The following is a 113,580-nucleotide window of genomic DNA, read 5'->3' as shown; positions in this document are numbered from 1 at the left end:
CCCGCAGAGCCCACCAGATTCCCTCCGAACGCAAGCCGCTTCCGGACCGCCGCTGCCCCACGGCTGTTTCGCCGACGGAAGCGTCACGCGATGGAGTTCAGCATACGCACTGATGGCGCGCCGTGCCCGCACTACGCCGTCGGCGAAATGATTACGCGCCGTGCCGAATTCGGATCGATAATGGGATCGTCCACCGCTGCGGTGGATTTCGTCGGCGATCTTGTTGGAGTTGACCGGATGGATGATGTACTGCTGACCCCGCCCGATGCGGCCGAAGTGGCGCTGCTGGCCAGTGGTGTGGTCGCCGCGGCGTCCGGTGCGGACGGGCTGACTCCGCTGCAGCAGTTGCTGGTTCCGTCGCTGTTCCTGTCGATGACCGGACATCGGGTCGAACTGGAAACGCTGCCGCCCATCGATGCAGAGACCTTCGCGGTCGGGCTGGCCCGGCGCAACCGGATCTTCCGCGAGCGAATCGTGCAGACCATGCTGCTGTCTGCGTTGGTGGTGCGGCCGTTGCCGCCCGCGGTCGCGACCAAACTGCGGGAGTTCGCCGACGCGCTCGAGGTCGACGACGAGATGATCGCGGTGGCGCAGAAGTACGCCGAGGGTGCGATCGAACTCGCCGTGGTCGACTTCGACCGCAACGGGTACCTCGGTGGGCTGGACCCGAGCCGGTTGACCGCACTGCACACCGAAAGTCTGGATTCGTCCTGGGGACAGGTCAGCGATGATCCGGCCTTGGCCGCGCAGTGGGCCGGCCTGCGCGAGTTACCCGTCGGAACGCTCGGCCGCGGCGTCGCCGATTTCTATGCCGATCGGGGTTTCGTCACGCCCGGCCTGCCGGGTTCCGCGCCGCCGCTGCTCGCTCAGCACGACTGGGTGCATGTGCTCGCCGGGTACGGCACCACGCTGGAGAACGAGATCGAGGTGTTCGCCTTCATGGCGCGCGCCAATGACGACCCGCGCGCGTTCAGCCTGCTCGCCATGGTGATTTCGCTCTTCGAAACCGGCTACCTACCTGCCGGAGCCGGATTGTTCGAGGCCAACGAAGGACATTTGCGCACCGCGGGCATGGCGACGCGTCTGGGCGATGCCATGCGCCGCGGCGCACTCACTCATGGCAGCCACGATTTCCTGGACCTGGACTGGTTCACGTTGGCCGATCGGCCGATCGCGGTGGTGCGCAATGAGATCGGGTTGACCGCGAAGTCACCCGACGCCGTCACCGCGGGTTCTGTGGGGGCTTGGGAGGCGGGCGGCATCACGCCCTATCAGCTGCACTCGGCTGCGGTCGCCGCCGAGGCCGAAGGACGAACCTACGTGCCCTGGCACCCGGACCCGACACGCGACTGACCCGCCGCGAGCACTCTGCGCGAATTCGTCACCACACCCATGCGGTTGAGCGGGTATGACGACGTAATCCGGTGCGCAACCGACACGACTCGTCAGGCGCGGTTCAGGGTTGCCGCTAGGTGGTGGGTCAGCGGTTCGCCTACCGCGGCCATGCGCAAGGTGTATTCGATGGTGTCGCCGGTCAATACGATCGAACGGCCGAGGGCGGTCACCACTTTCGCGGTACTGCTGCGGCCGATGCTGGTCGATTCGAATTCCATCCGCAGTTCGCCGTCGACGATGGTGAGGCTGCCCTCACAGATCTCGGTTATGCCGGTCGGGTGCGCCAGGATCAGTTCGACGTGATCGGGGCGCGGACAACGCAGATAACCGGTTTCGGCGTGCATCGGCCGGCTGCCATCGGCGGCGCGGGTGCGCTGTCGGTAGGTGAGGAACGGTCGGCCGAGGTGGCCGAACTTGATTTCCTCGACATAGTCGAATGACTCGATGGTCGGGTACTCACCGTGCCCTGGTCCGCGCCATGTGCCGAGCAATGGTGCGAGCGGAGCGATATCCGGATGGGGGGCGACAGAAGGCTGGGGGGCGACCACGCGCGACAGCTTAAACCTGTCGAAACCGGGGTGTTCCCATACGGTCGAAATTCCCCCCAGCTAAGGTTAGCATCGCCTAATCGCCAAATGAGGGTTGCGAGTGGCTGGAAAGGACGAAGAAGTTGAACGCACGCCTTAGTGAATTGCGCCGCAACGGTGCCTGGCGGTCGCGGACCCGCAACGGTCTGCTGCGCGCATCGGTGCTCGGCGCTGCCCTGGTCGTGGCCGCGGCATGCTCGGATTCGAAGTCATCGAACGATGAAGTGGCTGCCCTCGACGGCAATCATTACGCGCAGACCAACCTCGCCGCCAACAATGCCGAATACAAGGCGCAGTACACCTTTCCGGACATGGTGAACGCGTGGGGACTAGCCGATCGCCCCAAGGGTGCGGGCGGGCATTTCTGGGTTGGCGCGGGCGGTAAGTCCTTCCAATTCGTCGGCGATGTCAGCGCGTCCGCGGATCCCAAGGTGCAGAAGCTGTTCCAGGATCCGCTGAAGATCGTCACGATTCCGGGCGCGGACGCCGACACCTCGGATAAGAGCATCGGCAAGACCACCGGTGTCGTCTTCAACGGTGCTCCCATCACCTCCGACTTGTTCGTGGTGCGTGACCAGCCGGTGGATGTCGACGGTGCGCCGGTGTCGCTGACCGGTTCGTCGCGGTTCATCTTCGCCACAGACTCCGGCAAGATCTCGGCCTGGACCGAGCAGGGGCCCGAGGGCGCGATCATCCGGCACGATGGTCCCGCGAATCTGGTCTTCGATGGCGAATCGCAGGGCATGGCGTTCTTCGGTATCGCGCTCGCCCCGTCCGGTGACAAGCTGCTCGCCGCCGACTTCGGCGAGAACCCGCAGATCCGCACCTTCGACAAGGACTGGCAGCTGATCCCGACCGTCGGCTTCGCCAACCCCTTCGCCACCGGCGATCAGATCGATGCGGCCGCACCGGATAAGGGCAAGAAGGCTAAGCCGGGCGACCCCGCGCCGTTCAATGTGACCACCATCGGCAACCGCGTATTCGTCTCCTATGCGGACACCAAGCCCGATGAGCAGGATGCGTCCAAGTTCGACAAGGCCGAAGAGGATTCGCTCGACAAGGATCAGGAGAAGGACGCCAAGGGTAAGCCCGCCAAGGGTAAGGTCGCGGAATTCGACGGCAACGGCAAGTTGGTCCGCATCCTCGATGACAACGGTCGCCTCAATGCGCCGTGGGGTGTCGTGGTGGCTCCCGCGAACTTCGGTCCGCTCAGCGGCAAACTGCTGGTCGGCAACTTCGGCGGCCTCGGCCATGTGCTCGCCTACGACGACGCCACCGGCAAGTTCGTCGACTACCTGCGCGATGAGAAGGGGCAGCCGGTCGAGATCGAAGGTCTGTGGGCCTTGATGTTCGGCAATGGCGAGAGCCTTGGCGATGCCGATTCGCTGTATTTCACCGCGGGCCCGGAGGACGAGAAGGAAGGTCTGTTCGGCAAGCTCCGCTTGAAGTAACCCATACGTAGGCGAAGGCGGTTCCCGGGTGGGGACCGCCTTTGTCGTATGTACTACTCGGGATCGGGGGATGGCGAGGTCCAGCGTTCGGACCAGTCCCAGAGTGGTTGGAGGGCTGCGGTGAGGGCGAGGCCCGCCGGGGTGAGTTCGTAGGTTTTGTCCGCGTTCTTGGTGATCACGCCTGCGGTCTGTAGGTGTTGCAGCCGGGTCGAGAGCATGCTCGACGAGCAGTTGCCCATGCGGCGGCGCAGTTCGAGGAATCCGAGGCAGCCGGGTTCCAATTCCCACAGGACGCGCAGGATCCAGCGTTGGCCGATGAGCTCCATGGTGGCCAGCATGGGCGCGTTCGCCGGGTCGTTTCGCCCGCGCGACGGCTTGGCTCCATTTGCACTTCTCATTTCGAACTACCATAGTGATTCTAAATTAGAAGCATTGCTGTGGGCTGATGAGGTGAGAGGCAGATGGTGGGCGACTCGACGGAACGACGGATTGTGCTGATTACCGGCGCGTCGCGGGGGATAGGGGCCGAGACGGCGAAAGTGCTGGCGGCGGGTGGTGATCACGTGATCATCAACTATCGGGAGAAACGCAAGCGCGCCCAGACGATCGCCGATGAGATCGGCGCGGCCGGTGGCAGTGCGTCGAGCGCGGGTGCGGATATCGCGGATGCGGATGCCACCGCGGCGCTGATCGCCGATGTGGTGGCGGAGTTCGGGCGGCTGGATGTCTTGGTGCTCAACGCATCCGGTGGTCTCGAGCGTAATGCCGCGCCTGAATACGCTATGGCATTGAACCGTGACGCACAGGTCCGTCTGGTGCGGGAAGCCTTGCCGCACCTGCCATCCGGCGGCCGGATCGTCTTCGTGACCAGCCATCAGGCGCACTTTCACGGCCGCAAACCCGTTCCGGCGGACTATGAGCCGATCGCCGCGAGCAAGCGTGCGGGCGAAGATGCCTTGCGCGCAATGATTCCGGAGCTGACCGAACGCGGCATCGGGCTGAATGTGGTGTCCGGTGACATGATCGATGGCACGATCATTGTCCGCCTGCTGGAACGTCGCAATCCCGACGCGGTTTCGGCTCGCCGCGATCACGGCGCACTGCCGACCGTCGAGGAGTTCGCCGCCGTCGTCGGCGAGGCCGCAAGTGCCGCAAGCGAATCCGGTCGCACGTTCTATGTCGGCGGTCAGGACTATCTGGCGGACGGCGCGGCCGAGGGCATACCTGCCTAGTGGAGGCTTCTCGCTTGCTGACCGTCGGACCATAGCCTTGGTTACTGTGTATTTGCCGCGCACGCCCGTGTCTGTAACAAACTGATATCGACGGTTTCCGGTCGCGAGCGCGGATCTGGGTCGATAATCGAGGCGTCGCGTGTGGTCGTGCGGTGCGGAAACGGCGTTGCTGGTCGGGAGTGGGCGCCGACGGCGGCGCGTTCCGGCGTCAGCGGGAGGCTCAGATGATGAATGTCGGAAATTACCGGATGGTTCCGGGGCGGGATATGTTGCTGGCCGCATGCCGGGGGCTACCGCACGACGATCATCCGATGTTGGAGGCGGCGGGGGAGTTGGCGCAGCTGCACGAAATTCGCGAGCAGACGCCGGTTTCCGAGATGGCCAACCAGGATCGGCGGCGTGCCCAACTGGTGCGGTCGATCGACCTGTGGGTGGCGCTGGTGATGCCGGTGCCGAGCTCGCAGGCGCAGTTGCACTCCGAAACCGTCGGCCAGTTGGTGGATCGGCTGGCCGGAATGACCACGCAGGCCTTCCTGCCACTGTCCGCGGCGCCGGAGGCCGTCTTCTATGACGCGTGGGTGCAGCTCAACGAGCTGGCCGATAGCTATCAGGATCTCATCGACGGACTACGCGAGGGCACCCGCCGTTTACCCGGCGGCTAGCGTCCGCGCCCGAAAAGTCGGAACGAACGTGCCGGGCGGCGCGGCAGGGTTGCGTAGACCATCGTCATATCGGCGAAGACCTCCGCTTCCCGTTCGCGGTCGGCACCGAAATGCTCGCGGCCGAGTAGGTGCTTGATGGACGACGGTGAGATGGACGGCAGCAGTGCGGCCAGCGACGGTGTGATCGGCTCGCCCGCCCCTGTACCTTCCTTGCCGTGCCCGAGCAGCATGTGGCCGACCTCGTGCAGGATGATGTGATCCGCATTGCGCTCGGTGGCGGACGCGTCGTAGACGATGATGTCGTCGTGACCGCGCGCCATCCAGAGTCCGCTGCCACGACAGCCGATGTCCGCGAGCGCGGCCGCGGGGATCGGCTGCACTGAGATGGAGCGACCACGGTGCGCGGCGACATTTGCGAGGTAGGCGGACAGATTCCAAGGACTGGGGAGGGGCACGGTCCGCGCTGCTTCACGGAAACGAGCTTCCATGCTGGTCATCGGGGCATACATTACTCACCCGGTGCGCGGTAGTCACCTCGCGAATCGGACATTCCGTCGAAAACGATAGCTACACTGCATAATTCACCTGCCCATGGGGCAGCGTTCGGCTCGAATCGGCACACACCTTGGTGGGATTCATCGCCCCCTCGGAGTGCCGTTCCGACACCCGGGGGCGGTATCGAAACGTTGTCGGTGCGGCGAGATTGGACGGCGACCTGATCGCCCCGAACGGCGGCGGCGCGCCCGATTTCGGTGGGCAGGGGACGAAGCGAGCGAGATCGACCATGCGGTACGTACTCGAAGAGTGCGGAAAGCTGTACCGGCTGCGGTTGGGTGCGACATGCTGAGAACAGCCGGTTCCCCACCGACAAGCACGGTTGACGCGCAGGATGGGAGCGTGCAGATGAGCATCGGTAGCGACGCGGTATCGAGCACCGTCCAGCAGGAACGCGACGTCGGGGAAACCCGCCGCCTGAGCAGCGAGCGGCTGGTGGACGCGCCACCGCCACGTAGGGCGACGGTGGCGCAATGGTGGGCGCTGACCTGTCGCCTGGTCCGGCCGTCCTGGCGCAACGGTGAGCTGATCACCGCACTGCTGGCGCCCACGGTCTTCACCGTCGGCTTCTATGTGCCGCTGAATTTCGTAATGACCATTAAGGGGCACGGGCTGAGCAGCTACGCCCAGTTCCTCACGCCCATGATCGTCATGCAGGCGGTCGCCTTCTGCGCCATCACGGCCGCGTTCCGGGCGGCCTCCGATGCCAAGGACGGGCTCAATACGCGGTTCGGATCGATGGCGATGGTTTCGGCGGTCCCGCTCGCGGCACGGGTCACGGCCGCGATGTACCGGGCGGCGGTCTCGCTGACCGCGGCGCTGGTGTGTGCCCATGTGATCGGCTTCCGCTTCTATGGAAGCTGGTGGGATACCGTCGGTTTCATCGGGTTCGCGATGCTGATAGCACTGGCGCTGTGCCTGGGCGCGGATCTGCTGGGCAGCGTGACCAAGAGTCCGGAGGCGACCACCCAGGCGCTCATCCTGCCGCAGTTGATTCTCGGCATGGTCTCGACCGGATTCGCGCCGGCCCGCCAATTCCCGAGCTGGATCCAGGGCTTCGCACGCAACCAGCCGGTCTCGCAATACGTGTACGGGCTGCGGGCACTGGCCGGTGACCCATCGGGTCACGCGGGTGTGGTCGGCTGGTCGATCTTCGGGCCCGCGCTGGCCTGGGCACTCGGCACCGTCGTGGTGTTCGGCGTCGGAGCGGTATTCATTTCGATACGGAGGTCGTCATGACTCGGGTACTGGATCCTCCGGCGTTGCCCAAGGTCACCGGTCGGACCGAGACCTGGCGTTTGCTGATCCCGCAGACGATGATCCAGACCAAGCGGCTCTTGGTGCGCTGGTGGCGTGACCCGTTGACCGTCGTGCAGTCGCTCGTCTTTCCCGGGCTACTGCTTTTCGTATTCAATACCGTTCTCGGACAACAGATTTCGTCCGTCACGGGAGAGAACGCGCTCTACGGTTCGGTGCCGATGGTGGCTCTGGTCGGCGTGATGTCCGGTTCAGTGGCCGGCGCCATCACCCTCGGACGCGAGCGCGACGAGGGTCTGTTGGCCCGCTTCTGGGTGCTGCCGGTGCACCGCGCATCCGGACTCACCGCCCGCATCGTTGCGGAGGGGATCCGGATCCTGCTGTGCACCGCGGTGATGTACGCGGTGGGGGTGGCGCTCGGCTTCCGATTCCAACAGGGGCTGCTCGCTGGTATCGCGCTGTTCGGTGTGCCGCTGCTGTACGGCATCGCCTTCGCCACCTTGGTCACCGCAGTGGCCGTGTTCAGTGCGAAAGCCGCACTGGTGGAGGCGGTTTCGCTCGGCTCGTCACTGCTGATGTTCTTCAGTACCGGGTTCGTGCCGCTGTTCGCCTACCCGGCGTGGGCCAGGCCGATCGTGCGGCATCAGCCGATGTCCTACGCAATCGACACCATGCGTGGACTGTCCCTCGGTGGCCCGGTGCGTGATTCGCTATTGGCCACCATCGCCTGGTGTGTCGGTGGGCTCGTCGTCTTCTCGATTCCCGCGGCGGTCGGCTATCGGCGGGCCAGCCGCAGCTGATCAGCTCATCTCTTTGGAGGCCTTGTCGATCAGCGCCATGGAGTCGCGCGGGCTGAGCGCCATGGCGCGCAACTGGTCGAAAATAATGCCGAAGCGTCGGATCTGAGGATGGCCCTCGATCAGTTGATCGCCCGCGATGCCCTCGACATACACCAGCTCCGGATCGGCCGGATCCTTGAAGTCCAAAAGCGTGAAGGATCCGGCCATACCCGGATGCACCCCCGCGCTGAACGGAAGTATCTGCAGAATTACGTTTTTCATCTGCGAATCGTCGAGCAGCCGCTTCAGCTGTGCCTTCATGACATCCGGGCCGCCGACCATGCGCCGGATCGCCGCTTCGTCGAGCACCACCCACAGTTCTAGCGGATCCGGCTTGGTGAGATGCATGGCCCGATCCATCCGCGCCCGCACATTGTGCGACACCGTGTCGCTGTCCAGCTTCGGCATATTGGTGTCGATGACCGCCTCGGCGTACTCCGAAGTCTGCAATAGCCCTGGGATGTAGGAGGTTTGGTAGTGCCGGGCTGAAAGCGCCTCGGATTCGAAGTTGATATAGGCCGCGTGCACCTCGGTCAGCGTCGCCTCGTACGGGCGGGACATGCCGGGCTTGAGTGCGTCCGAGAGGAGCTCGAGCGCATCGGTGCGCTGCTGTTCGGTGACGTCGTAGAGATCCAGCATCGCCATCAGCGTGCGCCGTTGCGGGCGCGCCTGCGCCGTCTCGATGCGGTACAGCGTGGTGATATTGATGCCGGTCTTGCCGCTGACGTCCTCTTTGCTGAGCCCCGCGTGTTCGCGCATCTCGGTCAGTAGCACCGAGAGCCGCCGCAAACCCGCGGTGAGAACTGTGCGCTTGCCTGCCATGACAACCCTTTCGCCCGGCGCACCCAATAGCACTCTTGCGTACATGTCTGTAGTAGGTGCCCGCCATACACCGCGAATATGCAATCGCAGCGTGGTGAGAGACTACCGCCATTTGCAGCAATGAAGTTCGGAGTTTTCGGTGCGGTATGCCTCCTGGCGGCAGATCGTCGGTCGACGGCCGGATCTGTGGGGCATTCGTCCTGGTAGCCGCGGCGCCGCCTACCCGCGACCGGGGGCATGGGTTCGGTGGAGCACGGCGACATCGTGGTGGCGGATTCGGACGGTGTGCTGCTGCTCGATGTGGCCGGGTCGGTGCAGGTGCTGCCTTCGGGCCGGGTGTTGATATGGCACTCGCGCTCGTGGAGGAGGACCACGGCGCTGAATTGCGCGCACTTGCGAAACATCTGGTCGTATTCCGGTGCAGACCCCGGTCGTCAATCCCAGTTCAGCGTCGGCAACAGCATCGGCACGCCGTGCGCGCCCGGACTGCGCCAGGTGGTCGACGCCGTGGTCGCGGATCCGGCGGCCGACCACGCTCTTGCCGCCATGGCCGAGCGCGCTGCGCTCGGTGGACGTCAACTGATGCGGTTGTTCGCCAAGGAAATCGGAATATCGCCGGGCCGCTACGTCGAGCAGGTGCGGTGTTGGCTGCCCAGGCATTGCTCGAATCGTCAACCGACGGGGCGGCCACCATTATGCGGCTCTGTGGTTTCGGTTCCGAGGAGAAGATGCGGCGCATCTTCTTGAAATTACTCGGCACTACGCCAACCGATTATCGCCATCGCTTTCACGCCTCGTAGCGAACTATTCCGAATTCGGCACTGCACGAATAGATCAGGAGTTGACCCATGCCTATTTAACGTCGCACTGTCCTCGGAGTCGGAGTGGCCGGTACCACGCTGTGGCTGCAAGACATGGTGCGGCACAACCAGATTCGTTGATCCATCGCTCGACTCCGTTGGCTCGTGCCACACAGGAGTTGGTCACGCGGGAGCTGGCGACACCGCTGCGAAATCACAATGTGCGCGGCTATCTTTTTCGGGCGTGCGCTCACCGAGCAGGCCGGTATCCGCCCCGGCGCGGACTACGACGAAGAACTGATGTTCCTGATTTGTGTACTGGACGATCTCGGCCTCGCCGAAATAGCCAACGGTGCGCAGCGATTCGAAATGGACGGCGCGGATTTCGCTGTGAATTTCCTCGAGGACACAGCCGCACCGATGGGCGAGTGGATATCGTGCGGGACGGGATTGCCGCGCATACCACCGGCTCAACGAGTCGCAGGTCTTCCGGCGTCGGCGTCCGGCGGAGATCTGGATCGCGGTGTCGGGCATCGGGATCGACGTCGCGGCCGGTCCGGCCGATCTGCCAGCCGGGATACGCCGATCGGGTCTACCGCGCGTATCCGTGACTGGGCGGTACCCGTGCGCTCACGGCGGCCATCGAAGCGCAGACCGTCGCGAATCCGAACAAGCGCCGCTGGGCACACTTTCGGCGAGATCCTGCGGCTGCGTCACCCGGATCTGGCGCTACCGACGTGGGAGACGATCCTCGCGCCCAGCGGGTGGGGTAACTAGTTACCTCGGGACTCACCGGCCGCAGGCGGCGATCGCATACTGCCCACGCGCGGGCCGATGATGTGGCAAACTCTTGGCCACCGGCCCAGCTCCTGGCGAGTATCGAGCGTGAAAGTCGTTGTCACCAACTGGCTGTGGGCTCGCTACTCGGTGATCAGGGTCGTGACCGCAGCAATGAGAACGCACTCTTGCGTTCTTGCATTTGTAAGAGCATGATCCAGCTACGCTAGTTGTGAAGAACCGATCCGATGACCGGGATTACCGAATCGAGAGCCAATCATGTTGGTACAAAGCGCGTTGGTGTCGGGTGAATTCGGAGTACGGCGATGAGCGCGCCTACGGTGGGGGTGCTGCCGACCGCTCCGCAGATATTGTGTGCATTCCAGGGACGACGTTTTCAAGATCGTGAATTACTGCGTTCCGCACACGCTCTCGCCGAACTGCACGCACGCCGTGCCGAGATTCAGGACATGAATCTCGTGGCCGAAATCGATTGCCGTCGTAGTGAACTCATCGATGATATCAACGAGTGGATTGCTCAGGAGATCCCGCAGCATCGCAATGGTGCCTCGCTACATACCGAGAGCCTCGGCGCGGTGGTGGATCGGATGGCGCGCAGTTGGGTAGACGCCAACACCGCCATCGATGTCGACGGCGCGCGCAGCGACAATACCCATAAACACTGGTACCACTTGGCAGAACTCGTCGACGGCTACACTGATCTGGTGACCGACGTGGCCGGTGGCCGCCGCCGTTTGCCTGAACAGTGAAGTCCTGACGGCGACCTCCGTCCGCAATAGTGACACTGCCCCGACAGCGTTACTGCTCAATTGGCGACGTCCCGGGTCGGCGTTATCCGACCAATGGCCCGACCCGGAAGCTAACGTCGCCGGCACAGTGACGGCGGGCGCAACGGGGCGCCCCGCCCGGCGTGCCGCGTGGTCGACTGGCGCGGCACGCCCGCCACGAATTCACCGTTAATAGCGAATTCGACAGTGTCCGAACTCATTCGGCAACCATCCAGACCGCTGCCGCCGCGACGCGAATATCGATCGTGTCATGTGCGCGCAGTGCCGCGAGCAGATCGACCCACGGTGTCGACCAACCGAAGTGATTCCCGCATTGCTGGATCAGCGTCACCGCGGCAAGCAGGCCGGCCAATTCGTCGCTACGGGATAGGGTGCCCGCGATGGCATGCATTGTCTCCGGCCGTGCGGTGCGCAGCACGCTCGGCAACGTCGCCTCCACTCGCCGCGCGGGATAGTCGACCAGCGCGCCAGTCGCGACCGCACCTGCTTGCTGAATCAACCGCGCGGTCGGTTTGCTTTCCGCCCAGCGAATTTGGGCCAGATACAGATTGATGGCCGATTCGCGCCAGAACGGCTCGGTCGACAACCGATCGGCGAGGGCGCTCGCCGCGGACCTGGCAGCATCGGAGCGTTCGGCCGCCGTGCCGAGTGCGGCGGTCAGTCCGACCAGGCGCTGTACGGCAGGTAGGTCCCGTCCCGGGATGACGTGATCGCCCCCTGCCAGTAGCCGATCGACGGCGGCCGTCAGCGCCGAATCATCTGCGGTGGTAGCGATATTGTCGACGAGCGCCTGGGTGGCGGGTAACCACAGGCCGAGTTCATCGAGATCGCAGATCCGGTGCGCCAACATTATCGCCGTGTCGGGCGGACTCCAGCGGCTCCAGCGGTGCAGTACCGGGATTGCCCGAGCGGCGAGTTGACTGTCGGTGCCGCTCGCTATCTGCCGGATCAGCTCGGCCATCCGGTGGCGCTGGGCGATTGGGAGCAGTTCCGGTCTCAGGTTCAGGATTTCATCCGCGACCGTGGGATCGGCTGCGGCATCGGCGAATATTTGCCAGGCCGCGTCGGTGTCCAATAGCCAGCGGCAGGCGAAGACTACGGCGCGACGGACATCGCGGTGCTGATCCGGCTGCGCCCACAGCGCTTGGAGCGCATCCATCGCGTCGGGGGCGTGCAGTTCGGCGAGCAGCCGGACGCCTTCCTTGCGTGAGGTGATCTTGGGGGAGTCGACGAGTGGTGCGACAGCGTTCGCAACCTTATCGGGGCCGAGGCTTTTAGCGCAGGTCGCGATGCTGCTGACCGCCGCACGCGCTCGATCGGTGTCGACGTGGCGGGCGAGCAATTCGATTGCCGCTTCGGTTTGGTCGCTGCGTCCCAATGCGGTAAGTGCCGCCTCGGCGATGGGAATATCGGGATGCTCGGTGTATTCCGCGAGGCGGTCCGCGCTGCCCGGCAACCGACCCAAAATCCTTACCGCCCGCACCTTCTCGTATTGCGATGACTTCTTCGACTCGAAGTGGCTGGTCAGCAGTCGGGCATACGATTCGACCTGCGGTGGAGTCCAGCGGTCGAATCCCGAGTAGAAGTCGGGCACCAACCGCACTTTCGGCGATGCGAAGCGGCCGGGGGTCGCGGAGCCGAGGAGCGAATCGAGTAGATCGGTGCGTCGGGTGGCGATCAGCCGCTGCACGATATCCAGCGTGATCAGGGAGCGGTCCCGGTTGAGCAAGGTGGTGAGGGTCTGGTCGCGAGTGGACGGATTGCTCAGTGCCAGTCGCACCGCCCGCCGGACCACCTGGTCGTCGCGAGCTCCGCATGCTCGTATCAGGAGTTGTTGCAGGGCAGGGATCTTCCACGAGCGCTTGTTGAGGCCATCGGCCAAATCGAGGGTCAGGCGCCATTGGTCGCGGGCGGCGTCATTGTCGATTCGTCGGCGAAGTGCCGCGAAGATCCGCTGTTCCGTGCCATGTGGCAGCGATCGGTCCAGGTCATTCAGATCGGGAAAAACCGCGTGGGTCGCAAGGCTTTCGATCAGGCGCAGTGCGGTGTCGGTGAACGATGGGTCATCGATCTCGACGCCGCGGCGGAGCAGGGTTCGTGCCAGTCCGGAGATGGTCGTCCTGGTCGGGTAGGAGCAGTCGCGCGCTTGCAGTGCCTCGGTGCCGAGTTGTTCGAGGACGGTGAGGTGTTCGGCGCGCAGCAGTGATGGCGGAAGGTTGTTGACCGCCTGGAGTGCGGTGTAGCGCACCGGGTCCTGTTCATTGCGCAGGCGGCGCAGGGATTCGAGCATGGTGGCGACGACCGCGGGATCGCGAGTGCCCGCGGCCGCCATGATGAACAGCGGGTATGCCTGCGCCCGCTCATCCGCGGTCGAGCGTCGAATTGCCTCGGCCAATATCGGTTCGGCTTCGTTCCAGGGCAGACGAGCGATCAACCGTTCGCGGACCGCGCGCACATCGGCCCCACCGGGCCGGTCGAGGAGTTCTCGCGCGAGGGCCGTACGTTCCTGGTGCGGTAGGGCATCGAGCGCGGTCATCGGGACTTGGTCCGGATCGACGCCGGTTCGGGCGAAGACCTGCCGCACCACGATGGTGCGGCGGGCCAGCGGAAGTGCGCGCAGAAACCGGTCGCGCTGGTATCCGGAGTAGACCGTGCCCAGTGCGACCAGCCGATCGTCGGGTAGTCCGCCCAGTGCCCGCCACAGGGCGGTTCCGCTCAAGCCGGTGCCATTGGCGGTCGGATCCAGAATCAGCTCGGCAACCCGGGCCGGGTCGTGCCGGGCGAGTTGTCCGGCCGCCGAACTCAGTTCATAGATCGAGGTGTACCGGACTGCCCTGGTAGCGAGGGCGAGCAGCCGATCCGGGTGGCGTTGGGCGGCCGGGACGGATCCGGCCGCAATCCATCGCCACAGATTCGGCCAATCCGACTCGCCCGCTTCCGCTGCCAGTCCTTCGACATGGTCGAGGACCGCATCGATATGCCTGCGGCCCAACGCTGCCCAGTTCTCGACCGCGTAATCGAGTTCGGGCAAATACTTGGCGACCACCGGAGGTGAGCAATTCGGCAGTACCCGCGCGGCCTCGGCATCGCCGAACCAGCGTCGCACTTGCGGGAGCAGGGGATCGGCGAGTTGGGAGCGCTGACCGTAGCCGAGGGCTCGATACATGGTTCGCCGTATCCGCTGTGACATCCGGGGCAGCCGCTCGATCAGCACTTCGGGATCTACGCCCGTCCGCACCAGCCCGACAACCGCTCGCGTACCGAATTCCGGTCCGCCCGAATCGAGTTCGGCCAGCAGATGCTCATGGTCCGCGACGACCGCGACGTCCGCGACGACCGCAGCCATACGAATCGCGATGATCCGCTCGTAGTACCCCCGCCCCGCCAGCTCGGCGAGTAGCTGCCAGAGCTCAGGCCTCCCCGCCAAACGCAACGCCCCCGCCGCGATCGCATGCTGTCGCTCGGCTGCCGTCAACGGCTCGATATCCCGCAACAACTTCGTCGCCTGTACCGCCATCCTTCGAGAACCCCCTCTATCGCGCCACCGTTCGATCCGTGCTGTGAGGATATGTCCGATGCATCGGATAGCGCCGAACCGGCGGGACCGAGGTTGCACCGACTCCGCTCAGTGCTTCGAACACGCATTCGAATATATGTCGAGCGCCCCTGGAACGGAACCCTTTTCAGATTGCCCTGTGAAGACAGCGGGCCGAGCACATCGGTACCGGCCGAACGCTCGGTATGCGGCTATCGGCTCGCATCTGTCCTTGCGATCACCGTCGGGTTCATGATGCTGTCCCAGTTGCTGTGAGCAGCATCCCGTATTGAGCCGTATCAGGAAGTGGCGATGATCGTGCTGGCGATCAATGCGGCGGCCAGCCCGATGACCTGGCCTCGGCGCAGTCGCTCCTTCAGGGCGGACACGCCCAGAATTACCGGGACTACCGGATAGAGCGAAGACAGCACAACTGCGACGGCCAGGTACTGAGTCCGGGTCGCGAGTAGGTAGGACACCAGCGCTACGGCGGCGAGGATGCCGGAACATGCGGCTAAGAGGTCGTTTCGATGTCGTTGGGCCGGTGCGGTATCCCCGGATTCGGATGCGAGTTGCCATGCGAGCAGGGCGACGAGGACGACGGCCGCGGCCCGGCCCGCCGTCACCGGCCAGATTCCGGCCGATGGCGCGGCTTGTGCCAGCGCCAGATACTGCACGGCGATGCCGAGACCGGCGATCAGTCCGTCACCGATGGCGGCACCGACAATCGGACCGCTGCCGGTGGTGCCGCCCGCGACGAGCCAGAGCGCGGGCAGTGCGAGCACGATCCCGACCCACGCCAATGGTGCCGGATGTTCACCGAGCAGGGCGGTTCCGATCAGAACCGGCAGCGCGACACCACCGACGGCGCTGACCGGTACCACCACCGACATTGCCCCGCGGCTGATTCCGCGGAACAGGAAGGTCATCGCGATACCGGTCCCGACACCGGATAGTGCTCCCCATCCGAGATCCATCGGCTGAGGCGCTGTGTGGGAGACGAACGGACCGACGAGGGCAGTGGCGACGAACCCGCCGAGCTGGCCCAACAGGGCAACACGCCCGAATCCGATGCGCCGTGACGCGACTCCGCCCACGAAATCCGACAGCCCATAGCTCAATGCGGAAACCAAGGCCAGTAGCGTGCCCACGATCAGATTCGCCGGTCGTTGTGCATGACTCATGCGTAACCCGCGAGCCGGACCTGTGTCAACGTGGCCGGGCAGTCGCCCGAACTCGACGATCGGCGAGCGCACGCAATTCCGTTGTGGGGCAGAGAGCTTACGTGCCCGGTCGGAGTCCGAGTAGAAGGCAGTCGCTCGGCAGTGCGGTCGGCCCGCCCACCCATTTTATGTTTCGGGGCAGGAAACTTGTGTTATCGGGAAGATTGTCGATACGCGAGTTCGGCTGTAGGGCAGGATATTCGGTCGGCGAATCCACCCGATTGTTCACCGTGAGCAGGGCGGATATCGTTATTCGTCGAGGCGATCGGAGTGTGTCGACATGAGATACGACGAACTGTACGTGACCGGTGTCGATGAATGGACCGCTGTGGCCAACAGCATCGTTCCGATGGACCACCGGTACCGAGATCGGAGCCAGTGGCAGGTCACGCTGATCACGCAGCACACGACGAGCTACAACCTGCTGCGCTGGGATCAGCCGGGCGACCGACAGGCCTTCCGCACGCCGTCACACATCCGCCGGATGCCCGCCGAGAACTTCTACTGGCTGGTGATCCCGGAGCGCGGCTCGTTCACTGTCGCCGATGATCACGAAATCACTTGTGTCGCACCGGGACAGGCTGTTCTTACGGGCTTGGACCAGAGGCTGCGATTATGGGTACCCAGCTCGGTGGCATTCGGCTTCCAGATCCCGCGCACCGACGTCGACCACGCGATAGCACCGTTGGGTACGCGCCGACCGGTATTCGACCTCGAATCCGGACTCGGGCGCATCGCCCGCACCATGATCCGCGAAACCCATGCCGAGCGATCCCGGCTCACCGGCCGGCAATTCAATGCGGTCTGCGACCGGACCACCGAGCTGCTGTGCATGATGGCCGTCGGCGATAGCAGTCCGCAACGGGCACATCTGGCCGAGACGGCTGAGGCGGTGCGCCGGTATGTGCGCGACAATATCGGGGTCGCCGATCTGCGGCTGGCCGCGGTGGCGCGGGCGTTGAGCTGGTCGCCACGGCAGTTACGCATCGCGCTCGAGCACGCCGGAACCACGTATCGTGAAGTGCGCCAGGATGAATCATTGCGTGCGGCGCGCGCCATGCTCGAAAACCCGGGCACCACACTGACAATCGGCGAGATCGCCGAGCGCAGCGGATTCACCGTGACGTGGTTCTCCGCCGCGTTCAAGACGCGCTACGGCGAAACCCCGAGAGAATTCCGCAAACGCCGGCTGGCCGAGACCATCGACCAGCCGACACCGGCGGTCATTCGGATGGATACAACCGCACCGGCAGAGTCAGCGGGCCCGCGGTGAGGATTTGCGGGCTGACCGGAAGCGACGCCGAGTCCTGCGTCAGATGTAACAGCGGGAAGCGGTTGAACAGCGTGGACAGCGCGATACGTGCTTCCAGCCGGGCCAGCGGAGCGCCGAGGCAGATGTGCGGCCCGCGCCCGAAGGCCAGCTGACCGCGGTGATCATGATCGATGTCGAAGACATCGGCCTTCGGGTAGTGCTGCGGGTCCCGTCCGACACCGCCGTACCAGATGACGATCGCCCCCTTCGGCAGGTCGACGCCCGCGATGGTGACATCCTGCTGGGCATAACGGAGATTCGCGCTGTACACCGGCGACCGGTAACGCAATGCCTCCTCGACCACATCCGGCCAGCGGTCCTGGGTGAGGGCCTTGTCCAGTTGCCTGGGGTTCTCACTGAGGGCGATGATCGCGTTGGCCAGCAGGTGCACGGTTGTCTCGTGTCCGGCCACGATCACCAACCACAGCATATTGACCAACTCGTCGGTGGTCAGATTGTCGGTATTGGCCGCAATCAAGGCGGAGGTGAGGTCGTCGCCCGGCTCGCGTCGTTTGCCCTCGATGAGCTCGGTGAAGAACGCGATCATCTCCCCCATCGCCGTCTGCATCTGCTCAATGGTGCTGGTGTGCGACACGATCGTGGTGGACCAGTCCCGGATTCGGGCGCGGTCCGCCTTCTCCACACCGAACAGTTCACAGATCACCCGCACGGGAAACGGGGTAGTGAATCGCTGGACGAGGTCGAATTCGCCCTGTTCGTCGGCGAAGTCATCGATGATTTCGTTGGCGATCTGGTGAATCCGGGGCTCGAGCCCGGCCACCCGAGCGGGTGTGAATGCGGCGCTGATCGTCTTGCGTAACCGCCGATGGTCCTCGCCGTCCTTGTTCAGCATATGGTCGATATCGGTTAACGCGCGCATCGGCCAATCCGCTGGAATGGTGCCATCGTGCAGCGCCGGACACTTCTGGGCGTTCTTGCTGAAGATTGTGCCGTCGCCCGCGAGCACCTCGCTCACCGCCCGATAGCTCACCGCGCTCCAAGCCGCGACGCCGCCGGTCAGCTCGATCGGAACCAGTGGCCCGCGTCGAGCGATTCGCTCATAGGTTTCGAGAACCGTTTCTCCAGCGGTGGGCAGCTGGATGACCGACTCGGTCATACTGTCTCCAATGGTGTGATCGAAGAATGGCACCCGGACCATCCGAGTTCGTGCCAGCTCAGTGTCGATCACCCGCCGCGCAGCAGGGGGCCGATCAATATCCTCTGCCCCGCAACGGAATTCCGCCGCGATCGGAACATAAACTCGGGCGCGGCTGAACTTTCGGCACACGCGTGGCAAGGTGTTTTCGATGAGCAAGCTCAATTGGAGCCATAACGCTTACTACCAAGGTTTTCTCATGCGGCAGCTGCCCGCCCCGTGTACTCGGGTGTTGGACGTTGGTTGTGGGGCCGGGGCATTCGCGGGAGAACTTGCGCGGCGGGCTGAGCATGTCGATGCGATCGACCGGTCACCGATGATGATCGATGCCGCGAAGCAGGCGACGCCGGACAATGTCGGCTGCATCCTCGGGGATGTGCTGACAGCGCCGCTCGCCGAGGGTTCCTACGACGCGATCGTATCGATCAGCACGTTGCACCATATGCCGCTCGATGAGGTGCTGCCGGTGTTGGCGCGAGCAGTACGGCCGGGCGGGGTGATCGCCGCTGTGGCATTGCCCCGGCCTGATCTCCTTCGGGAATTGCCCGTCGAGTTGGCGGCCATGATCGGGCATCGGTTGTTCGGGATCGTGTTTCGGATTCTTCGGGCGCGTGGGCGGGGGAGTTGGTATGCGGTCGAGGCGACCCACGATGTCATGCCGGTTGTGCTCGATCCGCCGCTGACGACGCGGCAGGTGCGGGCGCGGGTCGCGTCGATTCTGCCCGGTGCGCGGGTGCGGCGGCTGGTCTTTTGGCGCTACTCGCTGGTGTGGCGCAAACCGGCCTAGACGGCCGCGGCGCGCTTGGCCTCGCGGCGCTGTCTGCGGCGAATGCGGTAGCGGCGGATCCGGCTCGCCAGTAGATACACCAGGATCACACCGATCACCAGCAGTGTGCCCGCGCAGATGGCCGCCACGACCGGGTGGAAGATCGCGATGGTGACAATGCCGCCGACGGTCAGGTCCTCGACGAGACTCATCACGATATTGCTCGCGGGCTCTGGCGAGGTGTTGATCGCCATCCGTGTCCCGGCCTTCACGAGATGACTTGCCAGGGCAGTGGTTCCGCCGACCGCACCGGCTGCCAGTTGGGGCAGCGATCCGTCCTGGCCTGCGAGTAGTGCGGCGACGACCGCACCCGCTGCGGGGCGCACGATGGTGTGCACCGCATCCCAGAAGCTGTCGAGATAGGGGACCTTGTCCGCGACGGCCTCGATGAGGAACAACACACCGGCGGCGATCAGCACATCGGTGCGCTGCAGCGCCTCGGGCACGTCATCGGATAGACCGGTCACGCCGAATAGCCCGAGCAGCAGGACCACCGCATAGGCATTGACCCCGCTCGCCCAGCCTGCGGTGAAGATCAGGGGCAGTGCTGACATGGGGCCATCGTATGGCTTTCCGCGCAGCCGAAAACCGTGACCGGCAAGGTTTTACAACGCCTGCGCGACCGGATTTGGGAATTCTCACCGTGCTGCCGACACCGCAACCCCGGCACCGGCAGAACGTTCTGACCTCGTGAGGGTTCTTCAGCGCAGCTGGGGTGCGACCTTCGCGCCGAGCAATTCGATATTGTGCAGCACCTTTTCATGCGGCAGCGTACCGACGCTGGTGTGCAGCATGAAGCGGTCCAGGCCGAGGGTGTCACGGATATCGGTGATCTTTTCGGCGACATAGTCCGGCGTGCCGACGAAGAGCGAACCGCTCTGGGAGCGCAGGGCATCGAACTGCGCGCGGGTCATCGGGCCCCAACCGCGTTCGCGCCCAATGGTGCTCATCGCCCCGGCATACGGCTCGTAGAAGTCGGCGACGGCCTGTTCGTCGGTATCGGCGATATAGCCGTGCGCGTGCACTGCCACCGGCTGCTTCTCGTGGCCGCCCTCTTCGAGCGCGCGGTGGTATAGGTCCACCAGCGGCTTGAAGCGAGCGGGCTGACCCCCGATGATCGCGATCGCCAGCGGTAAGCCGAGCAGTCCGGCGCGGACCACGGATTCCGGGCTGCCGCCCACCGCGATCCAGACCGGCAGCGGCCGGTTGTCGGTGCGTGGGTAGATCACCGCATCGCGCAGCGGGGCACGGAATTTGCCGTTCCAGGTCACGGGTTCGTCCGCGCGAATGTGAAGCAGTAGCGCCAGCTTCTCCTCGAACAGCTCGTCGTAGTCGCTCAGGTCGTAACCGAACAACGGAAAGCTCTCGGTGAACGAACCACGTCCGGCCATCAGCTCGGCGCGACCGTTCGAGAGTCCGTCCAGCGTAGCGAAATCCTGGTACACCCGTACCGGATCATCGGAGCTCAACACGCTCACCGCGCTGGTCAGCTGAATGTGCTCGGTCCGTGCCGCGATTGCGGCCAGCACGACCGCGGGAGCGGATGCCGCGAAATCCTTGCGGTGATGTTCGCCGACGCCATAGACATCGAGTCCGGCGCGCTCGGTGGCGACCGCCTCGTCGACGACCTCGCGCAGCCGTTCGGCCGCGGTGGGCGCAGGTCGGTCGCCGACCGGGTATAGCTCCGCGAAAGTCGTGAGTCCCAGTTCCACAGCTCGAGTCCTGTTCGTGTGTAGTTTCTACGCCAACCACTAGCCTAAACGGACCATGGTCCGCAACTATTCCATCTATGGACCGCGGGTTCGTGGCGCGGGCAAGGACAATGCGCGCTGACCGGTGCGGATACTCTTGGTCCATGTCAGTGCGTACCCGCCAGCCGCTTGTTCCCGGCACGCTCTCGCCCACCCGTGAGGTTCCGCGCTCGATCGAGCGTCCGGAGTATGCGTGGAAGAAGACCGTGAACGAGGGCAGCGAACCCTGGGTGCAGACGGCCGAGACCATCGAGAAGATGCGGATCGCGGGCAAGATCGCCGCACAGGCGCTCGAAGAGGCGGGCAAGGCGGTCGCGCCCGGGGTCACCACCGATGAGCTGGACCGGATCGCGCACGAGTACATGTGCGACCACGGCGCATACCCATCGACATTGGGCTACAAGGGTTTTCCGAAGTCGTGCTGCACCTCGCTGAACGAGGTGATCTGCCACGGCATTCCGGACTCGACGGTGATCCAGGACGGTGACATCGTCAACATTGATGTGACCGCCTACATCGACGGCGTGCACGGCGACACCAACAAGACCTTCCTGGCCGGTGATGTCGACGAGGAGGTGCGACTGCTGGTCGAGCGCACGCATGAGGCGACGATGCGGGCGATCAAGGCGGTTCGGCCGGGCCGGGCACTCAATGTGATCGGGCGCGTCATCGAGTCTTACGCCAACCGGTTCGGCTACGGCGTGGTGCGCGATTTCACCGGGCATGGTGTCGGCCCCACCTTCCACAGCGGCCTGGTCATCCTGCACTACGACCAGCCCGCCATCGAATCGGTGATCGAGCCCGGCATGACCTTCACCATCGAGCCGATGATCAACCTCGGCGGTATCGACTACGAGATCTGGGACGACGGCTGGACCGTGGTCACCAAGGATCGCAAGTGGACAGCGCAATTCGAACACACGCTGGTCGTGACCGACACGGGCGCCGAAATTCTCACCTTGCCATGACGCGTGGACCGCGCAGTTCTGTGCTCGCGCTGTTGGGTCGTGATCGAGGCGGGCGCCGAGATCCTGACCCTGCCGTGACGTGTGGACCGCGCAGTTCTGTGCTCGCGCTGTTGGGTCGTGATCGAGGCGGGCGCCGAGATCCTGACCCTGCCGTGATGCGAGCCCGTCATGCGCGCGCGTGCCCGGGGTCGGCTCGTGCGCGGTGCGATGCCGAGGATGTGGCGTACGCACCGCTGACGGAGCCAGCGCATTGAAAGGCGCGCTGCTGATCGCCGGAACAACCTCCGACGCGGGGAAAAGCGTTGTAGTGGCCGGACTTTGCCGCATGCTCGCCCGGCGCGGCGTTCGAGTCGCGCCGTTCAAGGCGCAGAACATGTCGAACAACTCGGTGGTCACCCTCGACGGCGGCGAGATCGGTCGGGCGCAGGCGCTGCAGGCGGCAGCGTGTGGGCTGGAGCCGAGCGTGCGGTTCAACCCGGTCCTGCTCAAACCCGGCAGCGACCGACGCTCCCAACTCGTGGTGCGCGGCAAGGCAATCGGCACCGTCGGCGCGCGCGACTATTTCCAGCACCGCCAGGATCTGCGCGAAGTCGTTACCGCCGAACTGGATTCGCTGCGCACCGAATTCGATGTGGTGATCTGCGAGGGCGCGGGTTCGCCCGCCGAAATCAACCTGCGCGCCACCGATCTGGCGAATATGGGTCTGGCCCAGGCGGCGCGACTACCGGTCCTCGTGGTCGGCGATATCGACCGCGGCGGCGTGCTCGCGCACCTATTCGGCACCGTTGCGGTACTGGAACCCGAAGACCAGCAACTGATTTCCGGATTCATCGTCAACAAGTTCCGCGGTGATGTCGAGTTGCTGCGTCCCGGACTCGATCGGCTCACCGAGCTGACCGGGCGCCCGACCCTCGGCGTCATCCCGTACGCGGACGAACTGTGGATCGACGCGGAAGACTCCTTCGGCACCATCGCCGACGCACCGGTCGGCCGCTCCGGCCCGCCGCGCGGCACCGAATGGCTCACGGTCGCCGCCATCCGTCTGCCGCGCATCTCCAATTCCACCGATGTCGAAGCGCTGGCGTGTGAGCCCGGTGTCGCGGTGCGCTGGGTCAGCGACCCGTCCCGGCTTGCCGATGCGGATCTGGTGGTGCTGCCGGGCAGCAAGGCGACCGTTTCGGATCTGGAGTGGTTGCGGCGCACCGGAATTGCCGATGCGCTAAGGGCCAGGGCCGTAGCGGGTCGGCCGGTTCTCGGCATCTGCGGTGGATATCAGATGCTCGGCAGTCGCATCGTCGATCGGGTCGAATCGAATGCGGGGACGGTCGCGGGGTTGGGTCTGCTCGATCTGGAGATCGAATTCGCCGATCCGAAGGTGCTGCGGCGAAGTGCCGGACGGGGTAACGGAATTCCCGTGCACGGCTACGAGATTCACCACGGTCGTGTTGAGCGCAGCGGTGATCCGGCCTGGCTGGAGGTGGACAGTACACCCGAGGGCACAGTGCGCGGGGCGATCTGGGGCACCCACCTGCATGGCCTACTGGAATCGGATGAGTTCCGTCGCTCCTGGCTCCGCATAGTCGCCGCCCACGCCGGGCGGCACGGTTTCGTCGTCGCCGACAACATTTCGGTAGCCGCGATCCGCTCGTCCCAACTCGACCTGCTCGCCGACCTGATCGAACAGCACCTCGATATCGCCCACATCGAACGCCTGCTCACCGACGGCGGACCTGCCGATCCGCCGACCATCGTCTCCGGCCTGGCAGTCGGCAGCAGTCCCCTCTGACCTGCGCGGACAATAACCGAAATGTTTATGTTCCTGACTCGCGGGTAACTGACACGCGGTCCCGTTCAGTTCGGGCGTGTAGCGTACTCCGGCATGAAATCTCGGCGGATCACGGTCGGTGACCGGGCATGGACCGTACGGGTCGACGGCCCGGAGTCTCGGCACAGCGTGCTGCTGTTGCCCGATGCCGGTGATCCGGTCGACGTCTACGACCAGGTGTGTGCGCGCCTGCACACCTCGGACCTGCGCACCATCGCGGTGGAATCGGTGGCGGACCTGGATCCGGCGGGCGTGCACGCCATCCTCGACGAACTCGGCATCCCCTGGGTGAATGTCGCCGGACGCGGCGCGGGCGCGCAGTTGGGCTGGCAGGTCTGCGCGGGTGGATTCGGCCGGTTCATCAGCCTTGTCGTCGCCGACCGCGGCCATCCCGCGATACCCGCCGCCGACGGCACCGTGGCGGACCCGACATGTCGACCGGTGGAGGTCGCCGCCACCGTGCTGGTCACCAAGAATCTGCCGCGTTCGGTCGCCGATGCCTCCGGTCGCTACGTCTACGGCGAATTCCGGGTGGTGGAGATCGATGTCGACAATGTGGCGACCGAGGCCGACCACGAATTGGCCACCGAGATCGTGTTACGCACCAGCCTCTGGTGAACCCGCGGTCTTCTTGCGAAAAACCGTCAACCAGTCCAGCCAGCTGTCTAGTTCGGCGAAGGCCTTGGTCAGCGGTTCGGCCGAGGACAGGAAGACATCGTGGCGCGCGCCGTCGATCGGGACGATATTGGTCCGATCGCCCAGGCAGCCCGACCAGCGCTGAATCTGGCGCACATCGAGCACCGCATCCGCCACATCGACGGCCGGACCGTATTTGCGCGCGAATTTCGTGATGCGCGAACGCAGAATCAACGCGGGCACGCCGACCGACAGACCCGCCTGCAGTTGCGCGTGCCCGTTGCGAATCGCGCGCAACCAGCCCAACCGGACCGGGAAGCCCGCGAGCGGTTTCCAATCCAGGTTGTAATGCCACTCGCCCGCGACGCTGTGGTGCAGGCTGTCACCATAGGAGCTGATCTTGGCGCCGGGTAGTTCGAACATCGACCGGAACCGGCCGAGCAACCTGATCACCGGGGTGCCGATGGTCCGGTAGTACGAGGGACCCTGCAGGTCGAACCACGGGCTGTTGAGCACCAGCCCGACGATGCCCGATTTGGCCGTGCCATTCGTCTTGTTGAGCCGGTCCAGCCAGAGCGCCGCGACGAGTCCGCCGGTCGAATGCGCGACCAGCAGCACGTTGTCGCCCGCCTCCTCCTGGACGATGCGTAGCGACTCGTTCAGTTCGGCGTCGTAGAGCGCCAGATCGGTGACGTAGTGCGGCGTCTGGCCCTCCCGCAGCGAGCGACCGCACTTGCGTAGATCCAGCGCGTAGAAGCGATGCCCGCGCCCGGCGAAGTGTTCGGCAAGATGCTGCTGGAAGAAGTAGTCGGTGAAACCGTGCACGTAGAGCACCGCGGGCTCGGTGGCTGTGTCGTTTCGAGTGACCCGCAAGCGATCGCTAGCGGCGGCATCGGTGTCGGGGGTATAGCGAACGAGGGTTGCCACGGCCTCGCCCTCACCATCGGGGTCCGGACCGAGCGGCAGAGTGCGCTGCTCATAGCCCGCGCCGAGGACATCGGGCTGCCAGCGCTCGGTGGCCGGGGCCGTGATATCGGACACGCTGAGCGAGACTTCGTTCGTCACAACGATCAATGTAGGCGACGTCAGCGCCGTTTCGAAGATCGAAGCCCGGAAGGAATGTATGTCACATTCGTTGGGTTCGTTGCCGGACTTCGAACAGGTGAGGTGCACAATTGGGCTAGGTGAACGGCGGGTAACCTACACCCCGCCGAGTCACGCAGGACTCGCAACAACCACATAGCGCCCGTGCCCAGCAGGCCCACCGTGGGGGTGGGCGTGCGCAGAAGGACAAGGAAGTCGATCTACCCGTGCCGAACGCTGCCATCACTGAAAAGACCGATGTAGTACTCATCGGTGCCGGCATCATGAGTGCCACTCTCGGCGCACTGCTTCGGCAGTTGCAGCCGGAATGGTCGATCTCCCTGTTCGAGCGGCTGGACGCGGCCGCCGCCGAGAGCAGCGATCCGTGGAACAACGCGGGCACCGGACACTCGGCACTATGCGAGCTGAACTACAGCCCGCAGAATCCGGACGGCTCGGTCGATATCAGCAAGGCCATCGACATCAACGAGCGCTTCCAGGTCTCGCGCCAGTTCTGGTCCTACGGCGTGGAGAACGGCATCCTCGGCGATCCCTCCGCCTTCATCAACCCCATCCCGCACGTCAGCTTCGTGCACGGCGCGGACAACGTCGACTACCTACGCAAGCGGTACGAGGCGCTGTCGCGGCATCCGCTGTTCTCGACGATGGAATACATCGACAGCCCCGACGAATTCGCCAAGCGGCTGCCGCTGATGGCCAGGGGCCGCGACTTCTCCGATCCGATCGCGCTCAACTGGACCGATGAGGGCACCGATATCGACTTCGGTTCGCTCACCAGCGAACTGCTGGCCTACCTCGGCCGCTCCGGTGTCGATCTGGCCTTCGGTCACGAGGTGCGCAACCTCACCAAGCAGTCCGACGGTTCCTGGCTGGTCAAGGTGCGCAACCTGCGCACCCGCCAAACCCGCACGCTCATCAGTAAATTCGTCTTCGTCGGCGCCGGCGGCGGTGCGCTGCCGCTGCTGCAGAAGGCGGGCATCAAGGAGGCCAGGGGTTTCGGCGGCTTCCCGATCAGTGGTCAGTTCATCCGCTGCACCAACCCGGACCTGATCTACAAGCACGAGGCCAAGGTCTACGGCAAGGCCGCCGTCGGCGCGCCGCCGATGTCGGTGCCGCACTTGGACACTCGCATCATCAAGGGCCGTCCCGGCCTGCTGTTCGGCCCGTACGCCGGCTGGACGCCGAAGTTCCTCAAGGACGGTAAGAACACCGATTTGTTCAAGTCGGTCAAGCCGAACAACATCTTCTCGCTGCTCGGCGTCGGCGTCACCGAACTCGGCCTGACCAAGTACCTGATCAGCGAGCTGCTCAAGTCCGAGGCGGGCAAGGTGGCCACGCTGGAGGAGTTCATTCCGCGCGCGGACGGTCACGACTGGGAGCTGATCACCGCAGGACAGCGCGTGCAGGTCATTCGGCGCAAGGGTGCGGGCGGCGTGCTCGAGTTCGGCACGGCGGTTATCGCCGCCGAAGACGGCACCATCGCGGGTCTGCTCGGCGCGTCGCCCGGCGCGTCGACCTGTGTGACCGCCATGATCGACGTGCTGCAGCGCTGCTTCCCGCGCGAGTACGCCGACTGGTCACCCAAGCTGAAGGAAATGGTGCCCTCGCTGGGCGTGAAGCTCTCGGAAAACCAGGCGCTGTTCCAGGAAGTCTGGGATTGGTCGACCAAAACCCTGAACCTGAACGGTGTGTCGGACAACACGCCGAAGCACACAGCGGTGTGAGCGACGGGCCCGGAGGCGGTAGCTTGCGTGGCCACGCAGGGCCCCGCGACATCGCGAATTGGACACAGCGGTGTGAGCGACGGGCCCGGAGGCGGTAGCTTGCGTGGCCACGCAGGGCCCCGCGACATCGCGAATTGGACACAGCGGTCGCGCCGATCGCGTAGTTGTGATAGCAAGACTCGATGATGTCAACGGTTGCACTCAAACGGTCCTGGGCGCTCGATCTCGACACCGCCACCCTGTATCAGCTGTTGAAGCTTCGCGTCGAAGTCTTTGTCGTCGAGCAGAAGTGCGCGTACCCGGAGTTGGACGGTCTCGACCTGCTGCCGGAGACGCGCCATTTCTGGCTCGATGACGAGGGCGAGATCATCTCGACGTTGCGCTTGACCGAGGAGCACGACAACGGTGTGAAATCGTTCCGCATCGGCCGGTTGTGCACCTCGGTTCCGGCGCGCGGGCACGGGTACACCACCCGGCTGGTGCAGGCCGCGCTCGCTGAGGCGGGTTCGGCGACCGTGCGCCTGAGTGCCCAGACCTACCTGGTCGACATGTACGCCAAATTCGGGTTCAAGCCCGACGGCGACGAGTTCGAAGAAGACGGCATCATGCACTTGCCTATGCGCAGGGGCTGAACCGCGAGCGGTCGCATACCCCGTAACTACCTCGCATAGCGTGCGGCTCGGGTGAGGACCGCTGGGGATGCGAGGCACTGCTGAGTTTGGGCCGGGCATGGTTCGACGGTGGAGGGTGCTGCCGGACGGTGGTTGCGGCGCGAATAGAGTTGGGGCGTGTCACTGTCCCGTACCGAAAACGCGCCGCAAGCCCCTTCGCTGACCGGGGTGCGTCCCGATGCCGATGGTGATGCGGGCTTTCCGTTCTCGGCGGTGGTGGGGCAGGAGCGGTTGCAACTGGCATTGATCCTGTGTGCGGTGCATCCCGGGATCGGCGGCGTATTGGTGCGCGGAGAGAAGGGGACCGCGAAATCGACCGTTGTGCGGGCGCTTGCGCAATTGCTGCCTCCGATTGTCGATGAGACGGGTGCACGGCCCGCTCGGCTGGTCGAGTTGCCGGTGGGTGCCACTGAAGACCGAGTGGTCGGTTCTTTGGATCTGGAGCGGGTGCTGCGCGATGGCGAACAGGCGTTCCGGCCCGGACTGTTGGCGGCCGCGCATCACGGCGTGCTCTATGTCGACGAGGTGAATCTGCTGCACGACCACCTGGTGGACGTGCTGCTCGATGCAGCGGCGATGGGTCGGGTGCATATCGAGCGTGATGGGGTTTCGCATTCGCATCCGGCACGGTTCGTGCTGGTCGGCACCATGAATCCGGAAGAGGGTGAGCTGCGGCCACAGCTGCTGGACCGGTTCGGGCTCACCGTCGATGTCGCGGCTTCGCGGAATGTGGACGTGCGAATGTCGGTGGTGCGGCGTCGGCTGGACTACGAGGCGGACCCGGCGGGATTCGCTACGCGCTATGCCGCGGCCGATCGGGAGGTGGCCGAGCGGATTCTGACCGCCCGCGATCGGGTCGCATCCGTTGCGCTCGATGATGTGGAATTGCGGCGGATCGCCGCGCTGTGTGCGTCATTCGATGTGGACGGTATGCGGGCCGATCTGGTGGTGGCCAGGGCCGCCACCGCGCATGCGGCCTGGCGCGGCGCGGATGCCGTGGCCGAGGCGGATGTGCGGGTTGCGGCCGAGTTGGCGCTGCCGCATCGGCGGCGGCGGGATCCGTTCGATGAGCCGGGGATCAGCGAAGAGCAGCTGGATGAGGCGATGCGTGCGGCGGGAGAAGAGGCGGCAAAGTCCGGTGAGCGTGCGGAGTTAGCGGAGACCGGGGCCGAGGATCTCGACGGCGGCCGTTCGGACGGTGGCGGTTCGCGTGATCTGGACAGCCGCCCCAGCGATGCCGATGATGCCGGGTCCGAAGGCGGTCCGGATAGCGCATTGAACAATGCGGACGATCCGGATGGTGGTCCAACCAATGGTGGCCCGGATGGTCAAGGCCCAGAAGATGATCCGGATGGTGGTCCCGGCAAGGGCGGTTCAGCCGCGCCTGGCCCCGACGACGGCGGTCCGGATTCGCCGGGCGGCGGGCAGTCACCGTCCGCGCGCGAGGGTCGTATCGGCGCACCCGCGACATCCGTTGTGACACCGCCTCGTTGGGAAGTGCCGGGCGTCGGCGAGGGCGCGGCGGGTCGCCGTTCGCGCGCGCAGACCAGACAGGGACGCACGGTGCGGTCCAGTACCGATACCTCCGGCGGCCTACACCTGCTCGGCACCGTATTCGCCGCCGCACCGCACCAGCACGCCCGCGGCCGAGCCGAAGGGCCGTTGAAGTTGGCCGCCGATGATCTGCGCGGTGCGTATCGCGAAGGGCGCGAAGGCAATCTGGTCGTCTTCGTGGTCGACGCATCCGGATCCATGGCAGCGCGCGACCGGCTCTCCGCGGTTACCGGCGCGGTCGTCGCTCTGCTGCGCGACGCCTACCAGCGGCGGGACAAGGTCGCTGTGATCACCGTGCGTGGCCTAGAAGCCGAACTCGTCCTGCCACCGACCTCCTCGGTAGATATCGCGGTGCGACGCCTGTCCGGCATCCGCACCGGCGGCAAAACCCCGCTCGCCGCAGGGCTTTTGAAGGCCCGGGAGGTCGTGCACCGCGAACGCGTCCGCGATCCACGCCGCCGCCCGATGCTGGTCCTGCTCACCGATGGCCGCGCCACCGGCGGCGTCGATCCGGTGCCCCGCTCCCGCGCCGCGGCGAATCTGCTTGCCGCCGATGCGATCACCTCGATCGTCGTGGACTGCGAACGCGGCATGATCCGCCTCGGCCTCGCCGCCGAACTGGCCCGCACCCTGCGCGCAGGCTACCTCCAACTGGCCGAACTGACCGGCGACTCGGTCGCCGAGGTCGTCCGCGCCGGATCCGGCCGCCCCAGCGCGACCCGAGCCGCCTGAGGTGACGCAACGGGTCGGTGTGCAAGTTCTGATCAATTGGCTACCGAGGAGTTTGGATGCCTAAGGGTGTGCCGGAGACGGTTCCGGATGATGGGCTGACTACGCGGCAGCGGCGGAATCTGCCAGTGCTCGCGGTGCATACCGGGCCGGGTAAGGGGAAGTCGACGGCGGCTTTCGGGATGGCGTTGCGCGCGTGGAATCAGGGCTTCGATATCGCGGTATTCCAGTTCGTCAAGAGTGCCAAGTGGAAGGTGGGGGAGGAGGCCGCTTTTCGCACGCTCGGCCGTCTGCACGAGGAGACCGGTGTCGGTGGGCCGGTCGAATGGCACAAGATGGGGGAGGGTTGGTCGTGGACCCGTAAACAGGGCAACGATGAGGACCACGCTGCTGCGGCACTGGCCGGTTGGCGGGAGATCGCGCGCAGGCTTCAGGCCGAACAGCACCGCTTCTACGTCCTGGACGAATTCACCTACCCCCTCAAATGGGGTTGGGTCGATGTCGACGAGGTCGTCGAAACTCTTCGCAACCGGCCCGGCAACCAACACGTGGTTATCACGGGTCGCGATGCCCCTGGAGCCCTCTTGGACGCCGCCGACCTGGTCACCGAAATGACCAAGGTCAAACACCCCATGGACGCGGGCCGCAAGGGCCAGCGAGGCATCGAATGGTGACCTCACCGCGCGGCGCGTCATACGATCCGCACCCGTTGTCGGGACCTGCCCTCCTTGGGGGTGCCCCTCGGGGAACCCGTGGAGTGGTGCGGCTGTGAGTGGGGTCCCGGCGGTGGTGATTGCCGCGCCCGCTTCGGGGAGTGGGAAGACGACGTTGGCGACCGGTCTGATCGGGGCGCTGCGGCGGGCCGGGCATCGGGTGGCGCCGTTCAAGGTGGGCCCGGACTATATCGATCCGGGATATCACGGCTTGGCGGCGGGGCGGCCCGGTCGCAATCTCGATCCAGTGCTGGTCGGCGCGGAACGTGTTGTCCCCCTGTACCGCCACGGTGCCCAGGGTTGTGATCTGGCGGTGGTCGAGGGCGTCATGGGCCTGTTCGATGGCCGCATCGATGAGAACCACGCCGCACCGATCGCCGAGGGATCCACTGCGCAGGTAGCTGGATTGCTCGGTGCCCCAGTAATTTTGGTGGTCGACGCGCGTGGCCACAGTCAAAGCCTCGCCGCCCTCCTGCATGGCTTCGCAACCTTCGATACCGCGATCCGTTTGGGCGGCGTCATTCTCAACCGCGTCGGCAGCGAACGCCACGACCAAGTGCTGCGCGCGGCCTGCGACCGAGTCGGCCTCCCGGTCCTCGGATCACTACCGCGCATGGCCGAACTAGAGGTCCCCTCCCGCCACCTCGGCCTCATCCCCGCCGTCGAACATGGCGCTGCTGCCACCACTGCCGTCGAAGCAATGACCGACCTCGTGGCCGCCCACGTCGACCTCCCCACCATCGCCCGCCTCGCCCGCTCGACCATCACCGCCGCCGCCTGGGATCCGGTAACCGTGATCCGGGAAACCCAAGTCTCGGTGGTCGCGAATAGCGTGGATGAAGCGGTGTCCGCCGACGTGACCAGTGCGTTTGCGGGGGGCGCGAGTCGTTCGAATGCTTCAGGTCCCGCAGGTGCCAGTCGCACGGCTGCATTCGCGGGGAACCTCGCCGAGCTCGAGGAGGTTGGTTCGAATCGCGCGACTGGCGCTCCTGCGGGCATCGGCGACGGAGTGCGTGTGACGGGTCTGGTCGCAGAGCGCTCGACGGCCGCGGGTGGCTCGGGTGTGGCTGGGGGGCTCGGTCCCGTGATCGCGATGGCCGGCGGGCCTGCGTTCACGTTCGGGTATGCGGAGCATCGGGAGCTGTTGGAGGCCGCAGGCGCGCGAGTTGTGGTTTTCGACCCGATGCGGGACGAACTTCCCACTGGGACAGCCGGTTTGGTATTGCCCGGCGGGTTTCCAGAGGAGCATGCGGCAGCATTGGCGGCCAATGATCGGCTGTTGGCGCAGGTGGCCGAGCAGGCCGGGCAGGGCCTTCCGGTGCATGCCGAATGTGCCGGACTGCTGTATCTCAGCCGCTCGCTGGATGGTCATCCGATGGCCGGTGTAGTCGATGCGACAGCTGAATTCGGTCCCCGCCTGACCCTCGGCTATCGAGATGCCGTTGCACTGGCCGATTCCGCCCTATGGCGCGCGGGAGAACGGGTGCGCGGCCACGAATTCCACCGCACTCGCCTGGTCGCCACCGGCACCGATACCCCCGCCTGGGGCTGGCGCACCGCAGGCGACCGCATTCGCGAGGGCGCTCTCGTCCACCACGTCCACGCCTCCTACCTGCACACACATCCCGCCGGAAACCCCAGAGCCACAAGCCGTTTCGTCGCGGCAGTCGCCGACTACGCCCGCACCTGTGCCGCCATCTGACACCTCGGCGTCACCAATCTTCGCCGTCGGCCTCGGGTTCCGACCGGGCACATCGAGCGAACGAATTCTCGATGCGCTGCGAGAAGTAGTGGGCGACAAGCCTGTTGCCTGTCTCGCGACCATCGATCGGCGCGCCGAGGAACTTTGTGCCGCCGCCGACCGCTTGGGCGTCTCGATCCGTACCTTTACGGCGGCCGAACTCGCGCAGGTCGACGTGCCGAATCCCTCGTCACGCACCCAGGACGCCCTCGGCACCGTCAGCGTCGCCGAGGCAGCCGCGCTACTGGCCGCCAACGGTCCGCTCGTAATTCCCAAGCGGACCGTCGACGGAATAGTGATCGCGGCCGCTCTCGCCGCTGAATCACCACTGACGTAACGAGAGTCAGGACACCTTTCCCAGTTCGATCGGCAGGGACAACGGGCCGATGGTGAAGAACGACGGCGAGTAGGGAATCTCATCCGGGTCGATGGCTAGCCGCAGGTCAGGCAGTCGCCCGTAGAGCGAGGCGAGGGCAAGTCGGCTCTCCAATCGCGCGAGTGGTGCGCCTATGCAGTAGCGCGGTCCGTGTCCGAAGCCGAGATGTCCGGTCTGCTGGCGGGTCAGGTCGAATTGGTTCGCGGTCTCGCCGTACTTCTCCGGATCGATTCCGGTCGCCTGATAGACCACACCGACCGCACTCCCCTTGGGAATGGTCACACCTGCGATCGTCACATCGGTCAGCGTGAACCGGTAGCTGGTCATCATGACCGAGTGGCGGAACCGCAACGTCTCCTCGACCACGTCCGCCCAGCGGTCTTCGGCCTTGGCCACTGCGAGCTGATCGGGATTCCGATGCAGTGCGACGACGGCGTGGCCGAGCAGATGCACCGTGGTCTCGTGACCGGCGATCAGCATCAGCCAGAGCACGCCGACCAATTCGTCGGTGGTGAGCCGATCGCCCGCATCGCGCGCCTGCACCAGATCCGAGGTCAGATCGTCACCGGGTTCCCGCTGTTTGCTCTGCACCAGTTCGTGCAGGAACGCCCCGAGTTCGTTCTGGGTCGCGAATGCCACCTCTGGTGGGGTGGTGTGGGCCAACAGAGTAGAGGTCCATTTCCGCAGCCGTGGTCGGTCCCCTTCGGGCACACCGAACAATTCGGCGATGACCGCCATCGGCAGTGCGTCGGTGAACATGGGCACGAGGTCCACTCCATCACCTGCCGCGATCACCTCGTCCAGCAGTCCATCGATGATCTCTTGGATCCGCGGCTCCATTGCCTGTACCAGCCGAGGTGTGAACCCCTTTCCGACCAGACCACGCAACCGGCGGTGATCCTCCCCATCCTTCGTGGCCAGGTGGTCGCCCTGGACGATGGCCCGCAGCGGCCAGTCCTCCGGGATCGATCCGTCGTATAGCGCGGGCCAATGCTTCGGGTCCCTGGCGAAGGTCTTGTTATCTCCGGCGAGGATCTCCGCAACGGCATCGTGCGTCAAGGCCAAATAGGCGGGCACACCGCCCGGGAATTCCACTTCGACCACCGGAGCGGTCTGCTGTAGCCGGATGCAGGTGTCGAGCGGGCTTTCGTCGGCGGCGGGGAATGCGGGAAGACTTGTCATGATGACCCCTCGGGCGGTGCCGACCCGTTGGCACGGGTATGGACGATCGGTCGCATACACGACCAGACAAAACTTCCGCCGAATCATCATGTTCAGCAAGATGTTTCGCCGGTGGAGGGGCATGGTGCCAGACATCGGGTCAGCCCGCTGGTACGACAGTTCTCAGCTGCGGGAAGCCCATCGATTCGTCACCGATCCCGTGGACCGGCGTGGTTTAGTGGGGTGATGGATATCTGTGGTATCGACAATGTGCTGGTTTCGGTCGGTGACCTGGATGCCGCGGTGTCGTTCTACGGGGGCGTGCTGGGATTGGCGGTGAAGTTCACGCTGCCGGAGCAGGGGATTGCGGTATTCGATGTCGGCGGGGAGGTGGCCGGTGTGATGGCTCGGGTGGATCCACGGGCGGGGGAGGCGGGGTTGTCCGGAATGCGGCTGTGGTTGGAGGTGCCCGATGCGTTGGTCGCGACGGCCGAGCTCGAAGGGCGCGGCGTGCAGGTAATCAGCGCGCCGTTCGAGGTCGGAACCGGTTGGAGCGTAGAGGTTTCCGACCCGTGGGGAAATGTGATCGGGCTGACGGACTACCGGAAACGTCCCGAGTTGGCGCGGCCGGTGAGCTGACTCGGGTGGGCGCGCACGAGCACGCGCCCACCGAAAACCTTACTGTGCGACCGAACCCCAGTCGGCGAACCCGGTCGGATCGTGCCGTCCGAGACTCCCGTGTTCGAACAGGCCCCACCCCTCGGAATCCCCGCAGCGCGCATGCGCCACGTGGTCGATGACCCCGAACGGGATTCGCCCCGCGATCGCCGGATCGGTGAGGTCGTAGCTGCTGCTCGACGACCAGTCGCGACCCATCCATCGACCGTGCAGCCAGTCCGGATCCCCGCCGTACCCGCAGCCTACGTGTAGGGGAATATTGGTGACGGTCCGCACCTCGACCTCGAGCGGCTTACCGTCCGGGGTGGTCAGTTCCAGCCGTGCGCCGATGGGATGCCTTGTCCCGGAACGGTATTCGATGTGGTAGCGGGGCCAGCCCAGCTGTTCGGTGCGACCGTCCGGGAAGATGCGGACGGCGTCGTTGAGGGTGCGCTTGCCGTCGGGTTCCTCCTGCAGGATCAGCACGATGGCGAAATCGTCGAAGCGCAGCGGCACATACATCCACCAGAATCCGCCGGACGGTTCGGCGGCGGCCCGGCCCGGCGGTTCGGGTTCGCCGACCGGGCGGATGCCCCAGGAGCGATCCCGGGTGCCCATCCAGACGGCCGGGTCGACGGTGAGGTCCGTGCCGTCGACGTGCAGCGTCCCCTCCCACGAGCCGACCTGCGCGAAGCGGGTCGCCTGGATAATCGGGCGGTTGCCGTTGAGGATCAGATGCGGTTGTTCCTCGACGGCGGGAAACGATCCGTGCCAGGTGAGGTCGAAGCCGAGGTCATTGTGCTCGCAGACCACCCGGATCCGCTGCAGCGGATCCTGCACCTCGACGCGGTAGCCGCCGACTCGCAGGTCGACGCCGCGATCGCCGAGCGCGTCGGAGAAGCGGACCGTGCGCTGGATATCGCCGCGCCGGACGCAGGCGTACGCGTCGATCACTCCGAGGTTCGGATACACCCCGCCGCCGGTGACGAAGAAGGTGCCGCCGTCGCGGTCGTGTCCGTTGAAATAGCTTCTGTCGTAGAAGTTCCGGTCGCTGCTGGCGACTCGGGACATGGACAGGTGCGTCTGGTGGATGGGGTATTCGTCAAGGGGCGAGGGAGCGGAGCCTGCGGAGCGACCATCGGATACAGCCATGATTTCCTCTAATCCCATTCGTAGGTTCCGTCGAGCAGCGCCTCCAGGCTTGCTCGGTGCATCACGTAGTCGTCGCGATCGGGGGTGTCGGTGTCCTCACCGAAATGGATCATCCGGCGCTTGACCCTGGCCATCACGATCGCGTGCCGCAGCGCGGCGTACACGATGTAGAAGTCGAGATCGCGAACCGTATATCCGGTGACCTCTTCGTATTTCGCGACGACATCCGCGCGCCGCAGGAAGTCCGGCAGTCCGGGCTGATCGAAGCGGGTGGCAAGGTCCTGGAAGAAGCGGTGAATGAAGATCACCCAGGCGATATCCAGTTCGCGCGGGCCGAGTCCGGCCATCTCCCAATCGAGTACCCCGACCGGGGTGAAGCCCTCGTACAGAATGTTGCCCGGGCGCGAATCGCCCCAACTCAGCACGTCCGGACCGGGATCGGCGGGCCAGTGCGCGTCGAGCCAGTCGAAGGTCCGCTCGATCAGGGGAATCGAATAGCCGTCATCGGCCAATGCCCAGCGGTACCAGTTGCGGTGCCATTCGACATGTCGGCGCAGCGCCTGGCCCGGACCGTCCAGCATCGGAAATCGCGTTGCCGGATCCGGTATTTCGTGCACTTTCGCGATGACCTCGACGGTCTTCGCGGTCAGCTCGGCCCGCTCCTCGGGACTCGCGTCGAACAGCCAGCCGATGAAAACATACGGCGGATTGTCCGAGGGCACCCTGCCCTCGACCCGGCGCATCACGAAAAACTTTGTGCCGAGCGGCTTCTCGTCGGGTTCCAGCCAGCACAGTTCGGGGACCGGCACCGCGGAGGCGGCCGCGACTCCTGCCATGATCTGGTATTGCAGCTCCAGGTCATAGTTTTCGAAGACCGGGAAGGAATCGGCCTCCGGTGTCATCCTGGCCACGAACGAACCGCCGTCGGCGCGCCCGTCCACACTCCATTGCGCATCGAACAGCACCGTCGGACTCGACATTCCCGCCCCCTGCGGCCGCGACAGCGCAGAAATCCTGGGCGGGTGATCCGCGTGGACTTTGCCGTCCAGCCACCGGGACAGGTCCTCGGCGAGGGTGTCGAGGTCCCGCGCGCTGACGGTCAGCTGCCGTCGCGCGGTGGGATCGGGATCGTCGGCCATTCTTTGTCCTCCTGACGCATGTGCCTGCGGAAACTGTAACGCGTTCTAGTCGGTGCTTACCGCAGAAATCCGAAGAAATCGAGCGACCCTCACTGGGTGATATTCGGTATTGACAATCCCCTGCACCAGGTGGCGGGTCATACCTCCGGCGGAGTCGCGTACGCCGATGGATCGGGGTGGAAATCGGGGTTTTCCTGGAAGCGGGCCGGGCCGCGGCGTCGATACCGTCGGCTGACGTGGAGTTGTGAGAGGGAAGGATCTGCGTGAGCGAGCGCCAGCGAGTGAACCATCGGCACAGGGTGCCTTCGCGCACGACGGAGCCGAGCGCCAGCGAGGCGCGGTTGTGAGCGCGATCGGTACAGAGGTTCTCGATAGGGAAGGCAGCGTCATACCGCCCGAACAGCCCGATCGATGGAATCCGGTGACCAGGATCGTTTTTCGGTTCTCCTTCGGCTATTTCGTCCTGTTCTGCCTGCTGTTCACCCAGATTCCGTTCGCCTTCGCCGGGCTGCTCGCGCAATCGCTGCCGGATGACGCGGTGCTCTGGGAATTTCGCGCCTTGCGCCCGATCATCGAGCCGGCCGGACGACTGTTCTTCGATACCGATGTCGTGCTGCGCGAGGATTCGGGCAGCGGCGATCAATACTTCATCTGGACATTCGTCTTCTGCGTACTGATCGCCGCCGCGGTGGCGACCCTCATCTGGACCGGGCTGGACCGGCGCAGGCCGAACTATCGGCAGCTACAGGCCTGGTTCCTGCTCTTCATCCGGATGTCCTTGAGCGGACAGATGCTGCTCTACGGGTTCGCAAAGGCGATTCCGACGCAGATGCCGGAGCCGACACTGGCCAAACTGCTGCAACCCTACGGCGAGTTCAGTCCCGCCTCGGTGCTGTGGAATCAGGTCGGGAGTTCACCCGGCTACGAGATCCTGCTCGGCTGCGCCGAAGTGTTCGGCGGACTGCTGCTGTTGCTGCCTAGGACCGCGACCGTCGGCGCCATGCTGAGCTTGGTGAGCTTGGCGCAGGTGTTCGTGCTCAATATGACCTTCGACGTGCCGGTCAAGATCCTGGCCTTCCACCTCATGCTGCTGAGCATGGTGCTGCTCGCACCGCAGGCGCGGCGGTTGGCGAATGTACTGGTGCTTAATCGGCCATCCGAACCCGCCACGCAGCCGGATCCGTTCCGCAGCAACCGAACTCGCCGGATCGCGATCGCACTGCAAGTCGTAGTGGGAGTGTGGATGGCATCGGGCTTCGTGCACACCGGCCTGAAGTACTGGAGCGAGGGTGGCGGTGGCAGCCCGAAGCCGCCGCTGTACGGGATCTGGACGGTATCGGAATTCACCCAGGACGGCGTGCCGGTCCCGCCGCTGACCACCGATGAAACTCGTTGGCAGCGTGTAGTTTTCGATGTGCCGGGCATGACCTATCAGAAGATGGACGGCACCCTTGTGCCCGCCGTTCCCGCTATCGATACCGCCGCGCACAAGATCTCGGTGTCCGCGCCGCCGCAGCGGCCGGACGCGCAACCCGCTCAGATCGCCGACTTCAGCTTCGAACAGCCCGCGCCCGACCGTCTGAGGCTCAACGGGCAGTTGAACGGTCGGCCGGTGACCATCACCTTGCAGCAGGTTGATCTGAACAGCTTCCCGCTGCGCGGCCGTGGGTTCAACTGGGTGCAGGACTATCCGTACTTCCGCTGAAATCCCTTGTCCGACATCAATCCCCGGCTACCCCGATATCTTCGTTCCAGAGCAGCGGTTGCTCGGCGATGAAATCGGTCATCAGGTCGATGCAGCGCTGGTCGTCGAGCACGGTTACCGCGACGCCGTGCTCGGCCAGCCAGTCCTGCCCGCCATGAAAAGTCTGCGCTTCCCCGATGATTACCGCCCCGATCCCGAATTGGCGCACCAGCCCGCTGCAGTACCAGCACGGTGCCAGCGTGGTCACCATGATGGTCGAGCCATAGTCACGGCGGCGACCCGCATTGCGAAACGCATCGGTTTCGGCGTGCATGCTGGGATCACCGGACTGCACCCGGCGGTTGTGCCCACGCCCGAGCAGGGTGCCGTCGACCGCGAACAGGGCCGCGCCGATCGGAACCCCGCCTTCGGCCCGGCCACGTAGTGCCTCGGCGTAAGCCACCTCGAGTAGTTGATCGGCCTGTGTCATGGCTCCACCCCGCCCGACCCCCAGCGATTCATGGGCCGAAGTATAGGGAAGCCGTCCGCGGCGGGTGATTGCCGGGCGCGTGCACGCAGGACGTAGGCTCGAACACTGTGCCGAACACGTCAGTACCTACCGATGACCAGCCGGAAATCAACCCGGCCGACCGTCCCGCGAGTGATCCGAACTACCTGGTCGGGCTCGATCTCAATGGGCGGCGCGTCGTCGTAGTCGGCGGCGGGACGGTCGCGCAGCGCAGGCTCGGACTATTGATCGCCTCCGGAGCGGACGTGCACGTCATCAGTCGCGACGTCACCCCGGCGGTGGAGGGAATGGCTACGTCCGGGCAACTCACGCTGAATTTGCGCGCCTACGCCGACGGCGATCTGGATGGTGCCTGGTACGCGATCGCATGCACCAATGAACCCGAGACCAATGCCGCGGTTGTGGAGGAAGCCACCCAGCGACGGATTTTCTGCGTGCGCGCCGATGTCGCCCGGCTCGGCACGGCGGTAACTCCGGCGACCGCTCGCCACGACGGCCTCACGCTCGGCGTGCTCGCCGGTGGACAGCATCGGCGGTCCGCGGCCGTGCGTAATGCATTGCTCGAGGCGCTGCAATCAGGTGTGGTGAACGATGATTCGACGCCGATCACCCCGGGTGTCGCGCTGGTCGGCGGCGGTCCCGGCGATCCGGATCTGATCACGGTGCGCGGCCGCCGCCTGCTGGCCCGGGCGAATCTCGTTGTCGCCGACCGGCTCGCACCGCCGGAACTGCTCGCCGAACTCGGTCCGGACGTCGAGGTGATCGACGCGGCCAAGATTCCCTACGGGCGGGCGATGGCGCAGGAGGCGATCAATTCCGCGCTGATCGAGGGCGCCAAGGCGGGCAAGTTCGTGGTGCGGCTCAAGGGCGGTGACCCATATGTGTTCGGGCGCGGCTATGAGGAGGTCGAGGCCTGCGTCGAGGCGGGCATTCCGGTGACCGTGGTCCCCGGCATCACCAGCCCCATCTCCGTGCCCGCCGCGGCGGGCATTCCGGTGACCCATCGTGGCGTCACCCATGAATTCGTGGTGGTCAGCGGCCACGTCGCACCCGATCATCCGGACTCCCTCGTCGACTGGCCCGCCCTGGCCCGCCTGCGTGGCACCATCGTGCTCATGATGGCGGTCGAGCGCATCGAACAATTCGCCACCGCCCTCATCGAGGGTGGCCGACCCGCCGACACACCGGCGACGGTGATCCAGGAGGGCACGCTGCGCACCCAACGCGTCCTGCGTGCCGACCTCGGCACTGTTGCCGCTCGCGTTCGCGAAGAAGCCATCCGCCCACCCGCGATCGTTGTGATCGGGCCCACGGCCGGCTTCTCCGCCGATGCCGCCGAACCGCAGGCAAAGTCCGCTGCCGGATAACGCATCCTGGCATCGACGAATCATCGCGTCTATGCCGCTCGATGAGCTCAATCGGTTCGTTCCGGCTTCGCCGCTGCCGCATCCGGCCGCGAACGCCGCGTGCGAGATTCGACGACTCAACCGCTCGGCTCCCGCAACTGGAAGGTTTCACAACCGACCAGTGACTTTCGCTATGACTGAGTGAATCGCACGCGCGGGAGCGGAGACCTGGGTTCCGGATCAATTACAGTGGCTCACCGTGCTCGATAATCCCCCTGCGAAGATGCAGTACCCGGTGACGCAGCGGGCCTTCGGGCTCGCCATTCTCGTGCTGAGTGGGCTGCAGCTGATGGTTGTGCTCGACGGCACCGTGGTCATCTTCGCGCTGCCTCGACTGCAAGAGGAAATGGGCATGACCAGCGCGGGCGGCGCGTGGACGGTGACCTCCTACGGTCTGACCTTCGCGGGGCTGATGCTGCTCGGCGGGCGACTCGGGGATGCGTTCGGTCGTAAACGCATGCTCATCCTCGGCGTCGGGATGTTCACAATCGCCTCGCTGATGTGCGGGTTGGCGCAGAGCCAGGCCATGTTGATCGCGGCCCGCGCCGTGCAGGGTGCGGGCGCGGCAATTGCGGCGCCGACTGCATTCGCGCTGGTGGCAACCACCTTTGCACCGGGCAAGGCGCGCAATCAGGCCATTGCGATCGTCGGCTCGATGGTCGGTATCGGCTCGGTCGGCGGTCTCGTGGTGGGCGGTGCCCTGACCCAGCTGTCCTGGCGCTGGATCTTCCTGATCAATGTGCCCATCGGCGTGCTGATCATCCTCGGTGCGCTGTCCCAACTCGCCGATACCGAACACCACCGATCCGCACTCGACATCAAGGGCGCGGTGCTCGGCACCATGGCCTGCGCGTCGATCGTGTTCGGCGCGACCGAGGGGCCCGAGTTGGGGTGGGGCAGTCCGGCCGTAATCGGTGCGTTGGTGGCGGGCGCGGTGTTGTTGATCGTTTTCGTGGTCGTGGAGCGCACCGTCGATGATCCGCTACTGCCGTGGTCGCTGTTCGACAGTCGCGATCGGGTCACCACCTTCATGCTGATCTTCCTGGCCGGTGGCGTACTCGGTGCGATGACCTTCTTCGTCGCGCAGTTCCTGCAGAATGTGCTCGGCTATGGACCACTGGTCGCGGGTATCGCGTCGATTCCGTTCACCATCGGCATCGGCATCGGCGGTGCGGTGGCCTCCAAGGCAGCGCTGTACGTCGCACCGCGCTGGTTGGTGTGCGGCGCGGCATTCGTGCTGGCCGCCGGACTGCTGGTCGGTTCGCAGCTCGACGGCGGCGTGAATTACCTGACCACCCTGCTGCCACTGTTGATAGTGATCGGCTTCGGTGTCGGCGTGGCAATGGTGCTCGCGCCGCTGTGCGTGCTCGTCGGGGTGCCACCGTCCGATATCGGCCCGCTGTCCGCTGTGGGGCAGATGTTCATGAACCTGGCGACGCCGGTATTCATCGGGCTGCTCACTCCCATCGCGGCATCGCGCACCATGTCGATGGGCGGGCGCACAGGTAAGGCGGCCGATATGAACGAGGCCGAGATCTTCGCGCTCGGCAGCGGATACACGCTGGTGCTCGCGGTCTGCTCGTTGGTCGCGGTGCTGGCGGGCTTCGTCGCGCTGACATTGCGTTATACGCCCCGACAACTGGCCGAGGCACAGCACGCGCAAGAGGAATCGCAGCGGACCGGCTCCATGCCGGTGGTGCCGCGGACGGGGCCGCTACCTGTCATCCGTCGCTCTGACTACAGTGGCTGACTGTGCCAGACAATCCCGCTACGACGCCGTATCCGGTGACGCGGCGGGCCTTCGGCCTGGCGATCCTGGTGCTGAGCGGGCTGCAACTGATGGTCGTGCTCGACGGCACCGTGGTGATTTTGGCCTTGCCCCGGCTACAGGAAGAACTAGCGCTATCGAGCTCCGGTAGCGCCTGGATGGTCACCGCATACGGTCTGCCGTTCGCGGGTTTGATGTTGCTCGGCGGCCGGATCGGTGACTCGTTCGGCCGCAAACGCATGTTCATCGCGGGCGTCGCGCTGTTCACGCTGGCCTCGCTGCTGTGCGGGCTCGCGCAGAACGATGGCATGCTGATCGCGGCCCGCGCCATCCAGGGCACCGGTGCGGCACTCGCGGCCCCCACCGCACTTGCCCTGGTAGCGACCACTTTCGCGCCCGGTCGGGTGCGCAATCAGGCGATCGCGATCTTCGGCTCGATGATAGCGGTCGGCTCGGTCGGCGGACTGGTGATCGGCGGTGCGCTCACCGAGGTGAGCTGGCGCTGGATCTTCCTGATCAATGTGCCGATCGGTGGGTTGATCCTGTCGGGCGCGGTGCTGCGGCTGCGCGACACCACCCCCCACCGACTGTCCCTGGACGTGCGCGGTGCCGTGCTCGGCACCCTCGCCTGCGCCTCCCTGGTCTTCGGTGCGACCGAAGGGCCCGAGTTCGGCTGGGACAGTCCGGTCATCATCGGGTCGATTGCCGTCGGTCTGGTGCTGTTGATCGTCTTCGTGCTCGCCGAGCGGTGGGTGGTCAACCCGCTGCTGCCCTGGTCGCTGTTCGATAAGCGTGATCGGGTCGCCACCTTCGGCGCCATCTTCCTGGCCAGTGGAGTATTGGCCGCGACAACATATTTCGCAGGTCTGTTCGTTCAGAATGTGGTCGGATACAGCCCGTTGGTCGCCGGGGTCGCGTTCATCCCATTCACCATCGGCGCTGGTATGGGCACCGCCACGGCTTCGCAGCTGGCGATGACGGTCGCCCCGCGCTGGTTGTTGAGCGGTGCCGCGGCGCTTCTCGTCGTCGGATTGCTGTTCGGCTCGACGCTCGAACGGGGGGTGCGGTACTGGCCGACCCTGGTGGGTCTGTTCATCATGATCGGCTTCGGTATCGGTGTTGCCGTGGTGGTCGTCCCACTGTGCGTATTGGTCGGTGTCGCGCCGAAGAATATCGGCCCGCTCACGGCGGTCGGCCAGATGTTCATGAACCTCGGCACACCCTTCGCGATCGGTCTGCTCGCTCCGGTTGCCGCCGCCCGCACGCTGTCGCACGGCGGTCGGACGGGTAAGCCAACCGGTATGACGCCCGCGGAGCTGGATGCCCTCGGAAGTGGTTACACGCTGGTGCTTTTCGTCACCGCCATCGGCGCACTGCTGGTCGGCCTGGTGGCACTGACATTGCGCTATACGGCGGCTGAGGTCGGCCAAGCGCAGCATGCGCGCGAGGAGGCCGGGCAGGGCTGAACCGCGCCCGGCGGCGAGCTCACAGGCGACCGGTGACCTTGCGTGGGGTCACCCGGACGATCACGCGGGGTCCGTCGTTGACGGAGGCCGGGTTGAATTCGGCGTACGGAAGCCCGGTGTAATGGTGCGACAGCTTGTCCGGCAGTGCCTTATCCGGATCGGGGGTGATCGTGGCGGTGCCGCGGATCTCCGCGTACACGTACGGATTATCCGGCGGATTGATCATCACCGTGATCCGCGGATCACGGGCCAGGTTCTTGCCCTGCTGCCGATCCACCGTCGTGGAGAACAGCAGATCGTCGCCATCGCGCTCGAGCCAGATGACGGTCAAGTGCGGTTGTCCGTTCGGTCCGATTGTCGCGGCGGTCGCGAAGACCTTCGACTCGTCCAGGTACTTCTTCAATTCCTCGGAGAGCACAGCTGTCATGAATTGATGAAACGTTCGCCGACTCTCGAACATTCCCGATCCGATCGAAATCACTTGTCGGTCCTGGAGTTCGAGTCGGCGGTCAGATCTCGGATGAGCAGTGCGGTATGCAGTGAGGTGCGCGATTCACCGTCCTCGAGGTCGACATCGAGAATCCGCTCGATGCGAGCGAGCCGGTCATAGAGGGTCGGTCGGCTGATATTGAGCCGCTTGGCGAGTTCGGTCTTATTGCCCGCGACGTCGAGGAACTGTCGCAACGTGCGCGTCAGATCGGCGGCATGCCGAATGTCGTAGCGCAGCAACGCACTCAGCTCAGTTTCGGCGAAGCTCTGCACACCGGGTTCATTGCGGATCAGCGAGAGCAACCCGCGCAACCGGATATCGCCGCTGCGATAGAACGGTCGCGGCACTGCCGCGCGAGCGACGGACGCGGAGGCGGTAGCGGAGCGTGACGACGTAGCGTCCCGGGAGCGCGGCCGATCAAACGTCGACTCCAACGATAACGCGACCTCGGCGACGTGCGCCGCATGCGTCAATTCGCGCGCGGTGTCCAGTAGCGAATCCGCCTCCGCGCCAACGCCTATGACCACCCGGCGTACCCCATCCACTCGTCGCACTTCGGCGATGATCGCCGAGCAAACGGTGCGGAGCGTGTCGTCGAGATCGGCGCCGCGTGGGATCGCGAGCAGCATGCCGACCCGGTCGCCGTGCTCGGCCGCGGTCAATGCGGTGGCCTTCGACAGTCCGAGACCGTGGGTGACCGCGTCGAGCACCCCCGCGCTGCGGCGCTGCCTGGCGACCTGATCGGCTTCGGCAAGGGCGGCAACGTCTATCGCGAGCGGAACGTAGTGCACACGCCGGGTCAGCAGCCCCAGCGCCGCGGCCCTGGCCTGTGCATCGAGTTCGTCGAGGACGCGGCCGTTGACCATATCGTCGATGAGTCCGGTCTGCGCCTGACGATGCAGGCCGAAGCGATCCTTATCGATCATCCGGTGCAGCGTCAGTGTCTGTGCGGCACGCTCGAGCACCATGCGGGCGCGAGGTGTCGCGACCCGGCTCGAACGCAGGATCAGCCGACCCCAGCGCTGGGTATGCGGGCCGACCTGCACCACATCCCAGCCCTCCGGCAGCAGTCGGGAGGTGGTCTCCCAGTTCTCCAGGATCGCCGAGGTGCTGGTGTGCCGGGCGGTCAGGGCTAGCACCCGGTGCGCCAGATCCTCCAGTACAACCGAGGAATCGAGCATGTCAGCAGCCGTCTCGACGATTTCGGCCAGCGCGGCGCGACGCACACTGAGCTCGGTGAAGGTCTCGTGCACGGTGCGCGCGAATTCGAGTTCGGCGTATTGATCGGCCACGATCACTCGGTGCACGGCCTCGGTGATTTCCACGAAGCGTGTGACGCGATGTAGCGCTATGACCGGGAGCTCCAGTGCGTCGGCGGTCGCCACGACGATCGGCGGTAAGTGCGGCACCGCCGCACCGAGTTCGATGACCAGTCCGGCCACCCCTGCGGCGGCCAGCGAATTCAGATACGCGACCGTCGACTCGTCGCTGCCGGTCATGGCCAAACCGGTGGTCAACATCAGCTCCCCACCGACCAGCAATTCGGCGACATCCGGCAGATCGCTGACGTGCACCCACCGCACCGGCCGATCCAGCGCGGCCGCACCGACGACCTCCGGCTCGCCCGCACGCACGACCGGCATGGCCAGCACATCGGCAACGGAGAGCAGCATCCGACAAATCGTAATAGGAAATGCGAAATCGCATACAGAACGTCGGGCAGAAAACGGGCATCGATGGTGCAGAGTCGGAACCACGACACCATGCGGCGCTCAGCATCGAATCGAGGAGATATGCAGACAATCGCGCACTGGCTCGACGGCAAACCCTTCGCGGGCACGAGCTCCGCGACCGCGCCGGTGACGAATCCGGCGACCGGGGTGGTGACCGGGCAGGTGGCACTGGCCGGTGTCGAGGACGCCAGGGCGGTGATCGCATCGGCCAAGGCGGCCTTCCCGGACTGGCGTGATACCTCACTCGCACGGCGCACGCAGATCGTGTTCCGATTCCGCGAACTGCTCAACGAGCGCAAGGAAGAACTCGCCGAGCTCATCACCGCCGAACACGGCAAGGTGCACTCCGATGCGCTCGGCGAGGTGAACCGCGGTTTGGAGGTGGTCGAATTCGCCTGCGGTATCCCACATTTGATCAAGGGCGGATTCACTGAGAACGCCTCGACGAAGGTGGATATCTTCTCGATCCGCCAGCCGCTGGGCCCGGTCGCGGTGATATCGCCGTTCAACTTTCCGGCGATGGTGCCGATGTGGTTCTTCCCGATCGCGATCGCGGCCGGAAATACCGTGGTGCTCAAGCCGAGTGAGAAGGATCCGTCCGCATCGCTGTGGTTGGCCGAGCTGTGGCACGAAGCCGGTTTGCCCGCAGGGGTTTTCAATGTGCTGCAGGGCGATAAGGTCGCCGTTGACGAACTGCTCGACAATCCGCATCTCAAGGCCGTCTCGTTCGTCGGTTCCACACCCATCGCGAAGTACGTCTACCAGCGCGGCACCGCCAGCGGTAAGCGCGTGCAGGCGCTCGGCGGCGCCAAGAACCACATGGTGGTGCTGCCCGATGCCGATCTGGATCTGGCCGCCGACGCCGCGGTGAACGCCGGATTCGGGTCCGCGGGGGAGCGGTGCATGGCCATCAGTGTGGTGCTGGCGGTCGGTGCGGTCGGTGACGAACTGGTCGCCAAGATCACCGAGCGGGCCAAGACCATCAGGACCGGTGACGGTGCCCGCGACACCGATATGGGTCCGCTGGTGACCCGCGAGCACCGCGATCGAGTCGCCGCCTATATCGATGCGGGCGAAACCGCCGGTGCCAGTGTCGTTCTCGACGGTCGCGGCGTTCAGCCCGATGGCGAAGCGGATGGATTCTGGCTCGGGCCGACGGTTCTCGATCATGTGGGCACCGAGATGAGCGTCTACACGGACGAAGTCTTCGGTCCAGTGCTGTCGGTTGTTCGCGTCGACAGCTATGACGACGCGCTGGAACTCGTCAACGCCAATCCCTATGGCAACGGGACCGCCATCTTCACCAACGATGGCGGCGCGGCCCGGCGCTTCCACAATGAGGTGGAGGTCGGCATGGTCGGCATCAATGTGCCGATCCCGGTTCCGATGGCCTACTACAGCTTCGGTGGCTGGAAGAATTCGCTGTTCGGCGATTCGCATGCGCACGGCATCGAGGGCGTGCACTTCTTCACCCGGGGTAAGGCCGTAACGACGCGTTGGCTCGATCCCAGCCACGGCGGACTCGAACTTGGATTCCCCCAGAACAACTAGCTCGCAGGAGAATTCGATGACCCTCGCGAATGGATCGGCACCCGAACTCGTCCGGCAGGCCGCCGACCGCGCCTATGAGCTCGATCGCCGCCACGTATTCCACTCGTGGTCGGCGCAGGCGCAGCGCACGCCCATGACCATCACTGCGGCCCGGGGCTGCTACGTATGGGACGGCGACGGCAATCGCCTGCTCGATTTCTCCTCGCAGCTGGTCAACACCAATATCGGTCACCAGCATCCGAAAGTCGTTGCCGCGGTGCGGGAGCAGGCCGCCAAGCTGTGCACCATCGCACCGCAGCACGTCAACGATGCCCGCTCCGAGGCCGCTCGGCTGATTGCCGAGCGTACCCCGGGCGAGCTCGACAAGATCTTCTTCACCAATGGCGGCGCCGATGCGGTCGAACACGCGGTTCGGCTGGCACGCCTGCATACCGGCCGGTACAAGGTGCTTTCGCGCTACCGCTCCTATCACGGCGGCACCGAGACCGCGATCAACCTCACCGGCGATCCGCGGCGCTGGCCCAACGACCACGGCAATAGCGGCATCGTCCACTTCTTCGGTCCATTCCTGTACCGCTCGCAGTTCCATGCGAGCAACGAAAACGAGGAAGCCGAGCGGGCTTTGGCGCATCTCGAACAGACCATTGTTTTCGAAGGGCCGGACACGATCGCGGCCATCGTGCTCGAATCCATTCCTGGCACAGCGGGAATCATGGTTCCGCCGCCCGGGTATATGGCGGGTGTCCGGGCGTTGTGTGACAAATACGGCATCGTATTCATCGCCGATGAAGTGATGTCGGGGTTCGGCCGCACCGGAAAGTGGTTCGCCATAGAGCATTTCGATGGCGTCATCCCTGATCTGCTGATCTTCGCCAAGGGGGTGAATTCCGGTTACGTGCCGCTCGGCGGCGTCGCGATCAGTCCAACCATTGCCGCGACCTTCGATGATCGTCCGTACCCGGGCGGGCTGACCTATTCAGGTCATCCGCTGGCGACGGCCGCCGCGGTCGCGACGATCAATGCGATGCGGGACGAGCGAATCGTGGAGAACGCTGCCGATATCGGTACCCGCGTCCTCGGCCCCGGCCTACGCGAACTCGCCGAACGTCATCCCAGCATCGGTGAGGTGCGCGGAACCGGCGTCTTCTGGGCGCTGGAACTGGTGCGGGACAAGCGAACTCGCGAACCGCTCGCACCATACGGCGGCACCAGCGCGGCCATGAACGAAACTGTTGCCGCGGCCAAGGCGGCGGGTCTGCTGCTTTTCGTCAATTTCAACCGGCTGCATGTGGTTCCGCCGTGCATTATCGACGAGACCGAGGCCGAACAAGGCTTGGACATTCTCGACCACGTGCTCGGGCTCGCCGACATGTACGCGCTCTGACCATGCCTGTACCAACGCAAGGGAACCCGAGGGCGTAGCCTGCCCCCGGGTTCCTTGGTGCCACCCGAATTCGCGCACCGGGTCGGTGGGATCGGATCAAACTGATACGACGTGTCATACGATTAGACCATCTTCCATTGTGGCTGGAAGAACGGGATTTGAACCCGTATCTCGTCGCGATTGTGTCCTTCCTCGTGATCGGGTGTTCGGCGGCGAATGCTCAATCTGGAGCGAGAGTCTGAGATTCCGGCTGCCTCTACCAATTGGGCTATCCGGGCGTGTGCCCGGAGCGGGATCCGAACCCGCACTGTCACCGTGTCTTCAGGCTTATCTTCAGTTTGAGTTTGCGCTCTTGCGCTTCCCTCGCACGCGGCGAGGGCGTCTGTGGGTCGGGGCGACGGTTCGCCCCCGACCGGTTCAGCGGAAGAGGTAACGGAAGATCACATCACCGGTCTTGCGGTCGGTGACCTGGCTCCCATTGGCCTCCTCGCGGGCGAATTTGACTGCCTGCTGGAGCTTTTCGATGCGCTCGACCAACTCGTTGACCCGGCGGGCCGGCAGCGCACCGGAGAACTTCACCGTGGTCCAGTAGCCGATGGCGATGTCCTCGTAGTACACCTCGACCTGAGCCGGATGCTTCTCGGTCGCCTCGGCCTTGACGTGGTTGCGCGGCACCTTCTTGGTACGGATGGTGCGCACGGCGTCGGTGCGCCAGGTGTCGGACGAATCGTCGAACGCCCAGGCCTCCGCGGCGTCGAGCACCGGCAGCTGCTTGACGAAGGTGTACAGGTCGGCCAGCTGCTTCTCCAGGAACAGCAGGTACGACACCGGTACTGCGGCCAGCAGGGTCTCCTCGTCGACGCGCACGTCGGCCTTGGCCTCGCAGTTCGCCCAGTCCTTGGTCGCCGTCACATCGAACAGTCGGGTCAGCGTCGCGGCCGTTTGGCGCAAAACCTCCTCGGACTTCACCTGCACCCGCGTCGACTCCGGCGGAAGCTGTTCGCCCTCTTCGTCTTTCGGCTGGTAGGTGCGTGCGATACCGGACAGCAGCCCCGACTTCTGCAGCTGACCCTGGGTGTGTGCCAACTCGCGCAATGCGCCGTTCTTGACGCCCTTCTCCACCGCGATGATCTGATTCAACTTCGTCATCAATTACCTCCCCGGACGCCCTCGACGCCGTCACATTCCTTGTGCGGCCCTACATTTCGGATTTCCCCCGCCGCTCGCCGAACACTACAGACCGATTATTTTCCGCGCATCCGAGTTTTCGCGCGGGAGGGCATGGAGCCTGGTGTCGGCGCAATGGAGCGGTCGCCGGAGCCACCCTGGGCACTGACTTCGCCCATCTTCGTCGAACGCCTGTGTCCGACCGGACGCAACATCGGGACGCTTTCGGCGCGCTCGAGTTCTGCGTTGTCCCGCTGCAGCTCCGCCGACTCGTCGGTGCTGACCCTGGCATGGGTAGCGGTTTCGATCTGGCTTTGGCGCACCGACTTGCGGCCTATTTCCGGGGTTTCGACGCCGATCAGGTCGGCTACCGCGCGCATCGTGGCCCACTCCGCTTACTGCTCGCGACGCTTTCCGTTGCACCGAGCGCATGCGGGAACAATTGTGGCGTCGACTCGGTTGGGTGGGGGCATGACAACGCTTGGATTGATCGGTAGCGGGAATATTGGCGGCACGCTGGCACGGTTGGCCGTCGCGGCCGGACTCGATGTCGTGGTCAGCAATTCGCGGGGGCCGCAGACGCTGGCGGAGCTGGTTGCCGAGCTCGGGCCACGGGCGCGTGCCGCCACCGCCGCGGAGGCGGCCGCGGCCGGTGACATTGTCGTGGTCACGGTGCCGTTGAAAAACTACCGGCAGGTCCCGGTGGAGCCGCTGGCGGGCAAGGTCGTCATCGACACCAACAACTACTACCCGGACCGCGATGGCATCTTTCCCGAACTCGAGGACGGCACCACCACCAGCAGCGAACTGCTGCAGCGCCACCTGCCGACCTCGAAGGTCGTCAAGGCCTTCAACAACATCTTCTATCCCCACTTGGCAGCCCTCGCCCGCCCCTCCGGTGCCCTCGACCGCTCGGCCCTTCCCATCGCAGGCGATGACGCCGATGCGAAAAAGGGCGCCGCCGAACTACTCGACACCCTCGGCTACGACACAGTCGACGTCGGCTCGTTGAACGAGAGCTGGCGCTCCCAGCCCAACACCCCCGTCTATGGCGACCCCTACGCCGCGGATCTCCCGTTCTGGGAGCACCCCGCTGCCCCCGCGGCTGCTGACAAGATCCGAACCGCGTTGGCCGCCGCACAGCGCTGACGGTACGTAGGACAGGACCCCGTCGACTGCTCGCCGCCGCGGGTCCGAGCCCGCTACCGATGGTGTCGCATACGCAGTCGACGTCGCGCATAGGTTGCATGCGACCTATGTGAGAGGTGCACTGGTCATGTGCCGACATCAGCTGGTGATGATGAGGAGTTCGGTGGGGGAGGCTATTTCGGCGCGCAGGCCGGATTTGGTGGCGATGCGGGCTACCGCGCGGATGTCGGTGGGGTCGGCGCAGGTGAGGACGAGGGCGCGGGCGAGTAGGCCCTTGTGGTGTTTGTTGAAGTGGCTCACCACTGTTCGGGAGCCGTCGGGGTGTTCGGTGAGGACATTGGCGGTGATGGCATCCGGAATGCGGCCGAGCTGCTGGTAGGTGCCAGAGCGCAGGTCGATGACGAGTTCCCCGGCGGCCTCGGCGACCAGGGCGTCGGGCAGGATATCGCGCCAGATGGCCGAAAGCGTCGGGAGACCGGGAAGTTTGGAACCGCCGGAGAGCCGGTAGGCGGGGATGAGGTCATCAGCGCGGACGGCGCCGAACAGTGCGGAGCCGATGCCGAGGCGGGCATAGGCCTTGGCGCGTTGGACCTTGGTGAAGGAGCGGGCATCCAGTGCGTCGTAGAGCACGCCGGTGTAGCGCTCCAGTGCAGGCCGGGTGGCTGACGTGCGTAGCGCCGCATTGCGCGCGATCTCGGTATCAGCCCCCTTGCCGAGCCCGAGCACCGCGCGCGAGGCGTCCGGGTCGGCGGCCAGCTTGACGACCTCGTCGATGAGCCGGTCGCGCACCGCCGTGAGCTGCGGCATCGCCAGCGACTCCAGCTCCAGCGGCACATCGGTTCCGCCATCGGACTTGGTTTCGGAAGGAGGCAGCAGCACCAGCACGAGCGGATACGGTACCGCGTGTGTGAACGTCAGCTGGTGAACCGTCAACACAGCCGAGCATCGCTCAGCCGTGGCGGAGCCGAGCGGCAGCGAGGTGGAGTCATGAGCGAGCGCGTCGAGCGAACCATCAACACCGCGCGCAATCGCGCACTATGGACCGAGCGCGCGAGTTGTCGTTGTGGGGTGGTGCGGCCTCGGAGGCGGTTGCCTGCGTAGTCTCGGAGAGATCCGCTCACGCCGAATGGGCGAATGCGTTGCAGACATGGCGCGGCCAGCGACTACCCTGTCGTTCCGTGATCACCCGCCTCTCCCACCTGTTCCTGCGTACCCTGCGCGACGATCCCGCCGACGCCGAGGTGCCCAGTCACAAACTCCTCGTCCGCGCCGGATATGTGCGGCGCATCGCCCCTGGTGTGTACTCGTGGCTGCCGCTGGGCCTGCGGGTGCTCCGGCGGGTCGAGCAGGTCGTGCGGGAAGAGATGAACGCCATCGGCGCGCAGGAGATCTCGCTGCCCGCGCTGCTGCCACGCGAGCCGTACGAGACCACCAACCGGTGGACTGAATACGGCGACGGCCTGTTCCGGCTGCAGGACCGCAAGGGCGCGGACTATCTGCTCGGGCCCACACACGAGGAGCTGTTCGCGCTCACCGTGAAGGGGGAATACAGCTCGTACAAGGATCTGCCGGTCACGCTGTACCAGATTCAGACCAAGTACCGCGATGAGGAGCGGCCTCGCGCGGGCATCCTGCGCGGGCGCGAATTCGTCATGAAGGACTCCTATTCCTTCGACCTCGACGAGGACGGACTCGAGGCAAGCTACAACGCTCATCGCGAGGCCTACCAGCGCATTTTCGACCGCCTCGCGGTCAAGTACGTCATCGTCGCGGCCACCTCTGGTGCGATGGGTGGCAGCGCGTCGGAAGAATTCCTCGCCGACAGCCCGGTCGGCGAGGACACCTACGTGGTGTGCCGGGAGTCCGGGTACGCCGCGAATGTGGAAGCGGTGGTCACGCCCGCTGCCGAACCGCAACCCATCGACGGTCTGCCCGCGGCCGTCGTACACGACACCCCGAACACCCCGACCATCGCGACGCTGGTGGACTGGGCAAACAATGCGGGCATCTCCGCAGGTCCCGTCACCGCGGCCGACACCCTGAAGAACATCATGGTCAAGCTGCGTCACCCGGACGGTAAGACCGAACTGCTCGGCATCGGTATCCCGGGCGACCGCGAGGTCGACGACAAGCGCCTCGGCGCCGCGGTCGAACCCGCCGAGGTGGAACTGCTCACCGAGGCCGATTTCGCCGCCAACCCGTTCCTGGTCAAGGGCTACATCGGCCCGAAGGCATTGCAGGCCAACGGTGTTCGCTACCTCGTCGATCCGCGCATCGGCACCGGAACCAGCTGGATCACGGGCGCCGACGAGCCGGGCAAGCACGTCGTCGGCCTGGTCGCCGGTCGCGATTTCACCCCCGACGGCACCATCGAGGCCGCCGAGGTGCGTGACGGCGACCCGTCACCCGACGGGCGCGGCGTGCTGGTGTCCGCGCGCGGCATCGAGATCGGCCACATCTTCCAGCTGGGCAATAAGTACACCGACGCGTTCGAGGTCGATGTGCTCGGCGAGAATGGCAAGCCGGTGCGGCTCACTATGGGCTCCTACGGCGTCGGCGTCTCCCGCATGGTCGCGGTGATCGCCGAACAGCAGCACGACGAGAAGGGGCTGCGCTGGCCGCGCGAGGTCGCACCGTTCGACGTGCACGTGGTGATCGCGAACAAGGACGACTCCTCGCGAACGGGCGGCGAACAGGTTGCGGCGCTGCTGGATTCGGCCGGACTCGATGTCGTCCTGGACGACCGCAAGGCCTCGCCCGGCGTGAAGTTCAAGGATTCCGAGCTGATCGGCGTCCCGCTTGTCGTGGTCGTCGGACGCGGCTGGGTCGAGGGCAAGGTCGAAATCCGCGACCGCTTCACCGGCGAATCCAACGAGGTCCCGGCCGATTCGGTGGTCGAATCGGTGCTCGCGCAGGTCCGCGGCGGACAGTAGATTCGGCCTTCGATAACCGGTGGGGAAGCCCGGTCGACTGAGCCCAGTGGACCGGGCTTCTCGAATCGTCCGACCTACGGTTCCGTAGGCACGATTCGTGTCGCGTGTTAATCCCGGACCCCCTTCTGGCTGCTGTTACCCGCTGGTAAGTTAGCGGCATGACGAGCACCGACGCGTTGTTGTTCAACCCGACCAGCTATGACCCGAAGCAGTTCGACGCCGAGACGCGGCGGCTGCTCGCGGCCACCATCGAGTGGTTCGAGTCGCGGGGTAAACGGCAGCTGCTGGCTGATGACTCGGATGCGGTCTGGGTGTCGGATTTCCTCGAGTTCGTCAAGAAGGAGCGCCTGTTCGCGACCTTCCTGACCCCGGCCGCCTACGCCGACGGTGACGCGAACCGGCGGTGGGACGGTGCGCGCAATGCGGCGCTGTCGGAGATCTTCGGTTTCTACGGTCTCGCGTACTGGTACGCCGAACAGGTCACCATCCTGGGCCTCGGCCCGATCTGGCAGAGCGATAACGAAGACGCCAAGAAGCGCGCGGCTGCCGATCTCGCCGACGGTCAGGTGATGGCGTTCGGTTTGTCCGAGCGCGACCACGGTGCCGACATCTACAACACCGACCTGATCCTGACGCCGACCGAACCGGGCAGCGCGGATGCCGAGGCCGGAATCCTGTTCCGCGCCAATGGCGTCAAGTACTACATCGGCAATGGCAATGTCGCATCGATGGTGTCGGTCTTCTCCCGCCGCGCCGATATCGAAGGTGCGGACGGCTACGTGTGGTTCGCCGCCGACAGCCGCCACGACAACTACGAGCTCATCGACAATGTCATCCATGGTCAGCTGTATGTCAGCACCTTCGCGCTGCACGACTACCCGGTGACCGCCGCCGACATCCTGTCCACCGGTCCCGAGGCCTTCTCCGCCGCGCTGAACACCGTCAATGTCGGCAAGTTCAACCTGTGCCACGGCAGCATCGGCATGGTCGAGCACTCGTTCTACGAGGCCATCACGCACTCCAACAACCGCATTCTCTACGGCAAGGCCGTCACCGAATTCCCGCATGTGCGTACGAATTTCGTGGATGCGTACGCGCGCATCGTCGCGATGAAGCTGTTCAGTGACCGCGCCGTCGACTATTTCCGCAGCGCCAGCCTCGAGGACCGCCGCTACCTGCTGTTCAACCCGATGACCAAGTCCAAGGTGACCTCCGAGGGCGAGACCGTCATGACGCTGCTGCTGGATGTGCTCGCCGCCAAAGGATTCGAGAAGAACACCTACTTCGCGCAGGTCGCGCGCTATATCGGCACGCTGCCCCGGCTCGAGGGCACGGTGCACGTCAATGTCGGCCAGATCCTGAAATTCATGCCGAACTACCTGTTCAATCCGAAGGAATACCCGGAGATCGGCACCCGCCTCGATGCGGCCGATGACGAGTTCTTCTTCCGGCAGGGGCCGGCCCGGGGCGCGGGCAAGGTGCAGTTCGCCGATTGGGCACCGGTGTACGAAAAGCACGCCGACCTGCCAAATGTCGCGCGCTTCTACGAACAGGCCCAAGCCCTGCGCACCCTGCTGACCACCGCCGCCCCCGATGCCGACCAGCAGCAGGACCTGGACTTTATGCTGACCATCGGCCACCTGTTCTCCCTGGTGGTCTACGGCCAGCTGATCCTGGAGCAGGGCGCCATCACCGGCCTGGATCGCGACATCATCGAGCAGATCTTCGACTTCCAGATCCGCGACTTCAACGGCCACGCCACCACCCTCTACGGCAAGCCCTCCGCCACTCCCGACCAGCAGGCGTGGGCCGCCTCCGCGCTACGCCCACCGGTCACCGACCGCCCCCGTTTCGACCGCGTCTGGACCGAAGTCGCCGCCTACGACGGCGCTTACGAAATGCGGGCGTAGCCACCCGCCGACCGCCGCCGCTCACACACTGGCGTGCCGGGCACGGTTCGGCCACCGCCGAGCAAGTTTTGCGTGCCTGGCGCAAGTTTTTTTGCGTGCCTGGCGTGAGTTGGTGTGCCTGGCGTGGGTTGGTGTGCCTGGCGTGGGTTGGTGTGCCTGGCGTGGGTTGGTGTGCCTGGCATGGGTTGGTGTGCCTGGCATGAGTTGGTGTGCCTGGCATGAGTTGGTGTGCCAGGCGTGAGTTGGTGTGCCGGGCATCAATTGGTGTGCTGAGCATCAACTGGTGGGCCGGGCATCAACTGGCGGGCGCACGAATTCGCTGACGAATCCGTGCGCGGCGTTGCATGCCCGGCGAGGCGGTTAGGCCTTGCCTGGGAAGGCGACGGTCGGTGGGTTGGCGCCGAGGATGGCTTGCCAGGCGGCCAGGCGCAAGGCGCATTCGGTGAGGGCGTCAACCCCCATCCGGCGCAGGGATTCTGAACTGCCGTTCTCTACGACCGCGCGCCAGGCGACTGCGGTGTCGGTTTCCACCGTGACCGCCAAGTTCGCCGCAGGGATCGGATCGTTCACCGGGAACGGCGTGGTGTAGGCCGCGTCCGGCGGCGGCACCGCGACTCCGGCGGCCTTCAACGCATCGATGGTGGTGTCGCGGCGGGCACGGTGGGCGGCGGTGTCCTGTGCGACCAAGCGGGTTCGCTCGGCGGAGGCGTAGGCCGCGATCACGCCGTAGGTGTACACCGCCGCGTATTCGGCGCGCAACGCGTCGAGCAGGGCTTGGCGTTCGGCTTCGGTCATGCGCGCACCCCTGTCTGGGTGTGTTGAGCCGTGCGCATCGCATGGCGTACAGGTTGGGTCGAGGTGGCACGAATCATGCCAGCAACACCCCCGCCTGCGCCGCGCACGATGCGCTGATCGAGGCCAATAGCCCCGCGCGATAACCGGATTGGGTGCGAGCAAGATCACCCGCGGACTGCTGCGACTTAGCCAGCCGCGTGCGCAACTCGTCGATGCTCGGCGGCGTGCTGGGCGATACGGATGCGCCCGATGCCGCGGGGGAAGTGCCGGAAGCGGGCGGGGTGACTTCGCGGGTGCGGTGGGTCGGAGTGGTGCCGTCACCGTAAACGCCGATCACACGGTTGATTTCGGCGCGCAGCGCATCCGCGTGTGCGGTGCGTTGGTCCGCGATCACGGTCAATTCGGCATGTCGCTGCGGCGTCACCGCGATCGCCGCCGTCGCGGCCGCGGCATCGGCGCGGGCCAGGATCTCTTGTGCGGCAAGCGGATCGGGCTGATACACCGTCTTATCCGTGCATCCGGCCACCGCGCCGACGGCTAGCACACCCACGGTGGTGCCGCCGGCCAGCCGCAGTGCGGTGCGGCGGTCGAGGATGCCGGTGCGACCGCCGCCGGCGCTGCCGTGCTGGGATTGATGCCGGTCGATGGGGATGCCGGAAGTGCACCCGGCGCGCGGCGGGGCGGGGAGGCGGATTGGCACGGCACCATCGTGCCAGATTCGCGTGGCACGGCCGACCGAGCGTCTGCCGTGCGGTCGGCGCGACGCCCGCCGCGCCGCGTCGCGGGCGCGTGGCCAGGAAACTTGCTCGAGGCCGCTGGTCCTTTACACTCTCGAGGCGCGTTACGCTAGATCTCCGGTAGAGAAATTTCCCGCCGTCTGACAACTGAACCAGGAGCCGCCCCACATGCCCATGCCGACCGAGGAAAGGGTGAGCCAGCTCGTTGCTGGACTCGTCGAGCGCCGAGGATTCGACCTCGAGGGTGTCGAGATCTCGACGGCGGGCAAGCATGTGGATGCCCAGGTTCGGGTGAAGGTGATCGTCGACAGCGATGCCGCTTCCGATCTCGACACCATTGCCGACCTGAGCACCGAACTCTCCGAAGCCCTCGACAACGCGGGCGATTTCGGCGAGACGCCCTATCTGCTGGAAGTGACCACCCCCGGCATCGACCGCCCGCTCACCGCCGATCGCCACTGGCGTCGCGCCCAGGGGCGCAAGGTGCGGATCAAACTACGGACCGGCGCGCCATCGCCGGATCCGAAGTCATCGGACAAGTTCGAGGCCAGGGTCGGTGTGCTCACCGAAGACACGGTGGCGCTGGTGCTCGGCGGGAAGAACAAGCCGCACCGGGTGACGATTCCGCTGACCGATATCGCAGAGGCTGTCGTGCAGGTGGAATTCAACCCACCCGGCGCGCGGGAACTGGAACTCGCGGGCGGAGTCGCGCCCGGCCGTCCGCGGCCGGGCCAAGAGGAAGCGGTGGACCCCACCGTCGATGTCCGAGGAACAACCGATGTACCAACCGAATCATTAGAAGCGTCCGATTCGCCGACCGAAGGGATCGTGGAATGAACATCGAAATCGAAGCCCTGCGCGCGATTGTCGCCGATAAAGGGATCTCGATCGAGACCGTGATCTCCGCGATCGAGTCGGCCCTGCTCACGGCCTACCGCCACACCGAGGGCCACCAGCCCAACGCGCGCATCGATATCAACCAGAAGACCGGCGTAGTCCGGGTGATGGCGCGCGAACTCGACGCCGACGGCAATGTCATCTCCGAATGGGACGACACCCCAGAGGGTTTCGGCCGGATCGCGGCGACCACCGCGCGCCAGGTGGTGCTGCAGCGGCTGCGTGATGCCGAGAACGAGAAGTCCTTCGGCGAATTCTCCACCCATGAGGGCGACATCGTCGGCGGTGTGGTGCAGCGCGATGCCCGCGCCAATGCCCGCGGCACCGTCGTGGTGCGCATCGGCAGCGAACTGCACGGCACCGAGGGGTTGATCCCGTCCGCCGAGCAGGTGCCCGGCGAGAGTTATGAGCACGGCGACCGGATCAAGTGTTACGTCGTCGGTGTCTCCCGTGGCGCGCGGGGCCCGCAGATCACCCTCTCGCGCACCCATCCGAATCTGGTGCGCCGACTGTTCGCACTCGAGGTGCCCGAGATCGCCGATGGTTCGGTGGAGATCGTCGCGGTCGCCCGCGAGGCCGGACACCGCTCCAAGATCGCGGTGCGCACCACCGTGCCCGGTGTCAATGCCAAGGGCGCGTGCATCGGCCCGATGGGTCAGCGCGTGCGCAATGTGATGAGCGAACTGGCGGGGGAGAAGATCGACATCATCGATTTCGCGGATGATCCGGCGACCTTCGTCGGGAATGCACTCTCGCCCTCGAAAGTTGTATCGGTCACGATCGTGGATCCCGAAGCCCGCGCCGCTCGCGTGGTCGTCCCCGACTTCCAGCTCTCGCTCGCGATCGGTAAGGAAGGGCAGAACGCCAGGTTAGCGGCCCGCCTGACCGGTTGGCGGATCGATATCCGCAGCGATGCCACCCCGGATGCGGGCAGTGGCAGTGTGCGGACGGAGGCACATCGGAGTTGACCGATTCCCGCGAATCGAGCCCATCGGATGACAGGTTCGTAACTTCGACGGGGGCGGGGTTCGGTGTTCCGAGCGGGACAGCGGTAGAGTGGTCTCAGGTTCAACGCGAGCCTTCGGTTCCTTTGTTCGAACGCACAACCGAGCAAGTCCCGGCGCACCGACGCCGAGCGGCTCCGGTGCGGACGTGTATCGGGTGTCGGAAGCACGAGTTGGCCGTCGATCTGTTACGGATCGTGGCGCAGGACTGTGAGACCGGTGACGGTTCCGAGGTTGTTGCGATAGTTCCCGATCCGTGGCGCAGACTTCCCGGACGGGGTGCCTGGCTGCACCCCGTTTCGGTTTGTTTGCGCACTGCAGAACGACGCCGAGCATTCGGCAGAGCACTACGAGTGTCCGGACAACTGGATATCTCAGCCCTGGAGAAGTACCTCGAGAACAGGCACGAGCACTCATGAGCACACCGTGAAGCACCAACGATGAACGTCCATCGGAGATAACCCGAGGTCGTGCGGGCCCGCCTTACCTAGGCGGAGGCACTGCTCGACCTCTCAGTGAGGAGAGCAGTGGCAGGCAAGGCCCGCGTGCACGAGTTGGCTAAAGAACTCGGTGTCACGAGCAAAGAACTACTCGCAACGCTCAAGGAGCAGGGCGAGTTCGTGAAGTCGGCGTCCTCGACGGTGGAAGCACCCGTCGCACGTCGACTGCGCGAGTCGGTGGCAGGCAAGTCCGCCCCGGCGAACGGCGCAGCGAAGTCCGGGGCGCGCCCGGGTTCCGCACCGTCGAGCACTCCGGCCGCGAAACCCGCCGCAGGCGGCGGTCCGCGTCCTGGTCCACGTACCCCGCAGACCCCGCAGACCCCGCAGCCCGCGCAGACCGCGCAGGCGGCAACCCCGACGGCTGCTCCGGCCGCCCGTGAGACGGTCGCTCCGGCAGCTCGCGATACAGCGGCTCCGGCTGCCCGTCCGTCCGATGCGGCCCGGCCCGCCCCGGCCGCGCGTCCCGGTCCGGCGGCCAAGCCCGCCCCACGGGACACCGCCCCGGTCCAGGAGACCCCGGCGGCTCCGGCCGCCAAGGCCGCCCCGGCGCCGGGCGCTCCGACTCAGGGTGGACCGCGTCCGACTCCGGGTGGCGCACGTCCCGGTCAGCAGCAGCGGTCCGGCGCACCGACGCAGGGCGGCCCACGCCCCGGCGGTCCGAAGCCGGGTCCGAAGACACCGCGCGTCGGCAATAACCCCTTCTCTTCCGCACCCGATCGTGAGCGTCCCGCGCCGCGTCCGGCCCCCAGCCAGGGTGGACCCCGCCCGGGTCCCGGCCAGGGTCCGCGTCCGGGTCCGGCCCAGGGCGGCCCCCGCCCGGGTGGCACTCAGGGCGAGCGGCGTCCGTCTCCGGGCCAGGGCGGTCCGCGTCCCGGTGGGCCGCGGCCGAGCCCCGGCTCGATGCCGCCGCGCCCGAACCCCGGTGCCATGCCCGCGCGTTCGGCCCGTCCGGGTCCGGGCGGCGGTGCCGGTGCGGGCCGTCCAGGTCGTCCCGGCGGTGCCCCCGGTGGTGGCGGTCGTCCCGGTGGCGGCGGTGGCGGTGGCTACCGCGGCGGCCAGGGTGGCGGCGGCACGGGTGCGCCCGGTGCCGGTGCCGGTGCTCCCGCGGCCGGTGGTTTCCGTGGTCGTCCCGGTGGCGGCGGTGGCCGTCCCGGTGGTCCCGGTGGCCGCGGCGGTGCGGCCGGTGCGTTCGGACGTCCCGGTGGCGCCCCGCGTCGTGGCCGTAAGTCGAAGCGGGCAAAGCGCGCAGAATACGAAAGCATGCAAGCGCCCGCCATCGGCGGCGTGCGGCTGCCGCGCGGCAACGGCGAGATCATCCGACTCGCCCGCGGCGCCTCCCTGTCGGACTTCGCGGAGAAGATCGATGCGAACCCGGCTGCCTTGGTGCAAGCCCTGTTCAACCTCGGTGAGATGGTCACCGCGACCCAATCGGTGAACGACGAGACCCTCGAGCTGCTCGGCAGCGAGATGAACTACGTCGTGCATGTGGTCAGCCCCGAGGACGAGGACCGCGAGCTGCTGGAATCGTTCGACCTGACCTACGGTGAGGACGAGGGCGGCGAAGAGGATCTCGAGCAGCGTCCGCCGGTGGTGACCGTCATGGGTCACGTCGACCACGGTAAGACCCGACTGCTCGACACGATCCGTAAGGCCAACGTCCGTGAGGGCGAGGCCGGTGGCATTACCCAGCACATCGGCGCCTACCAGGTGCTCACCCATCTGGGCGATAACGACCGGCTCATCACCTTCATCGACACCCCGGGTCACGAGGCGTTCACCGCCATGCGTGCCCGTGGTGCGAAGGCCACCGATATCGCGATCCTGGTGGTCGCCGCCGACGACGGCGTCATGCCGCAGACGGTGGAGGCGATCAACCACGCGCAGGCGGCCGATGTGCCGATCGTGGTCGCGGTCAACAAGATTGACAAGGAAGGCGCGAACCCGGACAAGATCCGGCAGCAGCTGACCGAATACAACCTGGTTGCCGAGGAATACGGTGGCGACACCATGTTCGTCGACATCTCCGCCAAGCAGGGCACCAATATCGAGCAGCTGCTCGAGGCCGTGCTGCTGACTGCGGACGCGGCGCTGGACCTGCGGGCCAACCCGGATATGGACGCGCAGGGTGTTGCCATCGAGGCGCACCTCGACCGCGGCCGTGGCCCGGTGGCGACCGTGCTGATCCAGCGCGGCACGCTGCGGGTCGGCGACTCGATCGTCGCCGGCGATGCCTACGGTCGTGTCCGCCGCATGGTCGACGAGCACGGCGACGATGTCGCCGCGGCGCTGCCGTCGCGTCCCGTTCAGGTCATCGGCTTCACGTCGGTACCCGGCGCGGGTGACAACCTGCTCGTCGTCGATGAGGACCGGATCGCTCGCCAGATCGCCGACCGGCGCAATGCGCGCAAACGCAACGCACTGGCCGCACGCACTCGCAAGCGGATCAGCCTGGAAGATCTGGATGCCGCGCTGAAGGAGACTTCGGAGCTCAACCTGATCCTCAAGGGCGACAACTCCGGTACCGTCGAGGCCCTCGAGGAGGCGCTGCTCGGTATCGAGATCGACGACGAGGTGCGCCTGCGGGTCATCGACCGCGGTGTCGGTGGTGTCACCGAGACCAACGTCAACCTGGCGTCGGCGTCGAACGCGATCATCATCGGGTTCAACGTTCGGGCCGAGGGCAAGGCGACCGAGCTGGCCAACCGCGAAGGTGTGGACATCCGGTACTACTCGGTGATCTACCAGGCCATCGACGAGATCGAGAAGGCCCTCAAGGGCATGCTCAAGCCGATCTACGAAGAGGTCGAGCTGGGCCGGGCGGAGATCCGCGCGATCTTCCGGTCGTCGAAGATCGGCAATATCGCCGGCTGCATGGTCACCTCGGGTTCGGTCAAGCGCAACGCCAAGGCGCGCCTGCTCCGCGACAACGTGGTGGTCGCGGAGACGGTCACGATCTCCACCTTGAAGCGGGAGAAGGACGACGTCACCGAGGTCCGCGAGGGCTTCGAATGCGGTATGACGTTGACCTACAACGATATCAAGGAAGGCGACGTGATCGAGGCCTACGAGCTGCGCGAGAAGCCGCGCGACTGAGATTGTGCGTCGGTGGTCCGGCCCAGCAACACCGGGCCGGACCACCGAGACAGTCTTTTCGTAGGCACCGAAACAGGAGGCTTGGGTGTACCTGGGTGCACTGGAGTTCGACGTCCTGCTCGGAGATGTGCACTCGCTGAAGCAGAAGCGTTCGGTGATTCGGCCCGTGCTGGCCGAATTGCAGCGCTTCGGCGTGAGTGCCGCCGAGGGTGGGGAACAAGACCGCCACCGTCGCTCATTGCTCGGAGTTGCCATGGTCAGTTCCGGTATGGATCACCTGACCGAGGTACTCGACAAATGTGAGCGTCACGTCGCGGCTCGTCCGGAGTTAGAGTTGCTGGCAGTGCGCCGCAGGATCTTCGGACCCGAAGACTGATCCGCGGCGGGAACGACGGGCTCGGAGGCGGTAGCTTGCGTAACCACGCAGGGCCCCGGTCCCGCCCGCAAAATGAACACAGCAGTAGTGAGGAGGGTTCAGCCATGGTGGATCAAGCCAGGGCACGCCGACTCGCCAAGCGGATTTCCGCGATCGTGGCGACCGCGATCGAGTACGAGGTGAAGGATCCGCGTCTGAATTTCGTGACCGTTACCGATGCGAAGGTCACCGGCGATCTACGCGAGGCGACGGTGTACTACACGGTGATGGGCGAAACCCTCGACGTGGAACCGGATTACGCGGCCGCGGCCGCCGGTCTGGAGAAGGCGAAGGGTGTGCTGCGCTCGAAGGTGGGCGCAGGCACCGGCGTGAAATTCACCCCGACGTTGGCGTTCGTGCTGGACAAGGTGCCCGATGCGGCACGGGATATGGAAGAGCTACTGGCCAGGGCGCGGGCCGCCGACGACGCGGTCGCCAAGGTGGCGGCGACCGCCACCCACGCCGGCGAAGCCGACCCGTACAAGGTCGAACGCGAATCCGACGAGTGACGTGCGGTAGACCATGACGACGATGCCCGTCGACCCGGGTAGGGGGGTCGCTGTCGATCCGGTCGATTTCGGACCGGCCGTTGCGGCATTGAGCGCGGCCAGTTCGGTCACCATCCTGTGTCATGTGCAGCCCGATGCCGACACTATCGGCAGTGGGCTCGCCCTGGCATTGGTGTTGCATCGGCGCGGTATCCCGGTATGGGTGTCGTTCGCCGAACCCGCCGAACTGCCCGCCACGATGCGGACGCTGCCCGGTGTGCATTATCTGGTGCCGCCCGCGGATGTACCCGCCGAGGTGGATCTGCTGGTTTCCGTGGACTGTGGCAGTGCCGGTCGGCTTGGTGCGCTTGCCGATCGATTGGCCGGGGCCGCAACGACTTTGGTGTTCGACCATCACCGCTCCAACACCCGGTTCGGGACGATCAATGTGATCGATGCGAGTGCGGAATCGACGACGAGTCTGATCGCGCGGCTGCTCGATACCTGGCAGGAGCCGATCGATGCCGAAGTGGCACATTGCCTTTACGCCGGTTTGGTTACCGATACCGGATCCTTCCGCTGGGTGCGGCCCGGCACCCATCACCTGGCCGAACGGCTGTTGGCCACCGGCATCGACGGTGCCGAAATCACCCGCTCGCTGATGGATACGCATCCGTTCGGCTGGTTGCCGATGTTGTCGCGGGTGCTCGGCTCGGCTCGGTTGGAGCCGCAGGCCGGGGGTGGGACCGGACTGGTGTATGCCGTTGTGCGGCGCGAGGATGTCGATGGTGTGCGCTCGGAAGAGGTGGAGAGTGTGGTCGATATCGTCCGCACCACCTCCGAGGCCGGGGTCGCCGCGGTGTTCAAGGAGTCTCGCACGATTCCGGATCGGTGGACGGTTTCGCTGCGGTCGCGCGACAGCGCGCCGGGCGCGCAGGATGGTGTCGATGTGGCTACTGTCGCAACGTCTTTGGGCGGTGGTGGGCATCGGTTCGCGGCCGGGTACACGACCAACGGCACGTCCGAATCGGTCGTCGCGGCTCTGTTGGCTGAACTCGGGTGAGTTCGGAGGTCAGCGAGGTCGCGTCGGATCAGATCGGCGCGGTGGGGCCGCGAAGGATTCTCGGACTCACCTTACCGACCTTGGGTGTGCTGGTGGCCGAGCCCATCTATCTGCTGTTCGACCTGGCTGTTGTGGGTCGGCTCGGGGCATTGGCATTGGCCGGGCTCGCGGTCGGCGGATTGATTCTGGCGCAGGTCAGTTCCCAGCTGACGTTCCTGTCGTATGGGACGACGGCGCGGGCGGCGCGGCGGCACGGAGCGGGGGATGAGCGCGGTGCGATCGGGGAAGGTGTGCAGGCGACCTGGGTCGCCGTGATCGTCGGGACGCTGGTTCTTGTTGTGGGGCAGGCGATTGCGGTTCCGCTGACCAATGTGATCGCGGGTGGTGGGGATATCGCGGGGGAGGCGTTTGGCTGGGTGCGGATCGCGTTGTTCGGGGTGCCGCTGATTCTGATCGCCATGGCGGGTAACGGGTGGTTGCGCGGGGTGCAGGAGACACGTCGGCCGCTACTGTTCGTTGTCGCGGGACTGCTGGTTTCGGGAGTGTTGTGCCCGACGCTGGTGCACGGGTTACTGGGTGCGCCGCGGCTGGAGTTGGCCGGTTCGGCGGTCGCCAACGCGGTGGGCCAGTTCGTGACGGCCGGGCTGTTCCTGACCGCGCTGGTGCGCGCACGTGTTCCGCTGACTCCGCACTGGTCGGTGATGCGGGCGCAACTGGTACTCGGTCGCGATCTGATCGCCCGCAGCCTCGCCTTCCAAGCCAGCTTCGTCTCGGCCGCGGCCGTCGCCTCCCGATTCGGTGCGGCATCGGTGGCCGCACACCAGCTGGTCCTGCAGCTCTGGAATTTCCTCGCGCTGACTCTGGACTCGCTGGCCATCGCCGCCCAAACGCTGGTCGGTGCGGCACTCGGCGCGGGCGACGCCACCGGTGCGCGCGGTCTGGCGCGCCGCATCACCCGCTGGTCGGGCGGATTCGCGCTGGTGCTGGCGGCGGCCTTCGCGGCAGGCGCCACCGTCATCCCCGAACTCTTCACCGACGATCCGGCCGTCCTCGACCGCACCCACGTTGCCTGGTGGTTCTTCGTCGCCATCATCCCGATCGCAGGCATTGTCTTCGCCCTCGACGGCGTCCTCCTCGGTGCGGGCGACGCCGCCTACCTCCGCAATACCACGCTCGGCGCCGCGCTCCTCGGCTTCCTCCCCGCCATCTGGCTCTCCCTCGTCTTCGACTGGGGCATAGCAGGCATCTGGACCGGCCTCGTAGCCTTCATGCTCCTACGCCTTATCGCCGTAGTCTGGCGCGCGGAATCCGGCCGCTGGGCCCGAGTCGGCACGGAAATCCCGCGCGTCAAGGCTTAGCTCGTGCACGGTTTCGCATGCCGCGCAGGTTTTCGGGGCGAACTCCGCGCTCGGCGGACGGCAGGTCGTCAGTGGGGTCGGTGAAGAACCACGCATCATGCTCGACGGGCGGCCAACCCTTAGCGGTGCCTGCGGACGACCACTCCCACCGGGTGAATCTGGGTGCGGTGGTGCGGCACGTGGTCAGCGGTGTCGGTGAACGACCACGCCTGCCGGGCGGACCGAGCGTCCGGAGACAGTCAGGCCGGTTTGGACGACGGATGCCACCGTGCGATCCAGGGCTGGATCGTCGATCTTCGCAACGTCCGCCGCTTCCATGGTGAGTGAGTCGAAGGCGTCGCCACGCTGTGGGGTGACCAGTGTGCCGCCGCGGCCGACGATGAGCCGTTCGATGCGGGTGGCGATGGCTTCGAATGCTGCACGCTCGCGCGGGGATTCGGCGGTCGTGGCGCACGCGGTGGTGTCGGTATGGAGAGCGAAGAGTTCCACGACGAGCGGGAGGTCGGCGCCAGCGCGATCCCGGCGGTCGCGTGCCTTGGCCTCGTCGGCCAGGCGATCGATAGTGGTGGCTTGGCGGGCGATGACTCGGGTGAGGTCTTCGATACGTTCCGTTAGTTGGGCGAGCGGGTCGGTGTGTTCGAGCTGTGGCGGGTGGGAGTTCGCCGGGTAATCGGTCTGCGGCGCGATCGGGGTCTCGACCTGCCGCGCGGCGAGGGTGGTCGGGTCCTCGGGGTGCGGCGCGACGGGGTCGGTCATGCTCGCACTTTAACGCGAGTTCGCGGGGGAGCATCGATTGTTTTGGGCGGCATCGGGATCCGCTGTCGGTAACTGGGCTGGTGTCGGAGCTGGCTGCTACCATCGCGTCTCATGGGGGTCTACGGCATCGACCTTGGTACGACGAATTCGGCGATCGCGCGGATAGACGCCGATGGTCGGCCCGAAGTCATGATCGGTTTGAACGGCGAGGCGACGGTGCCGTCGGTAGTCTTGTTCGCGTCGGCGTTCGATCATCTGGTGGGCGAGGGTGCTCGGCGGCAGGCCCGCCTCGATCCGGAGCATGTGTGCGCACTGGTGAAACGGCGGATGGGCGATAAGGATTGGCGTTTCGCCGCGCACGGACAAACTTGGTCCGCGCCCGCGGTTTCGGCGCTGATCCTGAAAAGCCTTGCCGCGGATGCCGAATTCAGCGGTGCGGAGCCGGTGAAACGCGCGGTCATCACCGTACCCGCCTACTTCGGTGATGAGGAGCGGCGCGCGACCATCCAGGCGGGCACGTATGCGGGCTTCGATGTCGCCGGTGTGCTCTCCGAGCCGATTGCTGCGGCGCTCTCCTATGGGTTCGGCAGACTCGACGGCAGTGTGGACGTCGGCGAGCCGGGCCTGCGCGAGACCGTTCTCGTCTACGACCTGGGCGGCGGCACCTTCGACGCCACCGTCATCGAACTCGCCGACCGCCGCATTTCGGTGCTCGCGGTCGAGGGTGATCACCAACTCGGCGGCGCTGACTGGGATGAACGCATCGCGCTGTATCTTTCGCAGAAGTTCTGTGAGGCGAATCCGGATGCCGAAGACCCGCTGGACGATTCGGCGGGTTCGCAGATGGTGGTGCTGGCCGCCGAACGTGCCAAGCGCGAGCTGACCGATGCCGAGCGCACCGACGTGGTGATCGCCCACGACGGCGCCCGCGCGGTGATCCCGCTGACACGCGACGAAGTCGACGCGATGACCGCCTCACTCATGCGCCGCACCATCGACCTGACCCGCGACTGCCTGGCTGCGGCGAGCAAGCGCGGCGTCGCATCCGTCGACCGCCTGCTGCTCGTCGGCGGCTCCTCGCGCATGCCGATGGTGGAGCGCGAATTGCGCAAGGAGCTCGGCCTCGCCGGCGAACTGCGCGATCCCGACCTCTCGGTGGCGCGCGGCGCGGCGCTCTACGGCGAAAAGCTGGAGATGGAACGTCTCGTCCTCGCCGACCTCACCACGCGCGGCCGACTGCGCGATGGCGCGCATATCGAGGACGCCGCCCCAGCCGATCTGGACCAAGCGATCGCCCGCGTCGCCGCTTCCTTCGGACAGCCGGTCGGGCTGGTACGTCGGATGCTCGAAATCCAGGTCGATACCGTTGTCGCGCGCGGTTTCGGTGTGCTCGCGCTCGACTACAAGTCCGGGCTGGCGGCGACCTGGTTGGTGCATCGCAATTCGACTCTGCCGGTGAAGGTGCGTCGTTCCTTCGGTACCGTGCGCGCGGATCAGGACGAGATCGCGCTGACCATCGTGGAACAGCAGGGCCAGGCGGCATCGGCGCGACCCGAGGATACGAAGGTGCTGGTGGAAGGCCGCATTCGCGGCATCCCCGCAGGCTATCCCGAGGGCAGCGAGGTGCGGGTTACCTTCGAGATGGGCTTCGACGGCGTCCTGCGCGTCACCTGCCACCACATCGACGCCGATATTCCATTGGTCCTGACCGCTCAGACCGGCGCGACCCTGTCGCAAGCGGATGTGGCGCGCGAACTCGATCAGGTCCAGCGCACCCGCCGCCGCGACAGCTGAGCCGGGACCATGGAGGCGTTCAACCCGAACGACTATCGCAAGCGGGTACTCGCTGATGTCGAGCGCCGCGGCGGGCTCGAGGAATCGGATCCGTTCGAGCTCTACGACATTCCGCTGGACGAGGCGGAGTCGCTGAGCGATGCCGAGATCGCCGCGCGGGTCGAGGAGGTCTGGGGTTTCTGGCAGCGCCAGCGTGATCATCCGAAATACCGGGTGCTCGTGGGTCTGCTGGTCGATGAGCATCCCAAGCTGTCTCGGGTGCTGCTGGATTCGGCGGTGCGTCGCGTGGAAGCGGGGCGGATCCGGGAGATGCGCGAGCGGCGGGATGCGGACCGCTACGAGATGCTCGATGCGGCGATCTCGCGATTGGTACAGCGGCACGGTGGGGTTCCGGCCCGGAAGGTGCCCGGGCTGGAGGAGATCGGCGCGATGGGTGGGCTCAGTGCCGGCGAGGTCGCGACTCGATTGCGCAGGCATCGGGTCATCGAGGATGCTCCCACGCCCGTCGGAGTTCTCACCGACCAACGCAGACAACAGATTCGGCAGTTGCTCAGCGAATGGGAACGGCTCATCGACGGTGATCCGACGCCGACGCTTTTCGCGTTGCTGCGGGTGGATCCGGCGAAAGCCGGTCAGACCCAGGAGATTCGATTGCGCGCCGAGGCTTTGCGCGCGCGGTCCCGCGAGCTGCCACCCGGACGTGTCCGAGTTGTGTTGGACGAGTTGCTGATTCACATCCAGGATGTACTCGAATCGGACGAGGCGACGCTGCGGGAATATCTGCGGTCAGTGGCCGAGGATGTCGCCAAGGAATTGCGACCGAAGGTCAGAGCGGCGGTGCTGGTCGAGGACCAACTCGTCGGCGACGACTTCCGATACCTGCTCGACGAGGCGATGCGGTTGGGTCTCGATCGGTCCGACGCCACCCGGTTGCTCACCGAGATTACCGCGGAACTCGGTGCACGAGTGGCAAATTCGCCGCCTATAGCGGTGCCGCAACACATATCGCAACCACCTGCGCCCAGAAACTGGGAAGCACCGCTCAAGGCTGCTCGGGCGGCGCTGCGCGGGGGACGGCCACACGAAGCCGCGCGGCATGTCGAGGAGGCGCACCGGCTGGTCGGCCCCGATGGGGAAGGGCTCACGCCGATTCGTTCGGTATCCGATGAGGTCGAGCGGGTACTGAACCAGGCGCAGGCCCACTGGCGCGAGGCGACGGCCGCGCGTGCGGCAAAGCGGTATTTCGAGGCGCTGCCGCATCTGGAACAGGTGCGTCGCACCGCGTCCGATCTGTTGCCGCTGAACCAGGTGCCCAGTATCGACCAGTTGCTGTCCGAAGCCCGGGACGCGATCGCCGAAGCGGACCGGCTCTTCGCCGAGGCACAAGCCGGACCGGCCGATGCCAGAATGCGCGGACTGCTCGCCGCGGTCGAGGTATGCACCGATCACGGCGGTGTGCTCGCTGCGCTCGCGGAGTCGCCGATCGAGGCTCCGCAGCGGGTCGAGGCCACCCGATTGGCGAATGGGTCGGTGCTCGTGGCGTGGTCGCCGACATCGACGGATAACGTCGCATATCGGGTGACCAGATTGCAGCCGGACGGATCCTGGCGTGTGCTCGGCCGCACACAGGCGACCGAACTCGAGGACGGTGGTGCACCCACCGTGGGGCACCCGGTGTACGCGGTGGCCGCTGCCGTCGCGGGCAGGTACTCCGAGATCACCCGATCCGATACCGGCCCGGTCGCGAAACCGCAAGGCAGACAAGAACAATCGCAGGTCGATCCGTCGCCGAGTGGCATCCCGACCGTGACCGGACTGGCCGATCAAGCGGGGCTACTGGTCTTCACTTGGCCCATCGGCGTCACCGAAGTCATGGCCGTCGTGCGGCCCGACCAACCGCCGACCACCCCGGACGACCCCCAGGCCCGCTCCTGGAAGGTCACCAATATGCGGTACGAAATCGACGGCGGCGTCCGGATCCCATCCGATATCCCGCGACCGTGTCACGTCGCCATCGCATCCTGTCGCCGCGAACCGAACGGAAAGCTCACGGTCGCCGCGGTTTTCGCACCGACTGCGCGGATCCGCTGGCTCGGATAGCCGAGGTCGGTCCGCGTGCCGTGGATACCGAGATGCAGTGAATCTGCTGCCGGACCGTCGGGACCTCGATAATGCCGCGTGCGGTCCGCGCCGTCGATTGGTGTGATTCCGGATTCGCATTCGGGATATCCGCCGCGGCACCGCATCCGACGACCACACCGACATGCACGGCCACAGTGCGGTGCTCAGGCACATCGACACACGCCGGCTCAACGACATGCTCGGCGGTGACGATGCACTGGGCCATGCCAGCGGGTGCGTCCGCAGTGACGTGGTCGGTCACGAGGGCACATTCGGTCACAGCGGCGCTGCGCCGGACCACGTGAGCATGCTCAGCCAGGGCAGTGTGGATGGCCCCGCCGACATGGACGGCCGCAGTGCCGTGGCCGGCCGCGAGCACACGTTCGGCCGTGGTGACATGCTCGAGGGTGCATTCGGCAGTGACGATGCCCAGAGCCACACCAACGCACTGAGCCCCACCAACGCCCAGGGCCCCACCAACGCCCAGGGCCACACCAACGCACGGGGCCACCAGGAACCGTTCGGGCATGGCGACCACGGTCACGGGTCCGACCGCGCGCAATGGCTGTTGCTCGCGCCGGTCGCCGCGCTCTTGCTCATCGCACCACCCGCGCTGGGCGCGGGCGCGGCGGTAACCAGTTCGCCCGTTCAAGTCGTGCCGCGCGACGTCGCCGCTGAGCAGCCGAAACTGTGGGCTTTTCCGCCGCTGCCTGCCGAGCCCGCGCCGCGCTTGCCGATCGTGGATCTGGTGGATCGGGCGCTTCAGGACTCCAGTCACTCGCTGGACGGTCGTGAGGTCACGATCAGTGGGTTCATTATTCGGCCCGAAGATCTCGAGCAGCAGCATCCGGATGCGCCCGATGCGGATCTCGCGCGGGTGGTCATCACCTGCTGTGTCGCTGACGCGCGGTATGTACTGGTGCACCTGTCGGGCATGCCGGAGGTGGTCGAGGACGATGCCTGGCTAGAGGTCCGGGGAGTCGTCGAAACCGGTAGCGCCCAGCGGGATCCGGATCACACGCCCACCCTCGCCGTCACCGACTACCAGCGGATCGAGGCTCCGGACCGGCCGTACGAACGCGGCCGTTAGCGCCATGATCATCGAGCCGAACGGCGGCAACGCGAACGGATATGCCAATGTAGGTGTGGTGATACCCAAGTTGATGGCGGTGAGCGACATCCATGTCGGGCACCAGGGGAATCGTCCGGTCGTCGAGCAGATTCGGGCGGATTCGCCCGAGGACTGGCTCATCGTGGCCGGGGACGTCGGGGAGAAGTCCGACGATATTCGCTGGGCGCTGGAGCTGTTGCGCGGCCGCTTCGCCAAGGTGATCTGGGTGCCGGGCAACCACGAATTGTGGACCACGGCGAAGGATCCGGTGCAGATGCACGGTGTCGCGCGCTACGACTACCTGGTGTCGATCTGCCGAGACCTCGATGTCATCACACCGGAGGATCCGTTCCCAGTGTGGACCGGCGCGGGGTCGGAGCAGTACGGCGGTCAGGTGACGCTGGTTCCGATGTTCCTGCTCTACGACTATTCGTTCCTGCCCAAGGGCACCAAAACGAAGGCCGAGGGGCTCGCCCTGGCCCGGGAACGAAATGTGGTGGCCACCGACGAATTCCTGCTGTCACCGGATCCTTACCTGACCCGGGATGCCTGGTGTCACGCCCGCGTCCAAGTCACCAAACGGAAGCTCGACGCGCTGCCACCCGAAACGCCGATCGTGATGATCAATCACTTCCCGCTGGTCCGCCAGCCCACCGAGGTGCTGTGGTACCCGGAATTCGCGCTCTGGTGCGGCACCGATCTGACCGCCGACTGGCACACCAGCTATAACGTGGTCTGCTCGGTCTACGGCCACCTGCACATCCCGCGCACCTCCTACTACGACGGCGTGCGCTTCGAAGAGGTGTCGCTCGGCTACCCCCGCGAATGGCAGCGCCGCGGACTGCCGGACCAGTTGCTGCGTCAAATCCTCCCGACTCCGGATTATCCGCCGGGCTCGCTGAACAAGTGGGGCGGCCACTTCGAGGTCACTCCCGAGATGGAGGCCGCAGCCGCTGAGATGCGCGCCAAAGCCGAGCGTCGTCGCGGCGTTTGACCCTGTCCGGCATAGCGGCGGCAATTTGATTCGCGGGGCAACTACTGATTTGGTGTGTACATGGGTAACTCGTCGGGTACGGGCAAATTCACTTGCCCCCTGACCGCCGGACGCCGACGCTGCTCGCGTGGCACACGAGTCTGGCCCGAAGGTGCGGGGAGGCGGACGAGCTGATCGAGAAAATTCTTCCCGCCGGCGTGGCTTCGGCAGAACTCTTGGAGTATCCGGAGGATCTGCGACCGCATCCGGCCGAGGCGCACCTCATCGAGAAGTCGGTGGACAAGCGCCGCCGGGACTTCATCGGTGCTCGGCACTGCGCCCGGCTGGCGTTGGCGGAACTGGGTGAGGCGCCGGTCGCGATCGGCAAGGGTGAGCGGGGTGCGCCGGTGTGGCCGCGTGGCATCGTCGGCAGCCTGACGCACTGTGACGGCTACCGGGCGGCGGCCTTGGGCCACAAACTGCGGTTCCGCTCGATCGGTATCGACGCCGAACCGCACGGCACCCTGCCCGAGGGCGTGCTGGATTCGGTGAGCCTGCCCCCCGAGCGGGACTGGTTGGCGCGGGTCGACCGCTCCGGCCTGCACCTGGACCGTCTGCTGTTCTGTGCGAAGGAAGCCACCTACAAGGCGTGGTGGCCACTGACCGCGCGCTGGCTCGGCTTCGAGGACGCCCACATCACCTTCACCATCGACGAAAGCTCCGACGGCGCGGGTTCGGGCACCTTCCACAGCCAGATCCTGGTACCCGGACAGGTCACCGACGGTGGCGCGCCGCTGATTTCCTTCGACGGCCGCTGGATGATCGGCGACGGACTCATCCTGACCGCGATCGTGCACGACTGATGGCCGACGCGCGGATCGACGCACTCGGTGGTCTGCTGATCGTCGACAAGGACGGCGGCTGGACCAGCCACGACGTCGTCGCGAAATGTCGAAAACTATTGCGCACCAAGAAGATCGGACATGCCGGCACACTCGATCCGATGGCCACCGGCGTACTGGTGCTCGGTGTCGAACGCGCCACCAAATTGCTCGGCCTGCTCACCCTGACCACCAAGGCCTATACCGCGACCATCCGGCTCGGCCAGGCCACCACCACCGACGATGCCGAGGGTGAAGTGCTCTCGACCGCATCGGCCACCCATCTTGCCGACGCCGAAATCGCCTCGCACGCCGCGAAATTGACCGGCGATATCGAGCAGGTGCCCGCCACGGTCAGTGCCATCAAGGTGAATGGCGAACGCGCCTATGCCCGGCATCGGGCCGGTGAAGAGGTGCAGCTGGCCGCTCGCCCGGTGACCGTCTCGCGCTTCGATATCCTTGCCCGCCGGGATATTTCGGAGTTCGTCGATCTGGACGTGGTCGTCGAATGTTCGTCCGGCACCTACATTCGTGCCCTTGCGCGCGATCTGGGCGCCGCACTCGGCGTCGGTGGCCATCTGACCGCGTTGCGGCGCACCAGGGTCGGCCCGTTCACCCTCGAGCACGCCAGAACCCTCGACGAATTGGCCGAATCCGAGGAAGCACCGCTGAGTCTGGATATCGACGACGCCATCCGAACCGCGTTCCCACACCGCGATATCGATGACAAACAGGCCGATGACCTGCGCAACGGCCGCTGGCTCGAGCCGGTCGGAATATCCGGCGTCTACGCCGCCATCGACCCGTTCGGGCGCGCCATCGCGCTATTGCAGGAGAGCGGTAATCGCGCGGCCTCGGTCATGGTCGTGCGTCCGTCGAATCTCTAACCGCGCCAAGCGGCTCCAGCGCGCCGAGCAGCGCGCCGACGCAGATATCGCGGAGTTCGACGCGGGTGCAGGTGCGGTTTTCCAGCCAGTCGACCGATAGCACCCGGACAAAAGTCAGCCAGCTCATCAGCACCGATGAGGTGAGCTCGCGGAGTTGGCCTTCGACGCCCATGCTGTCGAGCAGACGCACCCGGAGTTCGCCGAGTTCGCCCGAGATGATCGCCTGGATCGTCGGATCGCCCGCGAGCAGGCGGTTGGCGGCCACCACCGTATTGGCATTGGCCTCGAAATAGTCGAAGTGCTCGTCGAGTCCGGCCGCCAGCTGTTCGGGCAGCGGGGTTTCGGTCTCGAGTTTCGTCGCGACCAGCAGGCGATCCGCGGCCAGCTGGTAGACGCCCGCGAAGAGATCGCGTTTGGTCGGGAAGTGGCGGTAGAGCAGGGCGCGCGAAACACCGGCCGCAGCCGCGACATCCTCCATCAGCACCGCATCGTAGGCGCGTTCGGCGAACAGTTTCGCGCCCGCTTCCAGCAGCAGTCGACGGCGTTCGTCGGGGGCGAGGCGGCGGCGGGTCACCCCTGCAAGCCTAGTTGACGTTTGTCTACTAAGAGTCGTAGGGTCGATCTTAGTAGACATACGTCTACTAGTGAAGGGAGGAATTCATGACCGTGGCACTCAAATGGCTGTCCATGGCGATGGGCGTTGTCATCGTTGGTATCGGCATATTCCACATGGCCGCCGGAATCGACGGCATCCCCGATATGGGATCCTCCGGCGTCACCGCCGACAGTCAGACTCGCTTCTTCGGCGGCATCTTCCTCGGCTACGGCCTCGCCTGGATCTGGGCAGCCCGCCAAAATCCGATCTCCGCACTCGCGGTGCGCTGGCTCGCCGGAATCTTCCTACTGAGCGGCATCGCCCGCTTGATCTCGGTCGCCGTCTACGGCTGGCCGCACTGGTTCCAAATCGTCCTAACCGCAATAGAATTCGCCCTCCCTCCGATCTTCTTCTGGCTAGCCGCCGCCCAGGAAAAGCGCACCGCCTTCACCGCTGACCGCGTGCCCGCCGCTGGCTGACCCATGTCGCATATCGGATGACTACCTCGCACAGGGTGTGCCCTATGTGAGGTAGTCGGTGGCTATGCGTCAACTGGCAGGCGATCCGTACACGGGGCGCGGTAGACAGTGCGACGAAGGGAAGTGGGCAACTCGAATCCCTGATCCGCCATGTCGGCGCTGGGCTGATCGACAAGCCCGCCGAATCACTGCTTGCGGCGGCGGAGACCTGTCGCCATCCGATTCCGTGCGCTGCTGAATTTCCTGTCGCGCTGACCGATTCGACTCGGCGACATTTCTATGGGGCTTGACCTGTGGTAACTCCGAGCCCAACGGCGCGATAGGGGGATATCGGCGTTTGTTCTTGCCGCGGACGCGGTGGCCGCGGCGGCGTGCGGTGGTGACGACTAGTCACCACCGGCACGCGAGTCAGTCGCTGAGCCAGATGGCTTCGGCGGCGGGGCGGCCGAGATCGATGGTGCGGTCCCCGATGCGAATCGCGATGGTGCCCGCGAAGTCTCGGCGTTCCACCACAACGATCGGTGTATCGAGGGCGATGCCGACCGAATCGAAGTAGCGCAACATATCCGGATCGGCATCGGAAATCCGTGCGACATGGCCGGATTCGCCCGCGCGGAAATCGCTGAGCTGGCGGGCGGGTGGCGTCGGCACCGCGCCGTCGACCGAGGGAATGGGATCGCCGTGCGGATCCCGGTCCGGATAGCCGAGTTTCGCGTCGATGCGCGCCATCAGCAACTCCGAAACCGCGTGCTCGAGCACCTCGGCCTCATCGTGCACCTCATCCCAGCCGTAGCCGAGTTCGTTGACGAGGAACGTCTCGATCAGCCGATGCCGGCGCACCATGGCGACCGCCGCGCGGCGTCCGTGTTCGGTGAGGGTGATGGAGCCGTACCGAGCGTGTTCGACAAGGCCTTGATCGGCGAGCTTACGTACCGCCTCGGAGACAGTGGAAGCCGAGACGCCGATCCGTTCGGCGAGCAGTTTCGTCGAGACCTTTTCCTGTGACCATTCCTGAGCGGTCCAGATCACTTTCAAATAGTCCTGGGCGACCGAGGTGAGCTCCGGCGCAATCGTCGCGGTGCTGCCGTGGGGGCCGGGGGTCTCGGTCGGCTGCGCTGCGGTGTCGGCCAGCTCGCGTCGGGTTGCGATGTCTCGTTTACCGGGCACATCTTCGAGCTTATGCATAGGACTCCCGATTCACACATTTAGACACTTGAACACTCGGTGCCGTTGTCCGACAGCCTCGATCCTGCTTGCGGATCCCTCGGTTTCGGCTGGTCCGGGCCGCTCTCGGGGCCGTCGGTGCTCGGTCGGCCCCACCGTGCGAACCCGATGCGGGCGGCTGGTGTTTCGACGAGTTCGAGCGCGATCACACCGTTGCTGTCGTCACCCGCCTGAACCAGCAATTCACCCCATGTACACACAGGCCTCTGGCCCGGAGGGCGGATGGACACCTCCGAATACTGTTCCCCCCGCATTTTGCGTAGGCTGCGGACTGTGCAGAGATGGCGAAGCCTCGATGACGTACCCGCGGACTGGGGGCGGTGCGTACTCACGATCGGCGTATTCGACGGTGTGCATCGCGGCCATGCGCAGCTGATCAGCAGGGCCGTGAAGTCCGCTGCCGCACGGGGAGTTCCGGCAGTGTTGATGACCTTCGATCCGCACCCGATGGAAGTGGTGCGCCCGGGCTCGCATCCGGCGCAGTTGACCACGCTGACCCGGCGTGCGGAATTGGCCGAGGAACTGGGCGTCGACGTGTTCTGCGTCATGCCCTTCACCCAAGAATTCATGAAGCTGACCCCGGCGAGTTACGTACACGATCTGCTGGTCGAGCGGCTACATGTGACCGAGGTCGTGGTCGGTGACAACTTCACCTTCGGTAAGAAGGCCGCGGGCACCATCGAGACCATGCGCGAGCTGGGTGGGCGCTTCGGCTTCGAGGTCGACGGCGTGAGACTGCTCGTCGAGCATGCGGTCACCTTCTCCTCCACCTACATCCGCGCCTGCGTCGACGCGGGTGATATGGCCGCGGCCGCCGAGGCGCTCGGTCGTCCGCACCGGGTGGAGGGTGTGGTCGTGCACGGCGACGGCCGCGGCCGCGAGCTCGGCTTCCCGACCGCGAATATCGCGCCGCCCATGTATGCCGCCATTCCGGCCGACGGCGTATACGCGGGCTGGTTCACCGTGCTCGGTCCCGGCCCTACCATCGGCACCGTGACACCGGGGGAGCGCGCGATGGCCGCGATCTCTATCGGCACCAACCCGACCTTCTCCGGGCGCGCCCGCACCGTCGAGGCCTACGTACTCGACAGTGAGGCCGATCTGTACGGCCAGCACGTCGCGGTGGATTTCGTCGAGCATCTGCGCGGTATGCGCAAATTCGATTCCATCGACGAACTCCTCGAGGCGATGGCCCGCGACGTCGAGAACTCCCGCAAGGTCCTCACCGCCGCCGACTCCTGACCGGATTCGGTTCGGCGCGGGGGTGTCGGGTAAGGTGGCTCCTCGGGTTTGCTGCGGTCCGCGGTGGCGCCCACCGGGTAACCGGAATCCTCGAGCGCGGAACTGAGATATAGGAGTGGATGCCCCATGGCGCTGACCACCGAGCAGAAGTCGGCCATTCTGGCCGAGTACGGCGTGCACGAGAAGGACACCGGTTCCCCGGAGGCGCAGATCGCGCTGCTGTCCAAGCGGATCGCCGACATCACCGAGCACCTGAAGAAGCACAAGCACGACCACCACACCCGCCACGGCCTGATGGCGCTGATCGGTCGTCGCAAGCGCCTGTCGAAGTACCTCGCCGACAAGGACATCCACCGCTACCGTTCGCTGATCGAGCGCCTGGGTCTGCGTCGCTGATCCTTCGACACACCGGCTACCTCGGGTAGTCGACAGACCGGCCAACGGGGAGAAGTACAATCTCCCCGTTGGCTATATGTGTATGAGGGGTTATTCACACCCTGTTTGCACGACAACATTGCACAGCCGTATGCACCCGCCTGCGTGGCGTCGGTCTTCGGTAGTGGCCTCCCGGCAGGCGAGCAGTCGCCGGCGGGCTTCGATCGATGACCGCCTCCGCGTCGCCGTTTCCAAGGGGATCCGGCCGGGTGCGCGCGTCGCAGCCAGGAGGGTTGCCGCGCGTCCGGATCCGGGACGGCTGACGACAGCTGGATCGCGCCTTCCTGGCGCTCGATCCAGCGAAGACGAGAGGTTGAGAGCAGAAAAATGTCCGAAACAGCTACATCATCGGCCATCGAGGTCGAACCCGGTGTGTTCGAATCCGTCGCGCTGATCGATAACGGCACCTACGGAACCCGCACCGTCCGCTTCGAGACCGGCCGTCTGGCCCGCCAGGCCGCCGGTTCGGTCGTCGCCTACCTGGACGACGAGACCATGCTGCTGTCCGCGACCACCGCGGGCAAGCACCCCAAGGATCAGTTCGACTTCTTCCCGCTGACGGTCGATGTCGAAGAGCGCATGTACGCCGCGGGCCGCATCCCGGGTTCGTTCTTCCGCCGGGAGGGCCGCCCCTCCACCGATGCGATCCTGACCTGCCGCCTGATCGACCGTCCGCTGCGTCCGTCCTTCGTCGACGGCCTGCGCAACGAGATCCAGGTCGTGGTCACCGTGCTGAGCCTGGACCCGAACGATCTGTACGACGTCGTGGCCATCAACGCCGCATCCGCGTCCACCCAGATCTCGGGCCTGCCCTTCTCCGGTCCGGTCGGCGGCGTGCGCGTCGCGCTGATCGACGGCCAGTGGGTCGCATTCCCGACCGTCGAGCAGCTCGAGGGCGCGGTCTTCGACATGGTCGTCGCGGGCCGGGTCGTGGAATCCGGTGACGTGGCCATCATGATGGTCGAGGCCGAGGCCACCGATAAGGTCATCGCGCTGGTCGCCGACGGTGCGCAGGCGCCGACCGAGGCCGTAGTGGCGCAGGGCCTCGAGGCCGCCAAGCCGTTCATCGCCCGGCTGTGCAAGGCGCAGCAGGATCTGGCCTCGCTGGCAGCCAAGCCGACCGAGGAGTTCCCGCTCTTCCCGCCGTACGAGGCCGATGTCTACGAGGCCGTCGAAGGCACCGCCAAGCGTGAGCTGGGCGAGGCGCTGAGCATTGCCGACAAGCAGGAGCGCGAGGCGAAGATCGACGAGATCAAGCTCGCCGTGCTGGACCGGCTGGCCGACGACTTCACCGGTCGCGAGAAGGAACTGGGCGCGGCATTCCGCTCGGTCACCAAGAAGCTGGTGCGCCAGCGCATCCTGTCCGACGGCTTCCGCATCGACGGTCGCGGTCTGGCCGATATCCGTGCCCTGTCCGCCGAGGTCGCCGTGATCCCACGCGCGCACGGTTCGGCGCTGTTCGAGCGTGGCGAGACCCAGATCATGGGTGTCACCACCCTCGACATGGTGAAGATGGCCCAGCAGGTCGACTCGCTCGGCCCGGAGACCTCCAAGCGCTACATGCACCACTACAACTTCCCGCCGTTCTCCACCGGTGAGACCGGTCGCGTCGGTTCGCCGAAGCGTCGCGAGATCGGCCACGGCGCCCTGGCAGAGCGGGCCCTCATGCCGGTTCTCCCGAGCCAGGAAGAGTTCCCCTACGCCATCCGTCAGGTCTCGGAAGCGTTGAGCTCCAACGGTTCCACCTCGATGGGCTCGGTGTGCGCCTCGACCCTGTCGCTGCTGAACGCCGGTGTGCCGCTGAAGGCGCCGGTCGCTGGTATCGCGATGGGCCTGGTGTCGGACACCATCAAGAACGACAAGGGCGAAGACGAGGTCCGCTACGTCGCGCTGACCGACATCCTCGGCGCCGAGGATGCCTTCGGTGACATGGACTTCAAGGTCGCGGGTACCCCGGACTTCGTCACCGCACTGCAGCTCGACACCAAGCTGGACGGCATCCCCTCACAGGTGCTGGCCGGTGCGCTGAGCCAGGCACACGACGCCCGCACCGCCATCCTGGAGGTCATGGCCGAGGCCATCGCCACACCGGACGAGATGAGCCCCTACGCACCGCGCGTCACCGCGATCAAGATCCCGGTAGACAAGATCGGTGAGGTCATCGGCCCGAAGGGCAAGGTGATCAACCAGATCACCGAGGAGACCGGCGCCAATATCTCCATCGAGGACGACGGCACGGTCTACGTCGGTGCGACCAACGGCCCGGCGGCGCAGGCGGCGATCGACCAGATCAACGCCATCGCCAACCCGCAGCTGCCGAAGGTCGGCGAGCGCTTCCTGGGCACGGTCGTCAAGACCACCGCCTTCGGCGCGTTCGTCTCGTTGCTGCCCGGCCGCGACGGTCTGGTGCACATCTCCAAGCTGGGCAACGGCAAGCGCGTGGCCAAGGTCGAGGACGTGGTGAACGTCGGCGACAAGCTGCGCGTGGAGATCGCCGATATCGACAACCGCGGCAAGATCTCGCTGGTGCCGGTCGACGAGAACGCCGACGAGTCCGAGTCGGCGGAAACCGTTGATGCGGGCCAGGCGGAGACCGAGTAGTACTTGTCTCTGTGACGAAGAAGAAGACGGCAACCCCTCTGCTCCGCGGCGAGCAGGGGGGTTCGTCTCTGGAGCTGCGGATGGACCAGATGCGGGGCACCGATGCGGGAGTACGGCGCACCGTATTACCCGGCGGGCTGCGCGTGGTCACCGAACATGTGCCCGGCGTGCGTTCGGCATCGATCGGGGTCTGGGTTGGGGTCGGCTCGCGCGACGAGGGACCGACCGTCGCTGGTGCCGCGCATTTCCTGGAACACCTACTGTTCAAGGCGACTCCGACGCGTTCTGCATTGGATATCGCGCAGGCGATGGACGCGGTCGGCGGTGAGCTCAACGCGTTCACGGCGAAGGAGCAGACCTGCTACTACGCCCACGTCTTGGACGAGGATCTGCCGCTGGCCGTCGATATGGTCTCTGATGTCGTACTCAACGGCCTGTGCCGGGCCGAGGATGTGGACGTCGAGCGGCAGGTGGTGCTCGAGGAGATCGCCATGCGCGACGACGATCCGGAGGATCTGGTCGGCGACGCATTTCTATCCGCGCTCTTCGGGGATCATCCGATCGGGCGTCCGGTGATCGGCTCCATCGAAACCATCGAGGCGATGAATGCCGCCCAGCTGCGCGGCTTCCATCTGCGTCGCTATCGGCCGGATCGGATGGTCGTCGCGGTCGCGGGCAATGTGGAGCACGAACACACCGTGGAATTGGTGCATCGCGCATTCGCGCCCCGGCTCGACCCGATCGCCGAGCCGGCCCCCCGCCGCGAGGGCCGCTTTCGGCCGCACAGCGTACCGGCGCTGCACTGGAGCCATCGCGACAGCGAGCAGGCACATCTGGCCTTCGGCGTGCGGGCGTTCGGGCGGCATGAGGGGGAGCGGCGCTGGCCGCTGTCGGTGCTCAACACCGTGGTCGGCGGTGGCCTGAGTTCGCGGCTGTTCCAACGCATTCGGGAGGAACGCGGGCTGGCCTACTCGGTGTACTCCAGCGTGGATACCTTCGCCGATACCGGCGCGTTCTCGGTGTACATCGGCTGTCAGCCGGAAAATCTGAGCAAGGTGGCGACACTGGCGCGCGGGGTGCTGGAAGAGATTGCGGCCAACGGCATTACCGACGCGGAATGCGCGCGCGCCAAGGGGTCGTTGCGTGGTGGTCTGGTGCTCGGCCTGGAGGATTCGGCCTCGCGGATGAACCGGATCGGTCGCAGCGAACTGAGTTACGGCAACCACCGCAGCGTCTCGGAGACGCTGGCCCGCATCGATGCGGTGACCACCGACGAGGTTTCCGCGATCGCCCGCACTCTGCTCGCGCGGCCATTCGCGGCCGCGGTGGCCGGACCGTATCGGCGCGCCCGGGACTTGCCTGCCGCGGTGCGGCGATTGGTCGAAGGCTGAGGTAGGCATTGGTGGCCGGTGCGATTCGCGTCGGCCACCGATCCGATCGGGGGTGGACATGACGGGATCGGCGCTCGGTCGCGCCCAGGTGGCGGCCGACCTCGGACGGCTGGGCGAAGCGCGCCGGATCATCGGTGCGGCCTTGGTGGTCCAACCCGACGACCCGATGCTGCTGGAACGCATGGCCGACATCGCCTATCGGCTCGATCAGACCGACGAGGCGCTGCGCTATGCGACCGCGGCTATCGCCGCCGATCCAGCGCGCTTCGACGCGTATCTGACCGCGGCCCTGGCCTATGATGCCTACACCATGCGTGAGGAAGCGCAACGGCACGCCCGCATGGCGACCCGGTTGGCGCCGGACAATGTTGCCGCCCTGCTGGTGCTGGCTCGGGTCATCGCCAATGCGGCGACCTCCGATAAACCGCGAGCCGAAGCCCGCGACGCTCTCGAACGGGCAACGCAACTCGCCCCCGCGCATGCGGGTACACACGCCCATGCGGCGGAAACTTATCGGCGACTGCATGATTCGGATGCGGCGCGCCGCCACGTCGAGGCCGGTCTCGCCGAGGATCCGGTACATGCCGAACTGCTGCAGACCCGGGCGCGGCTGGACTTCGAGAACATCGCGACCAGGGATAAGGCCGTCGCGACGCTGCGTGGGCTGCTCGGGTCGAATCCGGGCAATGCGGGCGCACGTCGGCTGCTCGCCGAAATCATGTGGCGAGCGCTGATAAGACTGGCCGCTTGGGTGTGGTTCTTCGCGGCGGCCGTGGTTTCCCTATCGATGTGGATTCCCACCGGTGGTATGCGTGTCCTGACACCCGTGCTTTTCGTGGGTGTGCTCGGTGCGTGGTTCGGCGTGTTCCGGAAGCTGGGTCGCCAATTGCCGCGAGAATATATGCGCAAGCGGCTGCTGCGTCGTCCGGAAGCGTTGCTGGCGTTGGTGATCGGGCTGCTGTCGAGTTTCGTCACGGATATCGGTGCGCTGGTATTGCGATCGGATTGGTCGGCCGAGGAGGTGCGTGGCGGGTACATCGTTGTGCTGGTGGGGGTCGTGGGTGCCGCGCTGGCGCATCTGCTGCTGTTCGGCGCGTGGGTCGTGCGGCGCGACGGCGAGTCGGATCGCGGTGCCGGGGAGGAATTCGCGCTGCTGAGCGTGATCATCGTGATCGGTGGCGGGCTGCTACTCGTGGGAATGCTTGCCGCGCTGCGGCATTGGGCTCGTCAGCCCGCGGCGTTCGGGGTATTCGTCGCGATCGTCGGCATTGTGGTTGTGACGTTGCTGCTCGAGATTCTGCTGGTGCAGGCGCTGGAGTACCGGTGGCGGATGTTCGACGCGTACGTCGGGGGCGTGTTGTTGGTCGCGGTATTGACGGCGCTCGCGATCGGGTGGGGTTTGCAGCAGACCGCGACGCAGATTTTCCACAGCGATGAGCGGACTTCGGTGCCGACCGCCCCGAAATCACCGTCGCCCGCGCCAACCTTCCACTTCACACCGCCGCCCCTTCCGACGTTCCATTTCACGCCGCCGGTGCTGCCGACACCCACGGGTTAGCTCAGTCGCTGTGGGCGCGGTTCGCCGCCTCGACGATCGAGGGCAGCAGGCCGGGCAGGGCATGGTCGAGATCCTCGGAGCGCAGGCGCTGGCAGGTCTGCCCGTCGATAATCAATCGCTCGATGACACCGGCTTCGCGCAGAATCTTGAAGTGGTGGGTGGCGGTCGACTTGTTGATCACCTCGTAGAGCGCACCGCAGCGCACGGCGGTGCCCGCATTGCTCAGCCGTCGCACCATTTCCAGCCGTACCGGATCCTGCAATGCGCCGAGCACGGCGGGTAACGAGGCGACCGGCGCCGTCTCGGTGGCCGATTCCTTGGTTTCGGTCATGATCTACCTCACAGTGGTTTGATGGCTATCGTACCGGCTGTATCGTCTATTGAAGTTCGATCATCATCAAACTTACCTGATCGGGGTTCCGATGACAGCGACAATGACGGTGGCGGTCGACCAGCAGACCTCACAGCGTTGGGCATACGCGCTGATATTGGCGGCGAGCGGGGTGGCGCTCGGCGTGTCCGGTGTACCCGCGCCGCTGTATGGCATGTACCAGAAGGAATGGCATTTCACGCCGCTGACGACGACCTTCGTCTTCGCGGTGTACGCATTGGCGGCGTTGGCCGCGGTGCTGGTCTCGGGGCGAATCTCCGATGTGGTCGGTCGCAAGCCGGTGCTGCTCGGCGCGATCGTCACCATGATCATCGGGCTTGTGGTGTTCCTGTTGGCCGACAATGTCGCGATGTTGCTGGTGGCGCGGGCGCTGCACGGATTGGCGGTCGGCTCGACGGTCGTGGCCGGTGCCGCCGCGCTGCTGGATCTGCGGCCGAAGCACGGTGCGCGGTCCGGTCAGCTCAGCGGCGTCGCCTTCAATGTCGGTATGGCCGTGGCGATTCTGGGTTCGGCATTGCTGGCGCAGTACGCACCGCATCCGCTGCGCATGCCGTACGTCGTCATCACGGTGGTGTGCCTGCTCATCGGCGTCGGTGTCATCGCGTTGCGGGAACCGCATACCGCTCGCATCGCCGGGCGCATCACGATCGCGAAGCCGGCTGTGCCGCAGGAGATTCGCGGTGACTTCTGGTTCTCGGCGCTGGGCGTGATGGCGGCTTGGTCGGTGCTCGGTGTGCTGCTGTCGCTGTATCCGTCGCTCGCCTCGGCTGAGACCGGCATCCACAATCTGGTCTTCGGTGGCGCGGTCGTCGCGTCGACCGCCATCGCCGGTGCCACGGCTCAGCTGTTCGCGACCGGAATTCCGGCGCGGCGCGCGGCAATCGGCGGCGACACCGGCATGGCGGTGGCACTGGTGCTCACGGTGCCCGCATTGCACACCGGCAACTGGGTCGTGGTGCTGCTGGCCGGAGTGTTGCTCGGCGCGACCTTCGGACTCGGGTTCGGTGGTTCGCTGCGGCATCTGTCCGAGGTTGTGCCGCAACACAAGCGCGGCGAGACCATGTCGGCGTACTACCTGCTCGCTTATTCGGCCATGGCGTTGCCGACCATTCTCGCCGGATGGGCGGCCACCGAATGGGGGCTGAGCGAGGTGTTCCCGTGGTTCGTCGGTGCGGTCGCGTTCGCGTGCCTGGTCGCGGCGGGGTTGGGGTTGCGTCGGAATCAGGAAGCGAAAACGCAAGGAGCGCAGGGGTAGCCGATTCGGCGCTACTCGTCTGGCCGGTTCGACCAACAGCTGATCCCAGGCCGCGCGTGACCGATCTGCCGTGACCGCCGGATCGGTCAGCCAGCCGCGCACCAAGAATGCATTCGAAAAGGTAAGGGGCGCAGAGTAGCTGATCTGGCCGGGTAGTCGGTGAGCGACGATCCGGCTACCATGCGGTGATGCGATGGGGGCGGTTGGGCGACCGACTACACCGCGCGGCACTGTTGCTCGCGGTGTTGGGTGCGGTTGTCGGTGGATTGGTGATTGCCGGGCTGACCTGGTGGTTGTTGTGGTGGCTGCTGGGTGCGAAGTCCGAGACCCCGAATCAGTTGGATCTCACCAAGATCGCGCTATCGGTGGCGGCTGGTGTTGGTGGCGCGGTCGCATTGGTGGTGGCATACCGGCGGCAGCGGGATCTGGAGCGGGGGCGGTTCGCGGAGTTGTTCGGAGCGGCGGCGCGGCAGTTGGGGGATGCGGATGTGGCGGTGCGGATCGCCGGGGTTTATGCGATGGCGGGGGTGGCCGATGAGTTTTCCGCGCGGAGTCGAAGACAGCAGTGCATAGATGTGCTGTGCGGATATCTGCAGCTGCCGTACGAACCGGTCGATGGCGCGAATCATCTTGTCTCGCGGGCCGAATCGGCGGACGAAGCCGGGATCAAGGTCGAGCGGGTCTACCAGTTCCGGCAGAACGATCGGGAGGTGCGTCGCGCCATCGTCCGCGTGATCGCCCAACACCTGAGACCGTCTGCGGACATCCTGTGGTCGGCGTGCAACCTGACCTTCAACGGCGCGGTGCTGGAGAGAGTCGATTTCCGGGACGCGGTGTTCTCGGGGCGGCATACGTCGTTCGCCGGGGCGACCTTCATCGGGCCGACGACGTTCGAACGCGTGCGTTTCGACGGCCACCATGTCACCTTCCGCGGTGCGACGTTCCGGGACGGCCCTGCGCTGTTCGACCACGCGAAGTTCGATACCAGCCGCATCGAAAAGCGCGAACAGGCAGGTAACGGCACCACCTTCGCCGATGTCACATTCGAAGGTTCGGTGTCGTTCGAGAGCGCTTGCTTCCAAGGCCCGCGCACCAACTGCAGCGGCGCCCGCTTCCTCGGCGCGCGAACCTCGTTCCAGGACGCGAAGTTCCGGGCGGAGCTGACCTCGTTCGAGCGTGCCGCCTTCGATGGTGACCACATCGCCTTCGATCGCGCCGAATTCGTGAGTGCCCGTGTCACATTCAGAGGCGCGCAGTTCTACGCCACGCTCACGGCCTTCGACGAGGCCAGAGTAGGTGCGTCGAATCGACTACGAAACAGAGGCACCCGCGAAACGGACTTCGCGCGGGCCGAGTTCCACGGTGGCGTCAGGTTCCTGCGGACAGTGCTCGGCGGGCGCATAGTCGATTTCACCGAAGGCGACTTCTTCGGCGACATCTCCTTTATCGGCACCCGTTTCGCCGCCCAGGAAATCCACTTCGATCGCCCGAAGGCCTGGGTGGGCAACCACTTCGATTGGGATGACGCGCCGACCCGCAAACCGAGCAGCGTCAAACCCAATCCCTGGCCGCCGACCGCCGCGGTGTGACGCTCAGCCGACCCGCGCGAACAGGCCAGTGGGGTTCACGAACCAACCGTCGGGGCAGCTGCGGTTGGCGGCTGCCCCGACGGTGTGCACTACGTCGGCCAACCGCCGTACGGTACGGTGATCAGCTCCAAGAAGTGGCCGTTGGGGTCGACGAAGTAGACGCCGCGACCGCCATCATTGTGGTTGATCTCGTTGACGCCCTGTTGGCGCGGGTCGGCCCAGTGCTCCAGTTTGTAGCGCTGGATCTTGGCGTAAGCCGCATCGAACTCGGCCTCGGAGATCAGGAATGCGTAATGCTGGGGCTGGATTTCGGAGATGTGTTCCGGCACGTTCGCGAAGTCGAAGGTGACTCCATTACCCGTGGGAAGTGGGATGAACGGGCCCCACTCTTTTCCTAGTTCCAAACCCAGGATGTCCGACCAGAATTCGGCGGACACCCGATTGTCGCGACATCCGACAATGGTGTGATTGAACTGTACTGACAGGGGATTTCTCCTTGTGTCGTGACGGTCCCGACCCCGGGCTCGGTACAAGGCGGCCTACGGGAGCACCGTCACGGGCGTCGAGGTTAGCGAATCACTACCCACCGTGCCACCCTGAGTGATCGGCACCATGTTTCCTCGACCGCGTGTCCGGCTGTGACCCGCTTCTCTGTCTGTGACGCTGCGCGGTAGCGTCGTGGAATGAAGATTCGAGGGGCGGTCCTGGAGCGGATCGCAGCGCCCACGCCGTTCGCCGAGTCGGCGCCGATCACCGTCTGTGAGCTGGATCTGGGGGAGCCGGGTCCGGGTGAGCTGCTGGTGCGGATCGAGGCCGCCGGGCTGTGTCATTCCGACCTGTCGGTGGTGGACGGAAACCGGGTGCGACCGGTGCCGATGCTGCTCGGCCACGAGGCCGCGGGCATCGTCGAAGCGATCGGTCCCGGTGGCAGTGATCTCGCGGTGGGACAGCGCGTGGTGATGACCTTTCTGCCGCGCTGTGGGGAGTGTGCGGGCTGTGCCAGTGACGGCCGCACGCCGTGTGGGCCGGGCAGTGTTTCCAATAATGCGGGTGAGCTATTGAACGGTGGGCGGCGGCTACACCGTGAGGGCGCGGAGGTGCACCATCACCTCGGCGTGTCCGCCTTCGCGACGTACGCCGTCGTCGATCGCCGATCGGTGGTTCCGGTCGATGCCGATGTGCCGCCGGAGGTTGCGGCGGTACTGGGCTGCGCGGTGCTCACCGGTGGTGGTGCGCTGCTCAACTCCGCGAAACCCGGTGTGGCAGATCGGATCATGGTGGTTGGGCTCGGCGGCGTCGGCATGGCGGCGGTGCTCGTCGCGGTGTCGCTCGGTGCGCATGAGGTGATCGCCGTCGATACCGTGCCGGAAAAGCTTGCTCTCGCAAAGGAACTCGGCGCGAGCGCCGCGTATACACCGACCGAACTCGCGGACCAGGGCATCCAGGCGGATGTCGTGGTCGAGGCCGCGGGCAATGTCCGCGCCTTCGAAACCGCTGTTGCCGCAACAGGTCCCGGCGGTGCGACCGTCACCGTCGGACTACCTGCCCCCGATGCCCGCGCGAGTATTTCGCCCCTCGCGTTGGTCGCGCAAGGCCGCACTATCATCGGCAGCTACCTCGGTTCGGCGGTGCCCTCCCGCGATATCCCGGAGTACGTTCGCATGTGGCGCGAGGGTCGGTTGCCTGTCGAGAAGCTGGTTTCCTCGCACGTCGGATTGGACGAAGTCAACCGCGCCATGGACGAACTCGCTGCCGGGCATGCGCTGCGGCAGGTCATTGTGTTCGATTAGCGCGGCGGTTCTCCGGCCTGCGCGGTTGTCGCGTGTGCTCGCGTGACGCTGCTCCGGCGCGGTCGCAGGACATCGCGGAAGTCGGCAGCGGTGGGACCGGGCAGGTCTGGCTCGCTCAGGACACCGTCGCCGAGCGTTCCCTCGCCAGCCTCGGACGACCCATGTGTGAGGGGATCTGTCATCGCGGGCCGCCTACCGCGCGCCGCCGGTCTGGTCATCCGCGGCGGCCGCTCTCAGGTACCCGTTCCAGGGCGTTCGTCGAGGGCGTCGACGAATCGTCCGAGCAGGCGGGCGAATTCGGTGCGCTCACGGTCGGTCCAGTCCGCCATGGCGGCCGCCATCGCGCTGCGGCGGCCGTCGCGCGCTGCGGTGACGACGGCGCGTCCGGCGGGGGTCAGTCGCAGGACGGCTCGCCTGCCGTCCTGCTGATCCGCCACCCGCTCCAGGTGGCCGGATGAAACTGCCTGGGCGACAAGGCGACTCGCGCGTGGCTGATCGACGCCCAAGGCCGGGCCCAGGGTCCCGACGGTGTCCGCATTCGCACCGGCCACCGCGTCCAGCACTCGGAACACCGCGATCGGCACCGGCGAATCCTTGCCCATTGCCCCGCGGGTCTGCCGCCGCCGAATCCGCACCATCGCTGTCTCGACGGCCGCGGTGACCGAATCGTGCTCTTCCATCCGGCCTACTTTCATGTCATATTACATGTAGTTGTAATTTTACATGCTTTGGAGGAATGATGGCAGCACAGCGTCCGATCGGCTACTGGCTCAAGGAACTCGACCGCCGGATCGACGCCCGCTTCGAGGACGATCTGGCCGCGTCCGGTCTGACTCGCCGCCACTGGCAGATCCTCAACTCACTCGCCGAAGGCCCCCGCTCGGCCACCGATGTGCGCGACGGCCTCGCCCCGTTCTGGAACGACCCTTCGGAGTGGGGCGTCCAACTCGCGCAACTGGTGGATCGCGGCGACATCACCGACGATTCGGGGACCCTCGCCCTCACCGAGCCGGGCCGCATCTCCCACCACCAGGCCTACGCCCTGATCGGCAAGCGCCGTCGCGCCATGCTCGACGGAATCACCGACGACCAGTACGTAGCGACCGTTCGCCTGCTGGAGAAGATGGCCGAGAACATGGCCGGCGGGTGAGCTGCGTGTCGCCGATCACCAGAGGTCAGCGGACCGGGAGGGGAGCGGGGTCGATAGGCTGGCGGAGTCGTTGGTGGAATTAGGAGGTGCGGTGACCATTCGGGTCGGAGTGCTCGGTGCGCGGGGGAAAGTCGGTCAGGCGATCTGTGCGGCGGTGCGGGCGGCCGACGATCTGGAGTTGGTCGCGACCGTCGACAAGGACGATTCGCTCGAGTCGTTCACCGAGTCGGGCACCCAGGTGGTCGTCGACTTCACCAATCCCGATGTGGTGATGGGGAATCTGAAGTTCCTGGTGGAGCGCGGAATTCACGCTGTCGTCGGGACCACCGGATTCGATGAGGCCCGCCTGGACGAGGTGCGCGGTTGGTTGGCCGGCCGGCCGGAGACCGGCGTGCTGATTGCTCCGAACTTCGCGATCGGCGCGGTGCTGTCCATGCGATTCGCCGAGCAGGCGGCGCGGTTTTTCGATTCTGTCGAGGTCATCGAGCTGCATCATCCGAACAAGGTCGATGCGCCCTCGGGCACCGCATATCGCACCGCGGGGCTGATCGCCGCCGCGCGGGACAAGGCCGGAGTCGGCCGCAGCCCCGATGCCACCACCCAGGAACTCGAGGGCGCCCGCGGCGCCGATGTCGACGGCGTGCGGGTGCATTCGGTGCGCCTGGCCGGACTCGTCGCACATCAGGAGGTGCTCTTCGGCACCCAGGGTGAAACCCTCACCATTCGGCACGATTCCATCGACCGCTCCTCCTTCGCCCCCGGTGTACTGCTCGGCGTCCGCGAGATCGCGAACCGCCCCGGCCTGACCGTCGGGCTCGACCCGTTCCTGGATCTGTGACAAAGGAACCGGTCCAGCCCGAAGACCAGGGCTCGGACACCGAGGCACCCGGCAGCGACGTCCGCAAGGTCGTCGCATTCATCGCGGCCCTGGTCGTGGTGCTCGGCTTCTACTTCCTGCTGCTCGGCCGCATCGCACTCAGCCTCATAGGTTCCGGTGACCTCGCCGCCGTCGTCATCGGCATCGGCGTCCTGATCCTGCCGCTGCTCGGCGTCTGGATCGTCGTAGCCACCCTCCGTGCCGCGCTGGCCCACCAACACCTTGCCCGCCGCATCCACAACGAGGGCCTGGAACTCGACACCTCGAACCTCCCCCGCCGTCCCTCCGGCCGCGTCGAACGCGCCGCCGCAGACGAACTCTTCAACAAGGTCAAACAGGAATGGGAGGCGGATCCAGACAACTGGCGCGTCTCCTACCGCCTAGCCCGCGCCTACGACTACGCCGGCGACCGCACCCGAGCTCGCGAAACCATGCGCCGCGCAGTAGCCCTGGAAAAACTAGACCCAAACCCCTAACCCCCTCGCCCTCACTGCGGGCACCCGATACTGTCCTCGGGGAACAGCCCCTCCGAGAACAGCCGGAGCAAAAGACCCCCAATACAGAACAGTCCCCGGTAGTCTCCATCGAATCCATGAGTCTCAGTCGTCGCTGACAACTCCGATATTCGACTGGCTTGCCGGGGGCCTGGCCAGATCCTTGAAATCCCTCCGATGTCTTTGGACGTCTCCGTCGACATCTTCGGTACTTTCCGGTTTTCTGGTGTAAACCTTTATTTTCCTCCTATTTTGTCGCTAGTCAATAGCCGGGGCCCCTTAGATCCGCTCGAGTTCGTGGGCGGCAGTACGCTGCTCGATGTGCCTCGGCTGCTGATCATTCATCACACTCCGTCACCGCATATGCAGGCCATGTTCGAGGCGGTTGTCTCGGGGGCGACGGATCCGGAGATCGAAGGTGTGCAGGTCGAGCGGAGGGCGGCTCTGGCGGTTACCGCGAGCGATGTGCTATCAGCTGATGGTTATCTGCTCGGTAGCCCGGCGAATCTCGGCTATATGTCCGGTGCGCTCAAGCACGCGTTCGACACGTTCTATTACCCGTGCCTCGACTCGACGCGCGGTCGGCCGTTCGGCTTCTATCTGCACGGCAATGAGGGCACCGAGGGGGCCGAGCGTGGTGTGCGAAGCGTGACCACCGGACTCGGCTGGGAGCAGGTTGCCGCGCCGGTCATCGTGATGGGAGCGCCAGGTAAAGAGGAGATCCAGCAGTGCTGGGAACTCGGCGCGACCGTCGCGGCGCAGCTCATGGGATAGTGCGCCGTCCCCCGAATTTTGGTGTCTGACTGGTATACGGCGGATCCGGGCATACTACGAGGTGACGTTGTAGCGGAGGGGATGTGGACGAGTTTGCTCGGGAACGGAGTGTCGAGGTGATGTGGGCCGAAGGGGGCGAAACAGCACCGCGTCGGATCGGGCTGGTCGAAGACCACGAATCGGTGGCGATCGGGCTTGCCGCGATGCTGGCGCCGGAACCTGATCTGGATCTGGTGCTGACCGCGGGGACCGTGCCGGAATTGCTTGCGGCGGCGGCGAATAGCGCACCGCTGGATCTGGTCGTTCTCGATTTGCGACTGGCCGACGGATCCTCGCCCGAAGACAATGTGCGCGCGCTGCGCAACCGCGGCGTCGAGGTCCTCGTATTCACCGGCGCGGATAACGCGTTCCTGGTACGCGCGGCAGCGAAGGCCGGGGTGCTCGGCGTGGTGCGCAAATCCGAGGATGTGCCGACGGTGGTCGCGGCGGTGCGCCGCGCGGCATCGGGTGAGCAGGTGGTGACCACCGACTGGGCCGCTGCCATCGACGGCGATCCGCAACTGTCCGACGTCGGTCTGAGCCCGCGGCAGGAAGAGGTGCTAACCCTCTACGCCTCCGGGGAGAAGGCGTCCCGTGTCGCGCGATTGACGGGACTGTCCGAACAGACCGTCAACGACTATCTGGGGCGCATCCGGCAGAAGTACGCCGATGCGGGTCGTCCGGCTCCCACCAAAACCGACCTCTACAAGCGGGCGGTAGAGGACGGGTGGCTACCGGTTCCCGAGCGGCATCCGCGCGCATGAGCGAGCGACAATGACCACAGCCGCAATCGCGGGCATAACGAAGCCGAGCGCCAGCGAGGCGCAGGTATGACCGCGTCCAGCGCGCTGGACACCTCTACAACCACTGCGAGCTCCGTCGACCTGTTTCGGGCGAGCCGATGGCGCCGTGGGCGGACCGCGGTGTCCAGGGAGAAGATTGTCGAAGCGGCCTCGGATCGCATCCTGCGCCGCATGGGTCTGGCCGTCGGCATCGCCGGTGTGATCGTCGCGATCGTCGAGCTACCCGATATTGCCGACCAAGCCAAATTCGTCTCCGGTCCGTGGGCGAGCCTGGTGGTCGGCGTGGCGCTCGGCTGGTTCCCGGTGCTCGTGGTCGTCTCGTTCACCATGGGCCGCAGGGCGATTCGCGTGGTGGCCGGGGCGGCCGCGGTGAGTTATCTTGCGGCGCTTGCGACCATACCGTTCATCTATGCCGTGCCATTGACGGATACCACTTCGGTGTGGATGTATCGGGTGCTCGCGCTCGGCGTGCTGGCGGCCGTATTGGCCTGGCGTCCGGCGCTGGCCACCGGCTATCTCGTGGTCGCCGCGGCAACTGCGGCAGTGGGGAACCGGTATGCGGTGCCCAGCACGACGATCTGGTCCCTCATCGGCGATTTCGCCAGGGCCGCGGGCCTGTGCGCACTATTCCTGTGGTGCTGCATCTTCGCGCTCGCGGCGGCCGCGCGGGTGGACCGGGAATCGGTGATCGCGAGCCGGCGCGCAGCCGCCGTGGCCGGTGCCGCGGCCCGGGATCGTGAGCGCGCCCGCTTCGCCGCATTGATCCATGACGCGGTGCTGTCGACCCTGCTCGACGCTTCGCGCGCTGGTGCCGAATCGCCGGTGCTGCGCAGTCAGGCCGAACGCACGCTGGAACAACTCGACGAATGTCGCGGCACCAATACCGAACCCGACCGACTGGACGCGCAATCGGCGATCGGCTTCCTGCGCTCGGCGATCTACGCGGTGAATCCGGGCATCCGATTCACCGCGCGCCGCTGGGCCGGACTCGATGACCTGCGCCTGCCCGTGCATGCGGCGGGCACCATCGCCGCCGCCCTGGCCGAGGCGGCGCGAAATAGTCTGCGCCACGCCACCGTTGCGGGCCGTACCGTCCAGCGCACCGTCACAGTGACGATCAGTGCGGGTGGTATCCGTGTCGTATTCCGCGATGACGGCGCGGGATTCGATCTGGACCGGGTGCCCGCCGATCGGCTCGGCGTCTCGGTCAGTATCCTCGGCCGGATGCGTCAGCTGGCCGGTGGCGCCGGCTTCGTGGAATCCCAACCGGGAGAGGGGACCACGGTGACCCTGGTCTGGGGTGGCGATGGCTGAGATCGAGAACGAATTCGGCCTGCGCGATCTGCTCGGGCTGCGGGACCGTTCGGCCTGGCTCTTCCTGGTCATCTTCGAGGCCACGATCCTGCTGTACATGGTGCGCAACTTCGCCGAGTCCCCGCTGCTTCTGGCCGCGACCGCGCTGGTGTTGGTAGCCGGTGCCGGAGTGGTGGTCCTGGTGATTCCGGTCGATCCGCTGCCGCTGCCCGCTGCCATCGCGGTTGCCGCGGCCGGGCCGATCGCGGCGGCGATGACCACCGTGAGTATCGACCACGGCCTGTCCAAGCAGGTCTGGACCGCATTCGCGTCGTCCTATGTACTCGCGGTACTGGTGGTGCGCGGGCGATTGGGAGTGGCGTGGTGCGGTGTCGCGGGCATCGCGGCGGTGATCGCGGTGGTCGGTGCGACGAACGGTCTGCGGGTGGTGGTCGGATCCGTCGTGCCGATCGCCACGGTGGCGGGGGTCTCCATCGGTGCGGCGGTCATGCGGCCGATGCAGCGCTCGCTGCGGCTGCTGCGCGAGGAGGCGACCATGCGCGCGGCCGCCGAGGCGACCATGGCCGCGCAGAACGGCGAGCGGGATCGGCAACTGGCCCGGCTCGACAAGGTGGCCCGGCCGATTCTGGAACGCATTGCCGAAGGTGCTGAACTCACCGCGGGCGAACGCGAAGAGTGCAGGCTGCTGGAGGCCGAACTCCGGGACGGTCTGCGCGCACCACAATTGGTGACCGACGGGTTGAGCAGCGCCGCCCGCGGTGCGCGCTCGCGCGGGGTCGAGGTGGTGCTACTCGACGACGGCGGATTCGCCGGTGTGCCGAAATGGGTGCGCCAGCAGGTGATCGAATCGGCGACCAGGGAATTGGATGCGGCCAATGCCGGTTCGGTGACCGTGCGGGTACTGCCGATGGGCCGACGGGTGCTGGCGACAGTTCTCGCGAACGCACCCGACCGGGATCGGCGGACCGAGATCGACACCGCGGGCGAGGTCTCGGTCTCGACGTAACCTGTCGGGCCGTGGCGCGCAAGTCAGCAAAGTGCACGCCCGCTCCGGCAGGCAGATGACTCTCCGAATCTGTCGTACCCCCATGGCATTGTCGTGATCATGCGGACGATGAGTGCGGTCGCGGCGCGTCGGACGGCGCTGGCCGCGCAGGGTTTCGGGCGGCGCAAACCGGCCGCGCCGACCCGGCGGACGATCCTGGACGTGCTCGGCAGAACCCAATTACTGCAGCTGGATTCGGTATCGGCGGTGGTGCGCGCGCACTACGCGCCGGTCTTCAGCCGGATCGGCGGTTACGACCGGACCGTGCTGGACGAAGCCGTCTGGAGCAACGGTGTGCGACGCCCGCGGCGACTGGTCGAATACTGGGCGCACGAGGCCGCGCTGATCCCGGTCGAGGACTGGCCGCTCATGCGCTGGCGGATGCGGAAATACGAACACGGGCGCTGGAACGGCATGCGCCGGGCGATCGAACGCAACCCTACCCTCGGCAAGGACATTCTCGACGTCATCACCGAGGTCGGCGCCGCTACCGCCGGTGAGGTGGAACGCCACCTCGAGCTGGACAAGCCGCGCCCGAAGGGGTCGTGGTGGAATCTCAGCGATACCAAGATGGTCTGCGAGGCGCTCTTCGCGGCGGGTGCGCTGTCGGTCGACAAGCGAGTCGGGTTCACCCGTCATTACGACCTGGCCGAGCGAGTGATCCCGCCGGAGATCTTGGCGCGCAACGTATCCGAGACCGAGGCAGTGCGGGAATTGGTGCGGCGCGCGGGCACCGCCCTCGGCGTCGCAACCGAGACCGACCTACGCGACTACTACCGCCTGCACCGCTCCCAAACCGAACCGGCCATCGCGGAGTTGGTCGATGCCGGGGAACTGGAACCGGTCGAGGTGTCGGGCTGGGGTAAACCCGCCTACCTGCGCGCGGGTGCCTCGACCCCGCGCCGGATCGAGGGTGCGGCCTTGCTCTGCCCGTTCGATCCGCTCATCTTCTTCCGAACACGCACCGAGCGGATCTTCGACTTCCACTACCGGATCGAGATCTACACGCCGGAACCCAAACGGGTGCACGGGTACTACGTATTCCCGTTCCTCCTGGACGGAGAACTCGTGGGACGCGTCGACCTGCGCGCCGAACGCGCGTCCGGACGGCTGCTGGTGCCCGGTGCGTTCGCCGAGCCGGGGCACCGTACACCGGAAACCGCTGCGGCACTGACGGGTGCCCTCCGCGAGATGGCGGACTGGCTCGAATTGGACGAGGTAGTCATCGGCGACCGCGGCGATCTCGCGCCGCTACTGTGAACTTCTCGCAACCTTCCGGATGTGTGCTCGTCGCGGCGCCGGGTCGCGTCCCTTCAAACGTCGCGCTTGGGGCCTCCGTACCCGCGCATCTGATCGCGCACTGCGCCGCTGACGGCATTCGAGAGCCAGGAGTTCAACGAGACTCCGCTGGCGGCGGCGGCTTCCTCCGCCTTGGCCTTCAATTGCTCGACCATCCGGAGCGTGACTCGGCTGATATCGCCGGTCATCTCCTCGATCGTCGGATGCTCGCTTTCCGTCGCCGGATTCTTGCGGACGTCCACGGTGGCGTCGGTGCCATTCACCGAGACGTGAACTGTTCGGTCGCCGAGCTCTGTGCTGACCTCCGCGGCGAGGTCCGATAACGCCGCGAGCAGCGCCAATCGCGCCGAACTCTCGGTTGCGGCCGCCAGAGCGGCGGCGGTGGCCTGGGTCTTTTCGTCACCGAGTGCGGCGGCTGCGATCAGGTCCTCGCGTAGCCGGGCGGTGTATTTATTCAAATCCATGACATCAGTGTGACGCCATTCATGGCGTCATTCAAGGACGGATTTGACATCATGGCCGGATACTGGGAGGTGAATCACTGGCCGTGGCAGCCCGTTCGGCGATGAGGGTGTCGAGGCTGTTCCCGGGAGCGGGTAGCCTTTCTGACCATGACGAACGGTGAATCGACGCCTACACCGCGGTGTGAGCCTCAGGCCTGGAGGCGGCAGCATGCGTAACCACGTAGGGCCGGCGAGCACCGCAAATCCAACACAGCTGCGTGCGTCCGGCACGGTAGGTGTCGCGATGGTGACCCCCTTCGGTGCCGACGGCAAGCTCAATGTCGACGCCGGGGTCGCGCTCGCCGCCCGCCTGGTCGACCGCGGCGTCGATTTGCTGGCGATTTCCGGTACCACCGGGGAATCGCCGACCACCACTGAATCGGAGAAGGCGGATCTGCTGCGCGCCGTTGTCGATGCCGTCGGCGCACGTGCCACCGTGATCGCGGGCGCGGGCACCTATGACACCGCGCATTCGATCGAACTCGCCCGCAGTGCCCAGCGTGCGGGCGCGCACGGCCTGCTCGTGGTGACGCCGTACTACTCCCGGCCCACCCAGGATGGCCTGATCGCGCATTTCACCGCCGTCGCGGACGCCACCGACCTGCCGGTGACCCTCTACGACATTCCGCCGCGCTCGGTGGTTCCCATTGCCAGCGACACCATTCGCAGACTTGCCGAACATCCGCGCATCGTCGCGGTCAAGGATGCCAAGGGCGATCTGAACGCGGGTGCGGATCTCATCGCGAATACCGATCTGGATTTCTACTCCGGTGACGATGCGCTGAACCTGCCGTGGCTGTCGGTCGGCGCGACCGGATTCATCAGTGTCATCGGACATCTCGTGCCCGAGCGGCTGCGTGCCCTGCTCGACGCCTATACCGCCGGTGACGTGGTGCGCGCCCGCGAGATCAATGCGGGCCTGCTGCCGTTGAATGCCGCGATGTCGCGACTGGGCGGCGTCGCGATGAGCAAGGGCGGGCTGCGTCTGCTCGGTGTGGATGCCGGTGAACCGCGCCTGCCGCAATTGATGCCGACCAATGAACAACTCGATGTCCTCGCCGCCGACCTCCGGCTGGCAGGGGTGCTTTCATGAGGAGTGAGCGAATCAGAATCACCACATTGTCAGACATGATCGAACCGACCAGTAGTGAGGTGCAGTCATGACTGAAGCCGCAGGCCGCCGCCCCCGCCGGACCGCGAGCCGTCCCGCGGGCGCACCCGAACCCCCCGCGCAGCGTCCACCCGCCAGCATCGAACGGTCCGAGCAGGCAGCGCAATCCGATGTCGGCGACCTATCGCAGTCCGACACCGCGCCCAGACGGACCGCGCCGCAGCAGAGCGCCGCGAAAGAGGCCGCGCCGAAGGCCCCGGCGGAGCAGCCCCGCAGACCCGCGCGCGGCCGTCAGCCGCGCGGACGCGGACGCGGTGAGCAACCTGCGCCAGCCCCCGTCGAGCGGGCAGCAGCCGACCGCCTGGGTACCCCGCCGAAGCTGCCCAAGAACGGTCTGCGCGTCTTCGCCCTCGGTGGCATCGGCGAAATCGGTCGCAATATGACCGTTTTCGAATACGGCGGCAAACTGCTCATCGTCGACTGCGGCGTGCTGTTCCCGGAGGATCAGCAGCCCGGCGTCGACCTGATCCTGCCCGATTTCCGGCCCATCGAGGACCGGATGGACGATGTCGAAGCCATCGTGCTCACCCACGGCCACGAGGATCACATCGGCGCGGTGCCGTTCCTGCTGCGCCTGCGCGCCGATATCCCGGTCATCGGTTCGAAATTCACTCTCGCCCTGGTGGCCGCGAAATGCCGCGAGCACCGGCAGCGTCCCAAGCTCGTCGAGGTGATCGAGGGCCAGCACACCACGCACGGCCCGTTCGGCTGCGAGTACTTCGCGGTCAACCACTCGATTCCCGACGCCGTTGCCGTTGCCATCCGCACGCCCGCCGGCGTCGTGCTGCACACCGGCGACATCAAACTCGATCAGCTGCCCCTGGACGGTCGCCTCACCGACCTGGCCGGATTCTCCCGCCTCGGTGACGAGGGCGTCGATCTGTTCCTGGTGGACTCCACCAATGCCGAGGTGCCGGGTTTCGTCACGCCGGAACGTGAAATCGGCGGCGTACTGGATACGGTGATCGGCAAGGCCAGGCATCGGGTGATCGTCGCGTCGTTCGCCAGCCATGTGCATCGCATTCAGCAGGTTGTCGATGTCGCGCAGAAGTACGGGCGCCGAGTGTGTTTCGTCGGTCGCTCGATGGTGCGCAATATGGAGATCGCGCAGGAATTGGGCTATCTGACAGTGCCCGACGGTGTGGTCGTCGATCTCGATGTCGCTGCCACCCTGCCGGGCGATCGGCTGGTCCTCATCTCGACCGGCTCGCAGGGCGAACCACTTTCGGCGCTGTCGCGGATGGCGCGCGGTGAACACCGCCAGATCAATATTCGCGCCGACGATCTGGTGGTGCTGGCCTCCTCGCTGATCCCGGGCAACGAGAATTCGGTATTCGCGGTGGTCAACGGTCTGTCGCGACTCGGCGCCACGGTCATCACCCAGCAGAACGCGAAGGTGCACGTTTCCGGGCACGCGTCCGCTGGTGAATTGCTCTACCTGTACAACGCGGTGCGGCCCACCAACGCCATGCCGGTGCACGGCGAATGGCGGCATCTGCGCGCCAATGCCGCGCTGGCCGTGGCGACCGGTGTGGCCGAGGAACGGGTGGTGCTCGCCGAGGACGGCGTCGTGGTGGACCTGGTCGACGGGATCGCCTCGATCGTCGGGCGCGTGCCGGTCGGACACGTCTACGTCGACGGACTTTCGGTCGGCGATGTCGGTGAATCGACGCTCTCGGATCGCCTGGTTCTCGGTGAGGGTGGGTTCATCTCGATCACCCTCGCGGTCGACTCGACCACGGGTAAAGCGGTGAGCACGCCCGAGGTGAGTGGGCGCGGATTCTCCGACGATCCGACCGCACTAGTTGATGCCGCCGAACTCGTCGAGATCGAACTGCTGCGGCTGGCCGGTGAGGGCGTTACCGAAACCCACCGCATCGCACAGAGTGTGCGGCGGGTGGTCGGCCGCTGGGTGGCCGAGACCTACCGCCGCCGTCCGATGATCGTGCCGACGGTCATCGGCGTCTGACACCTACCCGAAGCCGCCGGAAGCTGTTGCTATCCGGCGGTTTTCGCGTGGCACGGCACTCCTGCTGGCATGCCGCCGAGTCCAGCTCGGCGGATTTGAGCTCTTCGGCGGTCGGCTCGGTCGGATTCGGCGGAGTGGTCGAGGTCGGCGCGCCGCCCTCCCGGCCCCCTGGTGCACCTATCGGATTGGGGACTGCCGCGCCGACATCGCATCCGATATGTTCGGCAGATGAGCATGGCGCAACGGGAACGTCGGGCACTGGTGGACACGATGTCCGCGGCGGGGCCGGACGCGCCCACACTGTGCGGCGCCTGGACGGTGCGAGATCTGGCCGCGCACTTGGTAGTTCGGGAACGCCGCCCGGACGCGTCCCCCGGCATCATGCTGAAACCGTTCGCCGGATATCTGGAGTCGGTGCAGGCCAAGGCGGCGCGGCGACCCTTTACGGAACTGCTGGCGGATGTGCGCTCCGGCCCGCCGTGGTGGTCTCCGCTCAAACCGCTCGATGCCGTCGTCAATCTGACCGAAATGTTCGTCCATCACGAGGATGTGCGTCGCGGCGCACCCGGCTGGGAGCCGCGTGATCTGCCCGCCGCGGATGAGGACAAGCTGTGGTCGGGGCTGCGGCGCATGGGGCGGATGGCCTACCGCAAAGCACAGGTCACCGTCGAACTGGCCACCCCAGAGGGCAGGCGGGCCGTGGTGCATACGAAGTCCGGAACGGCGCAGGTGACGCTGACCGGCAAGCCCTCCGAACTGCTGCTGCACGCCTTCGGTCGAGATGAGGTCCGGATCGAAACCGAAGGTGATTCCGCCGATGTGCGCGCTGTCCTGGAGCTGGATCGGTCAGTGTAACCCTGTTCGTGGGTGCGGTTGCTCGGTCGACACGCCAAACAGGATGGCTGATTCGCGACGACTGATCTCGTGCGGACATGGGTAACTCGTCGGGCACGTCCAAAAGCCGCCTAGCACTTCACATGCGGTCCGGTACGAGAGTGCCGAGGTACTCACGACCGGCAAAAGGTTCGGGGAGGCGGGACAGTTACCTGTGTGGTTGATGGTCTGGATGGGGCGTTTGCGGCTAGCCTGGGTCCATGGCAGGTAAGTCCCGCAGCTCCACGACCACTCGTGCGCGGGCGGGATCGGCCCGGGGGAGGACCACGGCGGCGTCTCGTTCGGGCCAGGCTCGCACCACCGCTCAGCGCCGCTCGCCCGCACCGCGCGGCCGCACCACACCGGTGCGCCGCCCGGTCCGTCGCAAGTCGAATACCGCACCGCTCGCGGTGATCAGTCGTGGGATCAGCAGCGGCTGGAATATGCTCGCGCGCGGTCTCGGCGCCACCACCAGGGCCGTGAGTCGGGCGGGCGAAATCGAACACGGCCATCGCCGCGACGGCATCGCACTGGCCCTCATCGCCCTCAGCGCGGTGATCGCTGCCGCCGTATGGCTCTCGGCGGGTGGTCCGATCGGGCATTGGGTGGAGGAGGCGATTCGCGCGGTCTCCGGATCGGCTTCGGCCGGACTACCGTTCGTGGCAACCGGAATCGCGATTGTCCTGATGCGGACCGAGGCACGTCCGGAGATCCGGCCGCGGCTGGTACTCGGCGGATTGCTGATCGGCTTGCCGGCCCTGGGTCTGTGGCATGTCGCGGCCGGGTCGCCGACAGATGCACACGGGCGTTCGCGCGCAGCGGGTTTCGTCGGTTTCGTGGTCGGCGGGCCGCTCACCGACGGGCTCACCGGCTGGCTTTCGGTGCCGATTCTGTTGCTGGCCATCGTTTTCGGTGTGCTGCTGGTAACCGGAACCACCGTACGCGAGGTGCCGCAGCGGTTGCGCGAATACTTCGGCACCGGCAGCGGTGGTGACGAATACGGTGACTACGATGGCGAATCCGATTTCGATCCGACCAATTACGATGCCGACGGATTCCCACTGCATCGCAGTACCAAGTCGAAGCGACGTGGTCGCACCCCCGAGGAGAACTACCCGCCCGACGAATTCGGCGGTTCCGATGCGGTCACCGAGCTCATCGGCGAACCACCCCTACGCGATGCTAAACCGATTGCGACCGAGGCAGCACCCGAGGAGAAGCCCAAGCCGAAGAAACGCCCCCCGATCAAGGTCGAGGACCAGACCCCACCGCCGCCCAAGCAGCTGGAGTTCATTACCGACCGCGAGATCGAGGGTGATTACACCCTCCCGCCGCTGACGCTGCTGACCGACGGTGAACCGCCCAAGAAGCGCAGTGCCGCCAATGAATCGATGATCGAGGCGATCACCGAGGTGCTGGTGCAGTTCAAGATCGACGCGGCGGTTACCGGATTCGTGCGCGGCCCGACGGTCACCCGCTATGAGGTGGAACTCGGTCCGGGTGTGAAGGTCGAGAAGATCACCGCGCTGGCCCGCAATATCGCCTATGCCGTCGCCACCGAGAATGTTCGGCTGCTTGCCCCGATTCCGGGTAAGTCCGCCGTCGGTATCGAGGTGCCCAACGCCGATCGCGAATTGGTGCGCCTGGCCGATGTGCTCAAGGCGCCCTCGACTCGAAATGACCACCACCCGTTGGTGATCGGTCTCGGCAAGAATATCGAGGGCGATTTCGTCTCGGCGAATCTGGCGAAAATGCCGCATCTGCTGGTCGCGGGTTCGACCGGTTCCGGTAAGTCGAGCTTCGTGAACTCGATGCTGGTATCGCTGCTTGCGCGTTCGACTCCGGACGAGGTCCGGATGATCCTCATCGACCCGAAGATGGTGGAACTCACTCCATACGAGGGCATTCCGCACCTCATCACCCCCATCATCACCCAGCCGAAGAAGGCCGCGGCCGCGCTGGCTTGGCTGGTGGAGGAGATGGAACAGCGCTACCAGGACATGCAGGCCAATAAGGTGCGCCACATCGACGACTTCAACAAGAAGGTCAAGTCGGGTGCGATCACCGCGCCACTGGGCAGCGAACGGGTCTACCGGCCGTATCCGTACATTCTCGCCATTGTCGACGAGCTCGCCGATCTCATGATGACCGCGCCGCGCGATGTCGAGGACGCGATCGTGCGCATCACCCAGAAGGCTCGCGCCGCGGGCATTCACCTGGTGCTCGCGACGCAGCGTCCCTCCGTGGATGTGGTTACCGGCCTGATCAAGACCAATGTTCCGTCCCGATTGGCCTTCGCCACTTCGTCATTGACCGATTCGCGGGTCATTCTGGATCAGCCGGGCGCGGAGAAGCTGATCGGTATGGGTGACGGACTGTTCCTGCCGATGGGCGCGAACAAGCCGACCCGACTGCAGGGTGCGTTCATCTCCGATGAGGAGATCCACGCGGTCGTCGACTTCGCCAAGAACCAGGCCGAACCGGAATACCAGGAGGGCGTCACCGCTGCCAAAGCGGGTGAGAAGAAGGATGTCGACCCCGATATCGGCGACGATCTGGATGTCTTCCTGCAGGCCGTGGAACTGGTCGTCACTTCACAATTCGGCTCGACCTCCATGCTCCAGCGCAAGCTGCGCGTCGGCTTCGCCAAGGCCGGCCGCCTGATGGATCTGATGGAAACCCGCGGTGTCGTCGGTCCCAGCGAGGGATCGAAGGCGCGCGATGTGCTCATCAAGCCCGATGAACTCGACGGGCTGCTGTGGACGATCCGCGGCGGCGGCGACGACGCGGACCCGGACCACCCAGAGGAGTGAAAACGCTTCGGCGGCAAATATTCTCACCGCCGGTGGGTGGCTGTGGTGTCGGTACAGTGGTGCCGCGTGGTGATCTGCGGAATCAGAGTGTCGCACGATGGTGGGGTCGCGGTTATCGAGGACGACCGGCTGGTGTTCGGCATCGAGCTGGAGAAGCTGGATAACAGCAGGCGCCACCGCACGCTCGGCGATCTCGACCAGGTCGCCGATATATTGCGGTCGGAGGGATTGGCGCCCACCGATATCGACCGATTCGTGGTGGATGGTTCTGCGCCGGAGATGGATTCGACCGAGACCGCACGCATTGCAACATTGGTCGGCGGCCGTCCCGTCGAACTCGCGATCGCGCCGTATCAGGATCGGCCCGGATGCACCATACCGCTGGCACGGCACCGCTTTCGCGGTCACGGATTCGGTTCCGCCGCGGAAGAGTACGTCAGCTATCACCACGTGGACCAGCACATCATGGGTGGCTATTGCACGAGTCCGTTCGCGGCACGCGGGGAGGATGCGCTCGTCTTGGTCGGCGACGGTGGAGCTCGCGCGCGGCTCTACCATGTCGTGGCGGCGGCACGAAGGGTCCGTTCGGTCGCCACATGCCAGGAGCAGACGCAGCGGTTGTCGTTGAGTTCGCTTGTGCGCCAGGATCCTTCATTGCCATCGAGGCTCGTGGTGGCCGGGGAAAGCGCCCTCGATATCAAGTGGAACTCGCAGCTGCGCGGGATTTTCGAGGAGGTCTGGATTCCGCCGTTTCCCGACGACTCGGGCGCGGCCATCGGTGCCGCGTGCTGCGAGATGTTTCGGAAGGGGCGAAGTACGGCACTGCGGTGGGGTGTGTACTCCGGTCCACGAGTCAGGGTATGCGGGGTGCCGGACAACTGGCGCAGACAGCCCTGTGACGAGCGGGGAGTGGCGGACCTACTGCACCGGAAAGGTGAGCCGGTAGTGGTGCTTTCGGGTCGCGCGGAGCTCGGACCGCGCGCCCTCGGCAACCGCAGCATTCTCGCTCCCGCAACGGATTCGGCAATGCGGGACCGGCTCAACGGCATCAAGCGCCGAGCCGCCGACCGGTCAGTGGCGGCAGTGTGCCTGGCGCAACGGGCTGCGGAGGTGTTCGGGCCCGGCGGCAACGATCCGTACCTGACCTTCGAACACCGCATCCGTCCGGAGTGGGCCGACCGCATTCGAGCCGTGCAGTTGGACGGTACCGCGCGGGTGCAGACGATCGATGCCGCGGCAAAGAGCCCGACCGCCCGGATCCTTTCGGCGTACGAGGTCATCAGCGGCGTACCGGTGTTGTGCAATACGAGCGCGAATTCCGAAGGGTGCGGATTCTTTCCGGATGTGGCCGCCGCGGCGCGCTGGGGTGGCACCCGCTATATCTGGTCCGAAGGGTATCTTTACACCGATCAGGCACGGGTACGGCAAACCACCCGCGAACGCGGGTCGGCTTCGCGAGAATGGGGCCATACGAGTGTGACTTGGTAGCTCATCGTGGAGTCGAACCACGCGGCAGGGCCTTATGAGAGCCCCGGGGCGAACCTGCATGAGCCTCGGTCGGTGTGCGCTGGAGTGCCAGGATTCGAACCTGAACCGGCGGAGTCAAAGTCCGTCATGCTGCGTTACACCACACTCCATCGTTCTGAGCGCGAGCGCCGAGAACTAAGCTGGAGTGCCAGGATTCGAACCTGAATCGACGGGTTCAGAGCCCATCATGCTGCCGTTTACACCACACTCCATCGGCGCGCTCGGAAGGATTCGAACCTTCATCCGCCTGCTTCGTAAAAAGGTGCTCCGTCCGTTGAGCTACGAGCGCTGATCCACGCAAACCGCGCGGACTGGTTCCCTCGGCGAGATTCGAACTCGCATCAACCGGATTCTAAGTCCGGTGCCTCTGCCAATTGGGCTACGAGGGAATGGTTTTGGTACCCGTGGGTGGGATCGAACCACCGACCTGCGCCGTGGGAGGACACCGCTGGCGACTGCTTGCGGGTCGCTCGAAAGGGTCGGCTCTCTCGTTGAGCTACACGGGCTCGAAACCGGTATGCAGCAGGGTTATTCAAATCTCGCATTACGAAATACCTACTGCTGTGCATTCACTATGAAGTTATGAGCACGGATGGAGGGATTCGAACCCCAGCCCACGACTTTGGAGGTCGTTGCTCTTCCAGTTGAGCTACATCCGCTGGACAAGAAAAAGGACCGCTCCGTGGCGAGTATTCCGCCTGGAGCGGCCCCTGTTCAGGCCTTCTCGAATCGAGACCTCAGGGGCGGCTCCGGATACTCGCCTGTCGCGGCTGCGACATCAACGGCCAGGTCAGGCGCAGCTGCGACATCGGCCGTCGGGTGCCGGAACGCAATTGCCAGGCACCGGCGAGGGAGCGTAGTCCCTGGTCCTGGGTGCTGGTCATTGCCTTTGCCTTTCGTGGTTCCGATAACCGATCGATTACTGGTTCTTTCGAGCGACCTGCAAGCAGTCGCCAGCGATGCGGATAACGCTAACACCGGAAGCCGCGATGAGGAACCCATTTATTCCCTACCGGCGAGTTGTCGGCGTGCCTGCAGCGTGTAAGTCAGCGGAAGGCGTTCGGATGCTCGCTGAGTCGCCACTCGCCATTCGCCTCGCGCGTCATCTGTCCGGGCAATGCCTCCCAGGGAACGCTGCGGTGCTCCACCAGTCCGGTGATCGTCATGCCGTGATCGAGAAGTGCGGTCACCACGTCGCCGAGTCCGTGGTTCCACTCGTGCGTCACGATCTGTGTGAATTCCGTATCGGTCTCGACATAAGTCGTTCCAGACGAAAACACGGAGGGCTCGGGCATTTCGAAGTAGGGATAGCCGACAGTCGGTCGGTCGGTGCGGGTTTCGTCCATGGCCCACAGCATCCTGAGGAACTCCGGATCGGCGACGAACCGTGACACAGCGTAGTCACGCGATGCGGCATGCGCCGGCGCGCGCTCGTCCCATTTCGCCTTGTTCAGGATGAGGTAGTCGTCGGTCATGCTCGTGAGGGTGACACGACGGTCGGCGGACCCGCATGTGAAATTATGGTTAGCAACTCCCCCGCTAGCTCGACAGATCGGACAAATCGGGCATGATTGCTGTCATGAGACGCCCAGCCGCCCCGGAGCCCGCATGCACGTAACCGCACTCGAGTGGACCCTGACGATCGCGATGATCCTGGGTCTGTTCGTCTTCGACTTCTTCGCCCACGTCCGCACACCACACGATCCGAGTTTCAAGGAATCCGGCATCTGGTCGACGATCTACATCGGCTTGGCCCTGGTATTCGGTGGTTTCGTCGCCTGGAAGTGGGACGCGACCTTCGCGGGCGAGTACTACGCGGGCTTCGTCACCGAGAAGGCCCTGTCGGTGGACAACCTGTTCATCTTCGTCATCATCATGTCGAGCTTCGCGGTGCCGCGGATCTACCAGCAGAAGGTCCTGCTGATCGGCATTGTGCTGGCGCTGGTCATGCGCGGGGTGTTCATTGCCGTCGGCGCGGCCGCGATCAGTGCGTTCAGTTGGGTGTTCTATCTGTTCGGTCTGTTCCTGGTTTATACGGCCGTGAAACTATTGCGCGAGAGCGGACACGAGGTAGAGCAGGAGGAGAAGCGCGACAGCCGGATCGTAGCGCTGGCCAAACGAGTGCTTCCGACCACCGATGAATACGACGGCGACAAACTGCTGACCCGGATCGGCGGTCGGCGCGCAGTCACCCCATTACTGTTGGCGCTATTGGCAATCGGCTTCGCGGATCTGCTGTTCGCGCTGGACTCCATCCCCGCCATCTACGGTCTGACCGAGCAGCCCTACATCGTGTTCACCGCGAACGCCTTCGCGCTCATGGGTTTACGGCAGCTGTACTTCCTCATCGGCGGCCTGCTGGATCGCCTGGTCTACCTGTCCTATGGCCTTTCGGCGATTCTCGCGTTCATCGGCGTCAAACTGGTGCTGCACGCATTGCACGAGAACACCCTGTCTTTCGTCAACGGTGGTCGGCACGTCGAGGTACCGGATATTTCCACGCCCGTCTCGCTGAGCGTGATCATCGGGATTCTGCTCATCGCGACCGTGGCGAGCCTGATCAAAACCCGTGGTGCGGCCCGGTCGGTCGAGAGCCGGATCGGCGATTAGAACACTCGGTTGTATTCGGGCGCGATCTCGAAGCCGCGGCCGGTCGCGTCATTGCGGCAGGTCACCCCTACGGGCTGGGCCCGGCAGGTGAAGCCGTACATGCTCAGGCTCGACCCGACCGGCAGCACCGGCCCGTCGGCATCCGCGCCGGATGTGGTTCCGACGAAGAAGCCCCGGTTCACACAGAGATATCCGGCGCTCTCGCCGACCGCGAGGGCGGCCGCGCTCGGGTCGCTGCCCCAGCAGGCTTGCATTGTCGGTGGGGTGGGTTGGGTCGTGCCCTGGCAACCAACCGGTCGTTTCGGCTGTCCGAACGGCTCATCGAGGAAGCCGCAGGCGATGCCGCCGTCCGCTGTTCGAAAGTAGTAGCCATCGGCGGCGCGGTATATCGACTCGTCGACCACACCTGGTCGTAGCAAGGGACGATCCCCGGCAGCCAAGTTTGCCGTTTTGTCGAAATCGGTGGCCGTCGAGCAGGTAGTGAGTGCGAGGCCTGCGACCGACATCGACGCGAAAATCGCGACGGATATGCGCATACGGGGGAGTCTGCGTCGGCGGGCTCGGATTCGCCCGCACCTGGCGCGGCGTGTCGCCGTAAGTTTGCTGACCGCCGAGGGTTGAGCGGGGACACGCGGCGGTCAGCCCGATCGGTCAGGAAGCGAATGTGCCCATCACGGGCAGCCACTCGACCGCGCGCACGTCGTCGATGAGGTTTTCGCGGGCGAACGGATCCTGTGGCAGCAGATCCTCGATGCTCGCCTCGTCCGCCACCTGGAACAGCAGCAGGGCGCCGGATCCGTCCGGGTAGGGACCGCTGGTCAGCAGCGAACCCGCATCGATCAGACCGTTGAGCCAGGCCCGATGTTCCGGGCGGAAGGTGTCGCGCGCCTCGACGGTGGCGTCGGAATAGGTGTAATGCACGGCGAAGATGGGCACGATCGATCCGTTCTGGTCAGAGGTTCAGCAGCATTCGAGTATTGCCGAGGGTGTTCGGTTTCACATAGCTGAGGTCGAGGAATTCGGCGACGCCGGGATCGAAGGTCCGGCACATCTCCGCGTACACCTCGGCGGTCACCGGTGTCCCGTCGATTTCCACGAACCCGTGCCTGCCGAAGAAGTCCACCTCGAAAGTGAGTACGAACAGCCGTCCCAGTTCGAGTTCCCTGGCCACTGTGACCAGCCGCTCCACGATGAGCCGCCCGACACCGTGCCCCTTGACATCGGGATGCACCGCGACCGTGCGCACCTCGCCGAGGTCGGCCCACAGCACATGCAGCGCACCGCAGCCGACCACCCGGCCGTCGAGTTCGGCCACCCAGAATTCCTGCACCGCCTCGTAGAGCGTGACCAGGTTCTTCTCCAGCAGAATCCGACCGGCGTATTCATCGACGAGGGCCTTGATCTGGGGCACATCGGAGGTTCGGGCGCGTCGCACGACAGGGACAGATTTGTTCGCGGCAGGTGCCGCGCCCGGATGCGCGTCGCTAGTCGAACCACCAAGTGGTCCCCGAGAGGTCATGGGGTGCACAGTAGTCGGCCCGGTTACCGATACTCTGAACGTGTGCCGCACATCCACCCGCTCCGCTCACCGCATCGCGTCGGCATGCGTCCGAGCCTCGTGGCGGTGGGTTTTGTGGCCTGCGCGCGGGAGCTGAGCGCAAGTGGGGCGGGGGCCGTGCGGGAGCGTAGCGAGCGAACCGTGTCGCAGCCGTGCACGCACGCGCCGGAGCTGAGCGCCAGTGGGGCGGGGGCCGTGCGGGAGCGTAGCGAGCGAACCATGTCACAGCCGTGCACGCACGCGCCGGAGCCGAGCGCCAGTGGGGCGGGGGCCGCGCGGGAGCGTAGCGAGCGAACCATGTCACAGCCGTGCACGCACGCGCCGGAGCCGAGCGCCAGCGAGGCGGAGGCGTGAGCGTGCAGCCCGAAGAGATAGATCGACGCTGGGTCGAACCCGCGCCCCGTGCCGGATTCGCGCACGCCCAGGCGGATCCGGTCGTACCGCTGATGAATATCGCGAATGTGCTGACCATGCTGCGCATCGCGTTGGTTCCGCTGTTCGTGCTCGCGCTGTTCGTGGGCGGCGGCCACCAGACTGGCTGGCGGATCGCTGCCGCCGCTTTGTTCGGCATCGCCGCGATCACCGATCGCTTCGATGGGCAATTGGCACGCAAATATGGTCTGGTCACCGATTTCGGCAAACTCGCCGATCCGATCGCGGATAAGGCGCTGATCGGTTCGGCGGTGATCGGACTTTCCATGCTGGGCGATCTGGCCTGGTGGATCACCCTGGTCATCTGCGGTCGTGAGATCGGGATCACGCTGCTGCGGCTGGTGGTGGTGCGGCGCGGGGTGATTCCGGCCGGACGCGGCGGCAAGTTGAAGACGCTGGTGCAGTCCGTCGCGATCGCGGTTCTGCTGTTGCCGCTGCATGGCGGATTCGCCACCGCTGGTATGGCGCTGATGTATGTGGCTGTCGCGCTGACGGTCATTACCGGCCTCGACTATGTGGGGCAGGCGGCGCGGCTGTGGCTCGCGGGAGGTTCGGGCCGGGCGCGCGGCGCATGACCGATCCGCTGACAGCCGGAGCGCCGGTCGTCGAATTGGTGCGCGAGCTCGGTGCCGCCGGGCAGACCGTGGCAACCGCGGAATCGCTGACCGCGGGGCTGCTCGCGGCGACCATTGCAGGGGTGCCGGGTGCGAGTGCGGTGCTGCGTGGCGGGCTGATCGTCTATGCGACGGAACTTAAACACAGCCTCGCCGGTGTCAGTGACGAAGTGCTCGCGACCGAAGGGCCGGTGGCAGCGAGCACCGCCGAAGAGTTGGCCGTCGGTGCGCGGCTGCGCTGTGATGCGGACTGGGGTGTCGGATTGACCGGCGTCGCCGGACCTGAATCCCAGGGTGGGCATGCCGTCGGCACAGTCTTCCTGGGTGTGGCCGGGCCTGGGCATACCGAGGTCATGCGGTTGAAACTGGACGGGGGCCGGTGGGCGATCCGAATCGGCGCTACGCACAGCGCGGTGCGGGAGTTGCGTCGTATCGTGGGAGGCGGCCGTTAGCGACTGCTTGCAGGTCGCTCGAAAGGGTCAGCTAGCTGGGTGCTTCGGCATCTGGATTGCCACTGTGGGAACCAACCGGTCCCTGCTCGACGTTGTGCCAGAAAGGACGGCGTGCGCAGCGCTGGTAGGCGCCCGCGGACCCGGTTACTGGGAGCTAAGGAGAACGACATGACGCTGCTGCGAGAGGCGATCGGGGACAGTCTGCGGCGTGCTCGTCTCGCCCAGAGCCGGACCCTGCGTGAGGTCTCCACCTCGGCGCGCGTGAGCCTGGGATATCTGTCGGAGGTCGAGCGGGGTCGCAAGGAGGCCTCCAGCGAACTACTCGCCGCCATCTGCGCGGCCCTGGATGTGCCGCTGTCGCGGGTGCTCTGGGATGTGAGCACGATCATGGCCGGTGCCGACGGCCTGCCTGCCGAGGCGCCCGCCCAGACCGTCGACGCCCCAGAGGCGGAGCGGACCGCAGCGGCCGAGCCCGCCGAGGCCGCGCCGGAGCCCGCGACCGCCACGATGTCGGTGGCTGAACCCCGGCCGCAGATCGCCGAGGAGACCCGGATCGTCATTCCGGCGCCCAAGGCGGACATGCTGGTCCTGGTGAAAAGCAACTGATCAATAGACGAGAGGTGGCGCCCGCGGCCGACGCTGCGAACCTGTGCCGAAAGCGGATAGATTCTGTACTAGGCGTCGGATGGGCCGGGTTCGCCCGGCCCGGGTGCCACATGGTGGAGGATAGGCACATATCGGGTGCGTGACGGTCGCGCACTAGAGTCGCGGTAAAGCGCGGCGCATCTTATGGAGGCGGGATCAATCGATGGCTAATCCGTTCGTCAAGGCCTGGAAATACCTGATGGCCCTCTTCGATTCGAAGATCGAAGAGCATGCGGATCCGAAGGTCCAGATTCAGCAGGCTATCGAGGAAGCTCAGCGTCAGCACCAGGCCCTCTCGCAGCAGGCCGCATCGGTCATCGGCAACCAGCGTCAGCTGGAGATGAAGCTGAACCGTCAGCTCGACGATGTCGAGAAGCTCAATGCCAATACGCGCCAGGCTGTCATGCTGGCTGATCAGGCCGCTGCGGCCGGCGATACCGAGAAGGCGATCCAGTACACCAACGCCGCCGAGGCATTCGCCGCGCAGTTGGTCACCGCCGAACAGGCTGTCGAGGACCTCAAGGTGCTGCACGACCAGTCGCTGCAGGCGGCCGCGCAGGCCAAGAAGGCGGTCGAGCAGAACGCGATGCTGTTGCAGCAGAAGGTCGCCGAGCGCACGAAGCTGCTCAGCCAGCTGGAGCAGGCCAAGATGCAGGAGCAGGTCTCGGCATCGCTGCAGCGGATGGATTCGACGCTGTCCGCGCCTGGTACCACGCCGAGTTTGGATGCCGTGCGCGAGAAGATCGAGCGCCGCTACGCGAATGCGCTGGGTGCCGCCGAACTGGCCGGCAATTCGGTGCAGGGCCGGATGCTCGAGGTGCAGCAGGCCAGCGTCCAGATGGCCGGACACAGCAAGCTGGAGCAGATCCGCGCCTCGATGCGTGGC

At 65.7% G+C, this 113,580-nt stretch carries 105 protein-coding genes and 7 tRNA genes (2 of these 112 running past the window's edge); 71 read left to right on the top strand and 41 right to left on the bottom strand.

Annotation, left to right across the window (positions count from 1 at the left end; genetic code table 11):
• Positions 1-14 carry the 5' portion of a BTAD domain-containing putative transcriptional regulator gene (locus ACIBJI_RS22765; RefSeq protein WP_364341635.1) on the bottom strand. The gene continues 1,156 nt to the left of window position 1, outside the view, so 14 of the gene's 1,170 nt are visible here — the first part of the coding sequence; its start codon is at positions 12-14; the stop codon falls past the left edge of the window.
• A 76-nt stretch (positions 15-90) separates the two neighbouring features.
• Here ACIBJI_RS22765 and ACIBJI_RS22760 point away from each other — a divergent pair, with 76 nt between their 5' ends.
• Positions 91-1,353: a hypothetical protein gene (locus ACIBJI_RS22760; protein WP_364341633.1), complete on the top strand. Its 1,263-nt coding sequence runs from the start codon at positions 91-93 to the stop codon at positions 1,351-1,353.
• Positions 1,354-1,445: 92 nt separating this feature from the next.
• On the opposite strand, the gene ACIBJI_RS22755 is transcribed toward ACIBJI_RS22760, so the two are convergent.
• The gene (locus tag ACIBJI_RS22755; RefSeq protein WP_364342030.1) at positions 1,446-1,952 is read right to left on the bottom strand and encodes a peroxynitrite isomerase; all 507 of its coding nucleotides are present in this window, start codon (positions 1,950-1,952) and stop codon (positions 1,446-1,448) included.
• A gap of 176 nt (positions 1,953-2,128) precedes the next feature.
• Between ACIBJI_RS22755 and ACIBJI_RS22750 the strand changes: the two genes are divergently transcribed.
• Complete coding sequence (locus ACIBJI_RS22750; RefSeq protein WP_396956481.1) at positions 2,129-3,433, top strand: TIGR03118 family protein; 1,305 nt, start codon at positions 2,129-2,131, stop codon at positions 3,431-3,433.
• Between the two features lie 53 nt (positions 3,434-3,486).
• Here the strand turns inward: ACIBJI_RS22750 and ACIBJI_RS22745 are convergent, their stop codons facing one another.
• A complete protein-coding gene (locus ACIBJI_RS22745) occupies positions 3,487-3,831 on the bottom strand; it encodes a helix-turn-helix domain-containing protein (RefSeq protein ID WP_364341631.1) in 345 nt (114 codons plus the stop codon).
• Positions 3,832-3,894: 63 nt separating this feature from the next.
• Here ACIBJI_RS22745 and ACIBJI_RS22740 point away from each other — a divergent pair, with 63 nt between their 5' ends.
• Together ACIBJI_RS22740 and ACIBJI_RS22735 are read left to right on the top strand one after the other, a co-directional pair.
• Positions 3,895-4,665, top strand: a complete 771-nt coding sequence (locus ACIBJI_RS22740) for an SDR family oxidoreductase (RefSeq protein ID WP_364341629.1) — start codon at positions 3,895-3,897, stop codon at positions 4,663-4,665.
• A 224-nt stretch (positions 4,666-4,889) separates the two neighbouring features.
• Positions 4,890-5,327: a DUF4254 domain-containing protein gene (locus tag ACIBJI_RS22735; protein ID WP_364341628.1), complete on the top strand. Its 438-nt coding sequence runs from the start codon at positions 4,890-4,892 to the stop codon at positions 5,325-5,327.
• Here ACIBJI_RS22735 and ACIBJI_RS22730 read toward each other — a convergent pair.
• The gene (locus tag ACIBJI_RS22730; protein WP_364341626.1) at positions 5,324-5,824 is read right to left on the bottom strand and encodes a hypothetical protein; all 501 of its coding nucleotides are present in this window, start codon (positions 5,822-5,824) and stop codon (positions 5,324-5,326) included. The genes ACIBJI_RS22735 and ACIBJI_RS22730 overlap by 4 nt on opposite strands.
• Before the next feature lie 406 nt (positions 5,825-6,230).
• On the opposite strand from ACIBJI_RS22730, the gene ACIBJI_RS22725 reads away from it, so the two are divergent.
• Positions 6,231-7,121: an ABC transporter permease gene (locus tag ACIBJI_RS22725; protein ID WP_364341624.1), complete on the top strand. Its 891-nt coding sequence runs from the start codon at positions 6,231-6,233 to the stop codon at positions 7,119-7,121.
• Positions 7,118-7,939, top strand: a complete 822-nt coding sequence (locus ACIBJI_RS22720) for an ABC transporter permease (protein WP_364341622.1) — start codon at positions 7,118-7,120, stop codon at positions 7,937-7,939. Before ACIBJI_RS22725 ends, ACIBJI_RS22720 begins: the two co-directional genes overlap by 4 nt.
• On the opposite strand, the gene ACIBJI_RS22715 is transcribed toward ACIBJI_RS22720, so the two are convergent.
• Positions 7,940-8,845 (bottom strand): helix-turn-helix transcriptional regulator, encoded by a 906-nt coding sequence (locus ACIBJI_RS22715; protein ID WP_364341620.1) that lies wholly within the window; start codon positions 8,843-8,845, stop codon positions 7,940-7,942.
• A gap of 192 nt (positions 8,846-9,037) precedes the next feature.
• Here ACIBJI_RS22715 and ACIBJI_RS22710 point away from each other — a divergent pair, with 192 nt between their 5' ends.
• The 3 genes from ACIBJI_RS22710 to ACIBJI_RS22700 all read left to right on the top strand — a co-directional run bounded on the left by ACIBJI_RS22710 (position 9,038) and on the right by ACIBJI_RS22700 (position 11,147).
• Positions 9,038-9,547 (top strand): hypothetical protein, encoded by a 510-nt coding sequence (locus ACIBJI_RS22710; protein WP_397085579.1) that lies wholly within the window; start codon positions 9,038-9,040, stop codon positions 9,545-9,547.
• 272 nt (positions 9,548-9,819) lie between these two features.
• Positions 9,820-10,377, top strand: a complete 558-nt coding sequence (locus ACIBJI_RS22705; protein ID WP_397085577.1) for a hypothetical protein — start codon at positions 9,820-9,822, stop codon at positions 10,375-10,377.
• A gap of 326 nt (positions 10,378-10,703) precedes the next feature.
• A complete protein-coding gene (locus ACIBJI_RS22700) occupies positions 10,704-11,147 on the top strand; it encodes a DUF4254 domain-containing protein (protein WP_364341618.1) in 444 nt (147 codons plus the stop codon).
• A 235-nt stretch (positions 11,148-11,382) separates the two neighbouring features.
• Here ACIBJI_RS22700 and ACIBJI_RS22695 read toward each other — a convergent pair whose 3' ends face one another.
• Together ACIBJI_RS22695 and ACIBJI_RS22690 are read right to left on the bottom strand one after the other, a co-directional pair.
• Positions 11,383-14,703, bottom strand: a complete 3,321-nt coding sequence (locus ACIBJI_RS22695) for a HEAT repeat domain-containing protein (protein ID WP_397085575.1) — start codon at positions 14,701-14,703, stop codon at positions 11,383-11,385.
• Between the two features lie 317 nt (positions 14,704-15,020).
• Complete coding sequence (locus ACIBJI_RS22690; protein WP_364341614.1) at positions 15,021-15,905, bottom strand: EamA family transporter; 885 nt, start codon at positions 15,903-15,905, stop codon at positions 15,021-15,023.
• A 319-nt stretch (positions 15,906-16,224) separates the two neighbouring features.
• On the opposite strand from ACIBJI_RS22690, the gene ACIBJI_RS22685 reads away from it, so the two are divergent.
• Positions 16,225-17,217 (top strand): AraC family transcriptional regulator, encoded by a 993-nt coding sequence (locus ACIBJI_RS22685; protein ID WP_396956083.1) that lies wholly within the window; start codon positions 16,225-16,227, stop codon positions 17,215-17,217.
• Here ACIBJI_RS22685 and ACIBJI_RS22680 read toward each other — a convergent pair.
• Positions 17,168-18,373, bottom strand: coding sequence for a cytochrome P450 (locus ACIBJI_RS22680; RefSeq protein WP_364341610.1), 1,206 nt, complete (start codon positions 18,371-18,373; stop codon positions 17,168-17,170). The two genes, ACIBJI_RS22685 and ACIBJI_RS22680, sit on opposite strands and share 50 nt — an antisense overlap.
• Before the next feature lie 190 nt (positions 18,374-18,563).
• Here ACIBJI_RS22680 and ACIBJI_RS22675 point away from each other — a divergent pair, with 190 nt between their 5' ends.
• Complete coding sequence (locus ACIBJI_RS22675; RefSeq protein ID WP_364341608.1) at positions 18,564-19,199, top strand: class I SAM-dependent methyltransferase; 636 nt, start codon at positions 18,564-18,566, stop codon at positions 19,197-19,199.
• On the opposite strand, the gene ACIBJI_RS22670 is transcribed toward ACIBJI_RS22675, so the two are convergent.
• Positions 19,196-19,792 carry a DUF4126 domain-containing protein gene (locus ACIBJI_RS22670; protein ID WP_364341606.1) on the bottom strand — a complete coding sequence of 199 codons (597 nt, stop codon included), beginning with the start codon at positions 19,790-19,792 and terminating at the stop codon, positions 19,196-19,198. The two genes, ACIBJI_RS22675 and ACIBJI_RS22670, sit on opposite strands and share 4 nt — an antisense overlap.
• Before the next feature lie 147 nt (positions 19,793-19,939).
• The gene (locus tag ACIBJI_RS22665; protein WP_364341604.1) at positions 19,940-20,950 is read right to left on the bottom strand and encodes an LLM class flavin-dependent oxidoreductase; all 1,011 of its coding nucleotides are present in this window, start codon (positions 20,948-20,950) and stop codon (positions 19,940-19,942) included.
• 143 nt (positions 20,951-21,093) lie between these two features.
• Here ACIBJI_RS22665 and map point away from each other — a divergent pair, with 143 nt between their 5' ends.
• The 3 genes from map to ACIBJI_RS22650 all read left to right on the top strand — a co-directional run bounded on the left by map (position 21,094) and on the right by ACIBJI_RS22650 (position 24,400).
• On the top strand, positions 21,094-21,957 hold the full coding sequence (map, locus tag ACIBJI_RS22660; RefSeq protein ID WP_364341602.1) for a type I methionyl aminopeptidase: 864 nt from the start codon (positions 21,094-21,096) through the stop codon (positions 21,955-21,957).
• 250 nt (positions 21,958-22,207) lie between these two features.
• A complete protein-coding gene (locus tag ACIBJI_RS22655) occupies positions 22,208-23,743 on the top strand; it encodes a cobyric acid synthase (protein ID WP_397085570.1) in 1,536 nt (511 codons plus the stop codon).
• Between the two features lie 93 nt (positions 23,744-23,836).
• On the top strand, positions 23,837-24,400 hold the full coding sequence (locus ACIBJI_RS22650; RefSeq protein WP_364341598.1) for an alpha/beta hydrolase: 564 nt from the start codon (positions 23,837-23,839) through the stop codon (positions 24,398-24,400).
• On the opposite strand, the gene ACIBJI_RS22645 is transcribed toward ACIBJI_RS22650, so the two are convergent.
• On the bottom strand, positions 24,380-25,483 hold the full coding sequence (locus ACIBJI_RS22645) for an alpha/beta hydrolase (RefSeq protein WP_364341596.1): 1,104 nt from the start codon (positions 25,481-25,483) through the stop codon (positions 24,380-24,382). The genes ACIBJI_RS22650 and ACIBJI_RS22645 overlap by 21 nt on opposite strands.
• A gap of 245 nt (positions 25,484-25,728) precedes the next feature.
• Here ACIBJI_RS22645 and mqo point away from each other — a divergent pair, with 245 nt between their 5' ends.
• The 6 genes from mqo to ACIBJI_RS22615 all read left to right on the top strand — a co-directional run bounded on the left by mqo (position 25,729) and on the right by ACIBJI_RS22615 (position 32,991).
• Positions 25,729-27,246, top strand: a complete 1,518-nt coding sequence (gene mqo / locus ACIBJI_RS22640; protein WP_397085568.1) for a malate dehydrogenase (quinone) — start codon at positions 25,729-25,731, stop codon at positions 27,244-27,246.
• Between the two features lie 182 nt (positions 27,247-27,428).
• A complete protein-coding gene (locus ACIBJI_RS22635) occupies positions 27,429-27,878 on the top strand; it encodes a GNAT family N-acetyltransferase (protein WP_364341592.1) in 450 nt (149 codons plus the stop codon).
• Positions 27,879-28,076: 198 nt separating this feature from the next.
• Positions 28,077-30,203, top strand: coding sequence for a VWA domain-containing protein (locus ACIBJI_RS22630; RefSeq protein ID WP_397085667.1), 2,127 nt, complete (start codon positions 28,077-28,079; stop codon positions 30,201-30,203).
• Positions 30,204-30,259: 56 nt separating this feature from the next.
• The gene (gene cobO / locus ACIBJI_RS22625; RefSeq protein WP_364341590.1) at positions 30,260-30,874 is read left to right on the top strand and encodes a cob(I)yrinic acid a,c-diamide adenosyltransferase; all 615 of its coding nucleotides are present in this window, start codon (positions 30,260-30,262) and stop codon (positions 30,872-30,874) included.
• A 94-nt stretch (positions 30,875-30,968) separates the two neighbouring features.
• Positions 30,969-32,615: a cobyrinate a,c-diamide synthase gene (locus ACIBJI_RS22620; protein WP_364341588.1), complete on the top strand. Its 1,647-nt coding sequence runs from the start codon at positions 30,969-30,971 to the stop codon at positions 32,613-32,615.
• Positions 32,602-32,991, top strand: coding sequence for a cobalamin biosynthesis protein (locus ACIBJI_RS22615; RefSeq protein ID WP_364341586.1), 390 nt, complete (start codon positions 32,602-32,604; stop codon positions 32,989-32,991). The genes ACIBJI_RS22620 and ACIBJI_RS22615 overlap by 14 nt, the downstream gene beginning before the upstream one ends.
• A 6-nt stretch (positions 32,992-32,997) precedes the next feature.
• On the opposite strand, the gene ACIBJI_RS22610 is transcribed toward ACIBJI_RS22615, so the two are convergent.
• Positions 32,998-34,212: a cytochrome P450 gene (locus ACIBJI_RS22610; RefSeq protein WP_397085566.1), complete on the bottom strand. Its 1,215-nt coding sequence runs from the start codon at positions 34,210-34,212 to the stop codon at positions 32,998-33,000.
• Positions 34,213-34,437: 225 nt separating this feature from the next.
• Here ACIBJI_RS22610 and ACIBJI_RS22605 point away from each other — a divergent pair, with 225 nt between their 5' ends.
• Positions 34,438-34,830, top strand: a complete 393-nt coding sequence (locus ACIBJI_RS22605; RefSeq protein WP_364341582.1) for a VOC family protein — start codon at positions 34,438-34,440, stop codon at positions 34,828-34,830.
• A 39-nt stretch (positions 34,831-34,869) separates the two neighbouring features.
• On the opposite strand, the gene ACIBJI_RS22600 is transcribed toward ACIBJI_RS22605, so the two are convergent.
• Positions 34,870-36,000 (bottom strand): hypothetical protein, encoded by a 1,131-nt coding sequence (locus tag ACIBJI_RS22600; RefSeq protein WP_364341580.1) that lies wholly within the window; start codon positions 35,998-36,000, stop codon positions 34,870-34,872.
• Between the two features lie 8 nt (positions 36,001-36,008).
• Entirely contained in the window at positions 36,009-37,139 is a 1,131-nt protein-coding gene (locus ACIBJI_RS22595; protein ID WP_364341578.1) for a phosphotransferase family protein, read from the bottom strand.
• 421 nt (positions 37,140-37,560) lie between these two features.
• Between ACIBJI_RS22595 and ACIBJI_RS22590 the strand changes: the two genes are divergently transcribed.
• On the top strand, positions 37,561-38,844 hold the full coding sequence (locus ACIBJI_RS22590; protein WP_364341576.1) for a DoxX family protein: 1,284 nt from the start codon (positions 37,561-37,563) through the stop codon (positions 38,842-38,844).
• A gap of 16 nt (positions 38,845-38,860) precedes the next feature.
• On the opposite strand, the gene ACIBJI_RS22585 is transcribed toward ACIBJI_RS22590, so the two are convergent.
• Positions 38,861-39,313 (bottom strand): nucleoside deaminase, encoded by a 453-nt coding sequence (locus tag ACIBJI_RS22585; RefSeq protein WP_364341574.1) that lies wholly within the window; start codon positions 39,311-39,313, stop codon positions 38,861-38,863.
• Positions 39,314-39,459: 146 nt separating this feature from the next.
• Between ACIBJI_RS22585 and cobA the strand changes: the two genes are divergently transcribed.
• From cobA to ACIBJI_RS22570, 3 genes are all read left to right on the top strand, one after another.
• Positions 39,460-40,719, top strand: coding sequence for a uroporphyrinogen-III C-methyltransferase (gene cobA / locus ACIBJI_RS22580; protein ID WP_364342024.1), 1,260 nt, complete (start codon positions 39,460-39,462; stop codon positions 40,717-40,719).
• 262 nt (positions 40,720-40,981) lie between these two features.
• A complete protein-coding gene (locus ACIBJI_RS22575) occupies positions 40,982-42,508 on the top strand; it encodes an MFS transporter (protein WP_364342022.1) in 1,527 nt (508 codons plus the stop codon).
• Between the two features lie 2 nt (positions 42,509-42,510).
• Positions 42,511-43,992, top strand: coding sequence for an MFS transporter (locus ACIBJI_RS22570; protein ID WP_364341572.1), 1,482 nt, complete (start codon positions 42,511-42,513; stop codon positions 43,990-43,992).
• Positions 43,993-44,011: 19 nt separating this feature from the next.
• On the opposite strand, the gene ACIBJI_RS22565 is transcribed toward ACIBJI_RS22570, so the two are convergent.
• Together ACIBJI_RS22565 and ACIBJI_RS22560 are read right to left on the bottom strand one after the other, a co-directional pair.
• The gene (locus ACIBJI_RS22565; protein ID WP_364341570.1) at positions 44,012-44,419 is read right to left on the bottom strand and encodes a PPOX class F420-dependent oxidoreductase; all 408 of its coding nucleotides are present in this window, start codon (positions 44,417-44,419) and stop codon (positions 44,012-44,014) included.
• Between the two features lie 50 nt (positions 44,420-44,469).
• Positions 44,470-46,155, bottom strand: coding sequence for a PucR family transcriptional regulator (locus tag ACIBJI_RS22560; protein WP_364341568.1), 1,686 nt, complete (start codon positions 46,153-46,155; stop codon positions 44,470-44,472).
• A gap of 120 nt (positions 46,156-46,275) precedes the next feature.
• Between ACIBJI_RS22560 and ACIBJI_RS22555 the strand changes: the two genes are divergently transcribed.
• Positions 46,276-47,766: a CoA-acylating methylmalonate-semialdehyde dehydrogenase gene (locus ACIBJI_RS22555; RefSeq protein WP_364341566.1), complete on the top strand. Its 1,491-nt coding sequence runs from the start codon at positions 46,276-46,278 to the stop codon at positions 47,764-47,766.
• 16 nt (positions 47,767-47,782) lie between these two features.
• On the top strand, positions 47,783-49,150 hold the full coding sequence (locus ACIBJI_RS22550; protein ID WP_397085561.1) for an aspartate aminotransferase family protein: 1,368 nt from the start codon (positions 47,783-47,785) through the stop codon (positions 49,148-49,150).
• A gap of 140 nt (positions 49,151-49,290) precedes the next feature.
• Here the strand turns inward: ACIBJI_RS22550 and ACIBJI_RS22545 are convergent.
• The 3 genes from ACIBJI_RS22545 to ACIBJI_RS22535 all read right to left on the bottom strand — a co-directional run bounded on the left by ACIBJI_RS22545 (position 49,291) and on the right by ACIBJI_RS22535 (position 50,697).
• Positions 49,291-49,425 (bottom strand) — tRNA-OTHER (locus ACIBJI_RS22545).
• Between the two features lie 142 nt (positions 49,426-49,567).
• Complete coding sequence (locus ACIBJI_RS22540; RefSeq protein ID WP_396956064.1) at positions 49,568-50,299, bottom strand: hypothetical protein; 732 nt, start codon at positions 50,297-50,299, stop codon at positions 49,568-49,570.
• 95 nt (positions 50,300-50,394) lie between these two features.
• Positions 50,395-50,697, bottom strand: a complete 303-nt coding sequence (locus tag ACIBJI_RS22535; protein WP_364341560.1) for a hypothetical protein — start codon at positions 50,695-50,697, stop codon at positions 50,395-50,397.
• Positions 50,698-50,788: 91 nt separating this feature from the next.
• On the opposite strand from ACIBJI_RS22535, the gene ACIBJI_RS22530 reads away from it, so the two are divergent.
• Positions 50,789-51,466 (top strand): NADPH-dependent F420 reductase, encoded by a 678-nt coding sequence (locus ACIBJI_RS22530; protein WP_364341558.1) that lies wholly within the window; start codon positions 50,789-50,791, stop codon positions 51,464-51,466.
• A gap of 138 nt (positions 51,467-51,604) precedes the next feature.
• On the opposite strand, the gene yaaA is transcribed toward ACIBJI_RS22530, so the two are convergent.
• Positions 51,605-52,351 carry a peroxide stress protein YaaA gene (gene yaaA / locus ACIBJI_RS22525; RefSeq protein ID WP_397085665.1) on the bottom strand — a complete coding sequence of 249 codons (747 nt, stop codon included), beginning with the start codon at positions 52,349-52,351 and terminating at the stop codon, positions 51,605-51,607.
• A gap of 293 nt (positions 52,352-52,644) precedes the next feature.
• Here yaaA and ACIBJI_RS22520 point away from each other — a divergent pair, with 293 nt between their 5' ends.
• Positions 52,645-54,399, top strand: a complete 1,755-nt coding sequence (locus ACIBJI_RS22520; RefSeq protein WP_397085559.1) for a proline--tRNA ligase — start codon at positions 52,645-52,647, stop codon at positions 54,397-54,399.
• A gap of 158 nt (positions 54,400-54,557) precedes the next feature.
• On the top strand, positions 54,558-56,309 hold the full coding sequence (locus tag ACIBJI_RS22515; protein WP_364341554.1) for an acyl-CoA dehydrogenase family protein: 1,752 nt from the start codon (positions 54,558-54,560) through the stop codon (positions 56,307-56,309).
• Between the two features lie 360 nt (positions 56,310-56,669).
• Here the strand turns inward: ACIBJI_RS22515 and ACIBJI_RS22510 are convergent, their stop codons facing one another.
• Positions 56,670-57,104 carry a ferritin-like domain-containing protein gene (locus tag ACIBJI_RS22510; RefSeq protein WP_364341552.1) on the bottom strand — a complete coding sequence of 145 codons (435 nt, stop codon included), beginning with the start codon at positions 57,102-57,104 and terminating at the stop codon, positions 56,670-56,672.
• Between the two features lie 73 nt (positions 57,105-57,177).
• Positions 57,178-57,804 (bottom strand): hypothetical protein, encoded by a 627-nt coding sequence (locus ACIBJI_RS22505; RefSeq protein WP_364341550.1) that lies wholly within the window; start codon positions 57,802-57,804, stop codon positions 57,178-57,180.
• A 205-nt stretch (positions 57,805-58,009) separates the two neighbouring features.
• Here ACIBJI_RS22505 and rimP point away from each other — a divergent pair, with 205 nt between their 5' ends.
• From rimP to ACIBJI_RS22465, 8 genes are all read left to right on the top strand, one after another.
• Positions 58,010-58,678 (top strand): ribosome maturation factor RimP, encoded by a 669-nt coding sequence (gene rimP, locus ACIBJI_RS22500; RefSeq protein WP_364341548.1) that lies wholly within the window; start codon positions 58,010-58,012, stop codon positions 58,676-58,678.
• A complete protein-coding gene (gene nusA / locus ACIBJI_RS22495; protein ID WP_364341546.1) occupies positions 58,675-59,706 on the top strand; it encodes a transcription termination factor NusA in 1,032 nt (343 codons plus the stop codon). Before rimP ends, nusA begins: the two co-directional genes overlap by 4 nt.
• 122 nt (positions 59,707-59,828) lie before the next feature.
• Positions 59,829-60,161, top strand: a complete 333-nt coding sequence (locus tag ACIBJI_RS22490; RefSeq protein WP_396956061.1) for a YlxR family protein — start codon at positions 59,829-59,831, stop codon at positions 60,159-60,161.
• Positions 60,162-60,269: 108 nt separating this feature from the next.
• Positions 60,270-63,335 (top strand): translation initiation factor IF-2, encoded by a 3,066-nt coding sequence (infB, locus tag ACIBJI_RS22485; protein ID WP_397085557.1) that lies wholly within the window; start codon positions 60,270-60,272, stop codon positions 63,333-63,335.
• 85 nt (positions 63,336-63,420) lie between these two features.
• On the top strand, positions 63,421-63,711 hold the full coding sequence (locus ACIBJI_RS22480; protein ID WP_396956059.1) for a DUF503 domain-containing protein: 291 nt from the start codon (positions 63,421-63,423) through the stop codon (positions 63,709-63,711).
• Positions 63,712-63,815: 104 nt separating this feature from the next.
• The gene (gene rbfA / locus ACIBJI_RS22475; protein ID WP_364341538.1) at positions 63,816-64,259 is read left to right on the top strand and encodes a 30S ribosome-binding factor RbfA; all 444 of its coding nucleotides are present in this window, start codon (positions 63,816-63,818) and stop codon (positions 64,257-64,259) included.
• Between the two features lie 22 nt (positions 64,260-64,281).
• Entirely contained in the window at positions 64,282-65,301 is a 1,020-nt protein-coding gene (locus ACIBJI_RS22470) for a bifunctional oligoribonuclease/PAP phosphatase NrnA (protein ID WP_397085555.1), read from the top strand.
• A complete protein-coding gene (locus tag ACIBJI_RS22465; RefSeq protein ID WP_397085553.1) occupies positions 65,298-66,659 on the top strand; it encodes an MATE family efflux transporter in 1,362 nt (453 codons plus the stop codon). The genes ACIBJI_RS22470 and ACIBJI_RS22465 overlap by 4 nt, the downstream gene beginning before the upstream one ends.
• Before the next feature lie 183 nt (positions 66,660-66,842).
• On the opposite strand, the gene grpE is transcribed toward ACIBJI_RS22465, so the two are convergent.
• The gene (grpE, locus tag ACIBJI_RS22460) at positions 66,843-67,415 is read right to left on the bottom strand and encodes a nucleotide exchange factor GrpE (RefSeq protein ID WP_364341534.1); all 573 of its coding nucleotides are present in this window, start codon (positions 67,413-67,415) and stop codon (positions 66,843-66,845) included.
• 111 nt (positions 67,416-67,526) lie between these two features.
• Between grpE and ACIBJI_RS22455 the strand changes: the two genes are divergently transcribed.
• From ACIBJI_RS22455 to truB, 6 genes are all read left to right on the top strand, one after another.
• Positions 67,527-69,209 carry an Hsp70 family protein gene (locus ACIBJI_RS22455; RefSeq protein WP_364341532.1) on the top strand — a complete coding sequence of 561 codons (1,683 nt, stop codon included), beginning with the start codon at positions 67,527-67,529 and terminating at the stop codon, positions 69,207-69,209.
• A gap of 9 nt (positions 69,210-69,218) precedes the next feature.
• Positions 69,219-71,309 (top strand): Ig-like domain repeat protein, encoded by a 2,091-nt coding sequence (locus ACIBJI_RS22450; RefSeq protein ID WP_397085551.1) that lies wholly within the window; start codon positions 69,219-69,221, stop codon positions 71,307-71,309.
• A gap of 163 nt (positions 71,310-71,472) precedes the next feature.
• The gene (locus ACIBJI_RS22445; RefSeq protein ID WP_397085548.1) at positions 71,473-72,420 is read left to right on the top strand and encodes a TIGR03943 family putative permease subunit; all 948 of its coding nucleotides are present in this window, start codon (positions 71,473-71,475) and stop codon (positions 72,418-72,420) included.
• A 58-nt stretch (positions 72,421-72,478) separates the two neighbouring features.
• A complete protein-coding gene (locus tag ACIBJI_RS22440) occupies positions 72,479-73,435 on the top strand; it encodes a metallophosphoesterase (RefSeq protein WP_364342016.1) in 957 nt (318 codons plus the stop codon).
• 170 nt (positions 73,436-73,605) lie between these two features.
• Entirely contained in the window at positions 73,606-74,277 is a 672-nt protein-coding gene (npt, locus tag ACIBJI_RS22435; RefSeq protein WP_364342014.1) for a 4'-phosphopantetheinyl transferase Npt, read from the top strand.
• The gene (gene truB / locus ACIBJI_RS22430; protein ID WP_396956053.1) at positions 74,277-75,182 is read left to right on the top strand and encodes a tRNA pseudouridine(55) synthase TruB; all 906 of its coding nucleotides are present in this window, start codon (positions 74,277-74,279) and stop codon (positions 75,180-75,182) included. The genes npt and truB overlap by 1 nt, the downstream gene beginning before the upstream one ends.
• Here truB and ACIBJI_RS22425 read toward each other — a convergent pair.
• On the bottom strand, positions 75,154-75,756 hold the full coding sequence (locus ACIBJI_RS22425) for a TetR/AcrR family transcriptional regulator (protein WP_397085546.1): 603 nt from the start codon (positions 75,754-75,756) through the stop codon (positions 75,154-75,156). The genes truB and ACIBJI_RS22425 overlap by 29 nt on opposite strands.
• A gap of 86 nt (positions 75,757-75,842) precedes the next feature.
• Between ACIBJI_RS22425 and ACIBJI_RS22420 the strand changes: the two genes are divergently transcribed.
• Complete coding sequence (locus ACIBJI_RS22420; RefSeq protein ID WP_364341522.1) at positions 75,843-76,256, top strand: DUF4345 domain-containing protein; 414 nt, start codon at positions 75,843-75,845, stop codon at positions 76,254-76,256.
• Positions 76,257-76,664: 408 nt separating this feature from the next.
• On the opposite strand, the gene ACIBJI_RS22415 is transcribed toward ACIBJI_RS22420, so the two are convergent.
• Complete coding sequence (locus ACIBJI_RS22415) at positions 76,665-77,441, bottom strand: metal-dependent transcriptional regulator (protein ID WP_364341520.1); 777 nt, start codon at positions 77,439-77,441, stop codon at positions 76,665-76,667.
• A 312-nt stretch (positions 77,442-77,753) separates the two neighbouring features.
• Here ACIBJI_RS22415 and ACIBJI_RS22410 point away from each other — a divergent pair, with 312 nt between their 5' ends.
• The 5 genes from ACIBJI_RS22410 (at position 77,754) to ACIBJI_RS22390 (ending at position 84,707) form a co-directional block, all read left to right on the top strand.
• Positions 77,754-78,722, top strand: a complete 969-nt coding sequence (locus ACIBJI_RS22410; protein WP_364341518.1) for a bifunctional riboflavin kinase/FAD synthetase — start codon at positions 77,754-77,756, stop codon at positions 78,720-78,722.
• A gap of 126 nt (positions 78,723-78,848) precedes the next feature.
• Positions 78,849-79,118 (top strand): 30S ribosomal protein S15, encoded by a 270-nt coding sequence (rpsO, locus tag ACIBJI_RS22405; protein ID WP_327100954.1) that lies wholly within the window; start codon positions 78,849-78,851, stop codon positions 79,116-79,118.
• Positions 79,119-79,484: 366 nt separating this feature from the next.
• Complete coding sequence (locus ACIBJI_RS22400) at positions 79,485-81,758, top strand: polyribonucleotide nucleotidyltransferase (protein WP_364341515.1); 2,274 nt, start codon at positions 79,485-79,487, stop codon at positions 81,756-81,758.
• An 80-nt stretch (positions 81,759-81,838) separates the two neighbouring features.
• Positions 81,839-83,149, top strand: a complete 1,311-nt coding sequence (locus ACIBJI_RS22395) for a pitrilysin family protein (protein WP_364341513.1) — start codon at positions 81,839-81,841, stop codon at positions 83,147-83,149.
• A 58-nt stretch (positions 83,150-83,207) separates the two neighbouring features.
• Positions 83,208-84,707 (top strand): tetratricopeptide repeat protein, encoded by a 1,500-nt coding sequence (locus ACIBJI_RS22390; RefSeq protein WP_397085543.1) that lies wholly within the window; start codon positions 83,208-83,210, stop codon positions 84,705-84,707.
• Position 84,708: 1 nt separating this feature from the next.
• Here ACIBJI_RS22390 and ACIBJI_RS22385 read toward each other — a convergent pair whose 3' ends face one another.
• Positions 84,709-85,038 (bottom strand): helix-turn-helix domain-containing protein, encoded by a 330-nt coding sequence (locus tag ACIBJI_RS22385; protein WP_364341509.1) that lies wholly within the window; start codon positions 85,036-85,038, stop codon positions 84,709-84,711.
• Positions 85,039-85,117: 79 nt separating this feature from the next.
• Between ACIBJI_RS22385 and ACIBJI_RS22380 the strand changes: the two genes are divergently transcribed.
• Positions 85,118-86,353: an MFS transporter gene (locus tag ACIBJI_RS22380; RefSeq protein ID WP_397085663.1), complete on the top strand. Its 1,236-nt coding sequence runs from the start codon at positions 85,118-85,120 to the stop codon at positions 86,351-86,353.
• 188 nt (positions 86,354-86,541) lie between these two features.
• Positions 86,542-87,942, top strand: coding sequence for a pentapeptide repeat-containing protein (locus ACIBJI_RS22375; protein ID WP_364341507.1), 1,401 nt, complete (start codon positions 86,542-86,544; stop codon positions 87,940-87,942).
• Between the two features lie 89 nt (positions 87,943-88,031).
• On the opposite strand, the gene ACIBJI_RS22370 is transcribed toward ACIBJI_RS22375, so the two are convergent.
• Positions 88,032-88,427, bottom strand: a complete 396-nt coding sequence (locus tag ACIBJI_RS22370) for a VOC family protein (protein WP_364342010.1) — start codon at positions 88,425-88,427, stop codon at positions 88,032-88,034.
• 198 nt (positions 88,428-88,625) lie between these two features.
• Here ACIBJI_RS22370 and ACIBJI_RS22365 point away from each other — a divergent pair, with 198 nt between their 5' ends.
• Entirely contained in the window at positions 88,626-89,732 is a 1,107-nt protein-coding gene (locus ACIBJI_RS22365) for an alcohol dehydrogenase catalytic domain-containing protein (RefSeq protein ID WP_396956050.1), read from the top strand.
• Positions 89,733-89,965: 233 nt separating this feature from the next.
• Here ACIBJI_RS22365 and ACIBJI_RS22360 read toward each other — a convergent pair whose 3' ends face one another.
• On the bottom strand, positions 89,966-90,412 hold the full coding sequence (locus ACIBJI_RS22360; RefSeq protein ID WP_397085540.1) for a MarR family winged helix-turn-helix transcriptional regulator: 447 nt from the start codon (positions 90,410-90,412) through the stop codon (positions 89,966-89,968).
• 59 nt (positions 90,413-90,471) lie between these two features.
• Here ACIBJI_RS22360 and ACIBJI_RS22355 point away from each other — a divergent pair, with 59 nt between their 5' ends.
• From ACIBJI_RS22355 to ACIBJI_RS22320, 8 genes are all read left to right on the top strand, one after another.
• The gene (locus tag ACIBJI_RS22355; protein WP_396956048.1) at positions 90,472-90,882 is read left to right on the top strand and encodes a MarR family winged helix-turn-helix transcriptional regulator; all 411 of its coding nucleotides are present in this window, start codon (positions 90,472-90,474) and stop codon (positions 90,880-90,882) included.
• 91 nt (positions 90,883-90,973) lie between these two features.
• Positions 90,974-91,720: a 4-hydroxy-tetrahydrodipicolinate reductase gene (gene dapB / locus ACIBJI_RS22350; RefSeq protein ID WP_364341499.1), complete on the top strand. Its 747-nt coding sequence runs from the start codon at positions 90,974-90,976 to the stop codon at positions 91,718-91,720.
• On the top strand, positions 91,717-92,235 hold the full coding sequence (locus ACIBJI_RS22345) for a hypothetical protein (RefSeq protein ID WP_396956046.1): 519 nt from the start codon (positions 91,717-91,719) through the stop codon (positions 92,233-92,235). Before dapB ends, ACIBJI_RS22345 begins: the two co-directional genes overlap by 4 nt.
• A 339-nt stretch (positions 92,236-92,574) precedes the next feature.
• Entirely contained in the window at positions 92,575-93,027 is a 453-nt protein-coding gene (locus ACIBJI_RS22340; RefSeq protein WP_397085661.1) for a flavodoxin family protein, read from the top strand.
• Between the two features lie 119 nt (positions 93,028-93,146).
• Entirely contained in the window at positions 93,147-93,830 is a 684-nt protein-coding gene (locus ACIBJI_RS22335; RefSeq protein ID WP_396956479.1) for a response regulator, read from the top strand.
• A gap of 66 nt (positions 93,831-93,896) precedes the next feature.
• Positions 93,897-95,183, top strand: coding sequence for an ATP-binding protein (locus tag ACIBJI_RS22330; protein WP_396956045.1), 1,287 nt, complete (start codon positions 93,897-93,899; stop codon positions 95,181-95,183).
• The gene (locus ACIBJI_RS22325) at positions 95,176-96,189 is read left to right on the top strand and encodes a hypothetical protein (RefSeq protein WP_364341495.1); all 1,014 of its coding nucleotides are present in this window, start codon (positions 95,176-95,178) and stop codon (positions 96,187-96,189) included. Before ACIBJI_RS22330 ends, ACIBJI_RS22325 begins: the two co-directional genes overlap by 8 nt.
• Before the next feature lie 99 nt (positions 96,190-96,288).
• Positions 96,289-97,488 carry a DNA glycosylase AlkZ-like family protein gene (locus ACIBJI_RS22320; protein ID WP_364341493.1) on the top strand — a complete coding sequence of 400 codons (1,200 nt, stop codon included), beginning with the start codon at positions 96,289-96,291 and terminating at the stop codon, positions 97,486-97,488.
• 53 nt (positions 97,489-97,541) lie between these two features.
• Here the strand turns inward: ACIBJI_RS22320 and ACIBJI_RS22315 are convergent, their stop codons facing one another.
• Positions 97,542-97,991 (bottom strand): toxin-antitoxin system HicB family antitoxin, encoded by a 450-nt coding sequence (locus ACIBJI_RS22315; protein WP_364341491.1) that lies wholly within the window; start codon positions 97,989-97,991, stop codon positions 97,542-97,544.
• Positions 97,992-98,199: 208 nt separating this feature from the next.
• On the opposite strand from ACIBJI_RS22315, the gene dapA reads away from it, so the two are divergent.
• The 5 genes from dapA to ACIBJI_RS22290 all read left to right on the top strand — a co-directional run bounded on the left by dapA (position 98,200) and on the right by ACIBJI_RS22290 (position 106,344).
• Positions 98,200-99,123, top strand: a complete 924-nt coding sequence (gene dapA, locus ACIBJI_RS22310; protein ID WP_397085537.1) for a 4-hydroxy-tetrahydrodipicolinate synthase — start codon at positions 98,200-98,202, stop codon at positions 99,121-99,123.
• Positions 99,124-99,190: 67 nt separating this feature from the next.
• Positions 99,191-101,170: an RNase J family beta-CASP ribonuclease gene (locus tag ACIBJI_RS22305; protein ID WP_364341487.1), complete on the top strand. Its 1,980-nt coding sequence runs from the start codon at positions 99,191-99,193 to the stop codon at positions 101,168-101,170.
• A 228-nt stretch (positions 101,171-101,398) separates the two neighbouring features.
• On the top strand, positions 101,399-102,025 hold the full coding sequence (locus tag ACIBJI_RS22300) for a TIGR03085 family metal-binding protein (protein ID WP_364341485.1): 627 nt from the start codon (positions 101,399-101,401) through the stop codon (positions 102,023-102,025).
• Between the two features lie 239 nt (positions 102,026-102,264).
• Positions 102,265-104,856: a DNA translocase FtsK gene (locus ACIBJI_RS22295; RefSeq protein ID WP_396956042.1), complete on the top strand. Its 2,592-nt coding sequence runs from the start codon at positions 102,265-102,267 to the stop codon at positions 104,854-104,856.
• A 36-nt stretch (positions 104,857-104,892) separates the two neighbouring features.
• A complete protein-coding gene (locus ACIBJI_RS22290) occupies positions 104,893-106,344 on the top strand; it encodes a carbamoyltransferase N-terminal domain-containing protein (protein WP_397085534.1) in 1,452 nt (483 codons plus the stop codon).
• Between the two features lie 79 nt (positions 106,345-106,423).
• On the opposite strand, the gene ACIBJI_RS22285 is transcribed toward ACIBJI_RS22290, so the two are convergent.
• From ACIBJI_RS22285 to ACIBJI_RS22250, 8 genes are all read right to left on the bottom strand, one after another.
• Positions 106,424-106,493 (bottom strand) — tRNA-Gln (locus ACIBJI_RS22285).
• 30 nt (positions 106,494-106,523) lie between these two features.
• Positions 106,524-106,595, bottom strand: a tRNA-Gln gene (locus tag ACIBJI_RS22280).
• A 4-nt stretch (positions 106,596-106,599) separates the two neighbouring features.
• A tRNA-Arg gene (locus tag ACIBJI_RS22275) sits at positions 106,600-106,672 on the bottom strand.
• Between the two features lie 23 nt (positions 106,673-106,695).
• Positions 106,696-106,772, bottom strand: a tRNA-Leu gene (locus ACIBJI_RS22270).
• Between the two features lie 7 nt (positions 106,773-106,779).
• A tRNA-Gly gene (locus ACIBJI_RS22265) sits at positions 106,780-106,889 on the bottom strand.
• Positions 106,890-106,970: 81 nt separating this feature from the next.
• A tRNA-Trp gene (locus tag ACIBJI_RS22260) sits at positions 106,971-107,042 on the bottom strand.
• Positions 107,043-107,120: 78 nt separating this feature from the next.
• A complete protein-coding gene (locus tag ACIBJI_RS22255) occupies positions 107,121-107,267 on the bottom strand; it encodes a hypothetical protein (RefSeq protein WP_396956040.1) in 147 nt (48 codons plus the stop codon).
• A 162-nt stretch (positions 107,268-107,429) separates the two neighbouring features.
• Entirely contained in the window at positions 107,430-107,858 is a 429-nt protein-coding gene (locus tag ACIBJI_RS22250) for a hypothetical protein (protein WP_364341475.1), read from the bottom strand.
• A 133-nt stretch (positions 107,859-107,991) separates the two neighbouring features.
• On the opposite strand from ACIBJI_RS22250, the gene ACIBJI_RS22245 reads away from it, so the two are divergent.
• Positions 107,992-108,993, top strand: coding sequence for a TerC family protein (locus ACIBJI_RS22245; protein ID WP_364341473.1), 1,002 nt, complete (start codon positions 107,992-107,994; stop codon positions 108,991-108,993).
• On the opposite strand, the gene ACIBJI_RS22240 is transcribed toward ACIBJI_RS22245, so the two are convergent.
• From ACIBJI_RS22240 to ACIBJI_RS22230, 3 genes are all read right to left on the bottom strand, one after another.
• On the bottom strand, positions 108,990-109,529 hold the full coding sequence (locus ACIBJI_RS22240; protein WP_364341471.1) for a hypothetical protein: 540 nt from the start codon (positions 109,527-109,529) through the stop codon (positions 108,990-108,992). The two genes, ACIBJI_RS22245 and ACIBJI_RS22240, sit on opposite strands and share 4 nt — an antisense overlap.
• A 115-nt stretch (positions 109,530-109,644) precedes the next feature.
• Complete coding sequence (locus ACIBJI_RS22235; protein ID WP_364341469.1) at positions 109,645-109,929, bottom strand: YciI family protein; 285 nt, start codon at positions 109,927-109,929, stop codon at positions 109,645-109,647.
• A gap of 16 nt (positions 109,930-109,945) precedes the next feature.
• Complete coding sequence (locus tag ACIBJI_RS22230) at positions 109,946-110,512, bottom strand: amino-acid N-acetyltransferase (protein WP_364341467.1); 567 nt, start codon at positions 110,510-110,512, stop codon at positions 109,946-109,948.
• 389 nt (positions 110,513-110,901) lie between these two features.
• Here ACIBJI_RS22230 and pgsA point away from each other — a divergent pair, with 389 nt between their 5' ends.
• The 4 genes from pgsA to pspA form a co-directional block, all read left to right on the top strand.
• Positions 110,902-111,558, top strand: a complete 657-nt coding sequence (gene pgsA / locus ACIBJI_RS22225) for a CDP-diacylglycerol--glycerol-3-phosphate 3-phosphatidyltransferase (RefSeq protein WP_364341465.1) — start codon at positions 110,902-110,904, stop codon at positions 111,556-111,558.
• Positions 111,555-112,049 (top strand): CinA family protein, encoded by a 495-nt coding sequence (locus tag ACIBJI_RS22220; protein WP_364341462.1) that lies wholly within the window; start codon positions 111,555-111,557, stop codon positions 112,047-112,049. The genes pgsA and ACIBJI_RS22220 overlap by 4 nt, the downstream gene beginning before the upstream one ends.
• A 168-nt stretch (positions 112,050-112,217) precedes the next feature.
• On the top strand, positions 112,218-112,655 hold the full coding sequence (locus tag ACIBJI_RS22215) for a helix-turn-helix transcriptional regulator (RefSeq protein ID WP_364341460.1): 438 nt from the start codon (positions 112,218-112,220) through the stop codon (positions 112,653-112,655).
• A gap of 202 nt (positions 112,656-112,857) precedes the next feature.
• Positions 112,858-113,580, top strand: partial view of a phage shock protein PspA gene (gene pspA / locus ACIBJI_RS22210; protein ID WP_364341458.1) — the 5' portion only. The gene runs 108 nt beyond the window's last position; only the first 723 of its 831 coding nucleotides appear in the window; its start codon is at positions 112,858-112,860; the stop codon falls past the right edge of the window.

The organism is Nocardia sp. NPDC050408 (genome assembly GCF_044458905.1).
Taxonomy (GTDB): Bacteria; Actinomycetota; Actinomycetes; order Mycobacteriales; family Mycobacteriaceae; genus Nocardia.
This window is presented reverse-complemented; position numbering and strand designations above follow the sequence as displayed.

Coding starts and splice junctions, on each gene's coding strand:
- ACIBJI_RS22760 (WP_364341633.1), top strand. CDS start 91: ATGGAGTTCAGCATACGCACTGATGGCGCGCCGTGCCCGCACTACGCC.
- ACIBJI_RS22745 (WP_364341631.1), bottom strand. CDS start 3,831: ATGAGAAGTGCAAATGGAGCCAAGCCGTCGCGCGGGCGAAACGACCCG.
- ACIBJI_RS22740 (WP_364341629.1), top strand. CDS start 3,895: ATGGTGGGCGACTCGACGGAACGACGGATTGTGCTGATTACCGGCGCG.
- ACIBJI_RS22735 (WP_364341628.1), top strand. CDS start 4,890: ATGATGAATGTCGGAAATTACCGGATGGTTCCGGGGCGGGATATGTTG.
- ACIBJI_RS22730 (WP_364341626.1), bottom strand. CDS start 5,824: ATGACCAGCATGGAAGCTCGTTTCCGTGAAGCAGCGCGGACCGTGCCC.
- ACIBJI_RS22725 (WP_364341624.1), top strand. CDS start 6,231: ATGAGCATCGGTAGCGACGCGGTATCGAGCACCGTCCAGCAGGAACGC.
- ACIBJI_RS22720 (WP_364341622.1), top strand. CDS start 7,118: ATGACTCGGGTACTGGATCCTCCGGCGTTGCCCAAGGTCACCGGTCGG.
- ACIBJI_RS22715 (WP_364341620.1), bottom strand. CDS start 8,845: ATGTACGCAAGAGTGCTATTGGGTGCGCCGGGCGAAAGGGTTGTCATG.
- ACIBJI_RS22710 (WP_397085579.1), top strand. CDS start 9,038: ATGGGTTCGGTGGAGCACGGCGACATCGTGGTGGCGGATTCGGACGGT.
- ACIBJI_RS22705 (WP_397085577.1), top strand. CDS start 9,820: ATGTGCGCGGCTATCTTTTTCGGGCGTGCGCTCACCGAGCAGGCCGGT.
- ACIBJI_RS22700 (WP_364341618.1), top strand. CDS start 10,704: ATGAGCGCGCCTACGGTGGGGGTGCTGCCGACCGCTCCGCAGATATTG.
- ACIBJI_RS22695 (WP_397085575.1), bottom strand. CDS start 14,703: ATGGCGGTACAGGCGACGAAGTTGTTGCGGGATATCGAGCCGTTGACG.
- ACIBJI_RS22690 (WP_364341614.1), bottom strand. CDS start 15,905: ATGAGTCATGCACAACGACCGGCGAATCTGATCGTGGGCACGCTACTG.
- ACIBJI_RS22685 (WP_396956083.1), top strand. CDS start 16,225: ATGAGATACGACGAACTGTACGTGACCGGTGTCGATGAATGGACCGCT.
- ACIBJI_RS22680 (WP_364341610.1), bottom strand. CDS start 18,373: ATGACCGAGTCGGTCATCCAGCTGCCCACCGCTGGAGAAACGGTTCTC.
- ACIBJI_RS22675 (WP_364341608.1), top strand. CDS start 18,564: ATGAGCAAGCTCAATTGGAGCCATAACGCTTACTACCAAGGTTTTCTC.
- ACIBJI_RS22670 (WP_364341606.1), bottom strand. CDS start 19,792: ATGTCAGCACTGCCCCTGATCTTCACCGCAGGCTGGGCGAGCGGGGTC.
- map (WP_364341602.1), top strand. CDS start 21,094: ATGTCAGTGCGTACCCGCCAGCCGCTTGTTCCCGGCACGCTCTCGCCC.
- ACIBJI_RS22650 (WP_364341598.1), top strand. CDS start 23,837: ATGAAATCTCGGCGGATCACGGTCGGTGACCGGGCATGGACCGTACGG.
- ACIBJI_RS22635 (WP_364341592.1), top strand. CDS start 27,429: ATGATGTCAACGGTTGCACTCAAACGGTCCTGGGCGCTCGATCTCGAC.
- cobO (WP_364341590.1), top strand. CDS start 30,260: ATGCCTAAGGGTGTGCCGGAGACGGTTCCGGATGATGGGCTGACTACG.
- ACIBJI_RS22610 (WP_397085566.1), bottom strand. CDS start 34,212: ATGACAAGTCTTCCCGCATTCCCCGCCGCCGACGAAAGCCCGCTCGAC.
- ACIBJI_RS22605 (WP_364341582.1), top strand. CDS start 34,438: ATGGATATCTGTGGTATCGACAATGTGCTGGTTTCGGTCGGTGACCTG.
- ACIBJI_RS22600 (WP_364341580.1), bottom strand. CDS start 36,000: ATGGCTGTATCCGATGGTCGCTCCGCAGGCTCCGCTCCCTCGCCCCTT.
- ACIBJI_RS22595 (WP_364341578.1), bottom strand. CDS start 37,139: ATGGCCGACGATCCCGATCCCACCGCGCGACGGCAGCTGACCGTCAGC.
- ACIBJI_RS22585 (WP_364341574.1), bottom strand. CDS start 39,313: ATGACACAGGCCGATCAACTACTCGAGGTGGCTTACGCCGAGGCACTA.
- ACIBJI_RS22575 (WP_364342022.1), top strand. CDS start 40,982: ATGCAGTACCCGGTGACGCAGCGGGCCTTCGGGCTCGCCATTCTCGTG.
- ACIBJI_RS22565 (WP_364341570.1), bottom strand. CDS start 44,419: ATGACAGCTGTGCTCTCCGAGGAATTGAAGAAGTACCTGGACGAGTCG.
- ACIBJI_RS22560 (WP_364341568.1), bottom strand. CDS start 46,155: ATGCTGCTCTCCGTTGCCGATGTGCTGGCCATGCCGGTCGTGCGTGCG.
- ACIBJI_RS22555 (WP_364341566.1), top strand. CDS start 46,276: ATGCAGACAATCGCGCACTGGCTCGACGGCAAACCCTTCGCGGGCACG.
- ACIBJI_RS22550 (WP_397085561.1), top strand. CDS start 47,783: ATGACCCTCGCGAATGGATCGGCACCCGAACTCGTCCGGCAGGCCGCC.
- ACIBJI_RS22540 (WP_396956064.1), bottom strand. CDS start 50,299: ATGACGAAGTTGAATCAGATCATCGCGGTGGAGAAGGGCGTCAAGAAC.
- ACIBJI_RS22535 (WP_364341560.1), bottom strand. CDS start 50,697: ATGCGCGCGGTAGCCGACCTGATCGGCGTCGAAACCCCGGAAATAGGC.
- ACIBJI_RS22530 (WP_364341558.1), top strand. CDS start 50,789: ATGACAACGCTTGGATTGATCGGTAGCGGGAATATTGGCGGCACGCTG.
- ACIBJI_RS22515 (WP_364341554.1), top strand. CDS start 54,558: ATGACGAGCACCGACGCGTTGTTGTTCAACCCGACCAGCTATGACCCG.
- ACIBJI_RS22510 (WP_364341552.1), bottom strand. CDS start 57,104: ATGACCGAAGCCGAACGCCAAGCCCTGCTCGACGCGTTGCGCGCCGAA.
- rimP (WP_364341548.1), top strand. CDS start 58,010: ATGCCCATGCCGACCGAGGAAAGGGTGAGCCAGCTCGTTGCTGGACTC.
- nusA (WP_364341546.1), top strand. CDS start 58,675: ATGAACATCGAAATCGAAGCCCTGCGCGCGATTGTCGCCGATAAAGGG.
- rbfA (WP_364341538.1), top strand. CDS start 63,816: ATGGTGGATCAAGCCAGGGCACGCCGACTCGCCAAGCGGATTTCCGCG.
- ACIBJI_RS22470 (WP_397085555.1), top strand. CDS start 64,282: ATGCCCGTCGACCCGGGTAGGGGGGTCGCTGTCGATCCGGTCGATTTC.
- grpE (WP_364341534.1), bottom strand. CDS start 67,415: ATGACCGACCCCGTCGCGCCGCACCCCGAGGACCCGACCACCCTCGCC.
- ACIBJI_RS22455 (WP_364341532.1), top strand. CDS start 67,527: ATGGGGGTCTACGGCATCGACCTTGGTACGACGAATTCGGCGATCGCG.
- ACIBJI_RS22450 (WP_397085551.1), top strand. CDS start 69,219: ATGGAGGCGTTCAACCCGAACGACTATCGCAAGCGGGTACTCGCTGAT.
- ACIBJI_RS22445 (WP_397085548.1), top strand. CDS start 71,473: ATGCACGGCCACAGTGCGGTGCTCAGGCACATCGACACACGCCGGCTC.
- truB (WP_396956053.1), top strand. CDS start 74,277: ATGGCCGACGCGCGGATCGACGCACTCGGTGGTCTGCTGATCGTCGAC.
- ACIBJI_RS22420 (WP_364341522.1), top strand. CDS start 75,843: ATGACCGTGGCACTCAAATGGCTGTCCATGGCGATGGGCGTTGTCATC.
- ACIBJI_RS22415 (WP_364341520.1), bottom strand. CDS start 77,441: ATGCATAAGCTCGAAGATGTGCCCGGTAAACGAGACATCGCAACCCGA.
- rpsO (WP_327100954.1), top strand. CDS start 78,849: ATGGCGCTGACCACCGAGCAGAAGTCGGCCATTCTGGCCGAGTACGGC.
- ACIBJI_RS22400 (WP_364341515.1), top strand. CDS start 79,485: ATGTCCGAAACAGCTACATCATCGGCCATCGAGGTCGAACCCGGTGTG.
- ACIBJI_RS22395 (WP_364341513.1), top strand. CDS start 81,839: ATGGACCAGATGCGGGGCACCGATGCGGGAGTACGGCGCACCGTATTA.
- ACIBJI_RS22390 (WP_397085543.1), top strand. CDS start 83,208: ATGACGGGATCGGCGCTCGGTCGCGCCCAGGTGGCGGCCGACCTCGGA.
- ACIBJI_RS22385 (WP_364341509.1), bottom strand. CDS start 85,038: ATGACCGAAACCAAGGAATCGGCCACCGAGACGGCGCCGGTCGCCTCG.
- ACIBJI_RS22375 (WP_364341507.1), top strand. CDS start 86,542: ATGCGATGGGGGCGGTTGGGCGACCGACTACACCGCGCGGCACTGTTG.
- ACIBJI_RS22365 (WP_396956050.1), top strand. CDS start 88,626: ATGAAGATTCGAGGGGCGGTCCTGGAGCGGATCGCAGCGCCCACGCCG.
- ACIBJI_RS22360 (WP_397085540.1), bottom strand. CDS start 90,412: ATGGAAGAGCACGATTCGGTCACCGCGGCCGTCGAGACAGCGATGGTG.
- ACIBJI_RS22355 (WP_396956048.1), top strand. CDS start 90,472: ATGGCAGCACAGCGTCCGATCGGCTACTGGCTCAAGGAACTCGACCGC.
- ACIBJI_RS22335 (WP_396956479.1), top strand. CDS start 93,147: ATGTGGGCCGAAGGGGGCGAAACAGCACCGCGTCGGATCGGGCTGGTC.
- ACIBJI_RS22330 (WP_396956045.1), top strand. CDS start 93,897: ATGACCGCGTCCAGCGCGCTGGACACCTCTACAACCACTGCGAGCTCC.
- ACIBJI_RS22325 (WP_364341495.1), top strand. CDS start 95,176: ATGGCTGAGATCGAGAACGAATTCGGCCTGCGCGATCTGCTCGGGCTG.
- ACIBJI_RS22320 (WP_364341493.1), top strand. CDS start 96,289: ATGCGGACGATGAGTGCGGTCGCGGCGCGTCGGACGGCGCTGGCCGCG.
- ACIBJI_RS22315 (WP_364341491.1), bottom strand. CDS start 97,991: ATGGATTTGAATAAATACACCGCCCGGCTACGCGAGGACCTGATCGCA.
- dapA (WP_397085537.1), top strand. CDS start 98,200: ATGCGTAACCACGTAGGGCCGGCGAGCACCGCAAATCCAACACAGCTG.
- ACIBJI_RS22305 (WP_364341487.1), top strand. CDS start 99,191: ATGACTGAAGCCGCAGGCCGCCGCCCCCGCCGGACCGCGAGCCGTCCC.
- ACIBJI_RS22300 (WP_364341485.1), top strand. CDS start 101,399: ATGAGCATGGCGCAACGGGAACGTCGGGCACTGGTGGACACGATGTCC.
- ACIBJI_RS22295 (WP_396956042.1), top strand. CDS start 102,265: ATGGCAGGTAAGTCCCGCAGCTCCACGACCACTCGTGCGCGGGCGGGA.
- ACIBJI_RS22255 (WP_396956040.1), bottom strand. CDS start 107,267: ATGACCAGCACCCAGGACCAGGGACTACGCTCCCTCGCCGGTGCCTGG.
- ACIBJI_RS22250 (WP_364341475.1), bottom strand. CDS start 107,858: ATGACCGACGACTACCTCATCCTGAACAAGGCGAAATGGGACGAGCGC.
- ACIBJI_RS22245 (WP_364341473.1), top strand. CDS start 107,992: ATGCACGTAACCGCACTCGAGTGGACCCTGACGATCGCGATGATCCTG.
- ACIBJI_RS22240 (WP_364341471.1), bottom strand. CDS start 109,529: ATGCGCATATCCGTCGCGATTTTCGCGTCGATGTCGGTCGCAGGCCTC.
- ACIBJI_RS22230 (WP_364341467.1), bottom strand. CDS start 110,512: ATGACCTCTCGGGGACCACTTGGTGGTTCGACTAGCGACGCGCATCCG.
- ACIBJI_RS22220 (WP_364341462.1), top strand. CDS start 111,555: ATGACCGATCCGCTGACAGCCGGAGCGCCGGTCGTCGAATTGGTGCGC.
- ACIBJI_RS22215 (WP_364341460.1), top strand. CDS start 112,218: ATGACGCTGCTGCGAGAGGCGATCGGGGACAGTCTGCGGCGTGCTCGT.